This is a genomic window from Modestobacter sp. SYSU DS0511, from assembly GCF_054050755.1.
The window spans coordinates 1-106,583 of sequence record NZ_JBJGZY010000012.1; the positions used below are offsets into that span (position 1 = coordinate 1).

General features: G+C 73.2%; 90 protein-coding genes and 1 pseudogene. 44 read left to right on the top strand and 47 right to left on the bottom strand.

Annotation, left to right across the window (positions count from 1 at the left end):
* Positions 1-270: 270 nt before the first annotated feature.
* Positions 271-1,482 (bottom strand): MFS transporter, encoded by a 1,212-nt coding sequence (locus tag ACI783_RS07970; protein WP_457139931.1) that lies wholly within the window; start codon positions 1,480-1,482, stop codon positions 271-273.
* A 108-nt stretch (positions 1,483-1,590) separates the two neighbouring features.
* Here ACI783_RS07970 and ACI783_RS07975 point away from each other — a divergent pair, with 108 nt between their 5' ends.
* The 9 genes from ACI783_RS07975 to ACI783_RS08015 all read left to right on the top strand — a co-directional run bounded on the left by ACI783_RS07975 (position 1,591) and on the right by ACI783_RS08015 (position 8,664).
* Positions 1,591-2,121 (top strand): CGNR zinc finger domain-containing protein, encoded by a 531-nt coding sequence (locus ACI783_RS07975; RefSeq protein ID WP_457139932.1) that lies wholly within the window; start codon positions 1,591-1,593, stop codon positions 2,119-2,121.
* 11 nt (positions 2,122-2,132) lie between these two features.
* Positions 2,133-3,572: a phosphatase PAP2 family protein gene (locus ACI783_RS07980; protein WP_457139933.1), complete on the top strand. Its 1,440-nt coding sequence runs from the start codon at positions 2,133-2,135 to the stop codon at positions 3,570-3,572.
* Between the two features lie 156 nt (positions 3,573-3,728).
* Entirely contained in the window at positions 3,729-3,998 is a 270-nt protein-coding gene (locus tag ACI783_RS07985; RefSeq protein ID WP_457139934.1) for an acyl carrier protein, read from the top strand.
* The gene (locus tag ACI783_RS07990) at positions 3,995-5,245 is read left to right on the top strand and encodes an AMP-binding protein (RefSeq protein ID WP_457139935.1); all 1,251 of its coding nucleotides are present in this window, start codon (positions 3,995-3,997) and stop codon (positions 5,243-5,245) included. The genes ACI783_RS07985 and ACI783_RS07990 overlap by 4 nt, the downstream gene beginning before the upstream one ends.
* The gene (locus ACI783_RS07995) at positions 5,242-5,967 is read left to right on the top strand and encodes an SDR family NAD(P)-dependent oxidoreductase (protein WP_457139936.1); all 726 of its coding nucleotides are present in this window, start codon (positions 5,242-5,244) and stop codon (positions 5,965-5,967) included. The genes ACI783_RS07990 and ACI783_RS07995 overlap by 4 nt, the downstream gene beginning before the upstream one ends.
* A 28-nt stretch (positions 5,968-5,995) precedes the next feature.
* Positions 5,996-6,553, top strand: coding sequence for a serine O-acetyltransferase (locus ACI783_RS08000; RefSeq protein WP_457139937.1), 558 nt, complete (start codon positions 5,996-5,998; stop codon positions 6,551-6,553).
* Between the two features lie 143 nt (positions 6,554-6,696).
* Complete coding sequence (locus ACI783_RS08005; protein WP_457139938.1) at positions 6,697-6,930, top strand: hypothetical protein; 234 nt, start codon at positions 6,697-6,699, stop codon at positions 6,928-6,930.
* A 139-nt stretch (positions 6,931-7,069) separates the two neighbouring features.
* Positions 7,070-7,618 (top strand): DoxX family protein, encoded by a 549-nt coding sequence (locus ACI783_RS08010; protein ID WP_457139939.1) that lies wholly within the window; start codon positions 7,070-7,072, stop codon positions 7,616-7,618.
* A complete protein-coding gene (locus ACI783_RS08015) occupies positions 7,615-8,664 on the top strand; it encodes a PHP domain-containing protein (protein WP_457140018.1) in 1,050 nt (349 codons plus the stop codon). Before ACI783_RS08010 ends, ACI783_RS08015 begins: the two co-directional genes overlap by 4 nt.
* On the opposite strand, the gene ACI783_RS08020 is transcribed toward ACI783_RS08015, so the two are convergent.
* The gene (locus tag ACI783_RS08020; protein WP_457139940.1) at positions 8,641-9,489 is read right to left on the bottom strand and encodes an ATP-grasp fold amidoligase family protein; all 849 of its coding nucleotides are present in this window, start codon (positions 9,487-9,489) and stop codon (positions 8,641-8,643) included. The two genes, ACI783_RS08015 and ACI783_RS08020, sit on opposite strands and share 24 nt — an antisense overlap.
* 73 nt (positions 9,490-9,562) lie before the next feature.
* Between ACI783_RS08020 and ACI783_RS08025 the strand changes: the two genes are divergently transcribed.
* The 5 genes from ACI783_RS08025 to cysC all read left to right on the top strand — a co-directional run bounded on the left by ACI783_RS08025 (position 9,563) and on the right by cysC (position 12,518).
* On the top strand, positions 9,563-10,711 hold the full coding sequence (locus tag ACI783_RS08025; protein ID WP_457139941.1) for a hypothetical protein: 1,149 nt from the start codon (positions 9,563-9,565) through the stop codon (positions 10,709-10,711).
* Positions 10,712-10,802: 91 nt separating this feature from the next.
* Positions 10,803-10,952, top strand: a complete 150-nt coding sequence (locus ACI783_RS08030) for a hypothetical protein (protein WP_457139942.1) — start codon at positions 10,803-10,805, stop codon at positions 10,950-10,952.
* An 83-nt stretch (positions 10,953-11,035) separates the two neighbouring features.
* Entirely contained in the window at positions 11,036-11,176 is a 141-nt protein-coding gene (locus tag ACI783_RS08035) for a hypothetical protein (protein ID WP_457139943.1), read from the top strand.
* 110 nt (positions 11,177-11,286) lie between these two features.
* Positions 11,287-11,436 carry a hypothetical protein gene (locus tag ACI783_RS08040; protein ID WP_457139944.1) on the top strand — a complete coding sequence of 50 codons (150 nt, stop codon included), beginning with the start codon at positions 11,287-11,289 and terminating at the stop codon, positions 11,434-11,436.
* 53 nt (positions 11,437-11,489) lie between these two features.
* Complete coding sequence (gene cysC / locus ACI783_RS08045) at positions 11,490-12,518, top strand: adenylyl-sulfate kinase (RefSeq protein ID WP_457139945.1); 1,029 nt, start codon at positions 11,490-11,492, stop codon at positions 12,516-12,518.
* A 37-nt stretch (positions 12,519-12,555) separates the two neighbouring features.
* On the opposite strand, the gene ACI783_RS08050 is transcribed toward cysC, so the two are convergent.
* The 4 genes from ACI783_RS08050 to ACI783_RS08065 form a co-directional block, all read right to left on the bottom strand.
* Positions 12,556-13,941 (bottom strand): hypothetical protein, encoded by a 1,386-nt coding sequence (locus ACI783_RS08050; RefSeq protein WP_457139946.1) that lies wholly within the window; start codon positions 13,939-13,941, stop codon positions 12,556-12,558.
* A gap of 221 nt (positions 13,942-14,162) precedes the next feature.
* A complete protein-coding gene (locus ACI783_RS08055) occupies positions 14,163-15,683 on the bottom strand; it encodes a sugar transferase (protein WP_457139947.1) in 1,521 nt (506 codons plus the stop codon).
* Between the two features lie 320 nt (positions 15,684-16,003).
* Positions 16,004-17,335 carry a hypothetical protein gene (locus ACI783_RS08060; RefSeq protein ID WP_457139948.1) on the bottom strand — a complete coding sequence of 444 codons (1,332 nt, stop codon included), beginning with the start codon at positions 17,333-17,335 and terminating at the stop codon, positions 16,004-16,006.
* Between the two features lie 184 nt (positions 17,336-17,519).
* A complete protein-coding gene (locus tag ACI783_RS08065; RefSeq protein WP_457139949.1) occupies positions 17,520-19,001 on the bottom strand; it encodes a Wzz/FepE/Etk N-terminal domain-containing protein in 1,482 nt (493 codons plus the stop codon).
* Positions 19,002-19,439: 438 nt separating this feature from the next.
* On the opposite strand from ACI783_RS08065, the gene ACI783_RS08070 reads away from it, so the two are divergent.
* Positions 19,440-20,678 (top strand): hypothetical protein, encoded by a 1,239-nt coding sequence (locus tag ACI783_RS08070; RefSeq protein WP_457139950.1) that lies wholly within the window; start codon positions 19,440-19,442, stop codon positions 20,676-20,678.
* A gap of 22 nt (positions 20,679-20,700) precedes the next feature.
* Here ACI783_RS08070 and ACI783_RS08075 read toward each other — a convergent pair whose 3' ends face one another.
* Positions 20,701-22,167, bottom strand: a complete 1,467-nt coding sequence (locus ACI783_RS08075; RefSeq protein ID WP_457139951.1) for a Wzz/FepE/Etk N-terminal domain-containing protein — start codon at positions 22,165-22,167, stop codon at positions 20,701-20,703.
* 276 nt (positions 22,168-22,443) lie between these two features.
* Here ACI783_RS08075 and ACI783_RS08080 point away from each other — a divergent pair, with 276 nt between their 5' ends.
* Complete coding sequence (locus ACI783_RS08080) at positions 22,444-23,763, top strand: hypothetical protein (RefSeq protein ID WP_457139952.1); 1,320 nt, start codon at positions 22,444-22,446, stop codon at positions 23,761-23,763.
* Between the two features lie 12 nt (positions 23,764-23,775).
* On the opposite strand, the gene ACI783_RS08085 is transcribed toward ACI783_RS08080, so the two are convergent.
* Positions 23,776-24,924, bottom strand: coding sequence for a glycoside hydrolase family 26 protein (locus ACI783_RS08085; RefSeq protein WP_457139953.1), 1,149 nt, complete (start codon positions 24,922-24,924; stop codon positions 23,776-23,778).
* A gap of 154 nt (positions 24,925-25,078) precedes the next feature.
* On the opposite strand from ACI783_RS08085, the gene ACI783_RS08090 reads away from it, so the two are divergent.
* Together ACI783_RS08090 and ACI783_RS08095 are read left to right on the top strand one after the other, a co-directional pair.
* Positions 25,079-26,005, top strand: coding sequence for a glycosyltransferase (locus ACI783_RS08090; RefSeq protein WP_457139954.1), 927 nt, complete (start codon positions 25,079-25,081; stop codon positions 26,003-26,005).
* Entirely contained in the window at positions 26,002-27,123 is a 1,122-nt protein-coding gene (locus tag ACI783_RS08095; protein ID WP_457139955.1) for a glycosyltransferase family 4 protein, read from the top strand. The genes ACI783_RS08090 and ACI783_RS08095 overlap by 4 nt, the downstream gene beginning before the upstream one ends.
* 66 nt (positions 27,124-27,189) lie before the next feature.
* Here the strand turns inward: ACI783_RS08095 and ACI783_RS08100 are convergent, their stop codons facing one another.
* Positions 27,190-28,224: a glycosyltransferase family 2 protein gene (locus tag ACI783_RS08100; protein WP_457139956.1), complete on the bottom strand. Its 1,035-nt coding sequence runs from the start codon at positions 28,222-28,224 to the stop codon at positions 27,190-27,192.
* Between the two features lie 308 nt (positions 28,225-28,532).
* Here ACI783_RS08100 and ACI783_RS08105 point away from each other — a divergent pair, with 308 nt between their 5' ends.
* Together ACI783_RS08105 and ACI783_RS08110 are read left to right on the top strand one after the other, a co-directional pair.
* Positions 28,533-29,609 (top strand): hypothetical protein, encoded by a 1,077-nt coding sequence (locus ACI783_RS08105; protein WP_457139957.1) that lies wholly within the window; start codon positions 28,533-28,535, stop codon positions 29,607-29,609.
* Between the two features lie 157 nt (positions 29,610-29,766).
* Positions 29,767-30,180 (top strand): MerR family transcriptional regulator, encoded by a 414-nt coding sequence (locus ACI783_RS08110; protein WP_457139958.1) that lies wholly within the window; start codon positions 29,767-29,769, stop codon positions 30,178-30,180.
* 42 nt (positions 30,181-30,222) lie between these two features.
* Here the strand turns inward: ACI783_RS08110 and ACI783_RS08115 are convergent, their stop codons facing one another.
* The 7 genes from ACI783_RS08115 to ACI783_RS08145 form a co-directional block, all read right to left on the bottom strand.
* On the bottom strand, positions 30,223-31,554 hold the full coding sequence (locus tag ACI783_RS08115) for an NAD(P)H-dependent oxidoreductase (protein ID WP_457139959.1): 1,332 nt from the start codon (positions 31,552-31,554) through the stop codon (positions 30,223-30,225).
* On the bottom strand, positions 31,551-32,120 hold the full coding sequence (locus ACI783_RS08120) for a dTDP-4-dehydrorhamnose 3,5-epimerase family protein (protein ID WP_457139960.1): 570 nt from the start codon (positions 32,118-32,120) through the stop codon (positions 31,551-31,553). The genes ACI783_RS08115 and ACI783_RS08120 overlap by 4 nt, the downstream gene beginning before the upstream one ends.
* On the bottom strand, positions 32,117-33,142 hold the full coding sequence (locus ACI783_RS08125; protein WP_457139961.1) for an NAD-dependent epimerase/dehydratase family protein: 1,026 nt from the start codon (positions 33,140-33,142) through the stop codon (positions 32,117-32,119). Before ACI783_RS08125 ends, ACI783_RS08120 begins: the two co-directional genes overlap by 4 nt.
* Positions 33,143-33,488: 346 nt before the next feature.
* On the bottom strand, positions 33,489-34,307 hold the full coding sequence (locus tag ACI783_RS08130; protein ID WP_457139962.1) for a sugar phosphate nucleotidyltransferase: 819 nt from the start codon (positions 34,305-34,307) through the stop codon (positions 33,489-33,491).
* A 134-nt stretch (positions 34,308-34,441) separates the two neighbouring features.
* Complete coding sequence (locus tag ACI783_RS08135) at positions 34,442-35,488, bottom strand: alpha-hydroxy acid oxidase (RefSeq protein ID WP_457139963.1); 1,047 nt, start codon at positions 35,486-35,488, stop codon at positions 34,442-34,444.
* Between the two features lie 73 nt (positions 35,489-35,561).
* Positions 35,562-35,945: a hypothetical protein gene (locus tag ACI783_RS08140; protein ID WP_457139964.1), complete on the bottom strand. Its 384-nt coding sequence runs from the start codon at positions 35,943-35,945 to the stop codon at positions 35,562-35,564.
* Complete coding sequence (locus ACI783_RS08145; protein ID WP_457139965.1) at positions 35,935-37,440, bottom strand: sugar transferase; 1,506 nt, start codon at positions 37,438-37,440, stop codon at positions 35,935-35,937. The genes ACI783_RS08140 and ACI783_RS08145 overlap by 11 nt, the downstream gene beginning before the upstream one ends.
* Positions 37,441-37,793: 353 nt before the next feature.
* Here ACI783_RS08145 and ACI783_RS08150 point away from each other — a divergent pair, with 353 nt between their 5' ends.
* Together ACI783_RS08150 and ACI783_RS08155 are read left to right on the top strand one after the other, a co-directional pair.
* Positions 37,794-38,927 (top strand): glycosyltransferase, encoded by a 1,134-nt coding sequence (locus ACI783_RS08150; protein ID WP_457139966.1) that lies wholly within the window; start codon positions 37,794-37,796, stop codon positions 38,925-38,927.
* An 8-nt stretch (positions 38,928-38,935) separates the two neighbouring features.
* Positions 38,936-40,561, top strand: coding sequence for a glycosyl hydrolase family 28-related protein (locus ACI783_RS08155; RefSeq protein ID WP_457139967.1), 1,626 nt, complete (start codon positions 38,936-38,938; stop codon positions 40,559-40,561).
* Between the two features lie 4 nt (positions 40,562-40,565).
* Here ACI783_RS08155 and ACI783_RS08160 read toward each other — a convergent pair whose 3' ends face one another.
* From ACI783_RS08160 to ACI783_RS08180, 5 genes are read right to left on the bottom strand one after another with little or no spacing between them, the layout of a single operon-like run.
* Positions 40,566-41,069 carry a hypothetical protein gene (locus ACI783_RS08160; RefSeq protein ID WP_457139968.1) on the bottom strand — a complete coding sequence of 168 codons (504 nt, stop codon included), beginning with the start codon at positions 41,067-41,069 and terminating at the stop codon, positions 40,566-40,568.
* Positions 41,053-42,144: a glycosyltransferase family 4 protein gene (locus ACI783_RS08165; protein WP_457139969.1), complete on the bottom strand. Its 1,092-nt coding sequence runs from the start codon at positions 42,142-42,144 to the stop codon at positions 41,053-41,055. The genes ACI783_RS08160 and ACI783_RS08165 overlap by 17 nt, the downstream gene beginning before the upstream one ends.
* Entirely contained in the window at positions 42,141-43,469 is a 1,329-nt protein-coding gene (locus ACI783_RS08170; RefSeq protein WP_457139970.1) for a hypothetical protein, read from the bottom strand. The genes ACI783_RS08165 and ACI783_RS08170 overlap by 4 nt, the downstream gene beginning before the upstream one ends.
* Positions 43,466-44,854, bottom strand: a complete 1,389-nt coding sequence (locus tag ACI783_RS08175; RefSeq protein ID WP_457139971.1) for a lipopolysaccharide biosynthesis protein — start codon at positions 44,852-44,854, stop codon at positions 43,466-43,468. The genes ACI783_RS08170 and ACI783_RS08175 overlap by 4 nt, the downstream gene beginning before the upstream one ends.
* A gap of 3 nt (positions 44,855-44,857) precedes the next feature.
* The gene (locus ACI783_RS08180) at positions 44,858-46,327 is read right to left on the bottom strand and encodes a hypothetical protein (RefSeq protein ID WP_457139972.1); all 1,470 of its coding nucleotides are present in this window, start codon (positions 46,325-46,327) and stop codon (positions 44,858-44,860) included.
* Between the two features lie 234 nt (positions 46,328-46,561).
* On the opposite strand from ACI783_RS08180, the gene ACI783_RS08185 reads away from it, so the two are divergent.
* Positions 46,562-47,668: an acyltransferase family protein gene (locus ACI783_RS08185; RefSeq protein WP_457139973.1), complete on the top strand. Its 1,107-nt coding sequence runs from the start codon at positions 46,562-46,564 to the stop codon at positions 47,666-47,668.
* Here ACI783_RS08185 and ACI783_RS08190 read toward each other — a convergent pair.
* From ACI783_RS08190 to ACI783_RS08215, 6 genes are all read right to left on the bottom strand, one after another.
* Positions 47,665-48,525, bottom strand: coding sequence for a hypothetical protein (locus ACI783_RS08190; protein ID WP_457139974.1), 861 nt, complete (start codon positions 48,523-48,525; stop codon positions 47,665-47,667). The genes ACI783_RS08185 and ACI783_RS08190 overlap by 4 nt on opposite strands.
* Positions 48,526-48,589: 64 nt before the next feature.
* On the bottom strand, positions 48,590-49,342 hold the full coding sequence (locus ACI783_RS08195; protein ID WP_457139975.1) for a 3'(2'),5'-bisphosphate nucleotidase CysQ: 753 nt from the start codon (positions 49,340-49,342) through the stop codon (positions 48,590-48,592).
* Positions 49,343-49,411: 69 nt separating this feature from the next.
* Entirely contained in the window at positions 49,412-49,606 is a 195-nt protein-coding gene (locus tag ACI783_RS08200) for a hypothetical protein (RefSeq protein WP_457139976.1), read from the bottom strand.
* Positions 49,607-49,944: 338 nt separating this feature from the next.
* Positions 49,945-51,054, bottom strand: a complete 1,110-nt coding sequence (locus ACI783_RS08205) for an acyltransferase family protein (protein WP_457139977.1) — start codon at positions 51,052-51,054, stop codon at positions 49,945-49,947.
* 489 nt (positions 51,055-51,543) lie between these two features.
* Positions 51,544-52,116 carry an acyltransferase gene (locus tag ACI783_RS08210; protein WP_457140019.1) on the bottom strand — a complete coding sequence of 191 codons (573 nt, stop codon included), beginning with the start codon at positions 52,114-52,116 and terminating at the stop codon, positions 51,544-51,546.
* Positions 52,117-52,220: 104 nt separating this feature from the next.
* Positions 52,221-53,540, bottom strand: coding sequence for a UDP-glucose dehydrogenase family protein (locus ACI783_RS08215; protein WP_457139978.1), 1,320 nt, complete (start codon positions 53,538-53,540; stop codon positions 52,221-52,223).
* A gap of 252 nt (positions 53,541-53,792) precedes the next feature.
* Here ACI783_RS08215 and ACI783_RS08220 point away from each other — a divergent pair, with 252 nt between their 5' ends.
* Positions 53,793-54,899 carry an LCP family protein gene (locus ACI783_RS08220; protein ID WP_457139979.1) on the top strand — a complete coding sequence of 369 codons (1,107 nt, stop codon included), beginning with the start codon at positions 53,793-53,795 and terminating at the stop codon, positions 54,897-54,899.
* Here ACI783_RS08220 and ACI783_RS08225 read toward each other — a convergent pair.
* The 4 genes from ACI783_RS08225 to ACI783_RS08240 all read right to left on the bottom strand — a co-directional run bounded on the left by ACI783_RS08225 (position 54,865) and on the right by ACI783_RS08240 (position 59,067).
* Positions 54,865-55,110, bottom strand: coding sequence for a hypothetical protein (locus ACI783_RS08225; protein ID WP_457139980.1), 246 nt, complete (start codon positions 55,108-55,110; stop codon positions 54,865-54,867). The two genes, ACI783_RS08220 and ACI783_RS08225, sit on opposite strands and share 35 nt — an antisense overlap.
* Before the next feature lie 103 nt (positions 55,111-55,213).
* Positions 55,214-55,840: an arsenate reductase/protein-tyrosine-phosphatase family protein gene (locus ACI783_RS08230; RefSeq protein ID WP_457139981.1), complete on the bottom strand. Its 627-nt coding sequence runs from the start codon at positions 55,838-55,840 to the stop codon at positions 55,214-55,216.
* Positions 55,841-55,887: 47 nt separating this feature from the next.
* Positions 55,888-57,306 carry a sugar transferase gene (locus ACI783_RS08235; protein WP_457139982.1) on the bottom strand — a complete coding sequence of 473 codons (1,419 nt, stop codon included), beginning with the start codon at positions 57,304-57,306 and terminating at the stop codon, positions 55,888-55,890.
* A gap of 381 nt (positions 57,307-57,687) precedes the next feature.
* Positions 57,688-59,067, bottom strand: coding sequence for a polysaccharide biosynthesis tyrosine autokinase (locus tag ACI783_RS08240; RefSeq protein ID WP_457139983.1), 1,380 nt, complete (start codon positions 59,065-59,067; stop codon positions 57,688-57,690).
* A gap of 1,226 nt (positions 59,068-60,293) precedes the next feature.
* Here ACI783_RS08240 and ACI783_RS08245 point away from each other — a divergent pair.
* Positions 60,294-60,755: a glycosyltransferase gene (locus tag ACI783_RS08245; RefSeq protein ID WP_457139984.1), complete on the top strand. Its 462-nt coding sequence runs from the start codon at positions 60,294-60,296 to the stop codon at positions 60,753-60,755.
* Positions 60,712-62,877 (top strand): glycosyltransferase, encoded by a 2,166-nt coding sequence (locus tag ACI783_RS08250; RefSeq protein WP_457139985.1) that lies wholly within the window; start codon positions 60,712-60,714, stop codon positions 62,875-62,877. Before ACI783_RS08245 ends, ACI783_RS08250 begins: the two co-directional genes overlap by 44 nt.
* Before the next feature lie 197 nt (positions 62,878-63,074).
* On the opposite strand, the gene ACI783_RS08255 is transcribed toward ACI783_RS08250, so the two are convergent.
* The 7 genes from ACI783_RS08255 to ACI783_RS08285 all read right to left on the bottom strand — a co-directional run bounded on the left by ACI783_RS08255 (position 63,075) and on the right by ACI783_RS08285 (position 72,418).
* Positions 63,075-64,064 (bottom strand): glycosyltransferase family 2 protein, encoded by a 990-nt coding sequence (locus ACI783_RS08255; RefSeq protein ID WP_457139986.1) that lies wholly within the window; start codon positions 64,062-64,064, stop codon positions 63,075-63,077.
* Positions 64,051-64,176, bottom strand: a complete 126-nt coding sequence (locus tag ACI783_RS08260) for a hypothetical protein (protein WP_457139987.1) — start codon at positions 64,174-64,176, stop codon at positions 64,051-64,053. The genes ACI783_RS08255 and ACI783_RS08260 overlap by 14 nt, the downstream gene beginning before the upstream one ends.
* Positions 64,177-65,099: 923 nt before the next feature.
* Positions 65,100-66,587 (bottom strand): lipopolysaccharide biosynthesis protein, encoded by a 1,488-nt coding sequence (locus ACI783_RS08265; protein ID WP_457139988.1) that lies wholly within the window; start codon positions 66,585-66,587, stop codon positions 65,100-65,102.
* Entirely contained in the window at positions 66,584-67,687 is a 1,104-nt protein-coding gene (locus ACI783_RS08270; protein WP_457140020.1) for a glycosyltransferase, read from the bottom strand. The genes ACI783_RS08265 and ACI783_RS08270 overlap by 4 nt, the downstream gene beginning before the upstream one ends.
* Before the next feature lie 14 nt (positions 67,688-67,701).
* A complete protein-coding gene (locus ACI783_RS08275; RefSeq protein WP_457139989.1) occupies positions 67,702-68,832 on the bottom strand; it encodes an O-antigen ligase family protein in 1,131 nt (376 codons plus the stop codon).
* A gap of 965 nt (positions 68,833-69,797) precedes the next feature.
* A complete protein-coding gene (locus tag ACI783_RS08280) occupies positions 69,798-70,763 on the bottom strand; it encodes an IS481 family transposase (protein WP_457139990.1) in 966 nt (321 codons plus the stop codon).
* A gap of 419 nt (positions 70,764-71,182) precedes the next feature.
* Positions 71,183-72,418: a glycosyltransferase family 4 protein gene (locus ACI783_RS08285; protein WP_457139991.1), complete on the bottom strand. Its 1,236-nt coding sequence runs from the start codon at positions 72,416-72,418 to the stop codon at positions 71,183-71,185.
* Between the two features lie 302 nt (positions 72,419-72,720).
* Between ACI783_RS08285 and ACI783_RS08290 the strand changes: the two genes are divergently transcribed.
* The 9 genes from ACI783_RS08290 to ACI783_RS08330 all read left to right on the top strand — a co-directional run bounded on the left by ACI783_RS08290 (position 72,721) and on the right by ACI783_RS08330 (position 83,632).
* Complete coding sequence (locus tag ACI783_RS08290; protein WP_457139992.1) at positions 72,721-73,860, top strand: glycosyltransferase family 4 protein; 1,140 nt, start codon at positions 72,721-72,723, stop codon at positions 73,858-73,860.
* Between the two features lie 145 nt (positions 73,861-74,005).
* On the top strand, positions 74,006-75,031 hold the full coding sequence (locus ACI783_RS08295; RefSeq protein ID WP_457139993.1) for a hypothetical protein: 1,026 nt from the start codon (positions 74,006-74,008) through the stop codon (positions 75,029-75,031).
* Between the two features lie 276 nt (positions 75,032-75,307).
* Positions 75,308-76,069: a hypothetical protein gene (locus tag ACI783_RS08300; protein ID WP_457139994.1), complete on the top strand. Its 762-nt coding sequence runs from the start codon at positions 75,308-75,310 to the stop codon at positions 76,067-76,069.
* A gap of 235 nt (positions 76,070-76,304) precedes the next feature.
* Positions 76,305-76,937: a hypothetical protein gene (locus ACI783_RS08305; protein ID WP_457139995.1), complete on the top strand. Its 633-nt coding sequence runs from the start codon at positions 76,305-76,307 to the stop codon at positions 76,935-76,937.
* Positions 76,934-77,737 (top strand): hypothetical protein, encoded by an 804-nt coding sequence (locus ACI783_RS08310; protein WP_457139996.1) that lies wholly within the window; start codon positions 76,934-76,936, stop codon positions 77,735-77,737. Before ACI783_RS08305 ends, ACI783_RS08310 begins: the two co-directional genes overlap by 4 nt.
* 384 nt (positions 77,738-78,121) lie before the next feature.
* The gene (locus ACI783_RS08315) at positions 78,122-78,625 is read left to right on the top strand and encodes a GGDEF domain-containing protein (protein WP_457139997.1); all 504 of its coding nucleotides are present in this window, start codon (positions 78,122-78,124) and stop codon (positions 78,623-78,625) included.
* 626 nt (positions 78,626-79,251) lie between these two features.
* Positions 79,252-81,378 (top strand): bifunctional polysaccharide deacetylase/glycosyltransferase family 2 protein, encoded by a 2,127-nt coding sequence (locus ACI783_RS08320; protein WP_457139998.1) that lies wholly within the window; start codon positions 79,252-79,254, stop codon positions 81,376-81,378.
* Positions 81,375-82,439: a glycosyl hydrolase family 18 protein gene (locus ACI783_RS08325; RefSeq protein WP_457139999.1), complete on the top strand. Its 1,065-nt coding sequence runs from the start codon at positions 81,375-81,377 to the stop codon at positions 82,437-82,439. The genes ACI783_RS08320 and ACI783_RS08325 overlap by 4 nt, the downstream gene beginning before the upstream one ends.
* The gene (locus ACI783_RS08330; protein ID WP_457140000.1) at positions 82,436-83,632 is read left to right on the top strand and encodes an acyltransferase family protein; all 1,197 of its coding nucleotides are present in this window, start codon (positions 82,436-82,438) and stop codon (positions 83,630-83,632) included. The genes ACI783_RS08325 and ACI783_RS08330 overlap by 4 nt, the downstream gene beginning before the upstream one ends.
* 412 nt (positions 83,633-84,044) lie before the next feature.
* Here ACI783_RS08330 and ACI783_RS08335 read toward each other — a convergent pair whose 3' ends face one another.
* The gene (locus ACI783_RS08335; RefSeq protein ID WP_457140001.1) at positions 84,045-85,097 is read right to left on the bottom strand and encodes a hypothetical protein; all 1,053 of its coding nucleotides are present in this window, start codon (positions 85,095-85,097) and stop codon (positions 84,045-84,047) included.
* Positions 85,098-85,563: 466 nt separating this feature from the next.
* Here ACI783_RS08335 and ACI783_RS08340 point away from each other — a divergent pair, with 466 nt between their 5' ends.
* Positions 85,564-85,785: a hypothetical protein gene (locus ACI783_RS08340; protein WP_457140002.1), complete on the top strand. Its 222-nt coding sequence runs from the start codon at positions 85,564-85,566 to the stop codon at positions 85,783-85,785.
* 84 nt (positions 85,786-85,869) lie between these two features.
* Here the strand turns inward: ACI783_RS08340 and nrfD are convergent, their stop codons facing one another.
* The 4 genes and pseudogenes from nrfD to ACI783_RS08360 all read right to left on the bottom strand — a co-directional run bounded on the left by nrfD (position 85,870) and on the right by ACI783_RS08360 (position 92,174).
* Complete coding sequence (nrfD, locus tag ACI783_RS08345) at positions 85,870-87,006, bottom strand: NrfD/PsrC family molybdoenzyme membrane anchor subunit (protein ID WP_457140003.1); 1,137 nt, start codon at positions 87,004-87,006, stop codon at positions 85,870-85,872.
* Positions 87,003-88,139, bottom strand: coding sequence for a 4Fe-4S dicluster domain-containing protein (locus ACI783_RS08350; RefSeq protein WP_457140004.1), 1,137 nt, complete (start codon positions 88,137-88,139; stop codon positions 87,003-87,005). Before ACI783_RS08350 ends, nrfD begins: the two co-directional genes overlap by 4 nt.
* A 31-nt stretch (positions 88,140-88,170) precedes the next feature.
* A pseudogene (gene fdh, locus ACI783_RS08355) lies at positions 88,171-91,494 on the bottom strand (formate dehydrogenase).
* A 236-nt stretch (positions 91,495-91,730) separates the two neighbouring features.
* Positions 91,731-92,174, bottom strand: coding sequence for a DUF5313 family protein (locus ACI783_RS08360; RefSeq protein WP_457140005.1), 444 nt, complete (start codon positions 92,172-92,174; stop codon positions 91,731-91,733).
* 84 nt (positions 92,175-92,258) lie between these two features.
* On the opposite strand from ACI783_RS08360, the gene ACI783_RS08365 reads away from it, so the two are divergent.
* The 6 genes from ACI783_RS08365 (at position 92,259) to ACI783_RS08390 (ending at position 102,358) form a co-directional block, all read left to right on the top strand.
* Entirely contained in the window at positions 92,259-94,931 is a 2,673-nt protein-coding gene (locus tag ACI783_RS08365) for a putative bifunctional diguanylate cyclase/phosphodiesterase (RefSeq protein ID WP_457140006.1), read from the top strand.
* Complete coding sequence (locus tag ACI783_RS08370; RefSeq protein ID WP_457140007.1) at positions 94,928-97,549, top strand: diguanylate cyclase domain-containing protein; 2,622 nt, start codon at positions 94,928-94,930, stop codon at positions 97,547-97,549. Before ACI783_RS08365 ends, ACI783_RS08370 begins: the two co-directional genes overlap by 4 nt.
* A gap of 32 nt (positions 97,550-97,581) precedes the next feature.
* Entirely contained in the window at positions 97,582-98,391 is an 810-nt protein-coding gene (locus tag ACI783_RS08375; protein ID WP_457140008.1) for an MBL fold metallo-hydrolase, read from the top strand.
* Complete coding sequence (locus ACI783_RS08380; protein WP_457140009.1) at positions 98,388-99,053, top strand: DedA family protein; 666 nt, start codon at positions 98,388-98,390, stop codon at positions 99,051-99,053. Before ACI783_RS08375 ends, ACI783_RS08380 begins: the two co-directional genes overlap by 4 nt.
* Complete coding sequence (locus tag ACI783_RS08385; RefSeq protein WP_457140010.1) at positions 99,050-101,188, top strand: phage holin family protein; 2,139 nt, start codon at positions 99,050-99,052, stop codon at positions 101,186-101,188. The genes ACI783_RS08380 and ACI783_RS08385 overlap by 4 nt, the downstream gene beginning before the upstream one ends.
* Positions 101,189-101,380: 192 nt before the next feature.
* The gene (locus ACI783_RS08390) at positions 101,381-102,358 is read left to right on the top strand and encodes a glucosyl-3-phosphoglycerate synthase (RefSeq protein WP_457140011.1); all 978 of its coding nucleotides are present in this window, start codon (positions 101,381-101,383) and stop codon (positions 102,356-102,358) included.
* A 59-nt stretch (positions 102,359-102,417) separates the two neighbouring features.
* On the opposite strand, the gene ACI783_RS08395 is transcribed toward ACI783_RS08390, so the two are convergent.
* The gene (locus ACI783_RS08395; RefSeq protein ID WP_457140012.1) at positions 102,418-103,083 is read right to left on the bottom strand and encodes an HAD family hydrolase; all 666 of its coding nucleotides are present in this window, start codon (positions 103,081-103,083) and stop codon (positions 102,418-102,420) included.
* A 77-nt stretch (positions 103,084-103,160) separates the two neighbouring features.
* Here ACI783_RS08395 and ACI783_RS08400 point away from each other — a divergent pair, with 77 nt between their 5' ends.
* Positions 103,161-103,697: a DUF5946 family protein gene (locus ACI783_RS08400; RefSeq protein ID WP_457140013.1), complete on the top strand. Its 537-nt coding sequence runs from the start codon at positions 103,161-103,163 to the stop codon at positions 103,695-103,697.
* Between the two features lie 45 nt (positions 103,698-103,742).
* Positions 103,743-104,432, top strand: coding sequence for a TetR/AcrR family transcriptional regulator (locus ACI783_RS08405; protein ID WP_457140014.1), 690 nt, complete (start codon positions 103,743-103,745; stop codon positions 104,430-104,432).
* A gap of 6 nt (positions 104,433-104,438) precedes the next feature.
* Here ACI783_RS08405 and ACI783_RS08410 read toward each other — a convergent pair whose 3' ends face one another.
* From ACI783_RS08410 to ACI783_RS08420, 3 genes are all read right to left on the bottom strand, one after another.
* Positions 104,439-105,062 (bottom strand): TetR-like C-terminal domain-containing protein, encoded by a 624-nt coding sequence (locus ACI783_RS08410; protein ID WP_457140015.1) that lies wholly within the window; start codon positions 105,060-105,062, stop codon positions 104,439-104,441.
* Between the two features lie 176 nt (positions 105,063-105,238).
* Complete coding sequence (locus ACI783_RS08415; protein ID WP_457140016.1) at positions 105,239-105,568, bottom strand: hypothetical protein; 330 nt, start codon at positions 105,566-105,568, stop codon at positions 105,239-105,241.
* Positions 105,569-105,587: 19 nt separating this feature from the next.
* Positions 105,588-106,478, bottom strand: a complete 891-nt coding sequence (locus tag ACI783_RS08420; RefSeq protein WP_457140017.1) for a 1,4-dihydroxy-2-naphthoyl-CoA synthase — start codon at positions 106,476-106,478, stop codon at positions 105,588-105,590.
* Between the last annotated feature and the right edge of the window lie 105 nt (positions 106,479-106,583).

Genomic DNA, 106,583 nt, shown 5'->3' on the forward strand with positions numbered 1-106,583 from the left:
CCCCCCCCCCCCCCCCCCCCCCCCCCCCCCCCCCCCCCCCCCCCCCCCCCCCCCCCCCCCCCCCCCCCCCCCCCCCCCCCCCCCCCCCCCCCCCCCCCCCCCCCCCCCCCCCCCCCCCCCCCGCCACGGAGGAGCACCGGGGAGGGCGCCTTCGTGGCCTGCCCACCACCCGCGGGCAGACCACGACTCTCCGCAGGACGACTCCGGAGAGCCGCCTTCGTGCTCTGCCCACCCGGGGTGGGCAGAGCACGACCGTCCAGGAGGTGCCCCTCAGGCGGGGACGACGTCCCGCCGCGGCGCCGTGGGCACCGACGGACGACGCCCCGGCAGCAGCGTGACCGCCACCGCCACCCCCGCCGCCGCGGTGGCGAGGACCAGCGCGCCGGACACCCCGGCCGAGGTCTCGATCAGCGCACCGCCGGCGGCCGCCCCGATCGCCGAGGCGCCGAAGGAGACGGTGGAGAGCCAGGTGAAGGCCTCGGTGGTCGCCGACGCCGGGGCGATCGCCCCGACCAGCGAGCTCTGCACGGTCAACGTGGGGGCGATCGCCGTCCCGCCCAGGAAGAGCAGCACGCCGAGCAGCCACGGGCTCGACACGGCGGCCAGCGGCGCCAGTCCGAGGGTGACGCCGAGCATCCCCCAGCGGTACTGGCGGGGCAGCGAGACGCTCAGCACCCGGGCGCCGAACCAGAGGCCACCCAGCGACGAGCCGAGGGCCCACACCGCGAGCAGCACCCCGGACATCCCCGGGCTGCCGGCGGCCGAGGCGAACGCCGGAACCGCGACCTCGAGGGCGCCGATGCCGACCATCAGCGCCGTGCCGCTGAGCAGCACCCGCGGCATGCCCGGGGTGGTGACGGTGGCGAACAGCCGGCGCGGCCCGTCGGCGGCCACCGGCCGCCAGGCGCGCATCGCCCGACTGGTCGCGATGCCCAGCGCCCCGACCACCCCGAGCACGCCGGCCACGGCGAGGGCGACCGACGGGCGGGCGAGGAAGGTGAGCGCGGCGACGAGCGTGGGGCCGGCGACGAACACCAGCTCGGTCGCGGTGGCGTCCAGCGCGTAGGCGGTCGGACGCACCCGCGGGTCGACCCGCGACCACAGCGCGCGGACCGTGCCCGACACCAGCGGCGTGCTGGCGCCGATCCCGGCGGCGGCCAGCAGCATCGCCCACACCGGGGCCCCGCCGAGCACCACGAGGGCCCCCGCCCCGAGCAGCACGGGGTGGACGACGGCCTGCACGAGCAGCACCCGCCGCGGGCTGCGACGGTCGGCCAGCCGGCCGAGCACCGGGGCCATCACGGCCGTCGCGATCCCGAACATCGCCGACACCCCACCGGCGACCGCGTAGGAGCCGGTCTGCCGCTGCACCATGAGCAGCAGCGCGAGGGGGATCATGGACGACGGCAGCCGGCCGGCGAAGCCGGCCAGCAACAGCACGGGGGCGGACGGGAGCCGCCACACAGCGAGGTACGAACGCATGGCTCTGCTCACTTCGGGGTCGTGCGAGGCAGGGAATCCGTAGGCGGCAAACACACGTTGAGCCCCTACGGATTCCGGAGGTTACGGACCGACGGGGTAGGGAGTCAAATGAACTACGACACCTACGGGTCAACGGCTGTCGAACTGGCCATCGACCTGGCCAACGCAGCGGTCGAGGACCCGGCCGGTGTGCAGGCGTTCCTGAGCGCCCACGACGAGTGGTTCACCGACGGCACCCTGCTCGACCTGACCCCCGACGAGGCCGCGGAGGTGGCCCGCACGTCCGCCCTGGTGCGCGAGGTGGCGCTGGCCGACGGCGAGCAGGCGGTCAAGCAGCGGCTCAACGCCCTGCTTGCCCTCGCCTCGCCGCGGCCCTACGCCACCGACCACGACGGCGAGCTGCACCTGCACTACGCCCGGCCCGACGCCGACGCGGTCGAGCAGCTGACCACGACCGTCGCGATGGGCCTGTCCCAGGTCGTGGTGCAGCACGGCTGGCGTCGGCTGGGGGTGTGCTCGGCGGAGGGGTGCGCCGACGTCTACGTCGACACCTCGCGCAACGCCAGCCGCCGGTACTGCTCCAACACCTGCGCCAGCCGCTCCACCGTCGCCGCCTACCGGGCCCGCCAGCGCGCCTAGCGTCTGCACCCGTGCCCTCACCCTTGAGCTGGGACGCCGATCTGCACGCCCGGATCGGCCGGCTGCCCACCACGCGGGCCGACCGGTGGTTGCGCCGGCTGTCCACGACCGCCGACCGGGGCGCGCTGTGGCTCGGCCTTGCCGTCCTGCTCGGTCTGCGCCCCGGGCGGCTCCGGCGGGCCGCCGTCCGGGGCGTGGGGTCACAGCTGGTCACGAGCGCCCTGGTGAACCTGCTCCTCAAGCGGCTGTTCGGCCGGGTCCGGCCCGACCTGGCCGCCGTCGCCACCTCCCGCGCACTCCCCCGGGCGCCGCACACGCCCTCGTTCCCCAGCGGGCACGCCGCCTCGGCGGCGGCGTTCACCACCGGGGCGGCGCTGGAGAGCCCCGCGCTCGGCGCGCTGCTCGGCCCGGTGGCGCTGGGCGTCGGGTACTCCCGGGTGCACGTCGGGGTGCACTACCCGGGCGACGTCGTCGCCGGGTTCGCCGTCGGCTCGACCCTGGCGCTCGCCTCGCAGCACTGGTGGCGGGTGCGGCCCACCCGCCCCGCCCGGGTGCGGCCGGCAGTCGGCGCCCCGGCGCTGCCGGAGGGCGCCGGCCTGGTGATCGCGGTGAACCCCCGGTCGGGCCGGGAGGACTACAGCCCGGCCACCCACATCGCGACGCTGCTGCCGGCGGCGGAGGTGCTGGAGCTGACCGGGGACGCCGGGGACGCCGGGGTCACCGAGCTGCTCGGTGCGGCCGCCCGCTCCGGGCGGGCCCGGGCGCTGGGCGTGGCCGGCGGCGACGGCAGCGTCGCCGCGGCCGCCGCGGTCGCCCTGGAGCACGGACTGCCGCTGGCGGTGGTGCCGGCCGGCACGCTCAACCACTTCGCCCGCGACCTGGGCGTGGCGACCGCGCCGGAGGCGGCCGACGCGGTGGAGCGCGGGGCCGCGGTGGAGGTCGACGTCGCCGAGGTCAACGGCGTGCCGTTCCTGAACACCGCGAGCATCGGCAGCTACCCGGAGCTGGTCCGCCGACGCGACCGGCTGGCCGGCCGGCTGGGCCGGTGGCTCGCGCTGACCGTCGCCGCGGCCCAGGTGCTCCGGCACGGCAGCCCCGTGGAGCTCGAGCTCGGCGGACGGCGCGTGTCGGCCTGGATCCTGTTCGTCGGCAACGGCGCCTACGTGCCGCGCGGACTCTCCCCCGCCTGGCGACCGCGCCTGGAGGACGGGCTGCTGGACGTGCAGTACCTGCGCGCCGACCTCCGCTTCGGCCGCACCCGGGCGGTGCTGGCCACCCTGCTGGGGATCGGCGAGCACAGCCGCTCCTACGCGGAGTGCCAGGTGCCCGAGCTGCGGGTGCGGTCACTGTCCGGCCCGCAGCAGATCGCCTACGACGGCGAGCGCGGCGAGCGGGCCACCGAGTTCCGTTTCACGAAGCGTCAGCGGCTGACCGTCTACTGCGCCCGCTGACCACTGTCCGGGGTCACCGACGGGTGGCAGCACGCAACCCTCATCCAACTTGAGGTTCTCGGTAAGGTCGCTCAGGGTGAGCGAGCAGCCGAGGGGTACCCCCCTCCTGCGGCACGGCGCCGCCTGCACGTCCACCTCGTGAGCAAGGAGGAACTCGTGACCGACCCAGCGAACCTGCGGCAGACCGTCATCTCCGAGATCACCGACCTCCTCCAGGAAGAGGAGAAGGAGGTCCCGACCTTCACCGACGACCTCGTCCTGCTGGAGAGCGGCCTGGACAGCCTGGGCTTCGCCGTCCTGGTCACCCGGCTGGAGGAGAACCTCGGCTACGACCCGTTCACCGAGATGGACGAGCCGGTCTACCCCAGCACCCTCGGTGACTTCGTGGCCATCTACACCAAGCACGCTCCCCAGCACGCACAGTGAGCAGTCCGACCGCGATCGCGGTGGAGGACCCCCAGGGCACCGTGCCGGACGCGCTGCTCACCGCCGACGGCTTCGGCCTGCGCCGTCGGGTCCCGGCCGGCGCCGTCGTGGTGCTCCGCGCCCGCCGGGCGCGCACGGTCGCGGCCGCGCTGTGCGCCCTCGAGGGCTGGGCCGCGCGGGTCGACCTGGTCGGCACGCTGGAACCGGACGACGTCCCGGCCGACGCGGTCCACCTCGACGACACCGCCTGCGACACCCCCGACCCCGACCCCGCCGGCCCCGCGGACGGCACGGCACCGGCGGTCACCCGCTGGCGGCTGTTCACCTCCGGCACCACGGGCACCCCCAAGCCGGTCGAGCACACGATGGCGTCCCTCACCCGGACCGTCCGCCGGCCCGACCCCGACGCGCCCCACCGCCCCCGTCGCTGGGGGCTGCTCTACGAGCCCACCCGGATGGCCGGGCTGCAGGTCGTGCTCCAGTCGCTCGCCGGCGGCGACCACCTGCTGGACGCCACCGCGCACGCCACCCTGCCCGAGCGCCTCCGCTGGCTGGCCGAGCACTCCGTCGAGGCCCTCTCCGCCACCCCCACGGTGTGGCGCCAGGTGCTGCAGAGCCCCGACCGCGCGGCGTTGCCGCTCACCCAGATCACCCTGGGCGGCGAGATCGCCGACCAGCGGGTCCTCGACGCGCTGGCGCGCACCTACCCGGCCGCCCGCATCACGCACATCTTCGCCTCGACCGAGACCGGTGCCGCCTTCGCGGTCAACGACGGCCGCGAGGGCTTCCCGGTCGACTACCTGACCGCCCCACCCAAGGGCGTGCGGCTCGACGTCCGGGACGGCGTGCTCCACGTGCACGCCCCCGACGTCTCCGGCGCCGGCCCCGACGGGTTCGTCAGCACCGGCGACCTCGTCGAGGTGACCGAGGGCCGGGTCCGCTTCCTCGGCCGGGCCTCGGGCCTGGTGAACGTCGGCGGGGTGATGGTCTCCCCGGAGACGGTCGAGGCGGTGCTGCGGGGCCACCCGGACGTGACCGACGCCGTCGTCCGGTCCCGGCCCAACCCCTTCAGCGGCACGATCCTGGTGGCCGACGTCGTCCCCGGGCCGTCGGCCGACCCCAAGGCGCTGCCCGCCCTGCTGCGCGCCGAGGTGGCCGGCCGGCTCTCCTCCGCCCACGTACCCGCGTCCATCAAGGTGGTGGCCGAGATGGTCACCACCCCCACCGGAAAGGCCGGACGCCGATGACCACCCCCGCACAGCCGGACCTCGTCCTGGTCACCGGCACCAGCAGCGGACTGGGCGCCACCACCGCCCGGCGGCTGGTGGCCGACGGCTACCGCGTGGTGGGGCTCTCCCGCCGGGACGTCGACCCGGCCACCATCGGCGAGGGCTACGCGCACCACCGCGCCGACCTGGCCGACCTCGACGCCATCCCGGCGCTGGCCAAGGAGCTCATCGACGCGCACGGGCGCCCGTACGGCCTGGTGAACAACGCCGCCAGCGGGCTGGACGGCCTGCTGCCGACGATGCACAACAGCCAGATCCGCTCGGTCGTCGAGCTCGACCTGCTCGCCCCCGTCCTGCTCACCAAGTACCTGTGCCGCCCGATGCTCGCCGCCCGCCGCGGTCGCATCGTGAACATCTCCTCCATCGTGGCGCGCACCGGCTTCCGCGGGCTGTCGGTCTACGCCGCCGCGAAGGCCGGCATGGAGGGGTTCACCCGCTCCCTCGCGCGCGACCTCGGAGCGCGCGGCGTGACCGTGAACGCGGTCGCCCCCGGTTTCCTCGACACCGCCATGACCGAGGTGCTCGAGTCGGGGAACCTGGACCGGATCAAGCGACGCAGCCCACTGGGACGCTTCGCGACGCCCGAGGAGGTGGCCGCCGCGGTCGCCCACCTGCTGGGCCCCGACTCCGCCGGGATCACCGGCAGCACGATCACCGTCGACGCCGGCTCCAGCGCATGACCACCCGCCGCCCAGAAGGGGATCGACCGTGACCGAACAGCCCACGCCGTCCGTCCGCGAGCTGATCCGCGAGGACTGGGAGACCCACAACCGCCGGTCGACCGCACCGGGCCTGCACGCCCTGGTCGTGCACCGGCTGCAGATCGCCGTCGCAGGCCGACCGGGCCCGGTCGGGAAGGTCCTCCGCACCGTGCTGCACGCGGTCAACATTCTGCTGATCCGCAACGTCTACGGCATCGAGCTCTTCCCGTCGACGGTCGTCGGCAGGCGGCTGCTGCTCCCGCACCACGCGGGCCTCGTCCTGGGCGAGCACGCGACGATCGGCGACGACTGCGTGATCCGCCAGCACGTCACCCTCGGGCAGCAGGGCGGCTCCACGTACGACCAGCCGACCCTCGGCGACCGGGTGGACGTCGGACCGGGCGCCACGATCGCCGGGGCGATCAGCATCGGCGACGGCGCCACCATCGGAGCGCACGCCCTGGTGCTCAAGAACGTGCCCGCCGGGGCCACCGCCATGGTGTCGCCGGCCAAGGTGCTGCCCGCTGCGCGCCCCGCTGCGGACCGGGACGCCGCCGCCGGCTGACCGCACGACCGCGCACACCACCACTTGCGCCACCAGGACGACCTGCCGAGTCGACAAGTCGCCAACGGGCGCCCGCGGCCTTGGCAACCTGTGCCCGCATTGCGCGCCGCGAGCGGGCAGGGTCCTCCACTACAAACAGACGCATGATCCTCGCGGTGATCGGCGTGACCTGGCTGTCGGTGTCTGTCGTGGTGGGCTGCGTGCTCGGGCGCACCATCACGGTCGCCAACGGACGCGACCTGGACCGGGACGACGTGCTGCCGCTGGACCGGCCGCTGTACGTCACCGACATCCTCGCCGCGGAGCGGCCCAGCTCCGCGGCCGCGGAGCGGCCCGGGACCACGGCCGCGGAGCGGCCCAGCACCACGGCCAGCTGAGCAGCTCCGGGTTCGCCCAGCGGAGCGCCGCGCACCTCACTACGGTCCGAGGTAGAGGTCGGCGCCCTGACCGGCGTGGTTGTCCGCGCCCCGGTCAGGGCACTGCACCTGCCACGTCACCGATGGGAAGAGGTCGCAGATGTTGGTCCGCCGGATAGCCCGCCCGCTGCTCGCGTCGTCGTTCATCTACGGGGGGATCGACACCCTCCGGAACCCGTCGACCCGGGTGCCCGGGGCCACCCCGGTCGTCGAGCAGCTCACCGAGGTCGCCGACAAGCAGCTCCCGATCGAGGTCCCCCGGGACGTCGAGCAGTGGGTGAAGATCAACGCCGGGGTGCACGTGGGCGCCGGCAGCCTCTTCGCCCTCGGCCGCCTGCCGCGGGTCTCCGCCCTGACCCTGGCCGGCTCGACGGTGTTCACCACCCTGGCCGGCCACCGCTTCTGGGAGCACGAGGACCCGGAGGAGCGTTTCGGGCAGCTGTCGAACTTCCTGAAGAACGCCGGCCTGCTCGGCGGGCTGCTCATCGCCGCCGTGGACACCGAGGGCCGGCCCTCGGTGGGCTGGTGGGCCCGGCGCAGCGCGGAGAAGGCGGTGCACGGCGCCGAGGCCAGCTACGAGCGGGCCTCGAAGCGGGCCGCCAAGGCGCAGAAGCGCGCGGCCAAGCAGTCGAAGAAGACGAAGCGCTGACCGACCAGCTCACCCCCGCGGGCGCGCTCCGGAGGATCGCCTTCCTCCTGGAGCGCGCCCGCGAGCCGTCCTACCGGGTGCAGGCGTTCCGCACCGCGGCGACCGTCGTCGCCGGCCTCGACGACGCCGAGCTCGACCGCCGCGTCCGCACCCGCACGCTCACCGATCTCAAGGGCGTCGGGGAGAAGACCGCCGCCGTCGTCACCGAGGCGCACCACGGTGGGGTGCCGGCCTACCTGCAGCGGCTCGAGGACGCGCACGCCGAGCTGGCGCCCCTGGCCGACGACGCCGCCGCGCTGCGGGCCGCACTGAAGGGCGACCTGCACGCGCACTCGGACTGGTCCGACGGCGGCAGCCCGATCCGGGAGATGGCCGAGACGGCGATCGCGCTGGGCCACGAGTACCTGGCGCTGACCGACCACTCCCCCCGGCTGACCGTCGCCAACGGGCTCAGCCCCGAGCGGCTGGAGCAGCAGCTGGACGTGGTGGCGGCGCTGAACGAGGAGCTGGCGCCCTTCCGCGTCCTCACCGGGATCGAGTGCGACATCCTCGCCGACGGGTCGCTCGACCAGACCGACGAGCTGCTGGGGCGGCTGGACGTCGTCGTCGCCAGCGTGCACTCCGAGCTGCGGGCGCCGCGGGAGCAGATGACCGAGCGGATGCTCGCGGCGGTGGCGAACCCGCACACCGACGTGCTGGGGCACTGCACCGGCCGGCTGGTGATCGGCCGGCGGCAGCGCAACGGCACCCAGAAGCCGCGCCCCGAGAGCGACTTCGACGCCGAGGCGGTGTTCCGGGCCTGCGCCGAGGCCGGGACGGCGGTGGAGATCAACTCGCGGCCCGAACGGCTCGACCCGCCCCGCCGGCTGCTGACCCTCGCCGTCGAGCTGGGGTGCGAGTTCGCCATCGACACCGACGCGCACGCCCCCGGTCAGCTGGACTGGCAGGACTTCGGCTGCACCCGCGCGGTCGAGTGCGGGGTGACCGCCGACCGGGTGGTCAACACCCGCTCCGCCGACGAGCTACTGGCGCGCCCGCACCGCTGACCGGCCCGGCAGCTGCCACCACTCCCCCAGCACCTGGTCCAGCGCCGGGTCGAAGCGGTCCAGCCCGCCGCTGGGGTAGGGCGTGAGCTCGCCGAACCACACCTCGCCGTCGACGTCGTAGAGGTCGACCCGGATGAAGTCGAAGGCCGCACCCAGCGCCTCGGCGACCTCGGTCAGCTCGTCCAGGGTCGCCGGCGGCGCGGTGACCGGGCCGGGTGCGACGTCCTCGGCGACGTCGACCGGCGTCCAGTCAGGGGTGTAGAGCCGCCGCCGATGGTCACCGAAGCGTCCGGTGTCGACCTGCACCAGGCGCACCCGGCCGCCGAACACCAGCAGCTTGACGTCGGCCGGTGGCTCGCCCGCCCCGAGGAACTCCTCGACCAGCAGCAGCCGCCGGGCCTGCGAGTAGACCCACTCGCCGCGGGTCCGGTACAGCGGCTCGTCCAGCCAGCCGGCGGTGACCCGGCGCAGCTGCTCGACGTCGGGCCGCCCACCGCCCAGGTGCACGCGCATGGTGCCGTGGTTGGGCTTGAGCACCCAGCGGGCGGGCAGGTCGGCCGCGGCCAGGCCGGCGACGTCGGTGCCGGTCCACAGCACCCGCGGGATGCGCAGCGCGGGCAGCACGTCGGCGGCGTGGGCCTTCATCGCGAGCTTGTCGCCCAGCTGCCCGATCAGCGGGCGCCGGTCGTGCACCACCCGCCAGTTGACCTTCTCGGTGAAGGTCCGCGGCACCCGGGGCGGCCACCGTCCGTGCGCCCGCCGGAACAGCACCCCCCGCTTGGCCGGCAACGGCAGGCGGTCGACCACGGCCGGGGGGAGGCGCACCGGGACAGTCTGCAGAGCGGCGCGACAGGGGTGCTCGTAGGGTCGGCGGCGTGCGGACGACAGCAAACCGGCCTTGACCGGGCACCCCACCCCCGGAACCGTCGGCTTCGTCGCCAAGGACCCGTGGCACCCGGCGATCCGCCGCGAGCAGATGATCGCCGCCGAGCTGGTGCACCGCGGCAGCGCCGTGCGCTTCGTGCAGCCACCGGCCGACTGGCGCCGGGTCCGCTCCGACGCCGGTGGCTGGGCCCGGCACCTGCTGCGGGGGCGCTTCCTCCCGGCCGCTCCCGGCGTCGAGGTGACCGAGCGCTCCACGGTGCTGCCCGGCTCCCGCAGCCGGGCCGCCGAGGTCGGCGACGCCGCGCTGCTGCGGGGCTTCCTGCGCCGCTCGGGCTGGGACCCGGAGCTGACCGTGCTCCAGCTGCCCTGGGACTGGCGGGCGGCGCGCGGCCTGCCGGGCCGGGTGGTGTTCGACTGCACCGACGACTGGGCCCGGCTGCTCCCGCACGCCCGCGGCCTGCCCGACCAGCTGCGCCGGGTCGCCGACGAGGCCGACGAGGTGGTCGTGGTCAACCAGGTGCTGGCCGGGCTGTTCCCCGGGCGGACGCCGGTGGTCGTGCCCAACGGCACCGACGAGGCGTTGCTGTCCGCGCCGCGCACGGTGGGCCGGGTGCCCCGGTCAGCGGTGTACGTCGGCAGCATCGCCGAGCGGTTCGACGTCGACCTGGTGCGGGCGGTGCTCACCGCGCTGCCGGACTGGACGCTGGACGTGTACGGACAGCTGGTGTTCTCACTGCGCGCCCGACCGGCCCGGGACCGCTTCCTCGCGCTGACCCGGGAGTTCCCCGGCCGGTTCCGCCACCACGGCCTGCTGCCCCGCGAGCGGCTGGCCGGCGTGCTCGACGCCGCGGCGGTCGCCCTGGTGCCCGACCTCCCCAGCGTGGCGCTGGGCCAGTCGTCGATGAAGAGCTACGACTACTGCGCGCGCGGGGTGCCGGTGGTCGCGACCGCCGGTCACCTGGAGCTCTCCAGCGACGCGCCCCCGCACGTCGCGGTGGCCACGTCGGCGGCGGAGGTGGCCGCGGCGATGGTCGCCGCCGGGGAGGAGCCGGCCGGCTGGGCGGCGGCCCGGGTGGCGTGGGCGGCCGAGCGCACCTGGGCCCGGCGGACCGACGCCTGGCTGGAGGCCGCACTGGGCCGCCCGGTGGCCAGCCCCGCCTGAGCGCCGGGTGGGACGGAACGTCACGAAGGCGTCACCTCGCCCCGGTCGTGTCCGGCCCCGCGTCGCGCCCGCCGGCCCTAGCGTGCTGGTCATGACGCAGACCACAGCGACCGAGACCGAGACCGTCGACCCGGCGATCGTCCTCGCCGACGCCCTGCAGTCGGACTTCGCCGAGCAGCGGGAGAGCCACCAGCGGCTCACCGGGCGCCAGGCCGAGCAGGTGCTCGCCGCCACCCGCTGATCCGTCCGCCGATATGGCCATGATGGCGGGCCCGGGGCCCGCCATCATGGCCATTCCTGCGGACGGGGCCGCACACTGGGCACGTGACCCCGATCCTCCGTGCCGTGCGGTCGTCGTTCCCGGAGCACCTGCACCTGCACCGGTGGCGGAGGCTGGGCGACGACCCGTTCAGCGGGGCCTCGCTCTACCGCTGCCGCTGCGGAGTCGTCCGGCCGGGGATGTGACCGTCCGGGTGCCCCCGTCCCCCACCCGGGGGACGACCGTGGCGTCGAGTTCGCCGTCCCGACGGCGTCCGTTGGCCGGCCCGCCGCCGACCGGGCCCACCCTCCGTGTCGTGCCGACCTCCGTCACCCGCCCGGCGACGCCGAGCTCCCCGTCGCGCCCGCGGGCTCACGTCCACCGCTTCCGGACCCGGATCGACGACCCGCTCAGCGGCTCGGTCTTCTACGCGTGCCGCTGCGGCCTGGAGCGGCCCGCGCTCTGACCGGCCCACCGACCCGGCTGTGGCGCCGGGAGCCCGCTTGCCAGACTGCACCCATGGCGCAGACCCGCACCCGGCTGACGCACGCCCAGCTCGCCGCCCTCGCCCGGCACGCCTTCGGACTGACCGCCGCCGCGCCGGACCTGCCCGTGGCCGAGGAGTACGAGGACGCCGAGGGCGTGCTGGTCGCCACCCGTACCGACGGCGCCCTCTCCGTGCGGGAGGTGCCGCGCTGGCGCTCCCCGGAGGCGGTGCGGGCCGACCTGGCCGGTCACGGCTGGACCGGCGTCGCGACGTGGATCGGCGCACCACCGGCCGACGCCACCCAGCTGCCGCCGGCCGTCCTGGCGCTGCTGCCGGTCGCCGGCACGGCCCCGGACTCCGCCGCCGTCTCCACCCTGGCCGCCGCCTGGGCGCCGCTGAGCCGGCAACGGGCCGTGCTGGTCGTGCCGGTGCCGGTGACCGCGGCGGCGCCGGAGGTGGCGTGGCCGGAGCTGGCCGCCGCCTACGGGGCGCCGGAGGTCGCCGGCGTCGGGCACCCGGCGCCGCTGTCCACCGGCGGGCGCGTGGTGCTGTTCACCGGGCTCTCCGGGGCGGGGAAGTCGACGATCGCCGCGCGGCTGGTCGAGCTGCTGCTCGAGGCCGGCCGCACGGTCACCCTGCTGGACGGCGACGAGGTCCGCACGCACCTGTCGGCGGGCCTGGGGTTCTCCAAGGCCGACCGGGACACGAACGTGCGGCGGATCGGCTGGGTGGCCGGGCAGATCGCCAAGCACGGCGGCATCGCGGTCTGCGCGCCGATCGCGCCGTACGCGGCCACCCGCGCCGACGCCCGGGCGCTGGTCGAGGAACAGGCCGGTGCGGGCTCGTTCACCCTGGTGCACGTGGCCACGCCGCTGGCCGAGTGCGAGGCCCGCGACCGCAAGGGCCTGTACGCCCGGGCCCGGCGTGGGGAGATCGCCGAGTTCACCGGCATCAGCGACCCCTACGAGGAGCCGGCCGACGCCGAGGTCACCCTGGACACCCGGGCCCTCAGCGTCGACGAGAGCGCCCGGGCGGTGCTGGCCCACCTCGGGCTCGGCTGATCGGGCTGGGCTGATCGGTCCGCGGCGGCCGCAGGGGTCAGCCGGCGCCGAGGTCGGACGGGGGCTGGTCGGCCGGGAGCGTCCGGACGTCGCCCGACCGCATCGCCCGGACGGCGAGCACCAGCACCAGCACGCACCCCACGGCCTGGGCGCCGGCCATCCCCCACGCGGCCCCGCTGATCCCGGCCAGCGCGGCACCGCCCAGGCCGAAGCCCAGCAGCAGCGGCGCCTGCAGCGAGGTGACCCGGAGCATGAGGTCACCGCGCCCCATGGCGAGCAGGGGCAGCGAGCCGCCCATGGCCAGCGCGATCAGGCACTGGCCGACGCCGACCGGGGCCATCACCTCCCGGGCCCCGTCCCACGAGCTGCCGAGCAGCTGCTCGCCCACCGACGACGGCAGGAGCAGCAGCACCGCGACCACGACGACGCACAGCGCACCGGCGCCGGCCGACACCAGCAGCGCCGGCCGCAGCAGCGCGCGGGGCCCACGAGCGGCCAGCCGCCGCGCCAGCATGGGGATCATGAACGAGGTGAGGGCGCCGAACGCCACCTGGATCGGCCCGAGCACCGTCTGCGCGAACCGCAGCCCGCCGGTGGCCACCAGGCCGAGCATGCCGGTGAGCAGCGTCGTCGTCAGGGTGACCGCACCCATGTTGATGGCGTAGCCGGCGCCCAGCCGCACGCTGAGCCCGGCGTTGCCCCGGAGCCAGCCGAAGCTCGCCCGCGGGGAGAGGACGGCCCGGAACTGCCACATCCCGAACAGCCCGGCGGTCCAGGCGCCCACCGCCCAGGCCGCCATGTACCAGCGCAGGTCGTCGACCCCCAGCCCGGCGCACAGCCCGAGCCCACCGAACTGGACGACGACGCGGACGGCGTCGTTCGCGGCGGCCCGGCGGGCGTTTCGGGAGGCGAACGACGCGCTGCGCCAGCTGTCCTGCACGAACTGGGCCGGGAGCACCAGCACCAGCATCAGCAGGGCCGCACCCAGCACGTCCCCGACCAGCACTCCGGCGAGTGCGCACAGCAGGCCGGCGACCAGGCCGAGCAGGACCATCGCCCCGGCGGCCGCGGTCACGGCCCGGGCGCGCGCCTCCGCCGTCGCCGCACTGAAGCGGATCACCAGCGGATCGGTGGAGATGGCCCGGGACACGCCCAGGCCGAAGCTGAGCACCAGGAAGGCGTAGGCGAAGGCACCGGCCGCGACCTGGTCGACCTCCCGCGCCACGGCGATGGTCAAGCCGAAGTTCGCGACGCTGGACAGCACCTGGTCGATGACGGTCCAGACCGCCTGGCGCCCGCTGCCTCTCCCCTCACCGGGTCCGGTGGCGACCGCCTCGGCCGAGGGCTGCCCGGCCGCGATCGCCTCCTCCTCCGCGGGGAGGGCGGCGGGCCCCGCGTCGCCGGGGCGCGAGCGGCTCAGCACGGAGCGGCCGTCCCGGCACCGCATCGGCCGGCTCCTGCGCGTGCGGGCAGCAGGGAGCACGGGCGAGGTCGGGTCGGCACGACGTTCCTCCCCACCCCGGCGCCCGGACCGCCGCTGTCGGCCACCACCCGGTGTGATGTCCGGGAAGGAAGCTAACCCGTCGGCCGTCGCCCGTCAGCACCCACCGGTCCGGTGCCGCCCCAGCGGGTGAGGGCGCCGGGTCAGCTCCCGGCGCCCCGCACGACCGCGCTGACCGTCCGGAGGATGATCTTGACGTCGAGCCAGAGGGACCAGTTCTGGATGTAGTAGTTGTCGAAGCGCGCGCGATCGGCGATCGAGGTGTCGCCGCGCAGCCCGTGCACCTGGGCCCACCCGGTCAGCCCGCAGGGCACCCGGTGCCGGGCCTCGTAGCTGGGGTAGGCGCTGCGGAACTGGTCGACGAAGTGGGGGCGCTCGGGCCGCGGCCCGACCAGGCTCATGTCCCCCCGCAGGATGTTGTAGAGCTGCGGCAGCTCGTCCAGCGAGGTCTTGCGCAGGAACCGGCCGACCGCGCTGAGGCGGTCGTCGTGGGAGATGTTCCAGTTCGTCGCGGACTCGGTCTCGTCGACCGGCCGCAGGGAGCGGAACTTCAGCACGTCGAAGGGGCGCCCGTCGACGCCGATCCGCTGCTGCCGGAACAGGATCCCCGGCCCGCCGTCCAGCCGGACGGCCAGGGCCAGGACGGCCATCAGCGGCAGCAGCAGGAACAGGGCCGCGCCGGAGACCACCACGTCGATGACCCGCTTGACCCGCCACGCCGGGCTCCGGTAAGCGGACCGGCGCAGCCGCACCAGCGGGAGACCCCAGGCGGTGTCCATGTCGCCGTCCACGTGGTGCAGCTCGAACAGCCGGGGCACGACGAACAGCTCGGCCTTCATCCGGTCGCACGTGCGGATCACGCTGACCATCTCCGACTCCTTCATCGAGGAGAAGGCGACGACGATGTTCCGGATGCGCGCATCGGTGAGCACGGGAGCCAGGGACGACGGCCCGCCGAGGACCCGCAGCCCCGACGACGGCTCGGTGATCCGCGGATCGGCGTCGAGGAAGCCGATCGGGTGCAGCCCGTACTCGGGGTGGGTGCGGAGGATGTCGGCGATCTGGTTGCCGACCGTGCCGGCCCCGAGGATCAGCGTCCGGTGGGCGACCAGCCGCCGGGAGCGCAACCGGCGGACGGCGGCGTACCCCACGGCCCGGAACAGCACGGCGCAGACCCCGGTGGCCATCGCCCCCCACAGGAAGCGCCAGTCGATGATGTAGTTGCGCCAGACAGCCTGGGTCCACACGATCTGGGCGAGGATCGAGATGGCCGCGGCGGCGAGCCAGCGCCCGGCCATGACCGGCAGGTCGTCCAGCACGGACAGCGACAGCCGCGAGCGGTAGAGCCCGGCGAGCCAGAACAGCGCCAGCAGCGCGCACCCGAAGAAGGCGATCTTCCGGGCGGGGGTGTCCCAGCCGACCTCGCTGCTGACCCACTCGACGCCGACGACCCCGAAGCAGACGGCGAGCACGTCCAGCGCGACGAGGAACGGGGGCACCCCGCGCTTGGCGAGCCGCCCCCAGAGGCCGTTGCCCGGCTCCTCGAGCTGAGCGTCCGTCGCTGCGGCGGCGACGGCGGTGGCCCCGGCCGGGCGCGGGGGCGCCAGGTCCGGAACGCCCGCGTGCCGAACGCGCAGCGCCGGGCGTGCGGAGTTCTCGGTCATGTCTGCGGTGTCCTCCATCCCCTCGAGGTCCTGCCTGTGCGGTCTCCCGCCGGACCCGGCCGAGGGGGGTGGGGCTCGCGCAGCAGCGCGCTGCCCGCGTTGGCCGCACCCCTCACCGAGGGGCGCCACACGCACTGCGGGCGCGCACCGTCCCCCTGCCGGGGCTCCAGGGGCGCCGGTGACCCGGGAGCGGGTGTGACGCTCTCACAGGTCTCACGCTGGGTCACGGCGAGTCGAGTCGATCGTGGGAGCATTCCCACGGAAGGCGGAAGAAACCAACCGCACGGAGCGAACCGCTCACGGAGCGTGAGTCGGGGGCGTCACGCCCGCCGTTCTGCCGGACGGCGGCTCATCACCCGCCAGGCCAGGGTCATCACCGTGACGCAGCCCGCCGTCTGCGCCACGGCCATGCCCCAGGCCGCCCCCTGGATGCCGAGCCAGACCCCGCCGCCGATGCCCAGGCCGAGGATCAGCGGGGCCTGCACCGCGGTCACCCACAGCAGCAGGTCGGCCCGGCCCATGGCCTTGAGCGGCAACGACCCGCCGATCGCGATGGCGTTCACGCACTGGCTCCACCCGACGGCGACCATGACCGCCCGCGCCTCGTCCCAGGACGCCCCCAGCAGCTCCCGGCCGAGCGACGCCGGGATCAGGAGCAGGACGCCGACGACCACCGCGCTGATCGCGAAGCAGCCCAGCGAGGCCAGGGCCGAGGGCCGCCGGAGCCGGCCCGGCCCCCCACCGGCCAGCCGGCGGGCGAGCATCGGGACCAGGAACGCCGTCGTCGCACCGAACAGCACCTGGATCGGCCCGAGCACCGTCTGGGCGAACCGCAGCCCGCCGGTGGCCGCGAAGCCCAGCAGGGCCGCCAGCACCGAGGTGGCCAGCGTGAACGCGCCCATGTTGATCAGGTAGTCGCTGCCCAGCCGGGCACTGAGGCCGACGTGGTCGCGCAGCCAGGCACGGCTCCCGCGCAGGAGCGCCGGGCGACCGAACTGCCCGGCGCCCACCAGCGCACCGGCCCACGCCCCGGCGGCCCAGCTGGCCAGGTACCCCGACAGCCCGGTGGTGCCCGCGGCCACGCACAGCCCGACGCCGGTGAACTGCACCACCACCCGCACCACGTCGTTCAGCGCGGCCCGGCGCGGGTCCCCGCTGGCGAACGCCGCGCTGCGGTAGCTGTCCTGCAGCAGGTGACCGGGCAGGACGAGCAGCAGCAGGGCCAGCGCTGCGCCCAGGTCACCGCGCAGGACCAGCCCGACGGCGAGGCACAGCGCTCCCGCGGCCAGGCCCATCGCGGTGCTGGCACCGGCCGCCTGGGCCGCGGCCCGGCCGCGGGCAGCCGCGTCAGCCGCGCTGAACCGGATGACCAGCGGATCGGTGGACACCGCCCGGGTCAGGCCGATCACCAGGGTGAACACCATGAAGGCGTAGGTGAAGACGCCGCCCAGCTGCTCGTCGACCGCGCGCGCCACCGCGATGGTCAGCCCGAAGTTGGCCAGGCTGGACAGCACCTGGTCCAGCAGCGACCAGGTGGCCCGCCGACGCGTCCCGCCCCGGGGCGCGGACCCGTCCGGACTGCTGGCCACCGCCTCGGGCGCCGGGGTGAGCGACGGTCCCGGCGGGCTCGCCGCCGGTCCCGATCCGGTCACCGGGCCCCCCGGCCGGCCCGCACCAGCGGCGTCGCGGGGCCGACGTCGGGCGCCCGGTCACGGGCGGACGACTGGTCCACGACGCTCTCCCAGGGTGGTCTCCGTGGCGACGACACACACCACTCCTGCCCCGATGCTGTCACAGGCCAGCATCGGCCCCTCGTTCGTGAAGGAGATCACGCACTCACGACGGCGCCCGTTCCCCCGACCCGACGAGCGCGCCCGCCGACCGCCCCGAACCCTCCCCGGCCGCCCGGGTCGCGCCGGCCCGCGAGCGGCCCCGGTGACCACGCCCGCGCCTGCCGGTGTCGCCCGGCCGGGTCACGACCACCCCGGTGAGCGGTCGGCCGGCGGTCGCGAGCCGGTCCCGCACGTCGCTCAGCGCCGCCGGGTCCTCGGTGACCCGGATCACCGCGACGACCGCCGCCGCCTGCCGCAGCAGGGCGAAGGCGGACGAGCTGCGGGTCAGCGGTCCGGCCGAGACGAGCACCAGGTCGCAGCCGGCTGCGGCGCGGGCCAGCTGCCGGGCGACCACGTCCTCGGCGAGCCCCCGGCCGGCGGGCTGACCCAGGACCGCCAGGCGGACGCCCGGGCGCCCGGCCTCCGCCCCCCGCCCGGCCGGGTCCGTGTCCAGCTCGTCGAGACGGGGCACCGGCGCCAGGCCGGGGAAGAGCCCCACCAGCGCACGGCCCGGCTCCGCGTCGACGACGAGCACCCGCTGCCCGCGCTCGGCGGCCGCGAGGGCCAGCCCGCGCACCACCGGCGCCGTCCCGCTCCCGTCGGTCACGCCGGTGACCAGGACCGAACCCCCGCCGGGCGGCCGGACGTAGTCCAGCGCCACCGCGGTCAGCGCGAACGACTCGGAACCGCCCGCCACCCCGGGACCCGAGGCGCGCGACAGGGGGACGGCGCCCAGCACGGGGGCACCCGCCGCGCGGACCAGCTCGGTGGCGTCGGTGATCGGCCCCCGGCGCCCCACCACCGCGGCCAGGGCGGCCGCGGCCAGCGCCGCGAGGACGGCCAGCACGACGGCGGTGCGCAGCGGTCGCGGCGTCGTCGCCGACTCGGGTGGCACCGCGGCGTCGACCAGGGTGACACCGTCGCCGTAGACGACCGCCGCGGTCCGGATCCGGTCGGCGGTCGCGGGGTCGGTGGTGACGGCCACCGCGGCATCCGCCTCCTCGCTCACCCGCGTGGCGCGGTACTGGCGGTACGCGGTCGCCAGCGCGTTGGCCCGCTCGGCTGCCTCCACCGGGTCGCCGGCCCGGGCCGTGATGACCAGCACGTCGCTGTCGGCGGCCGCCGAGACGGTCACCGCCTCGGCGAGCTCGGGCAGCGACGTCCCGTCGTCCAGCTCGTCCACCGCCGCCTGCAGCACCCGGGGGGCGCTCAGGATCGAGGCCTGGTTCGCCACGAACCGTCCGGCGTCGCCGAAGGAGGTGCGCCCCAGCGGCTCGAAGTCCTGGCTGGTGGACAGGACCACCCGGGCCTCGGTCGTGTACGTGGGCGGCTGGTCCTGGCTGACCAGGTAGCCGCCCACCCCGGCGACCAGGGCCGCGCCGACGACGAACCACCGGGCCCGCCAGACGGACGCAGGCGACGACCTCCACCGGGAGGGCCCGGTTCCGGCGGACGTCCAGCCGGTCGTGCTCGGCTGCTCGGGCACCGTCCTCCTCGGGCCGGGGGCGGTGTCGGGGGCCGCCCAGGCCCTCCACTGTGTCATCCGCGCGGTCATCCGCGCTGCGCCTGCCTCACCCGCTGCAGGGCCGGGCCCCTCCGGCCGCGCGGCCGCTGCACCCTCCGTCGACCCGTCATCGGCAGCCCCGAGCGTCCCGGTGGGGCACGTGTGACTGGTGTGGCGACCTCGCCCCTTGGTACGCAGCGTGACCTTTCCGATGCTCAGCGCTTATGTCAGAGTCTGCTCGCCGGCCTGCGGGCCGGCCTCCCACGGGCCGGACACGTCGCCGCCCCGACGCGCCACACCGCCGTGGCCCAGCCGGTCGTGCCGCTCTGCCGGCGCCGCCGACAGACCTGGAAAGGCTCCTCCATGCACCGCCGCCGCCGGTTCCTGTCGTCCACCGGACGACTCCGCCTCCCCGCGCTCGTGACCGCCCTGGTGACCTGCCTTCTGTCGCTGGTCGCGGCCACCGGGGGGCTGCAGTCGCTGGCCCAGGCAGCGGGGATCACCGCTGAGGCCCCCGGTTCCGCCGGGTCCGCCGTGGCCGCACCCTCCGTCCCGAGCGTTCCCGCCCCGGAGGAGGAGCCGGCCGGGACCCGCGGCCCCACCGACACCTCGAGCACGTCCGCGGCGGTGCCCAGCACGCCGGAGACCTCCTCGCCGGCCGGCACCGGGTCCGCGACCGCCCCCGGGTCCGCGACCGCCCCCGGCTCCACGGCGACCGCCCCCGGCTCCACGGCGCCGACCCCCGCACCCGGCGCTGCTCGGGCCACGGCCCCGGCCGCTGCGCCGTCGGCCGGCACCGCCGGCCCTGCCCCGGCCGAGGCGGCCGCCGTCGCACCGCCGGCCGCTCCGGGCCTGGACGCCGACGCGTGGACGCGGGCGTGGCAGACCGGTGACACCGCGGTGCTGCGCAGCTGGTTCGACGCGAACACCGGCCCGACCCGGGCGCTCAGCGGCAGCACCGCCGGCGGGAAGATCCGCAGCCAGGCCGACGCCGACCGGCTGGCCGGGAAGACCGTCACCTCCGACCTCTCGGTCAACTGCACCTGCGTGCTCCAGGAGTTCGCCCTCGTCGACGCCCAGCTGACCGTCGAGGGCGGTCGCGTCAGCGTCCGCAACCTGCTGATCGACGGCAAGAACGACACCGAGCGGGTCGGCGTCTTCACCGCCCGTGGCACCGCCACGGTCGACATCTCCCGGGTGGAGATCACCGGCCACAACGACGGCATCCGCGCCTACGCCACCGCTGTGACGGGCAGCTACGTCTTCATCCACGGGGTGGCGCCGAGCAACCCGCGGGAGCACCACCAGGACGGCATCCAGACCATCGGCGGCGGGAGCGCGTTCTCCCGCTCCTACATCGACATGACCGGCGCGCACACCTCCGCGACCCTGATCAAGCCCGACGCCTCGCCGATCCCCTACGCCAAGATCAACCAGACGGCGATCATGGGCGGCGGCTACACCTTCCATGTGCACGACGGCCCCAAGGGGACCCCGCGCAACGTCGACCTCTCCGACAACCTGGTCGCGCCGGGTTACCGGAAGGGGCTGGTCTCCACCTGGAAGCTGAGCAACGTCAGCAGCGTGGTGCTGCCGACCGTGGCCCGGGTCGCCGGCAGCAGCCGCACGGTGGCGCTGGTCGACGGCGCCAAGCTCTGACCGCGCCCTGGGGCCGTGCCCGTCAGCGCTGAGCGACGGGCGCGGCCTCGGGCGCCGCGTCGGTCCGGCGGGCCGGCGGTGCCGGCTCCGCCGGTGCGGCGGAGGCGCCGGCGCCGCGCGACCGGTGCTGCCGGGCCACGATCACGCCGTCGCAGGACCGGTCGGCCAGCTGGAGCCGGTAGCGGAAGCTGGCGAGCGTGGGGGCCAGCCGCTTGCCGCCCCGCCGGTCCACGACCAGGACGACCGACGCGACCTCCCGGAGCAGGGCGAACGCCACCGGGTCGGAGAAGATCGGCCCCGCGGTGAACAGCACCAGGTCGTAGTCGCCGGCCACCTGCTCGAGGCACCGGTGCAGCACGGTGACGCCGCCGTGGTTGCGCAGGGCGCTGGTGCCCAGCCGTGCGATGTCGACCACCTGGTCCCCGGCGGTCGCCGGCCAACGGGTGGTGACCTCCTCGACGGGGACCCCGCCGACCAGGTCGTCGAGCGGGCGCGGCGGACGGGGCACCCCGGTCATCCGGGTCAGCCGGTGACCGGCGCCGTCGGCATCCACGACGAGCACCCGCCGGGTGAGCGCCGCCGAGGCGGCGAGCCCCAGGGCGACCCCCGCCCCCAGCTCGCGCTCGTCGAGCTCGGTGACCAGCACCGACCCGGTCCGGCCGTCCGTGGCGTAGTCCAGCGCCACCAGGGGCATCCCGAACGCCTCCGCGTCCGGCTCCAGCCGGCCCGAGCGGGACAGCGCCAGGTCGACCTCGCCGAGCAGCGGCGCCTCGGCCTCGTCGGCCAGCTGCACGCCGCTGACCGGCCCACGGCCGCGCCGCAGGATCGCCACACCGGCGGCGACGAGAGCCGCGAGGACCGCCAGCAGCGCCCCGTCGCGGATCGGGTTGGGCGCCGTCGGGGCCGTCGGGACCGCCGCCGGCTCGGCGACGGCGACGCCGTCGCCGTAGACCGCGGCCTGGGTGCGGACGTCCGCGACCGCGGCCGGGTCGGCCGCGACCGCGGCCGCCGCGGCGTCCGCGATCTCCTGCACCCGCTGGGTGACGTACTGCTGGTAGGCGGCGGCCACCGCGTCCGCCCGGGCCGCGGCCTGCTCGGGATCGGGCGCGGTCGCCGAGATGACCACGATGTCGCTGTCGGCCAGCGTCGCCACGTTGACGGCCTCGGCGAGCTCGGCGGGGTCGGCGTCACCGCCCAGCTGCTCCGCCACGAGCTCCAGCACCGGCTCCGAGTCGAGGATGGCCATCTGGTTGGCCAGGTAGCGGCCGGCGTTGGAGGCCTGGTTGCCGCCCAGCGGGTTGAAGTTGGCGGTCGCCGAGAGCACCATCCGGCTCTCCGCGGTGTAGGTCTCGTCCTGCAGCGCACTCAGCTGCGCACCCAGCACACCCGCCACCACCGCCGCGCCGCCGATCAGCCAGCGGCCCCGCCACAGGGCGCTCGCGACGACCGACCCGTGCCCCGGGTGAGCCTGGTCCCTCAAAGTGGTCACCGAACGACGTCCCTCCTGCCACCGACGCGGTGCCGGCCCGCGATAATCGTTGCACGCACTGCCGGGCGGGAGATCTCGATCGGCGGCCCTGTACCACGATCGGGTCACACACGACGGCGAGCTCGAGGGGACGGCATGACACGAACCGCGGGCGGCCCGCCCACGGACGGCCCCCCGGCGGCCACCGCTCCCCCGGCCCCGCCGGGGACCGGCGAACCGGCGACCGGCTCGGTCGGGTCCGGCGAGGTCGGGTCCGGCGAGGTCGGGGCAGGCGAGGTGCCGACGCCCGGGGCGGTCGCCGCCCAGCGCTCGGCCGACCTGGTCGTGCGCGGGATCACCGCCCTGCTGGTCATCGTGCTGCTCACCCAGCGGCTGCTGGTCCCGGTCGGCGCCAGCCCGGTGCAGGTGAGCCTGATCCTGACCTACGGCGTCGTCGGGCTGCTCCTGGTCGGCGGTCTTCTCCGGGTCGACCAGCTGCGCGCCGAGCTGCTCGGGCTCGCCGCCGTGCTGTGCCTGGCGGCCACCGTCGTCGCCTCGGTCACCGGCGGCCTGGTGTCGGTGACCTCGCTCGGGCTGCTGCTGGCGCTGTACCTGCTGTGGACCCTGCGGGTCGGCCCGGGCCACACGGAGACGCTGCAGCGGGTGGCCCGCAACTTCGTCCTGGTGATGCTCGTCTTCGCGGTCGTCGGCGTGGCCCAGCTGGGCGCGCAGCTGGCCGGGCTGTGGAGCTACACCGACTACCTGGGCGAGGTCCTGCCCCCCGACTTCGTGTCCCAGACGTACAACACCAACATCCCGCTGGAGTACGGCTCCGACGTGCACAAGGGCAATGCCTTCGTGTTCCTCGAGCCCTCGTTCTTCTCCCAGTTCTGCGCGCTGGGGGCGATCGTCGCGTTCGTCACCCGGGCGCCGTCGTGGCAGGTCGCCGTCCTCGTCGCCGGGGTGTTCTCCGCGGTGTCGGGCACCGGCATCATCCTGCTCATCGGCGCCGGGGTGCTGGTCGTCGTCCGCGCCTGGTGGCTGATCCGGCCGGTGCACCTGGTCACCCTGGCCGCCCTGGCGTTCGGCGTGCTGGTCAGCCCGGTGGCCCCACTGCTCCTGGACCGGGTCGATGAGACCGGCCGGACCGGCAGCAGCGGCTACCTGCGGTTCGTGCAGCCCTACACCGAGGTCGCCGACGCCATGGTCGCCGAGCCGATGCGCTTCCTCGTGGGCGCCGGGGCCGGCTCGGTCGAGCGGCTGCTGCCCTCCGTCCGGGACGGCGAGCTGGGCCAGGCCGTCGTCTACACGATCGTGCCCAAGCTGCTGTTCGAGTACGGCCTCCTCGCCGGCGGGGCCTTCGTCCTCTTCATCGTGCTGGCGCTGCTCGACCGGGGCGCCTGGCGCGTCGTCCCCGGCAGCGTGCTGCTGATGATCTTCCTGCTGTCCGGCAGCCTGCTGCAGCCGCACACCGCGATCATCGCCTGGCTGCTCACCGGGCTCTGGGCCGGGCAGGAGACCCGCCTCGACCTGCTGCCTCCCCGGCAGCGACCGCCCGGCAACGGCCGGCGGCGCCCCCGGCAGGGGGGCCGGCCGGTGCCCGTCCCCCTGACCTGAGCGGCCGGCCGCTCAGCCCGCCTCGGAGCCGCCGAACAGCTCGAGGTAACGCTCGCGCGACCGCGGGAAGTCGTCGCCCATCAGCTCGTGGGTGCCCTGCGAGTTGGCGTTCTCGAAGTAGGCCTGGTACCCCACCCGGTTGTCCGGGTCGGCGATGAACTCCGCCATCCGCTCGATGTAGTACGGGTTGTCGCCGCCGCCGATGCCGTCGTTGCGCTCCCACACGCCCCACTCGGGGAGCGACAGCTGCTTGTCGTGCTCGGCGGCGAACTCGCTCCAGAACCGCAGCCCGCGCTCTCCGCCGTAGATGTGGTCCTCCCACGCCTCCACGCGGAGGGCGTCGGCGCAGGTCTGGTCGCAGTCGTCGGGGATCGGGTAAACGGCGCCGCTGACGTCGTAGGCGTCGATGCCGACGTAGTCGACGTACTCGTCACCGGGGTAGTACTCGACGGCGTCGATGCGGCTGACGCCGTTGTTGGGGTTCCAGTCGAAGCGGAACTGCTGGCCGTCGACGCTGCGCATGACGTCGACGATCCGGCGCCAGTAGGCGACCCAGGTGTCCTCGTCCTCGCTGGACCAGACCCACGAGCTGAGGTTGAACTCCCAGCCCACCCGCAGGATGGCGTCCTCCTGGCCGGCGTCGACCAGGCCCTCGGCCAGGATCTCGAAGTACTCGTCGTACTCCCCCTGAGCCCCCTCCTCCAACGAGGCCTCGACCTCCTCCGGCAGCATCGGGATGCCGAGCACAAGCCGGTAGGGCAGGCCGTCCCACGCCTCGAAGAGGTACTCGGGCCGGGAGACGTCGCGCCACTCCTCGCGGGAGGAGTAGTCGATGGCCAGCTCGATCGGCCGGTCCAGCCACTCCGCGTAGGCCTGGACGGCCTCCGGCTGGGTCTTCCGGAAGACGCCGACCGCCGTGCCCTCCCAGTCGGCCCGGGTGAGCGGTGCGGGGCTCCCGGCGTCCGGCGGCGGCGGGGCGGGAGCCGGGGACTCCGGCTCGTCCCCGGTCCACCGGACGACGGCGGCGACCAGCACGACCAGGGCGAGGGCCGCCGCGACGAGCAGCCACCGGAGCCGGCCGCGGGAACGGCCCGGACCGGCCGGGGGCTCCGGCGGCCGGGGGCCGGCCAGGTCGGTGCCCGTGGGGCGGTGCGCGTCCACCGCGCCTCCTCGAGTTCTCGGGTGCTCACTGAGCGATCGGGTGAACCGCTCTCGGCTGCGGTCTGACTCGTGCCGGCACCAGGTACGTTGACCCGAGCGTATTACGCACAGTGACAGCGGTGGGTTCCCTCGCCCGCCGGGGAGGAGACAACGCGTGGCCCGTGCAGCGGAGAACGCCCCCGATCTGACGGTCGTGACGGTTGCCTACCGTAGTCGCGCCCTGGTGGAGGAGCTGCTCGCCGGCCTCCCCGCCGAGCTGCCGGTGATCGTCGTCGACAACTCCGACGGCAGCGACGGGTTGCCCGACGTGGTGGCGGCCCGCCCGAACGGCAAGTACCTGGTGGGCGGTGGCGTCGGGTACGCGCGGGCCGCGAACGCCGGCGCCGACGCGGCGACCTCCGAGGTCCTGGTCTTCGTCAACCCCGACACCCGGCCCACCGCGGCCGACCTGGCCACCCTGGCCGGCGACGTGATCGCCGACCCGCGCTGCGCGGCCAGCGCGGCGGTGCTCGTCGACCCCGACGGCCGGCCGCGGCTGGGGGTGGCCGGCTGGGAGTTCTCCCCGCTGCGGGCCGCCGCCTTCGCGGTCGGGCTGCACAAGGTGCTGCCCCGGGTCGGCCCGTTCGCGCGGCCGGCGGCCGGTGAGCAGCTCGACGTCGACTGGGTCAGCGGCGCGGTGATGGCGATCCGCCGGTCCACCTTCGCCGAGCTGGGCGGGTTCGACGACCGGTACTACGTCTACTGCGAGGACGTCGCCTTCGGCCGGCGGGCGCGCGAGCACGGGATGTACGAGCGGATGCGCTCCGACGTCGGGGTGCACGGCAGCTCCGGCGGCTCCGGCGCGCCGTCGCTGGAGATGATGCGCCTGCGCGGCGCCTCGCTGACCCGCTACGTGCGCCACCACCAGTCGTCGGCACGGGCCGCGGCGATCAGCGCCCTGATGGCCTTCGGCTACGCGCTGCGCACCGTCGGCCAGCTCGCGCTGCGCAACCGGCGGCGGGCGCGCGAGCACTGGGCGTACGCGGTCGGCCTGGTCACCGCGCGGGCCACGGTGGCCGGCCGCGTGGTCACCGACCGATGACCGCTCCCGAGCGGGAGCGCGGCCCCCGGCTGTGGCTCGTCGAGCAGTACGGCCACGGGGGCATCGGCCGGTACGCCGTCGACGTGGCCAACCTCGTCGGCCCGGTGGGCGACACCGTGGTGGCCACCACCGACGGCGGTCCGGTCGACGGGCTGGCCGGCCGGTCGGTCGTCTGGTTCCCCCGGGGCTCCGACAGCCCGGTGGCGAAGGCACGGGCCGCGGCGACCGGCCTGCTCCGCGCGGTGCGCTCGGTGCGCCGGGGCGACGTCGCCTGGGTGCCGCTGGGGATCCGGCCGGGCTACGAGCGGCTGCTGGTGGAGGCGCTCCGCCGCGGTGGGGCGCGCGTGGTGGCCACGGTGCACAACCGTGCCCCACACGGCAGCTCGGGCGACTCCGCGGCCGTGCTGGCCAGTGCCCGGCGGGCGCACGCGGTGGTCGTGCACACCGACGCCATGGCCGGCTGGGCCACCGGGCACGGGCTGCCCGCGGTGCGGCTGCCCTTCCCGCCACCGGACATCGCCCCGGGCGCCGTCGCCCTCGGGCCGGCGGACGCCCGCCGGGTCCGCGAGGAGCTGGGCGTGCCCGACGCCGCCGTCCTGGTCGCCTTCCTGGGGTACCTGTACCCCTACAAGGGGCCGGACGTGCTGCTCACGGCGCTCGCGGAGGCTCGCCGCGTCCGGCCCGACCTCCCCGTGCACGTGCTCATGGCCGGTCGCCCCTCGCCGGAGCAGGACCTGCCGGAGCTGGTGCGGGCCCTGGGCATCGGGGCCGCGGTGACGCTGCAGCCCGGCTGGCTGGAGGAGGCGCGCATGGCGCAGCTGCTGTCCGCCGCCGACGTCCTGGCCCTCCCCTACCGCCGGATCGACAACTCCGGGATGGCGGCGCTGGGCCGGCGCTGGCAGCTGCCCGCGGTGGCCAGCGACCTGCCGCTGCTGCGCGACACCTACGGCGACGCCGCCCTGTTCGTCCGCCCCGACGACCCGGCCGCGCTGGGCCGGGCCCTGACGGAGCTGCCCGGCCGCCTGACCGGGCTGCGGGACGCCGCCCGGCGGCTGGGCGCCGAGGACCTGGAGACGCCCTACCGGGCCTTCGTGCGGGACGCCCTCACCGGGAGCTGACCGGGGGGGGGGGGGGGGGGGGGGGGGGGGGGGGGGGGCCCCCCCCCCCCCCCCCCCCCCCGCCGATCAGCTGTGCCGGTCGCGGACGGCTGACTGCGCACGCCGGCCCAGCTGCTGCCAGAAACCGACGCCCCAGCCCAGGTGCATGGCCAGGAAGGCCGGCACGATGTAGCGCCGGGCCTCGGGGTCGACCTTCGGCGCCGTCGCCCGGTAGGCGACGGCCAGGGCCGCCGCGTACGGGGAGATCAGCGCGGCGGCGCGGAGCGGGCGGCCGGCGAGCAGCGCACCGGCGGCCAGGGCGCACTCCACCACGAGGGCGGGCGCGGCCAGGTGCCGGGGGCGCACCGACTCGGGGTGCTTGAGGGCCACGTTGACCTTGCCGCCGCCGTAGCGCTTGTACTGCTTGGCGAAGTCGCGGATCGACTGCCGGCACTCCCAGTCGATGTGCAGGGCGGGGTCGAACAGGATCGTGTGGCCCGCCTCGCGCACGCGGTGGTCGAACTCGAAGTCCTGGTTGACCCGCAGCTGCTCGTCCCAGCCGCCCAGCGCCCGGATCACCGAGACCGGGTAGGCGCCGAAGGGCACGTGCTCGACCTCGGTGGGGGCCGTGCCGTAGTGGTAGGTGGAGCCGCCGACCCCGAACCGGGAGGCCATCACCGCGGCCACCGCCTTGCCCGCCGGCGTACGGCCGACGCCGTCCTTGCGGCCGCCGACGCCGCCGAACCGGCCGGTCATCAGGTGCTGCGCGGCCAGCCGGACGTAGTCGGACGGGACCTTCGCGTGGGCGTCGATGCGGACCAGCCACTCGCCCTTGGCCTGACCGACGGCCAGGTTGAGCGACACCGGGATGACGCCGGCCGGGTTGGTCAGCAGCTCCACCCGCGGGTCGCGCGCGGAGTACTCGGCGACGATGGCGGGGGTCGCGTCGTCGGACGCGCCGTCGACCACGATGACCTGGAGGTTCGTCCAGTCCTGGGCGAGGACCGAGTCGAGGCAGCCGCCGATCGACCGCTCCTCGTTCTTGGCCGGGATGACGACGGTCACCAGCGGCTGGGAGTCCTCGCCGCCCGGGATGTCGGTGGTCGTCGCCGTGTCGGTCATCGAGCGTCTGCCCTCCTCAAGCACCCGACCCGGGTGGTCGAAGCCTGCTCGACTCTGCCCGAGGCGCCGCAGAGGGTCAATCAGAGGCCCGGCTGCTCGCCCCGCCGGGTGATGCCGCACCGCCGGCGACGGTACCCGGAAGGCCTCGACGCGAACGCAGCGTCACCTGGAGGCGACCCAGGGCGAACGGCTCTCCGCCCCAGCGGTCTCCCCGAGCGCGCTCGGGGTGCCCACCGCCACAATCGGGCCCCGCGTTCACCCGTTCGGGTGACGGATCGCACGGACGAACCAGACCCGAGGAGGCCCCCGTGGCCCGCCGTCCCCCGCACCCCGGCACCGGCCCGCGCTGGGCCGAGCGCGGCCCGGCCGCCGACGCGCTGGCCGGGTGCGGGCTCGGCGCCCTGGTCCTGCTCGCGGTGACCGCCGGGATCGGGCCGGCGATGGTGGCCCTCGGCATCTGCGCGCTCGTCGGCGCGGTGGTCCTCCTGGCGCCGCTGCGGGCCTCCCGGCTGGAGCCCCGGCGGCGCAGCGCGGCCCGGCACCTGGTGACCGGGGGGCTCGCGCTCACCGCCGGGGGCTGGTTGCTGCTGGGGGTGCTGCCCGCCGACGACCCGGTCCGGGCGACCGCCGCGGAGTCCGGCGAGGTTCCGCGCCCGGCCGGCGGGGACACCGGGGCGCGGGTGCCCGGGGGGGCGCCCGATGGCCAGCCTGCCGACCCGTCCCTGGTGGGCACGACCTCCGGCGACGACGCCGACCCGGCGTTGGACGGCGCACCGACGCAGGGACCGGTGGTGGCCCGGCCGCCGCTCCCCACGTGGGCGTCCCTGCCCGACGCCGATCGGCCGCGCCCGCCGGCCACCGGTTCCCCGGGCCCGGGCACGGGCGGCCGCGAGGTGCCCGGCGCCCCGACCGCCCCGGGGACGACCGCATCGGCGCCCACGGGCCCCGGCGCGGCGGGCTCCGGCGCCCCGGTACTGCCGACCGCCCCAGACGCCGGGCCCGGCAGCGGCCCGGCCGCACCCGTGCCCGCCCCGCCGGTCACCGAGGCCCCGGTCACCACCCCGCCCGTCAGCGAACCCCCCGCGCAAGAGCCCGTCCCGGACGAGCCACCGGTCGCCTCCCCGCCCACCGAGGAGCCCCCGGTTGCCCAGCCGCCCACGGAAGAGCCCGTCCCGGACGAGCCACCGGTCGCCTCCCCGCCCACCGAGGAGCCCCCGCCCTCCCAGCCGCCGGCGGAGGAGCCCGTCCCGGAGGAGCCGGCGAGCACCACCGCAGCACCCAGCTCCGCACCGGCGCCGGCGCCGCTCCCCCCTCCGGAGGAGGTCGGGGGCGGCGAGGCGGGCCCGGGCTGGGAGGATCTCGTGAACAGCTTCTTCGACGGCTGATCCGCAGGCACCTCCGCACCGGCCCCGCTCCCGCACCCGAGGGTGAGCATCCGAGGGCGAGCACCCGCGGTGACGCGGGCGCCGACGGGGTGAACGGGGTCGGTCCCGCCGGGGGCCGACGGGAGTCGTGGAGGTCGGGGTGCCGGAAGAACGGCTCATGCGCATCGGGGAGCTCGCCGCCCGTGCCGGGATCTCCCTGCCCACGCTCCGGCACTACGACGAGATCGGGCTGCTGATGCCGTCGGCCCGGACTGCGGGCAACTTCCGGCTCTACAGCGAGGCCGACTTCGAGCGGCTGATGGTGATCCGGCGGATGAAGCCGCTCGGCTTCTCCGTGGAGGAGATGCGCGAGCTGCTTCAGGTGGTGAGCGGCCTGCGGGCCGCCCGGGCGGCCGCGCGGCCGGAGCCCGCGGAGCTGCGCTCGGTGCTCGAGCAGTTCGTGGCGGCGGCGCACGAGCGGCGGCACCGGCTGCGGCGGCACCTGTCGATGGCCGACGAGTTCATCTCGATCCTGGAGTCGGAGGAGAGCGCCGCCGCACCGGGCGGCGCGTCGGCCTCGACGGCCTCCTGACCGCTCCGCCGGCCGGGGCCCCGCGGGCCCCGGCCGGCGCCGTCAGCTCTGGCCGGCCGCGGCCGGCCGCCCGGCGGTGGCCGCGGCGCTGCCGAAGAACAGCTCGTCCTGCTCGGCCCGCAGCCGGTCGACCAGCCGGCCGGTGGGCAGCTCCACGTCGGCGTAGCCGATGACCTCGTCCTTGCGGACGTCCCGCAACAGCCGGGCGCCCTCGGCCAGACCGAGCGGCAGCAGCCGGTCGGCGTGGGTGACGTCGGACCGCTCGGCCTCGCCGTAGTAGTGGTAGCCGCCCGGCCGGTCCAGCTCGGTACCGGCCAGCAGGTCGGTCTTCGCGACCGTGACGACGTCGACCTGCGGGGCGCCGGCCGGGCGGATCGCCGGGTCGCCGAGCAGCGCCGCCCGGGCCACCGTGATCGGCACCTCGAAGTGGCAGAGGTGGTAGGGCGTGTAGAAGCTGTACAGCGGCCCGGTGCCCAGCTTGTACAGCTCCAGGTAGTGCCGCTGCTTGGGGTCGTCGTGCTCGCCGAGGACGTAGATGCCCGGGCCGGGCTGCGAGCCGACCACGTAGTCGACGGCGCCACCGAGGGCCCGCAGCTCCTCGACGTCGTACATGCCGGTGAGCTCGTCGACGTGGCCGCGGTGGTCGCGCCCGAGCATCCCGCGCCGGTGCACGCTGAACCCGGCGGCGTTGGCGACCAGCGCCTCCTCGACGCTGACCTTGGTGCCGTCGGCGAAGCTGGTGACCATCCAGGGGTCCTGGCCCCAGCGCTTCGCGAACCCCTCCTGGGTGGTGGGGTTGCGGTACGGGTCCTGCAGGCCCTTGATGTTGCCGGCCACCAGCGGGCGCAGGCCGATCTGCCGGACGAACCGGATCAGGTTCATCTGCACGGCCGGCTGGTCGCCGTCGGCCCCGGTGTAGACGACGCCGGCCGCGTCGGCCTTGGTCGCGAGCAGCGGCCCGAGCGTCGCGTCGACCTCGGCGTTGAGCAGCACGAGGTGCTTGCCCCCGGCGAAGCAGGACAGCGCGAGCTCCGCGCCGAAGGCGACCGCGCCGGTCGCGTCGACGACGACGTCCACCCGGTCGCTCGCGGTGAGCAGGGTGACGTCGTCGGTCACCGCGACCTGACCGGCGTCGGCCAGCCGGTCGATGTCGGCGGCGCTCTCCGCGGCGGCGGGCGACCCCCCGGCGCCGGTGACGGCCTCGTGGGCCTTGGCCGGGGTCCGGTTGGCGACCGCGACCAGCTGCATCCCCGGGGTGCTGTTGAGCACCTGGTTGATCAGGCCCCGGGCCATGAACCCGGCGCCGACCAGGCCGAGCCCGACCGGCCGGCCCTCGGCCTGCCGCTGCGCGAGCAGCGAGTCGACCACGATCACGACGGCACCCCCGCCGCGAAGCGCTCGGCGTTGGCCTCGGCGTCGAAGGGCGCCCACGAGGCGTCCTTGTCCGAGATCACCGAGACCGGCAGCGGCCAGGAGACGCCGAAGGCCGGGTCGTCGTACCGGAAGCCCATCTCGGCGCCCGGGGCGTACGGGACGCTCACCATGTACAGCACCTCGGTGTCGTCGGTCAGCGTCTGGTAGGCGTGCGCCAGGTGCGGGGGCAGGTAGAGCGCCGACCGGTTGTCCGCGGTCAGCTCGACGGCCACGTGCTGCAGGTACGTCGGGGAGTCCGGCCGCACGTCGACGGCGACGTCGACGATCGCCCCGCGGGTGCAGCGGATGAACTTCGCCTCCGGGTGCCCGGGCAGGGACAGGTGCAGGCCGCGCAGCGTGCCCGCCCGGTGGTTGAACGACACGTTGCACTGGGCCACCTCGGGCCGCATGCCGTGCTGCTCGAACTCGGTGGTGTCGAACGAGCGGGAGAAGAACCCGCGGTCGTCGCTGTGCGGCTCCATGTCGACGAGGAACACCCCGTCGACGGCCTGCGGGGTGTACTTCACGGCGCCGTCCAGTAGAGCTCGTCGTCGACCTGCTTGGTGCGCATCAGGTACTCGATCTGCTTGAGCCGGGTGTGCCCGCGGCCGGTGAAGGTGGCCTCGTCCATGTCGATCGACCGGAACACCTTGTGCAGCTGGGCGGCGCCGGCCTTGGCGTCCCAGTCGGTGTCGTAGCCGGGGAGGACGTCGCGGATCTTGTCGAAGGCCACCCGGTAGCTGCGGTTGTCCGCGCTCGGGTCGCCGAAGGTCAGCTCGCAGCCGGGGAACTCGGCGGCGACGATCTCGGCGATGTCCCGCACGCGGTAGTTGTTGGCCTCGCTGCCCACGTTGAAGATCGCGCCGTGGACCCGCTCGCGGGGGCTCTCCAGGCTCATCCGGATGGCCTTGGCGATGTCGAGGGCGTGCACCAGCGGCCGCCACGGGGAGCCGTCGCTGGTCATCGCGATCTTGCCCGTCGTCCAGGCCAGGCCGGAGAGGTTGTTGAGCACGATGTCGAAGCGCATCCGCGGGCTGGCACCGAACGCGGTCGCGTTGCGCAGGAACGTCGGGGAGAAGTCGTCGGAGGCCATCGCCGAGACGTCCCGCTCCACCAGCGCCTTGCAGCGGGCGTAGGACGTCTGCGGGGAGACCTCGCTGCTCTCGTCGACGACCCCCTCGGCCACGCCGTACACGCTGCAGGAGCTCATGTAGACGAACCGGGACACCCCGGCGGCCTTCGCCTGCTCGGCCAGGTGCACCGACCCGCGGTGGTTGATGTCGTAGGTGATGTCGCCGATCAGGTCGCCGATCGGGTCGTTGGACAGCTCCGCCATGTGCACGATCGCGTCGACGCCGTCGAGGTGCTCGCGGCCGAGCCGGCGGATGTCCAGCGCCAGGGTCTCGGGCACGCGGTCCAGGCCGGGGTAGAGCCAGCCGTGCTTGTAGTAACCGGTGTCGACCCCGACCACGTCGTGGCCTGCCCGGAGCAGCTCCTGTGCGGTGAGACAGCCGAGGTACCCCTCGGTGCCGGTGACCAGTACGCGCACGTTCGTCCTCACGTCGTCTCCGCTGGGTGGGTGACGCTACCGCGCATCTCCCCCCTTCGGATGACTGAGGGTGACGATCACCCGATCGGGGGGCGCTCCGTGACAGGGCTCCGGGAGCGTGTCCCCTTTGGCGGCCACTCCGCGTAGCTGATCGCTGACGCTGTGTGCCGCGGCACCTACCCGGAGTGCACGCCGAGGCGTCTCCCTGCCGCGCGCTGGCGCTCCGCCGGCCGGGGGGGGGGGGGGGGGGGGGGGGGGGGGGGGGGGGGGGGGAGTGCGGGGGGGGGGGGCGGGGCCGGCGGGCGGGGCGGCCGCGCCCCCCCGGGGCGCCCCCCCCCCCCCGGGCTCAGTCGGCCCAGACCTTCCACTCCGCCTGACCGGCGTCCCAGAGGCTGTTGAGCTCCTTCCAGTCGCGGAAGGTGTCCATGCCCATCCAGAAGCCCTCGTGCCGGTGCACGCCCAGCTCGCCGTCGCGGGCCAGCTTCTGCAGCGGCGCGTGCTCGAGCATCTCCTCGACGGCGTCGGCGTCCAGGTAGCGGTCGACGAACTCCCGCTCGAAGAAGAAGAAGCCGCCGTTGACGTAGCCGGTCTGCGACTGCTTCTCGTTGAACGCGGTGACCGCGTCGCCCTCGAGCACCATCTCGCCGTAGCGGCCGGCCGGGTGCACGCCGGTGAGGGTGCCCAGCTTGCCCGAGGCGGTGTGCGCGGCCAGCGTGGCCGCCAGGTCGACCGCGCCGATGCCGTCGCCGTAGGTCAGCGCGAACCGCGGGGAGTCCAGGTACTTGCCCACCCGGGCGATGCGCGCGCCGGTGGCGGTGGTGAGACCGGTCTCGGCGAAGGTGATCTCCCAGTCCTCCTCGGCCACGTTCGTGTGGAACTCCAGCTCGTGGTTCCCGCGCATCCGGAGCGTGAAGTCGTTCATCCGCGCCCGGTGGTCGACGAAGTACTCCTTGATCATGTCGCCCTTGTAGCCCAGGCAGAGCACGAAGCGCCGGAAGCCGAAGTGGCTGTAGGTCTTCATGATGTGCCACAGCACCGGCCGCCCGCCGATGTCCACCAGGCCCTTGGGCAGCTGCTCGCTGGCCTCCCGGAGCCGGGTGCCCATCCCGCCGCACAGGATCACGACCGGGATGTCGGCCGGCGTCACGTCCGGGTACTCGCTCATCTGACCTCCTCGAGGTGTGTGTCGACGGTGGAACCTAGGGTCCGGCCCCGACGACTGGGAAGTGCGGGGTCCGCGATCGGGTGACATCGCTGCTCCGTCGCCCCGAGCGTTGCTGACCGCGGGTGCAAGAGGCCTCACATCTGCGTCACCATGCTGGCGTCGAGGTCGGCGATCCGCGCGGCGCCCGCGACGGCCAGGACGTGGCGCAGGTCGGCCGCGAGCGCCTCCAGCGCGGCGGCGACCGCGTCGGCTCCCCCGGCGGCCAGCGCCCACAGCACGGGGCGGCCGACGAGCACCGCGTCGGCGCCGAGGGCGAGCGCCAGGAGCGCGTCCGTGCCGGTGCGGATCCCGCCGTCGACCAGCACCGGGGCGCGGCCGGCCACCGCCGTGACGACGTCGGCCAGCGCGAGCGCGCTGGGCACCGCCCGGTCCAGCTGCCGCCCGCCGTGGTTGGAGACGATGACCCCGGCGGCGCCGGCGTCCAGGCAGCGCACGGCCTCGTCGCCGCGCAGCACGCCCTTGACCAGCACGGGGAGGCCGCTGACCTCGGCGAGCTCGGCGATCACGGCCGGGGTCATCGACGGGTCCTGCTCGGCCGCCTCCCGGGCCACCGTGCCCGGCAGCAGGTGCTGGGCGAGGTTGATCAGGAAGTGGTCGTCCGGCACCGAGATGCGGACCCCGCTGACCCTGCCCTTCCGCCCGACGTAGGGGGTGTCGACGGTCAGCACGACCGCGCCGGCGCCGGCGTCGGCCGCCCGCCGCACCAGCGCGTGGGTGAGGGCCCGGTCGCGCATGCCGTAGGCCTGGAACCACCAGGGCGCGGGGGCCGAGGCGGCCACCTCCTCGATCCGCCGGGACGACCGGGTGGAGAGGATCCCGAGCGCACCGGCCCTGCCTGCGCCGGCGAAGGTCTCGCACTCGCCGTCGGGGTGGGCGAGGGCGTGGAAGGCCATCGGGGCGACGACGAAGGGCGAGGACACCGTGGCGCCGAGCAGCTCGACCCCGAGGTCGACGGTCGAGACGTCGTGCAGCACCCGCGGTCGCAGCCGGAAGGCACCCCAGGCCGCCTCGGCCTCCCCGACGGTCACCTCCTGCCCGGAGCCGGCGGAGTAGTAGTCGAAGACAGCGGGCTCGAGGCGCTCGCGGGCGGCCTCGAGCTGCTCGGCGAGCAGCGACAGCATGCGGGTGTCGGCGAGCCGGGCCGGCGGCCGGCTCCCCGTTCTCCTTCCGGTCCGTGGGCGGGGGCCCCGCACGCTACTGCGGGTGACGTCCCCGCGGACCGGCTGCGCGCGCCCCGCCCGGCAGCACGGCTCCGGGGCGAGGCGTGCCGACCCGGCCCGTACCGTGGTCCGGCACCACCGTGCCGGCGTCCCGGGGCACCCGCCGGTGGGCGGGCAGCACGGTGACCACCAGCAGCGCGACCAGCGACACCGCCCAGCCGGCGAGCACCACGAGGTCGCCGGCGTGCAGGCCGTGGTTCGTGCTGAGCGCCAGCACCACCGGCCCCTCCTTGCGGTAGCGGCCGGTGACCAGCAGGAGCGCGAAGCCGGTGAGCACCGCGGCGACCAGGGCCGCGCTCGCCCAGCGGAGCAGCCCGGTCAGGACGACGCGGGCACCGGCCGGTGGGTCAGTAGGCACCCGATCCGCGGACGACGGCGCCGACGGTCTTGCCCAGGATCATCAGGTCGAAGGTGAGCGACCAGTTCTCCACGTACCGGACGTCGATGCGCACCGAGTCGTCCCAGGAGAGGTTGGACCGGCCGCTGACCTGCCACAGCCCGGTGATGCCGGGCTTCACCAGCAGTCGGCGGCGCATGTCGTAGCCGTACTGCTCGACCTCGCGGGTGACGTGCGGCCGGGGCCCGACCAGCGACATGGTGCCGCCGAGGACGTTGAACAGCTGGGGCAGCTCGTCGAGGGAGTAGCGGCGCATGACCCGGCCGATGGAGGTGACCCGCGGGTCGCGCTTCATCTTGAACTGGACGTCGTTGCCCTCGTTCTGCGCCATCAGCTCGGCCATCTTCGCGTCCGCGTCGGGGACCATGCTGCGGAACTTGAGGACGTGGAACGGCGTGCCCTCGCGGCCGATGCGCTCGTGCCGGAAGAACACCGGCCCGCGGCTGGTGAGCTTGACCGCCAGGGCCAGCGCGACCAGCACCGGCAGCAGGACGACGATGGCGAGGAAGGCCATGGAGCGGTCGAACACGTCCTTGGTGACCCGGCGGATGCCGCGGAACTCCGGCCGCTCCAGGTGCAGCAGCGGGAGGCCGTTGACCGGTCGGATGCCCACCCGCGGGCCGGCGACCTCGGTGACGGCGGGGGCCAGCAGCAGCTCGGCCTCGGTGGTCTCCAGCTCCCAGCCCAGCCGGCGCAGCGCGGCGCCGTCGAGCTCCGGGGAGGGCAGCACGGCGACGGTGTCGACCTCGTAGGCCCGAACGACGTCGACGATCTCGGAGAAGTCGCCGAGCACCGGCAGCCCGTCGAAGACCTCGCGGTCGGGACCGGCACTGGGCAGGCAGACGCCGATGACCCGCAGGCCGTGCCGGGCCTGCCGCTCGAGCTGGGCGTGCAGCTCGGCGGTGCCGTTGCGGTGCCCGACCAGGATGGCGGTCTGCTGGTAGCGGCCGTGCGCACGCTGGCGGTGCACCCAGACCCGCTCCAGGTAGCGGTGCAGCAGGGTCAGCGCGGTCGCCAGCGGCAGCGCGACGACGACGAAGCTGCGGGCGAGCTCGAGCTTGAAGGCCCAGGAGAAGGTGCCGACGGCGGCCAGCAGCAGCACCGCGGCGGAGAAGACCCGGCGGAACTCCTCGGGCCCGACCCAGAGGAAGCGCTGCTCGTAGGTGCGGGCCAGCGTCATCGCGGCCACCCAGACCACGGGCAGGACCAGCAGCGTCCAGGGGGTGCCGTTGTCGGCGAGCGGGCCGGTCTCCGGCTGCAGCCGGCCGAACCAGGCGGCGACGAAGGCCAGCACCAGGTCGCCGGCGACGAGGCGGCGGACGTACGTCGACTGCCAGGCGCGGCGGGCGGCGGTGCCCTCGCCCCGCAGCCGCGGGGTCGAGAACCGGCGGCGGTTCCCGGTCGTCGTCGACGGGCGTGCGGTGACCACCTCGTCTGCGCTGTCCAGCAGTGACACGGAGCAGCCCCCCAGGGCGGGTCGGGAGAGCACGGCTCGCGAGCACGTGCGGGGTCCGCCGGGAACCGCGCTGTTCGACCGACCAGGCCAACCTACGGACGATCGGCCCGGCGTGCCCACCGAACGTGAGCGCCCGGCACGGGGCCGGCCACGAACGCAGCGTGACCGTCACCCGTTCCCACACGCAGGCTTGAGAGTCCGACCACGCAGGGTCACGGCACGCAGGCGAGGGAACGGCCAGGTCAACTCGCGGCCACCCGCTGGCCATGACGTGAGATCCGTCACCGAGAGTGTTCGCCTGATGTTCGTCCGCGCTCGGCGCGCTGGGCACGCTGCCGGTGCAGCCTCGCGGCGTGAACGCAGCTCTGGGCACCCTCGACGTCGACGCACCAGCTCAGCGGACCCCCTTCCGGGTGCTCCACGTGAGCCAGCCCGTGGAGGCCGGGGTCGCCCGGGTCGTGGCCGGGCTGGTGGCCGATCAGCGCGCGCGGGGCTGGGACGTCGCCGTCGCCTGCCCGCCCGAGGGCTGGCTCGCCGACCAGGTGCGCGCGGCCGGTGCCCGGCTGTTCCCCTGGCGGGTCACCCGGTCCCCCGGGCCGACCGTGCCGGCCGAGACGCTGGCGCTGCGCGGCGTGGTCCGGGCCAGCGACCCGGAGCTGGTGCACCTGCACAGCTCCAAGGCGGGGCTGGCCGGCCGGCTGGCGCTGCGCGGCTCCCGGCGGACGGTCTTCCAGCCGCACGCGTGGTCGTTCGAGGCGGTCACCGGGCCGGTGCAGGCCGCCTGCCTGCGGTGGGAGCGCGCCGCGCAGCGCTGGACCCACCTGACCCTGAACGTGAGCGAGGCCGAGCTGGCCACCGGCCGCGCCGCCGGGATCGCCGGCCGCGCCGTGGTGGTGCCCAACGGCGTCGACCCCGCCCGCTGGACGCCGGGTGACCGCGCGGCGGCCCGACGCGAGCTGGCGTTCCCCGACCCGTCCGCGCCCACGGTGGTCTGCGTGGGCCGGCTGGCCCGGCAGAAGGGCCAGGACCTGCTGCTGGACGCCTGGCCCGCGGTGCGCGCCGCCGTCCCCGGCGCGCGGCTGGTGCTGGTCGGCTCCGGCCCGGACGAGGCGGAGCTGCGCGCCCGCGCCGACGGGTCGGTCACCGTCGTGGCCGGCCAGCAGCTGGAGCAGTGGTACGCCGCCGCCGACGTCGTCGCGGTGCCCTCCCGCTGGGAGGCCGGGCTGCCCCTGGTGGCGATGGAGGCGATGGCCTCGGAGCGCAGCGTGGTCGGCTTCGACGTCGCCGGGATCGGCTCCTCGCTGGCCGGCGCCGGCACGGCGGTCGCGCCCTTCGACGTCCGCGCACTCGCCACAGCGGTCACGACACGCCTGCTCGATCCCGCGTGCGCCGCACGGGAGGGCACGATCGGCCGTAGCGTCGCAACCACCCGGTTCTCCGCCGGCACCTCGTACGCGGCCACCGCCGCGCACGTCACCGCCTTGTAGGAGGCCCCGTGACCGCGCTCCGCGCTGCCCTCTCCCACCCGTCGCCCGCCGCCGGACGCCGGCCGGTCCGGGGCGCGGTGCGCGCGGGTGTCGCGGTGACGGTCGCCGCCGCGGTCGCCAGCGGTGCGGTCTGGTGGCAGACGACGTCGCCGGCTCCTGGCGGCAGCGCCTCCGCCGGCAGCGACTCCTCGGTCAGCGACGCGGTCGTGGCCCTTCCGGGCAGCACGCTCCCCCTCCCCGGCGCCACGGCGCCCGAGGCGGCCGTCCCGGCCCCTGCCGTCCCCGGGGCAGCCGTCCCCGATGCCGGGGCGCCCGCCGGGGAGGTGCCGATGGCCGACGCCCCGCCGGCCACGGCGTCCCCGGCCGACGCGGCCGACGCGGCCGGGCCCCCGGCCGACGCCGCTGCGCCGCCGGCCGACGCGCCGGCCGCGCAGCCCGCCGCCCCCGGTCCGGCGGCCGAACCACCCACCGCGCCCGACGCCGGGAGCTCCCGGCCCGGCACGCTGGTGCCCGGTGCCGTCCTCGGCGGCGCGGCCGTGGCCGGCGGGGCGGTCGTCGCCGCCGGGGCGCAGTCGCTGTCCGTCGAGCAGTTCGGCGCGGTCGGCAACGGCGTCAGCGACGACACCCGGGCGCTGCAGCGCGCGTTCGACACCGTGCCCAGCGGCACCACGCTGGTGTTCCGCCCGGGCGCGACCTACCTGCACTCCGACGTGCTGCGGGTGACCCGGCCGGGGCTGAAGCTGGTCGGCACCGGCGCGACGCTCACCGCCACGCAGGAGACCCGCTCGGCGCTGCACGTCTCCGGCGACCGGGTCACGCTCACCGGGCTGACCCTGGCCCTGCCCACCTCGACCCAGCGATTCCACGCCTACGAGCAGATGAAGGTCCGCGTCTCGGGCAACGACGTGGTGCTCCGTGACGTGCACGTGCGCGGCGCGGCGGCGGCGGGCATCTACGTCGGCAACGGGGCGGCGCGCTTCCTGCTCGACCGGGTCACCGTGGCCAACAGCCGGGCCGACGGCGTGCACGTCACCGGCGGCGCGCGCGACGGGCGGGTGGTCTCCCCGGTGACCACGAACACCGGGGACGACGGCGTCGCGGTGGTCTCCTACCAGGCCGACGGCCGGCCGGTGGAGCGGGTGCGGATCACCTCGCCGCGGGTCAACGGCACCACCTGGGGCCGGGGCATCTCCGTGGTCGGTGGCACCGACATCACCTACACCGACATCGACGTGCGCGACACCGACGCCGGCGGCGTCTACCTGGGCAGCGAGGGCGACCCGTACTGGACGTACCCGTCGGTGCGGGTGCTGGTCGACGGCGGCCGGGTGTCCGGGGCGAACACCAACCCGGAGAAGGACCACGGCGCGGTGATCGTCTACGCCGGCAACCTCGGTACGCGCACCGCCGACGTCACCGTGCGCCGGCTGGCGATCTCCGGCACCCGCACCAGCGCCCCCTGGGACGTCGGGGTGCTGGCCGAGCCGGGCGCCACGGCGGCCCGGGTGACGCTGGCGGAGCTGGCGCTGTCCCGCGGCGCGCAGGCGCCGTTCTGGACCAACGTGCCGACCGCCGTGCGGCTGATCGGCGTGCGCGACGACGGCGCCGGGGTGGCCGACCGCACCGGCTGGTGAGCGGTCAGCCGGTGGGCGTCTCCGCCCGCCGGCCGAAGGCGTGGGCCCGGGCCACCCAGGCCGACAGCACGGTGACCGCCGCCTCGGCGGGCAGCCCGGCGGGGCGGTGTGCGAGCGGCACCGGCGGGCCCCAGCGGGTGTAGCGCTCGGCCAGCTCGGCGGGGAGCAGCAGCAGGCTGGTGGCCGCGGTCCGGCGCAGCTCGCGGGCCCAGGCGGCCGGGCGGGTGAGCACGGTGCGCACGTCGGCGGCGTCCAGCACCACCACGGTGGGCCGCCGGCCGGCCAGCTCGTCGCGGGCGGCGCCGGCGGCCAGCCCCCACAGCACCGCGGTGTCGGCGTCGTCCGCGGGGCGGTCGGTCAGGGCCGCCGTCCAGCCGGCGGCGGACTGCGCCCGGGCGACCTCGGCCGCCAGCGGCGCGGCCGCGCCGGGCGCGACGTGCAGGACGGTGAGGGCCTCCCCGTAGACGGGGGTGGCGAGGATCGTGCTGACGTCAGCGGGCTCCGGCACGCCGCACCGCCTCCAGGGTCTCGTCGACGACGTCGGCCCAGCCGCGCTGGGCCGGGGCGGGGGTGCCGCGGGGAGCGGGGGCGCGCAGGTGCGCCAGCACCGCCTCGGCCCACACCTCCGGACGGCGGCCGGGCAGCCGCTCGGCGCGGCCGGCGGATGCCTCGGCCAGCGCCGGGTCCTCGCTGGTGAGCACGGGGGCGCCGAAGGCGAGCGCCTCGGCGGCGGGCAGCCCGAAGCCCTCGGCGAGGCTGGGGCACAGCACCAGGCGGGCGTGCTCGTAGAGCCAGCGCAGCCGGGCGTCGGGGACGTGGCCCATCGGGGCGACGGCGCCCTCGGCGACCATCGCCGCGAAGGCCCGGCCCCGGTCGGTGGGCCCCCAGCTGTCCGGGCCGACGACGACGAGCACCGCGTCGGGGGCGGACCGCCGCACCTGCGCCCACGCGTCGACGACCAGGCCGACGTTCTTGCGCGGCGAGGGGTCGCCGACCACCAGGGCGAAGGTGCGCCCGGCCAGCTCGGGCACCTCCTCGGCGGCGACGGCGGTGAGGCTGGAGCCGTCGGGGTGCGGGACGACGACGGTGCGCGGGGCGACCGAGGGCAGGTAGGCGGTGACCCGGTCGCGGGTGGCCGCGCTGACGCAGACGAGCGTGTCGGCGGCGCGCAGCGAGGCGAGGTAGGGCCCGCGCACCAGCAGCCGCTTGGCCAGGCCGAAGTCGAAGGGGCGGTCGAGGGCGAGCATGTCGTGCACGGTGAGCACGCCGGTGCCGGGCACCCCGCGGGGCAGCAGGTGCTTGGTGCCGTGCACGACGTCCATCCGGCCGCCGACCCGGGCGCCGGCCAGCCGCTCGATCGCGGAGGTGACCGGGCCGCGGCCGGGCAGGGTGTGCACCCGCTCGGGGTCGGTGATGCCGGTGAACGCCGCCTCGGCGCCGGCGCCGGCGAGCACGTGCAGCTCGACGTCGTCGCGGGCGGCCAGGCCGCGGGCCAGCTCCATGACGTAGCGGACCATGCCGCCGCCGGCGCCGGAGGCGGGGACGTGGGTGCCCACCAGGAGGTAGCGCAGGGGGCGGGTCACAGGGTGGCTCCGGTTCGTCGTCGCCGGTTGCGGTGGACCAGCAGGACCACGGTGACCAGGGCGATCAGGCCGGGGGTGGCCCGGCCCTGGAAGAGGTAGAGGTAGCGGGGCAGCTCGAAGAGGGTGAGCACGACGACCGGGTAGAGCAGCAGCCCCCAGGTGCGCCCCTCCTGCAGCGAGCGGTAGAGCAGCCCGCAGGCGATGCCGGCGAGCAGGAAGAACAGCAGACCGCCGACGAGGCCGAGGTCGACGAACGGGCCGACCACGCCGCCGGTGTTGTTGAACTCGGGGTTGCCCGCGTTGGTGAGCGCGTCGGTGTAGGAGCTCTCCTGGTCGACGCCGGTGAGGGTGCGGAACAGGTTCAGGCTGCCCACCCCGGGCGCGGTCCAGAAGGCGGAGAGCAGGTCGTAGGGCAGCGAGGTGTCGGTCTGGTGCAGCAGCCGGATCTCGCCGTTGTTGTAGGCGGTGACGTAATACCCGGCGAACCGCTCGACGACGAAGGTCGGGAACGACTGCCCGCCCTGCGCCTTGTAGAACACCCAGCTGCGCGAGTACTCGAAGGCGGCGAAGACGCCGACCACCAGCGGCACCAGCACGGCGGGCAGGAACGAGGCCCGGCGGGCGCCGGTGGAGCTGCGGGAGAGCCCGGCGACCAGCACGACGAGCAGCGGCACGAGCAGCTCCAGCAGCGCCAGCCGCTCGGAGAGGAAGAACGCCCGGCACAGCGCGAGGAAGAAGACGACGGCCAGCCGGCGCAGGTGCCGGGGGCGCGAGCCCGGGTCGGCGACCAGCAGCACGCCGGTGACGACGGCGAAGGCGACGCCGAACTGGGTCGTCGTGGTCAGGCCCGGGACGGTGCCGAGGGTCTCGCGCAGGCCGACGCCGTAGAGCTGCTGCCCCACCAGCGCGTCGACCAGGATGCTCGGCGAGATGCCCGCGCGCGCGCCGGCGGCGAGGAAGGCGAGGTAGCCGACCATCGTCAGCCAGAAGGTGACCGTGGCGGCGCGGGTGAGCAGCCGGATGTCGGCGGGTGAGAGGGCCGGCCAGTTCGGCACCCGGCGGGCGCGGCCGCGGGCGGCGGGCAGCAGCGCGCCGCCGATGAACAGCAGCAGCCCGACGGTGAACCACAGCGTCCAGTCCAGGGTGAGCACCTTGGGGGTCTTCCACAGGGCGCGGTAGCGCTCGTCGGCGATCGCGTAGGCCAGCGAGGTGGTGGGCAGCGCGACCATGCCGACCAGCGCCACCGGGTTGAGCCACCACACGCCGACCCGCTGGCCGACGTCCGGCGGGCGCAGGGTCGGCCTGGTCAGCGAGACGGTCCTCACGCCGCTCCCCCGCCGGTGACGACGGTCTCGCTCTCCGGGTCGGTGGCCGGCCGCCCGGCCGGGGTGCCCTCGGGGTCGCGGCCGGCGAGCACCAGCAGGCTGCGCTTGACGTGCCGGGTGGGCAGCGGGGCGCGGCCGAAGGTCCGCCGGCAGGTGAGCACGTAGGAGCCGAACAGCAGCGCGGTGGCGACGGCGCTGGCGACCGCCAGCGGCAGCGGCCCGCCGAGCCGGGCGGCGAGCACCGCGGCGGGGACGGCGACGAGCATGGCGACGGCGACCGAGCCGGCGGCGGCCCGCCCGTTGCCGGTGACCACGAGCAGCACCGCGCAGGAGCCGCAGACGGCCATGCCCAGGCCGCCGGTGGCCAGCACGCCGAGGTAGGGGGCGGCGTCGCCGAGCCCGTCGCCGTAGAGGGCGAGGGCCTGCGGCCCGAGCAGCCAGGCGGCGGCGACGGCGAGCACGGTGACCGCGGTGCTCAGCGTGGCGCTGGCCGACAGCAGCCGGAACATCCGGGCCCGGTCGCCGGCGGCCCACATCCGGGCGGCGACCGGGGCGATGGCGATGTTGGCCAGCCCCTCGAGCACGGTCACCTGCATGGCCAGCACGCTGGCGGTGGAGTACTGCAGCGCGTCCTGTGCGCCGAAGGCCCAGCCGGCCAGCCACACGTCGCCGCGGCCGACGAGGAAGGCGCCGAGCTCGACGGTGAACAGCCACGCCCCGGCGGCGACGGCGGCGAGCATCGGCGCCCACCAGCGGCGGCCGGTGCCGCGCGAGCGCAGCGGCAGCCGCACGACCACGACGGCGAGCAGCACCAGGGAGACCACCGCGTAGACGGTGAGCAGGGTGAGCAGGGTGGTCTCCCCGCCCTGCAGCAGCACGACGACGCCCATCGCGAGCAGCGCGAGGATCGAGCGGCTGTGGTGGGTGGCCGCGACCGACCAGGGGATGCGGCCGAGCGCGGCGTAGACGTCGCTGACGGTGAGCCGGATGGTCTCCAGCACGATCATCGCCGCGACGAGCAGCACCACCCGGCCGCGGTCGTCCTGCACGACGGCGGTGGCCAGCCAGGCGACGCCGGGGGCGGTGAGCAGCGACAGGATCGCGACGGCGCGCAGGTGGGCGACCACCTGGACGGCGACCGCCGCGGGGCCGGTCGCGGCGGCGATGGCCCGGATGGCGCTCTGCCCGAGGCCGAGCCGGCCGACCATCGGGCCGAGCATGAGCGCGCCGAGGATGGCGAGGAACCCGGCGGCCGGGCGGGTGTCGAGCGCCCGGACGGCGAGCACCGAGGTGAGGAAGGTGGCGACCAGCCCGAGCACGGCCACGACCATGCGCAACCCGAAGCTCCGGCGGACCTCCTGGGCCTCCCCGGCTGCCTGCGTCAAGGGTCAGGCCTCGGTGGAGACGGGGTCCTGCTGCGCCGGGGTGCGCTCACCGGCCGGCTGGGCGTGCCGGGGCGCGGTCTCCCGCGGAGCCGGAGCCGGAGCCGGGGCCGCGCCGCGGCTGCCGCCGTGCCGGCGGGAGGTGGTGACCGCCACCCCGGCCAGCGCGGCACCGGGCCGGCCGCTCACGTCGCGGACGGCGGCGAGCGCGGCCTCCAGGGTAGAGACCCCCTCGCCGACGACGACCACGGCCTGGTCGGCCCGGGCGGCGAGCTCGCGCGACCGCAGGCCGGTGGAGAGCGCCGGGGCGTGCAGCAGCACCAGGCGGCCGGCGGCCCGGTGCCGGGTGACCAGCTGCTCGAGCGCGGCGGCGTCGGCCGGGAGGTCGGTGAGGGTGAGGCCGGGGGTGGGCTCGCGCTCCCCGGCGACGCCGGTGGTGACCAGCGCGACCGGGGTGCCGCCGGCGGTCAGCGCCCAGGCGAGCTCCCAGGCCACCTCGGCCGCGCCGGCCTTCTCGTCGACGCCGATGACCAGCAGCGCACGGGTGTCGGCGTCGAGCACCTGCGGGGCGAGCAGCCGGGCGGCGGCGAGCGCGGTGTCGTCGGGGCGGCCCTCGGGCACCCGGTCGGTGCGGGCCCGGACGCGGCCGGCGGGCAGCCGGGGCAGCAGCACAGGGGCACCGGCGGCGACCAGCAGCCGGGCGTCGAACACCCGCGGGGAGGCGGCCCGCCAGACGGCGGTGGCGGCGAGGGCGAGCACGGCGCCGAGCACCGCGCCGAGCACCGGGTAGGTCAGCTCGGACGGGACGCCGGCGGCCTGCTCCTCCGCCGGGGCGCGGAGCACCGGGACGACGGCGGGCACCCGGGCGGCGGCGGCCTGGAGGTCGCTCTGCTGGGCGAGCAGGCGCTGCACCTCCGCCGACAGCGGGCCGGTCTCCTCCGGGATGCCGCCGATGGCGTCGATCCGGGCGTTGACGGCGTCCAGCGCGCCCTGGACGGCGGCCGCGGCCTCGTCCTGCCGGCGGGTGACGTAGGCGTCGAGCAGCGTGGTGACGGCCTCCTGCGCCTCGGCGGCGGTGGGCGCGGTGGCGGCGATGCGCACGGCGTCGGAGGTGCCGACCTGGGAGACCGACAGCTCGGCGTCCCCGACCTCGACCTCGCCGGCCCGGTCGTCGAGCCAGGTGAGCTCGGCGGAGACGAAGTTGCTGGTGTCCAGGCCGGGGGGCGGGGTGTCCAGCGGGCTGGCGAGCCCGCGGGCGTCGGTGACCACCTGGACGGCGGCGCTGGCGGTGGCCCGCTCACCGGAGGCGAGGGCGGCCAGCCAGCCGAGCAGACCACCGACGACGGCGCCGATCAGGGCGACGGCGAGCAGCCGGGTCCAGGGCGCGGCCGGGCCGGGCCAGGTGTCGGCGCGGCCGGGGACGTCGCCGGCGACCGGGACGGGTCCCGGCGTGCCGGTGGCTCGGCTGGAGCTCATGGGGCGATTCCTCCTCGCACGGGTGGCGGGGTCCGCCCGGGTGCAGCGCCGCCAATATAGGGCGCTGCACGGTTCCGCAGAACGGGTGCAGCACGGCTGGGGGACACCCGGGCGGCTGATCCGATGACCCACCTCACAATCGGCGTTTCTGCAGGTCAACGCGTTGCTTGCTGGTCACCGGATGTTCATCGACGGGGCTCGGCGGTTCATGGTCGCCGCTTAGGGTCGCCCCCCGTGACGCCCCGTGACACCACCCCGAGCCGGGTGCGTGCCATCGACGTGGCGCGGGCGGTCGCGGTGGTCGGCGTGGTGGTGAACCACTCGATCGACGGCCTGGTCGGGGCGGGGCTGATCGGCACCGGGCACCCGCTGGATCGGCTGAACGCGGCGCTGTACGTGTTCCGGATGCCGGCGCTGGCGCTGCTGCTGGGGCTGTTCGTCCCGCGGTCGGTGGCCAAGCGCGGGATCGCCGGCTACGTGATGCACCGGGGTGCGGTGCTGGTGTGGCTCTACCTGCTGTGGTTCGCCCTGCAGAGCTCGGTCGAGTCGCTTGCCAGCGACTACAAGAACCTGACCCGCCCCTGGGGCGCGATCGTGCGGGTGTGGGAGCCGTTCGCGCACCTGTGGTTCCTGCCGTTCCTGCTGGTGGCGTCGGTGGTGCTGGCGGTGCTGCAGCCGTGGCGCGACCGCACGCGGCAGCTGCTGGCCGGCGGGGGGCTGGTGCTGCTGGGCCTGCTGCTGTGGGGCTGGGACCGCAACGTCGTCGGGCTGACCGGGCTGTCGCTGCTGGCGTTCGCCGCGGTGGGCAGCATGCTCGGCCTGGCCCGGCTGGGTGCGTGGATGCAGCGCTCGGCGGCCGGCTGGACCGCCGCCGGGATCGCGGCGGCGCTGGTGTTCCTGGGGCTGCTGCGGTTCGAGCCGGTGCCCGGCACGCTGCCCGACGACGTCGGCTACGGCACCCGGGCGGTGAGCATGCTGGCCGCGGCGGCCGGCACGGTGGCGCTGCTCGCGGTGGCCGTGCTGCTGTCCCGGCAGGTGCGGGTGGCCGCGTTCCTCGCCGCGATCGGCCGGCGGACGCTGCCGGTCTACCTGGCGCACGTGGTGATCGTGGCCGGGGTGCGGGTGGCGCTGACCGGGCTCGGCGTCGACCAGCCGGTGCTGATCCTCGCCGTGGCCGTCGTCGCCGGGGTGGGGCTGCCCTACGCCGCGGCGGTGCTCGCCGACGGCCGGCCGTGGGTGAGCTGGCTGTTCGACCTGCCCGCGCCGCTGCGCCGGCGGCTGCCGGCTCCGGCGCACCGCCCGCAGCCGGCCGTCTCCGCGGGTGCGCCGGTGTCGGGCTAGAAGCGCAGGTCGCCGGGGCGACGCTGCGGTGCCGGGGCGTCGACGGTCTCGGCGTCGGCGCGGCGGCGCAGCGCCCAGGCGGCGGGGAGCACCAACCGCGGCGCGACACCCACCAGGACGGCGGTGAGCACGGCGACCCCGCCGAGCACCTCCCCGCTCTCCTCGACGAAGGTGGCCGCGGCGACCCAGAAGGCGCTCGCGCCGGCCTGGTCGACCAGCGCGGAGACGCCGGAGAGGCCGGCGGCGGCGACGGCGTAGATGGCCAGCGCGGTGAGCACCCGGCGGCGGTCGCGGCGCTCCTTGCGGCTGAGCACGAACAGCGCGACGAGCACGACGCCGGCGACGACGGCGCTGCCGATCGTGGCGAGCAGCGGGCGGTCGTTGACACCGAGGGTCCTCAGCGCGTCGACGTGCACGGTGCCGCCGGCCTTGACCTGGGCGATGACCGCGGCGATCAGCCCGACGGCCAGCCACCAGGGCCGGCGTCCGGTGGCGCGGGCGGCGCCGAGCAGGGCGGCGAGGGCGGCGGCGGCGAAGAGGGCGGCGACGAACATGCGGGGCACGGCGAGCGGGAGGTCCATCGACCAGAGCCGGCCGGCGCCGCGCTCGTTGCCGGAGGTGCGGACGACGAAGCCGACGGCCTCGAGGGTGATGCCGGTGAGCAGTAGGGCGGCGGAGAGCGGGGGCAGCGGGATGCGCCGGCGGCGGACCCGGGCGGGCCGGGCGGCGCGCGCGGGGGCAGCGCCGAGCAGCTCCCGCTCGCGGACGTCGGCCTCACGCAGCGCGATGCCGATGAGCGGGGCGAGCACCACGGAGAGTCCGACCCAGCCGACCAACGCCCATCCCCACCACGGCATGTCCTCCCCATCGGCAGGCCCGAACCGGTCCTTGACCGGTTCCCGCCTGCCGATGACGCAGGGATCAGGGTCGGGCGCTCCCGCGGGTCTCGGCGATGGTGCTGAGCACCTGGTCGGCGAGCTCGGGGCGGCAGATGACGAGGTCGGGCAGCCAGGGGCTGGGCCGGTTGTACTGCAGCGGTGTGCCGTCGATGCGGCTGGCGTGCAGGCCGGCGGCGCGGGCGACGGCGACGGGTGCGGCGGTATCCCACTCGTATTGGCCGCCGGCGTGCACGTAGGCGTCGGCCTGGCCGCGGACGACCGCCATCGCCTTGACCCCGGCCGAGCCCATCGGCACGAGGTCGGCGCGCAGGCGGGTGGCGACCTCGGCGACCATCACCGGCGGCCGGGAGCGGCTGACGGCGAGCCGGATGGGTGCGTCCGGGCGGGCGGGCACCGCCGGGGGCTCGCCGGTGCTGAGGGTGATCGCCTCGGCGGGCAGCGCGACGGCGCCGGCCACGAGGTCGCCGTGTGCCCAGAGCGCGACGTGCACGGCCCAGTCGGCGCGGTCGGTTTCGCTGAACTCGCGGGTGCCGTCGAGCGGGTCGACGATCCAGACCCGGTCGGCGGAGAGGCGGGCGGCATCGTCCGCGCCCTCCTCGGAGAGGACGGCGTCACCGGGGCACAGCTCGGCGAGCTGAGCGGTGAGGAAGGCGTGCGACTCGGCGTCGCCGGCGGCCTTGCGGGCGGCGGCGGCGGGCAGGTCGCGGCCGCGGACGGAGAGGAGCAGCTGCCCGGCGCGGGTGGCCAGGTCGGCGGCGCGGTCGTGGTCGGACACCGGTGGCCTTCCGTCAGGGATGGGGTCGGCCCATCCTGACGGTGCGGGCGACGGGGTGGCGCGAGCGGGTTAGGCCGCGCGGCTGGTGGAGCGGAGCACCGGCTCCGGACGGCGGCGGGCGCTGGCCAGGGTCGCGCGGTGGCGGCGGTCCTGCTGGCGGGCCGCCGTCCCCAGGGCCGCGGCCACGGGAAGCAGCACCATCGCCAACACGACCCAGCACGCGAGCACCAGCAGCAGCATGAGCACGTCTGTGCCCCGCGTCACCGTCGATCATGCGCGGAGTCAAGTGCCTGTTGCGAGACGAGCCACGTATAAGCAGGGGCAGCGAGGGCTGTGGGTCACCCATCGTCGGCCGATGTCCAGCGCCAAAGCAGTGGACGCTCAAGGCGTCTTGAGTCCTTGCCGACCCGATGAGGCCTCTACGACATGTCGCGGCGCTTCCAGGCAGGCGGCTCCGGCAAGCACCGCCGAAGCGGACTCCTACCTAGGCGACAACGGCGAGCAGTTTGGCGGTCCTCACGCCACCCCAGGTGGATTCGGCGATCAGGTCGGGTGCCAGATCGCTGATCGGGGCAGACCGAAGCAACAGTCGCGCGTCCACCTCAACTCGCTGGCGAGCTAGCCCCCGCTTCCAGACGGCGACGAAGCTTTGCGCACGGCTTCTCGACCACCAGGTAAACAACTTCGGCGCCCACCAGCGTTACTGCGAGCGAAACCACGTCGGCCGCAATGGGGACATCGATGATGTCACCGACTACCGCTAAAACCATCCGGTGGAACAGGTAGGTAGAGAACGACAGCACCCCGAGGTGGGCGACCCAACCCTTATTCAGCGCCCGCCCCGCTAGACCCATCGGCCGAGTGATAAGCGTCCAGAAGATGGGAATCAGGCAGAAACACTGGACGACGTCAGCCAAGGTCAGCCGAAAGAACAGGGAAGGCGACAGTGCGGAGGCGACGAATGCCGCCACCGCGACCGGAGCGACCACGCGCGGAATCCAGCGGTCGAAGACGCGCGGCCAGGGCGGCCGGTCCCCAACTGTGGGGTTCCACAGCAACGCCATCGCGCTGCCATACAAGAGGCTGTCGACTCGCGTGTCGGTGGCGACGTACAGCCGGTAAAAGTCGGCCCCGTTCAGGAAGAGATGCAGCCGCCAGATCATCACCGCGACAGCCAGGCCCAGCAGGCCCCATCCGATGCTTCGATAAGACAAGCGACTCCGCAAAGCCAGCAGGAGCAGGACAGGGAACAACAGGTAGTAGTGCTCTTCTACGCCGAGGGACCACAGATTCGAGGTCTCAGGCGGTAATCCATCTCTCCCCGCAAAGACGATGTAGTAGTTCGTATAGTTCAGCAGCTCGGCCGCAACACCCCAGAAGGAGACTCCGGAGGCTTTGATTCCAGAAGAAAGCACCAGGCTGGTCGCAATGCACAGATAGGCCGGTGGCAAAATGCGCAGGGCGCGACGTAAGTAGAATTTCTTCAGCGAGACACTGCCTGCCTGATCCTGCTCGCGGCGCAGCAGCGTTGTAATCAAGAAGCCACTGAGAAAGAAAAACACGGTTACGCCGACATGCCCGGGCCAGCGCTCGGGCACCACGTGGCCGTGACCGATGAACACCACCATAACTGCGATGGCACGCAACCCATCCAGTGACGGGATGTGATGCCCCGCCCGAGCACTCGGATCGATAGTTGTCGCAGCCGTCATGAACGCTCCCGTAGGCGGTGCGAGACAAGTCGACGGAGAGTACCCGAGTCGGCTTCCCGAACCGCCACCAGCAGCTCACCAGGTCTTGCTGACGGCGCCCGTCCAACCTCATCCGCCGTTAGCGACGCCATCAAAGCCCACGTACCGAAGTTAGCCAGGGCCAGCCCCAGGTAGGCAATGCCAGACCGGCTAGCTTGCCCCGCTTCTCGATAAGTCAGCCGGCGCGACGACCCAGGGCGCGGTAGGCCAGCTGGCGGCAGATCGGCTGTCGCGATCGAAGACGTGGCGACCGTCGAGCACCCGCTTCGGCGGCACGACCTCGCCGAAGGCGACCGGGTCGAGGTCCTTGCACTGCTGCCACTCGGTGAGCAGCAAAACGGCGTCGGCGTGCTGCCTCCTCGACGGTATTGGCGATGTCGAGCCGGGCCAGCTGCGGCGCATGCTCTTTGCTGCAAGATCGGTCACACCAACCCGCAGATGCACCCTAGATCATGGGTGCATGTGCGGGCGAAACGAGGTCTCGGCGATGCTGTCGACTTGCTGCCGGTATGTGCCGCCCAGGCGGTCACTTCCCCGGGGCCAGGTCTTCAGCACCCGGGCCTCAAATTCGTCGAAGGAGCCAATGATCCGCGCCGGGTTGCCGCCGACGATGCTGCCTGGCGGCACCGACCTGACTACCACGGAGCCGGCGGCGACGATGGACCGATCCCCGATCTCGACGCCCGGCATGATTATCGAGCGAGCGCCGATGAAGCAGTCACTCCCGACCCTGATTGGCGCATACCGGTAACGGCGGCCCGCCTCGTCGGAGAACAGCCATCCGGTTCCATCGTGGGTGATAAACAAAACCTCGGAGCTGACGGTCACCCGGTCGCCGACCGTCAGCAGCCAGGGCTCCGATCGGACCTCGCAAGAGATCATGCGGCAGTCCTGCCCGACCGTGACGCCAAGGGCCCGGGCTGCTCCGCTGGTTCCGTGACGGCGCTTGAGGATCTCCCACTTGAGGCGGGCAGGCAGTTTTGACACAGCCCGAATCGTGCCCCAAGACCAGTCCAGTCGCATCACCGGCGGAACTATCAGACGAGATCTATGGACGACTTGGGTTCGCCGGAACTGAGGGGGCGCCTCGTTCCACGGAGTACGCGTCCCAGTGCCGCGAGTTCAGGTCAGCCGGCGCGGCGGCCGAGGGCGCGATAGGTCCAACCGGCGGCGACCCAGGAGTCGCGGTCGAGGGCGTTGCGCCCGTCGAGCACGCGCTTCTGCCGCACGACCTTGCCGAAGGCGACCGGGTCGAGGTCCTTGTACTGCTGCCACTCGGTGAGCAGCAGAACGGCGTCCGCGCGGTCGGCCGCCTCCTCAGGCGTGTTGGCGACGTCGAGCTGCGGCCAGCTGCGGCGGATGTTCTCCCCGGCGGCAGGGTCGGTGACCAGCACCGCGGCACCCTGCAGCTGCAGCTGCGCGGCGACGTTGAGCGCCGGGGAGTCACGGATGTCGTCGGAGTTGGGCTTGAACGCCGCCCCCAGCACCGCCACGCGCTTGCCGACCAGCGAGCCGTCGCAGACCTCGCGGGCCAGGTCGACCATCCGGATCCGCCGGCGCATGTTGATGTTGTCGACCTCGCGCAGGAACGTCAGCGCCTGGTCGGCACCGAGCTCACCGGCGCGGGCCATGAAGGCGCGGATGTCCTTGGGCAGGCAGCCGCCACCGAAGCCGAGGCCGGCGTTGAGGAACTTGCGGCCGATCCGGTCGTCGTGGCCGATCGCGTCGGCCAGCTGCTTCACGTCGGCGCCGGTGGCCTCGCACAGCTCGGCCATGGCGTTGATGAAGGAGATCTTCGTGGCCAGGAAGGAGTTGGCCGCGGTCTTCACCATCTCGGCGGTGGCGTAGTCGGTGATCACCTGCGGGGTCTGCGCGGCGACGATCGGCGCGTACACCTCATCGAGCAGCCGGCGGGCGGTCTCGCCGTCGGCGCCGGCAGGCAGGCCGTAGACCAGCCGGTCGGGGTGCAGGGTGTCCTCGACCGCGAAGCCCTCGCGGAGGAACTCCGGGTTCCAGGCCAGGATCGCGCCGGGCACCTTGCCCTCCACCAGCTCCGCCAGCCGCGCGGCGGTGCCCACCGGCACGGTGGACTTGCCGGCCACCAGGTCACCGGGCTTGAGCGCCTGCAGCAGCGACTCCACGGCCGACTCCACGTAGCGCAGGTCGGCGGCGTACTCGCCGCGCTTCTGCGGGGTGCCCACGCAGACGAAGTGGACGACGGCGTCGCCCGCGTCGGCCATGTCGGTGCTGAACCGCAGCCGGCCAGAGGCGAGGGTGCGGCCGAGCAGCTCCTCGAAACCGGGCTCGTAGAACGGGGCCCGCGCCTGCTGCAGCGCCTCGATCTTCGGCTGGTCGACGTCGATGCCGACCACGTCGTGGCCGAGCTCGGCCATCGACGCCGCGTGCACCGCGCCCAGGTAGCCACAGCCGATGACCGAGATCTTCATGAGCCCACTCTCTGTCGCCCGGACCGGGTGTCCGGATTCGTACCGGGAGAACGGTAGGGGTGGGGCCCGAGGGAGCGCCACCGCCCGCCGCGCGAACGGGTGACCGACTCCATCACACCGAGCGACCAGCCGGCGCGGGCATCCGGGCGGGTGATGGGCCGATCAGGTGATCGTTCTCGCCGGCGCCCCTGCACCCGCGGCTCGGCGGTTACCGTGCGTGCAGCCACCTGCCACCGATCACGGGGACTGACGATGACCGAGCGCCGACCGGACGACGAGCCGGCGACTGGGGCGCCGCTGGAGGCCGACCACGCGGCCGGCGGGTCCTCGGCCGCCGACCAGCCGTCGCGCCGCCGTCGGCTGCGCCGCACGCTGATCAGCCTGGGCGTGCTCGGCCTGGTGCTGGCCCTGGTGGTCGGCGGCGCGTTCTGGTTCTTCCTCAACCGCTACGGCGGCAACGTCGACCGGGTCGGCAACGTCTTCGCCGGCATCGAGGAGGAGAGCCGGCCTGCTGCCGCCTCCCCCACCGCCGAGACGGCGACCGAGGACCCGATCACCTTCCTGCTGGTGGGCTCGGACACCCGGTCGCAGGTCGCGCCCGGCGAGGCGCCCGACGCCCGCTCGGACGCGATCATGATCGCCCGGTTCGCCGGCGACCGGGAGCACGCGCAGGTGGTCTCCATCCCCCGCGACTCCTGGGTCAACATCCCCCGCCACGGCATGAACAAGATCAATGCGGCGTACGCCTTCGGTGGCCCGACGCTGCTGATCCAGACCGTCGAGCAGCTAACCGGCGTCCGGATCGACCACTACGCCGCGATCGACTTCGACGGCCTGATCCAGATGACCGACGACCTCGGCGGGGTCGACGTCGTCGTCCAGGAGACGACGAGCAACGGGCCGTACACGTTCGAGGCGGGGCTGAACCACCTCAACGGCGACCAGGCCCGCTGGTACGTGGGGCAGCGCTACGACCTGCCCGGCGGCGACTTCGACCGGGTGAAGCGGCAGCAGAACTACCTGCGCGCGATGTTCGGCCAGCTGTTCAGCCGGGACGTGTTTTCCTCCCCCGCGGCGCTCGACGACACCCTGCTGGCGGTGACCAGCGCGGTCGCGGTGGACGACGGGCTGAGCAACGGCGACATGCTCGGCATGGCCTACTCGCTGCGCGGCTTGCACCCGGCCGACGTCGAGTTCTTCACCGCCCCCGTGCTGGGCACCGGCACCGAGGGCGCGGCCAGCGTGGTCTACCTCGACGACGTGACCGCTCAGCGCATGTGGGGCTACCTGAAGACCGACTCGCTGGGGCAGAACGCCGACGAGTTCAGCGACGAGGCGCTGCCGGAGACCCCCCGCTGACCTCATCGTCGCCGGACCCCGGGCCGCCCGGCTGCTGGGCGGCCGACCGGTCGTCTCCCTGCGGCAGTTCGTCCAGCGCGGTGAGCAGGGAGTCGATCCGGGCCTGACGTTCGCGCTCCCGGCCGACGGCCGCGGCCGCCCCCAGCCAGCGCACGCCGACGACGCTCAGCAGCGCCCACGCGCCGAGCAACGCCCAGCCCCACCACGCCATCGGATCGCCTTTGATCGTCGATGCCCCACGAGGCCAACGATCTTGGACCGGTTCCACCGAGACCACAAGGTCTCGTATCCGGACTCTTCCGTCCGCCTCCGGATCAGGAGGCCGGCGCTCCGGCCGGCTCACGGAGCGCGGCCAGCCGGGGCAGCAGCCGGAGCAGCGCGTCGCTGACCTCCTCGCCCACCTGCTGGTGCACCTCGAGCGGCTGGCCGATGGGGTCGGCGATGTCGTCCTGCTCACCGGAGGCTCGCCGGGAGCGAGCCGCTGCCAGCGCCGCCACCAGGGCGCGGCAGCGTCCTGCGTGGGTGTCGCCGGCCGGCTGGATGTCGCGGTTGAGCAGGCCGACCAGGTCGGCCGCCTCGCGCAGGGTGAAGGTGCGGGCCAGCGCCCGCGGTGCGAGCTGGAGCGCGGCCCGCCGGTGGGCCCGGGTGGCGGTGAGCACCAGATCGGCGCCGGCGGCCATCTCCTCGCGCAGCTGGCGCGCGGCGAAGCCCGCCGGGTCGCCACCAAAGCCGGTGAGGACCAGTGCGCTGTCCGGGTGGACGCCCGATCCGACGACGGCCTGGGTGCCGGCGCTGGCCACGCGGATCGCGGCCGCGTCGTCGCCGAGCACCTCGTCGAGGTACGCCCGGGCGAGCCGCTCGGCCAGCGCCGAGCGGCAGATGTTTCCGGTGCAGACCAGCAGCACCGAGAACACCGCGTCGGGTGACGAGGACGTGTCCACGCGCCCAGTCTCTCCCGGTGCCGGGCGGGCGCCGAGGACGTGGCGGGTCAGTAGGCCCCGGAGCCGCGGAACACGGCGCCCACGGTCTTCCACAGGATCATGAAGTCGAAGGCCAGAGACCAGTTCTCCACGTACCGGACGTCGATGCGCACCGAGTCGTCCCAGGAGAGGTCGGAGCGGCCACTGACCTGCCAAAGGCCGGTGATGCCGGGCTTGACCAGGAAGCGCCGGTGCATGTCGAAGCCGTACCGCTCGACCTCGGCGGGCAGCGGCGGACGAGGGCCGACGAGGGACATCTCGCCGCACACCACGTTGAGCAGCTGCGGCAGCTCGTCAAGGGAGTACCGGCGCAGCACCTTGCCAACGCGGGTGACCCGGGGGTCGCCCTTCATCTTGAACAGCACGCCGTTGCCGTCGCTCTGCGCGGTCAGGTCGGGCACCATCCGGTCGGCGCCGCTGACCATGCTGCGGAACTTCAGCATGCCGAACGTCTCGCCGTCGCGGCCCACCCGCTCCTGCCGGTAGAAGACGCCGCCGCGGCTGGTGAGGCCGACGGCGAGGGCGAGGCCGAGGAACGCCGGGAGGATGCACAGCAGGCCGACCGCAGCCGCGGTGCGGTCGAACGCCTCCTTGGTGAGCCGGCGGACGCCGCGCAGCTCTGGGCGCTCCATGTGCAGCAGCGGGAGGCCGCAGACCGGGCGGATGCGCACCCGGGGGCCGGCGATCTCCGTGACGGCGGGGGCGAGCAGCAGCTCGGCCTCGGTCTTCTCCAGCTCCCAGCCGAGCCGGCGGAGCGCCGGCCCGTCGAGCTCGGGCGAGGGCAGCACGGCGACGGTGTCGACCTCGTACTGCCGGACGACGTCGAGCACGTCGTCGAGGCCACCAAGAACGGGGACGCCGTCGAACTCGACCACCTCAGCGCCCAGCGGGGACGGCGGCAGGCAGCAGCCGATGACCCGGTAGCCGTGGTAGGCCTCCCGGTCGATCTGCTCGTGCAGCGCGAGCACGCCACTGCGGTGCCCGACCAGGATGGCCGTCTGCAGGTAGTCACCGCGACCACGGCGACGGTGCACCCGCCGACGCTGCAGGTAGCGCTGCAGGAGGGTGAGCATGGTGGCGAGCGGCAGGGCAACGACGACGAAGCCCCGGGCCAGTTCCAGCTTGAATGCCCAGGAGACGGCACCCACCCCGGCGAGCAAGGCGACAGCCGCGGCGAACACTCGACGGAACTCCTCCGCGCCGACCCAGAGGAAGCGCTCCTCATAAGTGCGGGCGATGAGCATGGTGAGCAGCCATGCCAGCGGCAGCAGGGCGACGAGCCACACCGAGGCGCGCTCCGGAGTCGCACCGCTCGTCACCGGACCGAAGCGCACCAGGTAGCCGACGAGCGCCGCGATCGTGACAACGGCGAGGTCACCGAGTGCGATCCGCCGGACGTAGGCCCCTCGCCAGGCGCGCCTCGCCACGGTGCCCTCGCCCCGGAGCCGGCTGACGGACGGCAGTCGCCGCCGTCCGGTCGGTCGCAAACGGTGGCGAGCGGACTCGCCACGCTCCTCGAGCACACTCACCCGACGCACCCCCGTGCCGCCGGCCGGGGGAACGACGCGCCCCTCGGCGATTCTCTTTCATGGCGTCCGGGAACTGCCCTGTTCGACCGGCCAGGGCGAACGTAGCCGAGGCAACCCCCTGACCGGGAGAGGCAAATTGAGCGTTCACCCGACTGCCCTCGGTCACCGGGGACCACATCTAACACGCCATGATCGAGCGGGTCCGGAGAGTGAGGACGCGCCGCAATCAGCCAGCTGATTATCGCCGGCACATGACGTGCAATTGGTCACTCGACTCTGTCAGCGGTGCTTGGGCCCGCGCTCAACGTCCGCCCCATACGTGTAGCCGTAGCCATACGCAGAGGTGACCTCAGCCTTCGGCGGCACGATGTTCAGGATGACCCCGAGAGTCTTGGCGCCCACCCGATCCAAGGTCGCACGCGTCTGCTGCAGCTGGTCCTTACGAGTAGCTCCGTAGCGGATCGAGAGCACCACCCCATCGACTAGAACGGCGAGGCCACTCGCGTCGGCAACGGGGAGAAGAGGCGGGGCGTCGATGAGCACAAAGTCGTTCTTGCCGCGGAGCTGCTCGATGAGCTGAGTCATGTGGCTCGAGGCGAGGAGCTCGCTGGGGTTGGGTGGCGTCGGCCCGGCGGCGATGACCGTCAAACCACCGTCGCCGTACGACTGCAGAACGTCGTCCAACTCGACCGCGCCGGAGAGGATGTTGGTCAGACCGGCGCCACCGACCATGCCGAGATACCGGGTCACCCGCGGTCGGCGCAGGTCTCCCTCGACCACAGCGACTGAGCGGCCAGCTTCAACGAGGGTCAGTGCGAGGTTCACCGCAACCGTGGTCTTGCCTTCGGCAGGCACGGCACTTGAGATCATGATGACCTTGGGTGGGTGATCCACGTTCAAGAACTGCAGGTTGGTACGAAGCTGGCGGTACGCCTCGGCCGTCCGAGTTTGACTGTTATGGCCAATCGTGTGCTGCTTAATCAGCGCGTCATCGCGGGGAATGACGCCGATCACCGGAGCGCCAGCAGTCTCGGCGGCATCCTCCGTCCGCCGGATTGACCGGTCAAGGCTCGCACGCCCAATAGCTAGAGCGCCCCCTGTTAACAATCCAACAAGTCCGCCAATGACCGCGTTGCGCGTTGTCTTGGGCGCACTCGCCGCGGCTGGGAGTTCCGCAGGATCAGTAACGGTCACCTTGACGGGAGACGAGCCCGTCGCCGAGGTCGCTTCCAACTCCTCCGCAAACTCGGCGAACTCCACACCCAATGCCTCGGCGACCAACCTAGCTCTCTGAGGCGACGAATCCGTATAGCTCACGTCTATGAGCACCGTCTCCGGTACCGCAGTAGCTGACACTCCGCGACTTAGTTCCTGCGGAGTCATGTCAAGATCAAGCTCGGTCACGACTCGTTGAGCAAGGGCGTCACCATCGACAAGTTGCGCATAGGACGCAACCCGCTGCCGGGAGAACTGGCTACCCTGGTAGACGTCGGACGTTGACGATGAATCAGTTGTCGAAACAAACAACTGAGTGTGCGAGGTGTACAACGGCGTCTGCGCCAAACTGACCGCCACAGCGGCTCCCACTCCAGCAACGAAGCCAAACAGCAGCAGCCACCACGAAGTGCGCAACGCGCGAAATGCGCCTGCAAGATCCACTAGCCACCCCATCCATCACCAAGGCCGGGTGACCAGCCTGTCGTACGCGGTCCCGTGCAACGGCACGATAGGCGACAGAGCACGAACGCACGAGTACGTTCACCCCTCCGAGGCTCAGCGGTCGGATCCTTGAGCGACCCGCACTCCCGACCGCGTCGAGAGACGCGGATCACTCGCGGGCGGGCAGCAACCGAAGCCGTGGCCTGTCGGCCCCTTGGGCCATCCGCCCCCCCCCCGACCCCATGGCCGCCAGCTGCCCAGCTTCAACTGGTGGACGGGCGGTGAGGGGCCCCAACTTCCAAGTGACTAGGCAGCCTCCCGCGGTCGACTCACCCGCGACGAACGGATGCAATGTGGCCCTGCTAGCTTCCGGGCCGCCCGTTGCTCAGCGACGATGCCGCTCGGCACCCAAACTTGTTGCCCTGGCGACCAGGACCGATCACGCCGCACCGAACGTCCGAAGAAGCACGCCAAGGTCACCAGCCAGTCCCGCCGGGAATGAGAGGTCCGCCCCAGCATGGAACTCGCTCATCAGGCGCCGGCACGTAACGAGGCAAGCTGGTCGACTCTCCATCGATCATGGCTGACCAGAGACCTATTGGCGCGAGTTCCACGCCCCGCCCCCGCCCGTCGTAGGCGACCGCATCACGATCGCCCATGACCTCTTCACGCCAGCCGACTCAAAGAGCCAGACGTGAACGCGGCACGTCCGTTCACCGAGTCATCTAACATAGAAGATGAGCGCAGCCAAGGGGAATCGAATGAAGAAGGCCTTGCTAGTTGCGTCCACCGGTGGGCACCTCGCACAACTTGTGCGATTGGCGCCTGACCTGGGCGCGGCCCCAACGAGCGTCTGGGTAACGTTCCGGACCCCTCAGAGCGAGTCATTACTGGCCGGACGCAACGTGGTTTATGTCCCCTATATCCGTCCTCGCGATTGGCGTGGAACACTCCGCGCCGCGCGCACCATCGCGAAGATTCTTCACCGCGAGGACTTCGATATGGCCGTCAGCACGGGTGCCGCACCGGCCGTAGTGGCCCTAGCGCTAGCCCGCATGCGACGCATCGAGACTATTTACATAGAGAGCGTATCTCGGGTCGAGGGACCATCCCTGAGCGGTCGCCTGATCTCGCACATCCGAGCGGCTAGGTTATTCACTCAGCACGAGTCTTGGGCTTCCAAGCGGTGGCGACACCATCCAGGCGTTTTGTCCACTTTCCACCGCGTGCCAAAGAAGTCTTCCGACCACCCTTCTCTATTCGTTACCCTAGGGACTATAGAAGGATACGGATTTGATTCGTTAGTTGAAGCGGTGCTGACCACCGGCCTAGCCGACGACCGGACCGTCTGGCAGATCGGGAACGCGACCAGGCACCCCTCGGGCTTACCCGGTCGCGTGTTCACCCAAGTATCAGCTGGCGATTTCGCACGTTACGCGGCCCAGGCCGACGTAGTGGTCACGCACGCTGGAGTGGGGACGCTACTGGGATTGCTTGACTGCGGCATCTACCCCGTACTGGTCGTACGACGAAGTGCGCGCAACGAACACATAGACGACCACCAGGCTCAGATCGCACAGCTCGCTGATGAGCGCGGGATCGCGAAGGCTGTTGAGGTAGACGGCCTCACAAGAGACGTACTTTGTGAAGCATCTGGGTTCCGTATTGTCGACGCAGCAGGAGTTTGACGTCATGGCAGGATCACCCACCGCCTTGAAGATATTCGTTCCAGGTGTCGGGCAGCATGAGAACATTGGCGACATCATCTTGCGTCGGCAGCTACTTGATCGACTGCGTCAATTGGGCGACCTGCATGTCTATGCAGGGTCAAGTACCGACGGATATGACGAGGGCCTAGGACTGCGTCCTTCAGACACTGTCTACCGATCGTTCGGCCGTTGGTATCGCCGTGCACTGGTTGAGTCGGTCAGCGGTCGGGCAACGTATGTCTTCAAGCCTGGGGAGATTCAACTCACCCTCATCGGCATGAAAGAACACATCTCCATGCTGCCGGTCGTTCTGGCTGCACGCCTCCGCGGCAAAGCAGTCGTTCGGCTCGGCGTCGGCTCTCGGAACTTCTCTCCTCTCCCGAGGCTGCTAGTCCGCCCTTCCATCGCCGCTTCGAACCTCACGTTATGGCGCGACGAAGGAACCTCTCGCTACATGCGCGGGGGCTCGATGCCCGACCTGGCGTTCAACGAGGGTTCTCCTGTGCCGGCGATGCCCAGCTCGGGAGGCCGCGGACTGCTCGTCGTATCAATGCGGGCAGATCGCGCTCCGACGCCTCCCAACTGGTACGCCGCGGTGAACCAGACAGCGGACCGACTGGGCCTCAAGGTTTTGGCCGTATCGCAAGTCCTCAGAGACAACCCCAAGACCTTGGAGCTGGCGCAGCATCTGGGAGCAGAGGCCGTCACATGGTCCGGTGAGCGACACGGTGATCAAGAGGCGTACTTACGGTCGATTTATCGGGAGACTCGCCTGGTAGTCAGCGATCGGCTCCACGTCTTGGTTGCCGGACTGACCGAAGGTGCAGTGCCCGCCGCGCTTCTGACAGACGACTCCGACAAGATCGAACGCCACTTCGCCGCTGCCGGAATCCACGATGTCGCCCTTCGGCTACACCCTGAGGCTGCGCCCGAAGTCGCATCGGATTGGCTAACTCATGTGGCGGGACGACGTGCGGAGCTCCTCACTCAGCTAGAGGTTGCGCGCCGCCAGATTGATGACGCTTTCGCTCAGGTCTCGAAGCTCTATCACAAGAAGCTGCCATTGGTGGAGCGGGATCGCGTCTACCAGGTTGGCCGTCGCGGCGACGTGGCAGGAGGGATGACGCAAGTAGTCAACGAGTACCTGTCATGGGACTTCGAGTGCTACGAGCAAGGCTTCATCGCATCACGAGGAACTGGCTCGCCAATCCAAGGTGCCACGCTCGCCCTGTCTGCCGCGTACCGCATACTGACTCTTAGGGCGGCCCACCGAGTCGTCCTGGTGGTCCACCTGTCCCAGCGGGGATCTTTTGTGCGCGAAGGTGCGCTGCTCGCGCTCGGGAAGCTGAGAGGCGCGACTGTGGTCGCGCAGATTCACGGAAGCTCTTTTCCCTCGTTCTCCCGCAGGCGCTCAGGGCTAGTGAAGTTGGTCTTGTCCTTGGCGCACGGAATCCACGTCCTGTCAGAAGAGACCCGCAAGGCAGTTGTGGCCGTTGCCCCGGCTGCACTAGTTGGCTATATCCCCAATGCGGTATCCGACGGGCGACCGAGGAACAAGCGACCCCTCGTAGTGTTTGGTGGATCCGTCGCGCGCCGCAAGGGTGTCGACACGCTCCTCGCCGCTTGGGGCTTAGCGCAGCCGCCTGCCGAGTGGGTACTCGTGGTGGCCGGTCCAATCACCGATCCGACCCTCTTGCCCGCTGACCTACCGCCCCGTGTCGAGTTCCGCGGCGCCGTTCCTCACAGTGAGTTGATGGAGCTGCTTGAGAGCTCGCAGATTGCCGTCCTTCCGTCCAGGAATGAAGCGATGCCAATGTTCCTGATCGAAGCGATGGCCCGATCGAACGCAGTCATTAGCACTAGGGTGGGCGGCATCCCATCACTGGTTGGGACGGAGTCGGGGACACTGCTCGCACCCGGTGAACCTCAGGCTCTCGCCGCGGCGATCTCCGAGTACATCCTGGACGACGAACGGCGTCGCGCTGCCCAGTCCGCAGCGCGAGCCAGATACCTCAGTACCTACTCCGCGGATGTCATACGACCTCAGTTGGAAACGTTCTGGAAGACCGCGCAACACAAAGCGCGGAAGCGGAATACCTAACCCCGCCGCCCCAGAACGTGCGGCGTCGCCACCGCGGAGGTGCTACCCACATCTACCGGGAGATGGATCCCATGTCGCCTTCCGATGCCGGGCGTCTGCCGCCTCACTTGTATCTGGGACGCCAGACAGTCGCAGGTGTACGTCGCCTTGCGCCCTGAAGTCCGGGTATTGCGCAGAGTGTTATCGGTGGTACCAGATTAGCTGCTAGACAGCCGTCTAGAGACTGGTCCGGCTGCCCACGGAACCGCTTTGACAACCGCTACTGCGACGGCGCGCCGTGCATCTCGCCGGCGCAGGCACTCCCAAACCCCGTGCCAAGACATGGACCGGCGGACAGTGGCCAATTGGCGTCCACGCTCCTCAGCGCTGTACAGGCGGTTATTTGCATCCTTCAGCATGGAGAGCAGGATGAAACGATGCTCGAAGTAGATAAGTGCCCGCTCTACCTCATCGTCGCCGACGAACCTCTTAGCACTCCGGTCCACGACCTGCGCCACAACTTCCAGTGAGGACCGCCGCTGCGGGTGAGACCTTACGATCGAACCCTCCCTCATTCGGTAGTCATAGATGTGTGCGCTCACAGTCTTGACGGTGTGGGCGCCCGCCAGCGCTTCTGCAACTATCGCCAGGTCGGAGTGCACGCGCGACGGTTGGAAAGACACGCTCGTCTGCAGCAGAGTCAGACTGAAGAGTTTGTTCCAAAGGTGACCTTTGACAACACCATTGAGGAGAAGGACGAACGCATCTCGGCCACCCAACTCCGCAAGTTGAGGTGGCGGTATCGATCGAGACGTACCCGAGTCGTCGACGTACCGCGCGGCGCCGATCACCAAGTCCGCATCGCCCGAGTTCGTCAGTAGCTTCGCTACCGCATCGTCGGGCCAGTGATCGTCGGCGTCTACGAACCAAACCCACGCGCCGACGGCGCGATCAACGGCGTATGCACGGGCCACTGCGACCCCCGCGTTGCTACCAAGCTCAAGCAACCGGAAGCGACCGTCACCCTCGATGCACTGTCGGACGATAGACACCGTTTCGTCCGTTGATCCGTCGTCAACGATCAGGAACTCTATACTTGGCTCGGTCTGCGATTTCAGCCGCTCGATCGCCTCACGAGCATAGCGCTCCACATTGTAGGTAGGAAGAATCACGCTTACTAGGACGCCGGGAGATTCAGGCCGCAGCACGCATTCGCTCCTTCAGGGTGGCCAGCTCTGCCCGCGCAGCGATCACGGTCTCAGCGACGGCGTACGCGTCGCCACATAAATTTTGTATACGGCTCAAGCCTGCCCGGCTCAAGGACGGCTCAACTCCGTAGCCTTCAAACCCCGCACCCTCAAGCGTGCGGATCGCCTTATCACTTTCATCAGCGCCAAGCGCTATAGGGACCGCGCCCTCAGTCGCCGCAATGACGAGTGCATGCAATCGCTCGCTCACGACAACGCGCGATCCAGCATACAGTTCACGAAGACGCGCTTCGTGCCGAGCATGGTTCGTATCCTCCCAGAGGATCGATCGCCCTCCAACCAACTCTGCTATCTGGCTGCATGGTGCATTGTCCCGCGCGATTTGTGCAGCGGCCACCACCTCTAGTCCATTGGAAGCAGCGAACGCGGCGAGTCGCTCACACCATTCGGGGCTAACCTGGTGTCCGTTATAGCGTGGTGCCACCGCCAGCACCTTGCGCTCTGAGTGGGTGAGCACCCGGTCACGGAGCACCTGATTCGTCGCGCCTTCAAGAAACGCCCAGTCTGGAGCCTGCAGCCCGACTCTCATCCATCGTCTCGAGGCCGGATCTCGCCAGCTCACGAGGTCACAAAGCCGTACCGATGCACTGACGACATATCGCCAGGGCGTCGGTGACCGAACTCCCAAACCAACGTGCAGTGCTGCCCCCCCACGGACTCGGTTCGCAATTAGGAGCGGCATGAGTCGCGCATAGTGGGCCGCGTACGGCTTGGTAACCTCGATCTCGCCAGCATTGAAGGCGTAAATGACACCCTCTCGGAGCACGGATCGACGCAGCGCAGCACGCCAGGTGCCCGAGTCTCGGTAGATCGAGTCTTGCGCGGTGAGCCCGAGGCCACTGAGATAGTCATCGCCTCGTCCGCCAACGAATACGCTCAGCTGACCGATCTCACGAAGAGTCGCCAAGAAGGGTCGTCTAAGCACCGTATCACCTACGTTGTCGTACTGACCCATGGCGGATGCGAAGATTTCCATTAGTCGAGAGACTCCTGTTTCCCTTTTCGGTCCGTGCGACGAGCCCTGGCGAGCACGTCCAGCATGCTTCGTATGTCAGTACGCGCCGACGGGAGAACCAAGAAGACCAAGACGAACCAGGCACTTGCCGCAACTAAAACAGTGCCGATGGCGCCGATCGGGTTCTCCACAAGTGGCGCCAGAAAGTAGCCGATCATGGCAACCGGCACAGAGAAGGTTATCGTCGTCCGCATCCCGTCCCGGATCAGTCCGCCGAAAGAGATACCCGTCACCCGTCCGCACCACCAGAGAGCGGCGAACCAATTGAGTGCATACGCTAGCGAGTGGCCAACTGCGACCCCGAATGGTCCCCAAGGCAAGCCCGCAAAGAGAAAGAGTACGATCACTGGCTGGCTAACGAGGTAGAAGCGGAACTGGTGCCCCGCAAGGCCGCGTCCAAGGTAGGCCCAATAGGCGACCTGATTCAGGGCACGAAAGACCCCTCCGACCGCTAGGGCCTGAAAGACTGGGGCTAGCCCCGACCACCCTTCGCCGAACAGTAGCGCCGTGACGGGTGATGCGAGTCCGAACACCAGGCCATAGATTGTTCCAGCCACAAGGCTTCCAACCAGTTGACCTCTCCGCAGATACGAGACGAAACGGTCGCTGTCATCCTGCAATCGCGAGAGTACCGGCAGGGCTACACGTGTCATAGGCGCAAGAAGCTGGACAATCGGAGCCATGAGTAGCTGATAGGCCCGACTGTAGATGCCTAGTGCCCCGGCACCCCACACTAGGCCGATCGCGACGTTATCTGCATTCCTGGTGACGTACGCGACCGACTGCGTGCCAGCCACTCCGCCGCCAAATCGGAGCAGTCCCGCCATCTCCGCATGACGCGCGGGTCGCCCCGGGAGCGAACCGACGAGCGCTACAGCGAGGAATAGACCGCAGGCCGCGGTGCACAGTTGTTGAGCTACGAGCGCCCATACGCTTCCAGTCGCTAGAGCCAAGGCGCTTGCGACGGCTAGCCCGAGAACCGCCGGCAAGGTGTCCACCACGTTCAGTGCAACGAAACGCATGCGCCGGTTCAGCTCTGCGCGAAACTGTGCCGCAAGCCCGTTCAGCAAGAAGGTCGCACTCAAGGCCTGCGCTAGCGGTTCGAGCAGTTCTCGGTCGTAAAGCCGTGCGACCAAAGGTGCACATGCAAGCACTAGGGCAGTCATCAACGCGCCCACAGTTGCGTTGATCCAGAAGAGGTTGTTCTTCTGTTTGTTGGACAGAGACTTCGCCTGGACGGCTGCGGACGTGAGTCCGAAGTCTCGGAGGATTTCTCCGATCCCGACCAGGGACGTGACCATGGCAATAAGTCCAAAGTCCGCCGGACTCAACAAGCGCGCTAAGAGTACCGTCCCACCAATCTGCGTCCCCACCCGGACAATCTGCCAAAGAAGAGTGGTTGACGCCCCGCGGGAGGCGCGGGATCCTAGACTGCGAGTGTCTGTCACAGGCTAGCTCGGGCGACGGCCTGAAGGACGCGCTCAAGTTTACGTCCACTTGCGTCGACCGAGAAGTGCTGCAGCCATGGCTCAATGTTGGTCATGCTGATCTGTCTGGCTGCCAGCACTGCATCGGCCAGGTCGGACGGTGATTCCGTCAGTGACAGTTCCCCACTAATGCCGGGGACTATCGCATCGGCGACACCGAGCGCACCGGAGACAGCCACGGAAGGCAGCCCCGCGGCTGCGGCCTCGACGAGCACATTCCCGAAACCCTCTCTGGCGGAGGGAAGCAAGATTGTGGTGCTGAGAGGGTCCAGTTCGGCTAGCCAGTCCTCCACCCAGCCGCGCTGATGAAAGTCAACGCCTAGTCGTGCGGCATGGCTCAACATCTGCTCGAGCAGCGGCCCGCCTCCGAAGGAGACCACATTCGTATGCCAGCCCCGGCGCGTCAGCTCGGCGGCTGTCTCCAGTGCTAGCTCTGGACGCTTCTGTCCGACGAGACGACAGGGCAGTGCGAGCGTAAGGACGCGTGAATCACCGGCCGAGGCGCTGGTCGAATCTTGGGAAACGGCGACGGGGCGCGAGGGGGTGGACTGAACTTTAGCGGTTGCGGGGTTCGGGACGACGACTACCCGGTCACCACCGATCCGGAAGGCGGCTACCAGCTCAGCCGCAACCGGATGCGAGATGGCTATAGTCATGTCGGCTGCTCGGTACTGTCGCTTAGCAGCGAGAACCTTGACGCGGTGACTCAGGCGAGCGCTCGGAAGCCCCAGCGTAACGAGATTTCGTTCACTGATAACGACCCTTGGGCGCTGGGCCCCCGGTAAGCTACGGGCAGCGTTGATTAGCATTAGATTAGCGTGCATTTGAAGTGATAGCGCGACATCGGGCCTGGATTCCAACAGCACTCTGCGAAGAGCGCGCAGCTTCGCGATCTGCCCCCTCCGGGATGCCACCGAATGCACCTCGACTCCTTCGGGAACGAAGGCAGGATCCACCGGGCGACCCGTCAGGACCGCCGATACTTCGTGGCCCTGAGACGCTAGCCAGGCCATCCAGGTGCGCGCTACATACTCTGCACCACCCCCATGAAGAGATGGCACGACAACGAGGATTTTCAATGATCCGCGTCCATTCGGATAGGGTTGGCCGATTGGCGGTCACGTGGATTGTTACGGTCGTCTGCAAGGTCACTCGTCGGCAGATTGAACGACACGGGCGCCCGAAGCGACCTTCGCTCGGTCCTCTCGTACGGCTGAACTCTCTGCCGTGCCAAGGCGGGAAGGTGTACGGCCAGAAGAAGCACTAGCCCGAGAAGAAGGTGCGTCGATCGCACCGCATCAAGGGCGTTGAATCCGGCTAGCGCCACCACGACGGTAACGAGCGCCGCTGCACCGGCGTAGTTCGCCGCCCGTACAGCCGCCCACAGGACGCCTGAGATCATGGCGGCTAACAAGAGGAGCCCAGGCAGTCCTAGGCTGATTAGCACCTGAAGATAAGAGTTCTCGATAACAACCGATCCGAATTGCCGTGCGGTCTCACCGGAGGTGGCGGGGCCTGAACCCAGGTAGTTGGTGGACCCAGCCGCTTGGATCGCCACGTCGAGTGCGGTACCACGCGCGTCCGCCGATCGACTGGCTTCAACGGAGTTGGATCGCTCATTGAAGGCATCGACGGTACCTACCAGGAAGCTCGCAGCTGCGGCAGCTGCACCAAGGATTAGGTACCTGCCGAGCCGACGATGGCCCCTGCTTGCGGCCACAAAGGCCGCGCCCGCAGCGATTCCGATGATCATCGCCGCCAGAGAACCTCGGGAGAGGGTCGAAACCACCCCTCCAGCGGCGATTACGCCGCTCAGAAGGTGGGATGGCTTCCCGGACTCGAGCCACGTGACAATTCCAAGAGCAGCACCTACTGCCAGGAAGAGGCCCGCGAACAGGGGGTGACCAAAGGAGGCTTCTGCCCTGTAGACCGACCAGTGCTGGGAAGTGTCAATACCCACTGCGTCGTATAGAGTGCCGAATACGAGATTGAATCCAAGAGCCAGTTCAAGCATCGCATAGGCGCCCAATGCCGCGGCGGTCCAAAGCCAAGCGGTTCGCAGAGCCTTAGCTTCAGAGCTCGCGCCGGATACAATCAGCGGCAACGAAACGGCCATTGTGAAACTGATTATCCAGCCAAACCCAAAGAGCCCACTAGAATGCAGGATCGCATTAACGACCGTCCAGGCGACAAAGAGGACAATCACGTGTCTCATCGTGCGCTTACGACGGGAAGTCTCGACCACGGAACGCCGGGCCGCATCCAGCGATCTACGCAGCGCCCAGGCCGCCATAACCAAGGTTCCAACGGGGACGACGGTTAAAGCGGGAGTGTCGGGCACCAGTCGGGCCGGCACCAAAGCGTATACAACCAGCGCGGCCGCAGGGAGTAGTCGAACCGGTAGGCAAATGATCAAAGCAGCTAGAGCGGCCAATCCTGCGAGCGCCGTGGCCAACTCAGAGCTTCGATTAAGTAAACCGATGTATCCGATGGTCGACGTGACCGATAAGACGACAGATAGGGTGGCGAGTGCGCAAACGGCTATCGGACGGGTGTCACCCACCCAGAGACTCCGTGTGAAGCGTGAAGTCAGGTCGGACACCCGGGTCTCGGAAGCCCTCACAAGCCATCACGACTTTCTTTCGCATCTCATCCCATTCAAGTGCAGTTTCGCGGCAGCTAGGGAAGCTGATGCACGCACCCGGTCAGAGTCGGTCGCCTGATCATGCCGTGACCCGCAACGTATGTCGAGACCCTCTATCGAACGGACTATCGAGGCGTGCGTCTCATATCACTCTCGGATAGTCAGCCCGTGGTCGCCAGGGCAAGCTTGCGAGGCGTCGAAGACTCCGAGGTCAAGCCGACTTACGTCTCCCCTTCGGGCGCGCAAGACTCGCGCCCTTCCACCCCAACTCGGCCTGTCGAGGCGGGACAGCGGTGGCAGTCTGTGTAGAGGGCGGCTACGCGCGGTATCTTCGCCAGTGCTGGCTGACAGCCGGCGGGTAGCAGGGAGAGCATGGCGCGCTCCGCAGCACAGGGCCCGGTGGCCACGCCGCCATCGCCGGATCGACGCGGGCACCACGCTCACCGAGACCGGCCGGCACCCCCGCTGCCCCACGAGCGCTGCGGCCTCCGGCCGTCCCTCGGCTACGCCTTAGCTGTACCCGGCCATCAGGTTGGTGCCAGGCGGCTGATCGGGGGCATGCCTTCGAGTGCTGAGTGGCGGCGTCGAGTGTTGTAGTGCTCGATCCAGGGAGCAAGAGCGACAGCGCGGTCGTCGTTGCTGGTGAACACCTGCCGGTAGGCCCACTCGGTGACCAGGGTGCGGTTGAGACGTTCGACCTTGCCGTTCTGCCAGGGGCAATGCGGTCGGATGAACTTCTGCTTCGCGCCGAGTTGGGCGCAGACGGTCTTGATCGATCGTTGGTAGGCCCAGGCGTTGTCGGTCATCACCCGCTCGATCCGGGTGATGCCGTGGGCGGCAAAGTAGGCCGCGGCTCTAGTGAGAAATCCGGCGCAGGTGGCGCCTTTCTCGTCGGCCAAGACCTCGGAGTAGGCCAGCCGGGAGTGGTCATCGACCAGCGAGTGCACGTAGTCGTAGCCGACCCTCGTGGCCCGGTCACGGCTGGTGCTGCCGGCGGCGCGGCCGTGGGCTCGCCAGCCACCGCCGTCGGGGATGCGCCCGAGCTTCTTCACGTCCATGTGCACCAGCTCGCCGGGCCGGGACCGCTCGTAGCGGGTCGCGGTCGTCTTCGAGGAGCGGATCACCTGCCCGGTCATCGGGTCCAGCGCGCACAGCCGAGGCCGCCCACGTCGGGCCAGCACCCGGGACACCGTGCGGGCCGGTACACCCAGCTCGGCGCCGATCCAGTCCGGCCCCCGGCGCTCCCGGTCCCGCAGCTCGATGATGCGGTCCTCGACCTCGACGGAGGTACGCGTCGGGGTGCAGTGCGGGCGGCTGGACCGGTCGGCCAGGCCGGTCTTGCCTTCAGCGGCGTGCCGGGCGATCCAGGTCCGCACGCACTTGCGCGAGACGCCCATCGCTGCGGCGATGTGCGCCTGTCGCCAGCCGGCCCGGTGCCGGTCGACGATCAGCTTGCGGCCGTGGACGGTCAGACGCGCATTACCGTGGGACACGAGAACCTCCGGGCGGATGTGGGCCTTCGACAAGCCACACCCCACTCGGAGGTTCTCCTGCGTTCAAGCCCGACCGCCGTCACCAACGTCCTGGCCGGGTACACTTAGCGGGCGCACCTGACCTGTCGTCTCCCCCGCCGCCGCTAATCCTCAGGATCCTGCGCTACGACCTCCGAGCTGCCTCGCCTCCCTGATGCGCGGCCCATGTGCCGCGTCCGCTGTATGAACGTCGCTGGCTGACCCAGACTGTGCTCGGAATCGGGCACTTCGTCGGCTGCCCCCTCAGTGCCGCCGTCAGGTCGAGGAGGTCGCGCCGTGAACTAGGTAGGTCGCCACGACCGGATCGCACCGGTCGCTGGCACACCGGCGTCTCGGCCGGAGCCTTCACCGTCCGAGGGACTGACGGTTCCACTTGCTGCTCAGTGGGCCAGCACGTCCTCGTAGACCAGGACGAACTCCTCCGCGCGGGTGTCCCAGTCGAATCGGGCCATGTGCTTCTTGCCTGCCTCCCCCATGCGCACGCGCACGTCTGGTTCGGCGTCCAGCAGACGAATGGCCTCGGCCAGGCCGCGCACCGTGTCCGCTGGACTCGAGGGGATTACGCGGATTCCGGCGTCCTCCCCGACCAGTGCGGCGGGGCCGCCGGTGTCCAGGCAGATCACGGGCCGCCCCACCGCCATGGCCTCCAGGCACACCGAGCCGCCGGAGTCGTGCAGGCTGGGGTGCATCAGCGCATGGCACTGGGTCAAGGCATCCATCGTCTCGGCCCGCCCGAGCCCACCGAGGAAGCGGACCTGCTGGGCGATGCCGAGCTGCGCCGCCAGTCGCTCCAGCGAGGCCCGCTCAGGTCCATCCCCGATGATCCAGTACTCCGCGTCCGCGAGCCCGGCCTGGGCGAAACCCGCCAAGCCGTACTGGAATCCCTTCCAGTGCAGGAGCTGGGCGATGCTGATGACCCGCAGAGGCCCGTCGGCGCCGGGCGGCCGCGCCCCCAGGGTCTCGATCTCCTCCCGTGGCAGGCAGACGCCGGGAAGGGTGCGGACGGTCGGGGCGCCCAGGGCGCGGAGGCGCAGCGAGGTCTCCTCGGTGGTCCCGTAGGCCAGCACGCTGCGGCGCGCACTCAGCCGCACGAAGGGGTCGAGTGCACCGAGGGCGCGGATGCCGTCACGCGCGGCTTCGTACAACCGCCCACGCAGGCCCAGGGTCGGGTAGTGCGACCGCGGCGCCGATTCGCCGCCACCCACCGGCCCCCAGATCAAGGGCACCGGCAGCAGGAAGAGGAAGGTCGGCATCCAGAACTTCATCAGCGTGACGTGGTGAACCAGGTGGAAGTCCACCAGGCGGTGCAAGCGCCGGGCAACGGAGTAGGCCAACACCTGCCACGGGTAGTAGTACAGGCTCCACCGCATGTGCCGCCCCTGGGTTCGCCGCGACATCCACGCCGGCAAGTCGCAATAGACTATGTGCAGACCGGCACGGGGACTCCGGTCCAGCTCCCGCTGGATCTCCGGCCGATTGGCCGCGCTGGTGAGCACCCACACCTCGTTGTGCTTCGCCATGGCCTCGGCGAATCCCCAGCCCGTCCCCGGGTCCGACCCGCGGCCCGGGCTGCAGTCGAAGGCCGAGATGAGGATTCTTCGCGACGTTGCGAGCATGGCGGAAAGCTAGAGACTCGTGCACGGATTGGGAAGAAGGTCGTGGACGGGTCATGATTTTCGGGCACCGGTGCACCCGATCGCATGAAGATGACGCCGTTCCCCGACACATTTCCGTGTTCAGTGTTATGGGCACTCGGGTGCTCGAACGGGCCCCGAGTGCCATTTTCGAGGTACCGGCGCGAGCGAACACCGGGATTCCGGCGTATCTGCGTTACGTTGCGCGCCGGACACCACGCGACCCGACCGTCCGGGTGGCACGACAGACCCGCGGAGGAACGCAGGATGGGACTCACCGCCCCGTGACCGCCGTCCGGCGTTCTGAGCGCCGAGTCTGGCTCGTCGAGGAGTTCGGGCACGGCGGCATCGGCCGGTACGCGGTCGACGTCGCCAACCTCCTCGCCCCCGTCGCTGACGTCGTCGTGTCCACCACCGACGACGGCCCGGTGGGCGGTCTGCGCGGGACGTCCACGGTCTGGTTCCCCCGTGGAGCCGGTTCGCCGGTGGGCAAGACCCGGGCAGCCCTGCTGGGTCTGCTGCGTGCGGTCCGCTCCGTGCGCCGAGGCGACATCGCCTGGGTGCACCTGGGGATGCGGCCGTCCTACGAACTGCCGTTGGTGGCGACGCTGCGGGCCTGCGGAGCCGTCGTGGTGGCGACGGTGCACAACCGGGCACCACAGGTCAGGGATCAGGATTCGCGGCTGGTGTTGGCGGCGGCCCGCCGGGCGCAGCACGTCGTCGTGCACACCGACGCGATGCAGTCCTGGGCCGAGGACCGGCGGATGGACGTGGTGCGGCTGCCCTTCCCCCCGCCGGACATCACCGACGGGCCTTCCGCCGTGAGTGCCGGCCCCGAAGACCGAACGGCGTTGGGCCTCCCCGCCGACGGAATCCTCGTGTCCCTCCTCGGCTACCTCTATCCCTACAAGGGGCCTGACGTCCTGCTACGAGCCCTGGCCGCAGCCCGCCAGCAGGACCCGGACCTGCCGGTGCACGTCCTCATGGCCGGGCGGCCGTGGCCCGAACTCGACCTGCCCGCGCTGGCGACGTCACTCGGGCTCGACCCGGTGGTCACGCTGCGCCCTGGGTGGCTCGACGAGTCGACCCTCGCGCAGTTGCTGGCTGCGACGGACGTCATGGCGCTGCCCTACCGCAGCATCGACAACTCGGGCATGGCCGCACTGGCCCGCAACCGCGGGGTGCCGGCCGTGGCCAGCGACCTGCCGCTGTTCCGGGACATCTATCGGGACGCTGCGGTGTTCGCCCGGCCCGACGACGTGGACGACCTCGCGGCGGCCCTGCGGCTGCTGCCGAGCCGGCTGGCTGACCTGAGGGCGGCAGCGCGCCTGCTGCCGGCCGACGACCTCGCCCCCGCGTACCAGGGCTTCGTCCGCGGGCTGCTCGCCCGGCCGGGACCGGCGACGCCTTTTGCGGGCGGCTGACGACGAGCACCTCGCCGCTGACCGGCGCGGTGACCTGCGGCGTGTCGTGAGCGGACACGCGGTAGCGGTCTGTGCACGGGTGACTACGCGCCCTATCTTCTTCATCGCTGGCTGACAGCCGGCGGGAACAGGGGGAAGCAGCACGGTGCACGCCGCAGCACAGGGCCCGGAGACCACGGGCCGCCACCGCCGCATCGACGCGGGCACCACGCTCACCGAGACCGGTCGCCACCGCGCCGTCTCCGCCCAGCCGCAGTCCGCACCGGCCGCACCCCGGCACCGGTACGCCGTCCCTGACCTGCCCCCTCCCCCGCCGCTGGTCACCCCGCGCACGCCCCGGTACGCCGCCACCGAGCTGCCGCCGCCCCCGCCGTTGAACACCGGCCGCTCCCTCGTCGCCGGGCACGGCCGCCCCGCCGCGCAGCGCCCCGCCGGCCAGCGCCGGCCCAAGGCCGCGGGCAAGCCCCGCCAGCGCACCGCCAGCCGCCTCACCCAGCAGGTCGTGGCCTGCAGCGCCCTCGTCGTCATGGCGCTCGCCCCGGTGCTCGCCCGCTCCGGCACCGGCCTGGGACTCAACGACGCCGTCGCCGCCGAGGTCGCCGCCGTCCCCGACCGCGCCGACGCCACCCTCGCCGAGCTCGAGCGCGGCAACGAGCTCTCCGGCAGCTCGTCCGGCATCGGCGACGCGTACAGCCGCCCGGCCGGCCCCGCGACCGACGCCACGCCCGTCAGCGCCACCAGCGACGCCCCCGACGAGACCGTCACCGAGGTCGCCGGCGCCAGCACGGCCGCCGACCAGGCGACCGTTCCCGCCGGCACCGCGGTCGCCCCGGGCACCCCCGTGGCCCCCACCCCGGCCGGCACCGGGCAGCCCGCGGCCAACGGGCCGACGTCGAGCACCCCGAAGGCGCCCGTCGTCACCCCCAAGCCCGTGACGCCGACCCCGAACAAGCCCACCACCCCGCGGCCGAGCGACCCGACGCCCGTCGTCCCCTCGCCCGTCGTCACGCCGCCGACCGAGGTTCCGGTCCTCACGGACGCGCCGCCCGTCGAGCTGACCCTCCCGACGCCGGTCACCCCCACGCCCACGCCTACGCAGGAGCCGGCCCAGCCGACCGGCAGCCTGCTGGGTGGGGTTGTCGGCGCGGTCGGCGACCTGCTCGGCGGCTGACCCACCGCGCCCCATCGCGGGCCGGCACCCCGGGTACAGGGGGCGCCGACGCCGGCGGGGCTCGGCCGGCCCCGTGCCCGGCCGAACCCCGCACGTCGAGGAAACCCGGAACGCCGCCGTACTGGAAGCCGCACCTTCGGGCGGATCGCCGCAAACTGGCGCAACGCACGCAGGTGCACGCAACTACGCAGGTCAACGACGCGCCCGCAGAAGAGCCGGCACCGTTCCGTTCCGGGTTACCGTCCCTCGGCACAGCACGGAGAACGGGGACCCGACATGAGCGACGCCGCCACCGGAACGCACCACACGTCGTCCGGCGCGCCCGCCGACCCGTTCGTCGTCCAGGTGAACTGGCTGCTCGGCGCCACCGGCGGCAAAGAGCAGCTCGCCCGCCGCTCCGGCAACCGGGTCAGCGTGCGCACCCTCGACAACTGGACCGCCGGCCGCTACCCCCGCAACAAGATCACCGGCGCGGTGCGCGACCTCGACGCCTGGGCGGTCGAGCACGTCCCCGGATACCCCGGTGCTGGCGCACCGCGCCTCATCGAGTCCTGCGGGCCCGCCCCGGCGGGCGCGGTCGCCGCCACACCCGAGCCGCAGCCGGCAGATCAGCGCACCGAGCCCACCACCGGGAAGCCGCGCCGAGCGTGGCTCCGCTGGGCCGCTCCCCTGGTGGCGGTCCTGGTGATCGCGGTGACCACCGGCGGCATTCTGCTCTTCCGCGACGAGCCGCTGCCCACCCGCGGCGACGGCCCAGCCTGGCCGGAGACCACCGGCCGGCTCGGCGCCAACACCTTCGCCGACCCGGTGAAGCTGCAGGACAACGCGCAGCCCATCCCGCCCGACACCACCGTGCAGGTGCGCTGCCGGCACAACGCGCCGAGCATCCCCAGCGTCGAGCCCGACGGCTACTGGTACCTCATCGACTCCGGCGAGTGGGCCGGCCGCTGGTCACCGGCCAACTCCTTCATGAACGGCGACTTCCCCGGCCGGCCCACGAAGCACAACACCGACATGGCGGTCCCGATCTGCCGCTGAGCCCACCGCCCCCGGCGCGCCGCGAGCGGCACGCCGGGCATCGGGGGCTTCCAAGCCCCTGATGCCTTCCCGGCTTCACATCAGGTGCTCTAGCTTTCCGTTACTTCACCGGAGCGTTGACCAACGGGGGTCCCGCGATGCCAGTTCAGACCAGCGGCCCAGCGCAGCACGGATACCGCCCGTCATGACGGCCTTCCGGTCCACTAGGCGCCGGACCACCGGAGCGTGGCTCAGCGTGGGTGCAGCCTTGCTGCTCAGCTCCGGTTGCTCGAGTGCCGAGGAACCAATTGCACCGGCCGCTGAGTCATCAACGGCGCCCAGTGCCCCGGCCACGACCGAAGCCGCCGGCGCCACCACGTCATCCCCGGCCCCGAGCCCCTTCAGTTCCACGCCGACCACCGCCGGAGTCACCGCCTCGACCTCGGAAAGCGGTGGCGTGCTCACGTCCGGGGACGAAGGTCGCCAACTCACTCTCGCCGACTTCTTCAACCCCAGCAGTCGCTGGAGCGAGGACAGGTACGACATCGCCGACCAGAAGAACGTGTCCGGCATCGCGACCGAGGTGTTCTCCTGCAACTCGGATCAGGCCAGGGAACTGGAGATGCGGCTGGGCAACAACTTTTCCCGGCTCACCTTCTCCGTCGGTCAGGCCAATGACTCGCGCGACTCCGATCAGAGCGTCACCGTGGAGGTGCTGGGCAACGAGTCGCAGCGGGAGATCCAGAGCGTGCCGTTCAACGAGATCACCGACTTCGACATCCCGGTGGACGGCGTCAACGCGCTGAAGATCCGTTTCCTGCTGGATGACAAGGTGGCCGACTGCGGTGGTTCGGTGATCGGCGTGCTCGTGGACCCCGTCCTGAGTTGACCGACGCAGAGCCTGCCGACCGACCCGGCCGGTGCCGGTGGCTGAACGCCTGGTCGAACAACCCGTTCGCCAAGGCGCTGATGAGCGCAACACTGTTCGCGGCTGCAGTGGCCACGGTCCTGACCTACGTCCAGGCCTCCGGCGAGGCGAACGGTGGCGGCACTGCGTCACCCACGGCCTCGTCCAGCTCCTCGGTCGCTCCGCCGGCACCCTCCGGTACGACGACGGCCGAGGACCCCGCACCTCCCCCGGTACCCGTCGTGGGCAGTTGCGTCGACACCGACGGTGCCTTGGCTGCGTGCGACGGTCCCCACGCCGGCGAGGTGTTCGCCACCGACGACTGCTCCGAGGAGGCGCTGCTGGCTCATCTCGGTGGCCAGCCGGGGCGCGACGTCCTGCGGGAGCTGCCCACGGCCAGCCGATCGATCGGCGGCACGACGGTGTGCACGGTGGCCGCACCCGACGGGGCCCGTACCGACGGCAGCCACCGCGATGTGCTTCTCCGTGCCGAGGGGGACGCCTGGCGACGGTGCCAGAACCAGCTCCAGCGTGAGGTCGGCTGCGCTCAGCCGCACGTCGCCGAGGTCGTCTTCGAGCGCGGGAACGCCGCCGACCCCCTCGACTGTGCGCGCCGTGCCGATGACTACCTCGGCACGCCCTTCGCGTCGAAGTCCGCCGACCTCCAGCTGCTGCAGGACGAGCGACGCTGCCTCATCGCCGTGCGCGGCGACAATGTGCTGACCGGCTCCCTGCGCCGGCTCGGCTCGAGCAGCCTGCCCCTCCAGGCCGCACCCAACTGAACCGAGGCGGTCCGCTCTGCCGCTGACGAGGGGTGGTCTGGTGACAGAGAACGGGTCCCGGGGACCCGGAACCGGGCGTGGGGGGAGGCAGCCCGGCTCCGGGTCGATCAGGGGCGGCTCGGGAGCCGAGTTCCCCCTCAACGGGCCACCAGGCAGCCGGGTATCGCCTGATCAGGGGAGGATGTGACGCGCCGTCATCCGATGCGAAGTGACGTCACCCACTCCGTTGACACGCGTGGCTGGCCGCTGCTCGTGCGTCACTGCGCGAGGGGTATCGATGGTGGGTTCCCGCCGAAACGCCCTCGCCGTCGAGGCTCACCCCGAGGGGTGAGCCCGACCGTTGCAACCCTCAACTGCACGCGCCCCGGCGACGACCAGATCGGTATGCCGATCGCCCTCACCCCGGTCGCGCCCGCGAGCTCACGCCTCGACGCGGCCGACGCCATCACCCTGCTGCCGCCCCGCGCGGCGCTCTTCGACCGCATCAGCGAGCGCGCCGTCAGCACCGACCGCGCCCCGGCCACCCTGGTCCTCATCGGGCTGCTGCGCCGGGACACCGGCTGGCCGATGCCCGGCCCCCAGCTCGACCGGATCGCGGCGATGCTCTCCCGCTCCGTCCGCGGCGACGACTGGCTGGCCCGCTCCGGCCCGGCCGAGTTCGCCTTCCTGCTGGGCGGCCTCTCCCCCGACGCCGAGATCGCCGCGCACCGGCTGGTCGACGCCGTCGCCAACGAGGGCATCCCCGGCCTCACCGCGGCCGCCGGCATCACCGGGCTGAGCCCGGAGACCCCCGCCGGCGAGGTGCACCGCCGCGCGACCCTGTGCCTCACCGCCGCCCGCAGCGTGGGCGGCGGCCAGGTCATCCGCTACAGCGGCACCCGCCGCTGAGCTGAACCCCCGCCGCAGTGGCGCGGCAACGCGAGGATCGGCATCGTCGCCGCGCCCCACGGACACTGCCCCGTGTCGCCGAGTCCCGGCGGCGCGGGGCAGTTTCGCGTTCCCGGGTCGGCCTGCACGGACCACCGCGTCGTCCACCGGACCGACCGTCGAGCAGCCCGGTCGCACCGCCGGGGGGGCCGGCGAGCCGCGCAGTGGGGCCCACAGGGCACAACTGGTGCACACAGGGTCACGGAGCCCACCGGGAACGGCTCGGTTAGCTCGTTCGTGGACGCGCGTCACCCGGACGATCGTTACTGATTGTGACCTCTCGGGGAGCTCCCTAGCTTCCAGACGTGATCATTCCGCGGGGCGCCGACGGCACCCCGGGCCGTCGGCGGTGGGCGGTCTCCCGGGCGCCACGTCCGGCCGTCCGGTCGACTCCCACGCAGCGGACGCCGGTCTTCGCCAACCCGTCGGGCAGGCGCTGGCGGTTCCTGCGACGGGCCGGGCTGGCCGTGGTCCTCCTCCTGGTCGCAGCAGGTGCCGTCGCAGGGCCCCGCCTGGTCGCACCACCGGCGCTGGACGGGGCCCCGATACCGGACGGGCCGACCGCGGCGGAGGTGGGCAGGGCCCCCGTGATCGGCGACGGCCCGCTGGTCCGTGTCCTCCACCTGGTCCGTGAGCAGGGCGCCGTCTACGGGGAGGACCCGTTCACCGGCGAGCTGCTGGCACACCTGTCTCCGCCGGACGTGGCGAAGGCCGCCGACTCCGAGTACGCGCTGGAGCGGTACGGCTACAGCGCGACCGCCACCCGGACCATCTCGCTGACCTTCGACGACGGGCCCGACCCCGTCTACACGCCCGAGCTGCTGAACCTGCTCAGCGAGCACCACGTCCACGCCACGTTCTTCGTCACCGGTGAGCAGATCACCAGGTACCCCGAAATCATGCGACGGATCGTGCGGGAGGGACATGCCATCGGCAACCATTCCCTCACGCACACCGACGCCAACGTCGCAGCACCCTTCCGGCAGCAGGTGGAGCTGGCGCTGACCGACCGGATCCTGCGCGCGCAGACCGGGCACCAGGCCTCCTACTACCGCCTCCCCTACGAGGGGAGCGACGAGCAGTCCATGCAGGGCGACGTGCCGGGGATCCTCCGGGCGCAGCAGCTCGGCTACGCGGTCGCCTCGCACGACTTCGACACCCTGGACTGGGCCTACGCCTCCGGCCAGCGGCAGGGCGAGATCCCGCTGCCGCCGCTGGGCGACCAGGACAACATCACCATGCTGCTGCACGACGCCGGCGGCGGTGACCGGTCCATGACCCTCGCCTACGTCGAGAAGCTGATCCCGCTGGCCCGGGACGCCGGCTACACCTTCCACTCGATGCCGCAGGTGCAGCCGGCCCTGCAGGAGCGCACCGGCCCGGTGGAGCCGACGTCCTGGGACCGCCTGGCCTCCCACCTGGCCTACGTGCTGTTCGCGCTGCCCGGCTCACTGCTCAGCGGCCTGTTCGTGCTGGCGCTGGTCAGCATGATCGGGATGGGCCTGGTCAACCTCGCCCTGGCGCTGGTGCGGGCGCGGCGCGGACCGCCGGTCACCGCCGACACCCCACCGGTCGCCGTGCTGATCGCCGCCTACAACGAGGAGGTGGTGATCGGCCGCACCCTCGAGCACGTGCTGCGCTCCAGCTACCCGGTGGAGCAGGTCATCGTCGTGGACGACGGGAGCACCGACGCCACCGCGGAAAAGGTGCGCGAGGTGGCCGCCCGGGACCCCCGGGTGCGGCTGATCCGCCAGGCCAACGCCGGGAAGTGGGCCGCGCTCAACACCGGCTTCGCGGCCGTCACCCAGCCCTTCGTCGTCACCCTCGACGCCGACACCCTCTTCGTGCCCTCCACCATCACCCACCTGATGAGCCGCTTCCACTCCCCGGCGGTCGGCGCGGTGGCCGGGGTGATCAAGGTGGGCAACCACGCCCGCAACGTCCTCACCCGGTGGCAGGCGCTGGAGTACCTCACCCAGATCGGGGTCGACCGGGCTGCGGCCGCGGCGCTCAACGCCGTGATGGTGGTACCCGGCGCCTGCGCGGCCTGGCGCACCAGCGCCGTGCAGCAGGCCGGCGGCTACTGCGACGCCACGCTGGCGGAGGACTGCGACCTCACCCTGATGCTCCACCAGCACGGCTGGCGCGTGGAGCAGGCCGACCAGGCGGTGGCCTGGACCGAGGCGCCGGAGACGGTGGACGCGCTGCTGCGGCAGCGGGTGCGCTGGATGTACGGCACCCTGCAGGCCCTCTGGCGCCACCGCAACATGATGCTGCGACCCCGCTACGGCTGGCTCGGCATGCTGGTCATGCCGCTGTCGGCGTTGACCGTGGTGGTGCCCCTGGTCTTCACCCCGCTGGTCACCCTGGTCGTGCTGCAGACGCTCGGCCAGCGTGGGCCCCTGGTGCTGCTCGGCTACGTCGCCCTGTTCTCGCTGTTCTACGGGGTGGTCGCCGTGGCGGCCGTCTGCCTGCTGCGCGAGCGGGCCGCGCACCTGGTGATGGTCCCGCTGTACCGCTTCATCTACGAGCCGCTGCGCGCCTACCTGCTGTACGCGTCCTTGGGCACCGCCCTGCGTGGGGTCCGGCTGGGCTGGAACAAGCTGGCCCGGACGGCGAACATGGACGAGGCGGTCCCGCGACCGGCGACGGAGCCCGACCCGCGGCCGGCCAACGAGGTCCTCCCGCAGCCCGCCCCGGCGGCGCTGGCATGACCCGACGCCTCGTCGCCGTCGCTGCCGCGCTCGCTGCCCTGACGCTGCTGGCCGTCCTGCTCCCGGACGACTCCCAGCCGACGGCGCCGCGACGCGGGCACCCCGACTTCGTGGCCGCTGCCTACCTGCCGCTGTGGGACGACCGGTCCTGGGCCTCCGTGCGCTCAGCCGTGGAGCTCGGTGGGGTCACCGAGGTCAGCCCGACCTGGGCGACGCTGCAGCCGGGAGGTCGATTGGAGGTCATCCCGCCGACCCCCCGGCTGAGCTCCCTGCTCGACCGCGACGACGTGCTCGTCGTCGCCACCGTGCAGAACCACCGGGACGGTGAGTGGCAGGGACAGCTGGTGGCCGACGTGCTGGGCGACCCGCAGCTGTCGGCCGCCCACCGGCAGGCACTCGTCGACGCGGCGCGGGAGCACGGCTTCGACGGCATCGACATCGACTACGAGAACCTGCCGGCTCCGGCCGGTCCGCTGCTCGTCGAGTTCCTCGCCGCCCTGCGCGAGGACCTGCACGCCCACGGCCTGCAGTTGTCCGTGGCGGTTCCCGCGCAGGCCGCCGACCCTGCACCGGGGACGTCGGCCTTCGACTACCGGCAGCTGGGCACGGTGACCGACCAGGTCCGGGTGATGGCCTACGACCACGCCTGGCACGGCAGCGAGCCCGGGCCGGTCGCCCCGCTGGAGTGGGTCCGGTCGGTGGCCCGGTACGCGGCGGCGACCATCCCCCCGGAGAAGGTCATGCTCGGGCTGGGCACCTACGGCTACGACTGGGCCGGCGGGGCGGGAACCGCCCTGCAGGCCACCGACGCCGTCACCCTCGCCGAGCGGGTGGGCGCCGAGCCCTGGTGGGACGACCACACCGCCACCGCCGGCTTCGACTACCGCGCCGACGGCGACGAGCACACAGTCTGGTTCGAGGACGCCCGCTCGCTGGCCCTGAAACAGGCGGTCGCCGTCGACGCGGGGCTGCGCGGCGTCGCGATCTGGCGGCTGGGCGGGGAGGACCCGCAGCTGTGGACGGCTGTGGGCGAAGCGACCGGGAGGACCACGGGCTCGTGAGCACACGCGACCGCTACATCGACCTGCTGCGCGCCCTGGCGCTGATCCGCGTCGTCGCCTTCCACACCTTCGGCTGGGCGTGGCTGCCGTTGCTGTTCCCCTCCATGGGCATCCTGCTCGCGCTGGGCGGGGGGCTGGCGGCCGCCTCGATCGACCGCGCGGGCTCCACCAGCGCGTTCCTCCGCAAGCGGGTGCGACGCCTGCTGCCGCCGTTCTGGGTCTTCGGCGCGGCGATGGTCGCGATCATGGTGACCATCGGCTGGCGGGTCGATCCCGAGACCGGTTCGGCCCCGTTGACCTGGACCAACGCCTGGCTGTGGGTGCTGCCGCTCGCCGGGCCGCCGTCCTCCGCGCAGGGCTACGAGTGGACCGTTCCGCTCTGGTACATCCACACCTACCTGTGGTTCGTGCTGCTGAGCCCGGCGGCGCTGTGGCTGTTCCGCCGGTGGCCGCTGCGGACCCTGAGCGTTCCGGTCGTCACCCTCCTGCTGCTCGGCCTCGGTCTGGTGACCCTGGAGGGCGCCACCCACGAGGTCGTGCTGCAGCTGTGCACCTACGGGGCCTGCTGGCTGGTGGGCTTCGCGCACCACGACGGCACCCTGCGGAGGCTGCCGCTCTGGCCGACGCTCGCCGGCGGAGTGGGGCTGCTGGGCGCCGGCCTCTGGTACGCGCTGTCGCACCGGGAGCAGTACGGCACCTACGTCATCGACGACATCCCGCTGGCCGACATGCTGTACTGCCTCGGCGCCGTCGTCGTCCTGCTGAGGGTGTACCCGCGGGTCACGTGGCTGAGCCGGCTGCCTGCCCTCGACCGGGTGGTCACGCTGCTCAACAACCGGGCGATGACGATCTACCTGTGGGGCAACGCCGCCATCGCCGCGGCCGCACCGGTGCTCGACCACTCCCCGCTGGCGCAGTACTTCACCGCCGGCGCCCGGGGTTCGTGGCTGATGTTCGCCACGGCGTGGCTGCTGATCTTCGTGGCCGTGCTGCTGGTCGGCTGGGTCGAGGACGTCGCCGCCCGCCGTCCGCCCCGCCTGCTGCCGTGGGCCCCCGCGCGGCCCGCGAGCCCGGCGCTGCCCAGCACGCGGACCACGGAGGGCGTGCAGCCCAACGTCGTGCACTCGCCGAACGTCGTCGGCCCGGTCCCGACGCCGAGGCGGGAGCAGGCGACCGCCGATCGCACCAGCTGACCGGCCGGGAGAACACGCACTTCGTGTGGACCAGCGATTGACGGGAGCGCTCGGCCGCGTCAATCTTGCTGGTGGAGGGCGCGGCGGCGCGGCCGGAACGAGGGAGCTCCGTGGCCTGGTGGTGGCTGCTCATCGCGTGGCCCGTGGCCGGCCTGGTCGCGGCCCCGGTCGTCTGTGCCGTGCTCAAGTTCGGGGATCCGGACCCCGCGCACGAGCTGATCCCGATGCCTCCCGGCCGCGTCCACGAGCTCCGCGGACGGGCGGTGCGCCGCACGCCCACGTCCCGCCCGCCGGCCGGTCGTCCCGATGGTGCGGTGCCCCCCGCCCGGCCCCGTCGCTCGACCACGGGGACGTGGGAGGTGTCCACGCCGGTCCGGGCGTCCCTCCCCCGGTCGCTGCGGCAGCGCCCTGGTCACGGGTCCGTCACCGCGACCGCCCGTCGGCGCGCCACCGTCTCGGTCCAGGGGCGGCTCCACCAGCCGGTGCGGTCGGTCCGGCCGCTCAGCGCAGCCGCGTCGCCGAGGTCACGCGCCCTCCGGCTCCGTCCGGCGCGGACCCGCGCAGGGGCACCGCAGCAGCGCACGCGCGGTCGCACCCCGCAGCGCCTGCTCGCCCTCACCGCGCTCTCGGCCATCCTGCTCGCGCCGACCCTGGCCCGGTCCAGCAGCAGCCTCGGGTTCAGCGACGCCATCGCCGCCGAGCTCGCCGCCCATCCGGACCAGGTGCCGGCCATCCTCGAGAGGCTCAACGAGGGGGCCGCGGTGTCCGGGCTGGCCACCCCCATCCTCGTCCCCGACTGGGAGCTGCCCCCCGCCACCGCGCCCACCGAGTCGGGCAGCCGCGCACCGGAACGCGCCACGGAGCCCGGTTCCGACGCGGACGCCGACTCGCGCCGCACGAGGATCCCGCGGACGACCTCGACCGGGTCGTCCACCAGCCCGTCGGGCACGGTGCCGCCCGCCGCCGTGCCCGGTGACCAGCCGGGGACGAGCGACACCCCGTCCGGCGAGGGCGCCCCGACCACGGCACCGACGCCGACCCCCACCCCGGAACCGACCGAGCCGGCCGACCCCACGCCGACGCCCACCCCGGAACCGACCGACCCGGCCGACCCCACGCCGACGCCCGGCCCCACCGAGCCCGCGCCGACCCCCACCCCAGAGCCGACGCCCACCCCGGAGCCGACGCCGACGCCCAGCCCGACCGACCCCGCGCCGACCCCCACGCCGGAGCCGACCGGCCCAGCGCCGACCCCCACCCCGGAGCCGACGCCCACCCCGGAGCCGACGCCCACCCCGGAGCCGACGCCGACGCCCAGCCCGACCGACCCCGCACCGACGCCCACGCCGGAGCCGACCGGCCCCGCGCCGACGGCCAGCCCGGTCGAGCCCACCGGAGCAGGGCCGACCGAGTCCTCGGTTCCGGCCGACGAGGACGGCTCCCCCGAGCCGTCGGCCACCGCCACGGCTCCTGCCGCCGGGCCCTGACCGAACGGATCGGCGAGGGTGGGTCCGGCGGCCGATGGCCGGGTGGCCGCACGCCCGCACGCAACCTGCCCGGATCGCCGAGTGCCGGTGGCGTGGGGCGCCGTCGGCGGCGACAACTCCGGCTGGCACCCCGACGGCAGCCCTCTGGACCACCGTGGACGACGTCATCGGGCCGTTGTACCGGCGGCTGGGGGCGCTGCACCCCACCGCCGAGTTCATGGTCGGTGAGATCGGCTGCGCCGCCGGCCCGGTCAGCCGCCGGTACCTGAGCCGCGCCCCCGCAGGAGCGGCAGTCATGCGACGAGCGCTGACCGGCGCCGGGTGGGCGGAGACGGCGGGACGTCCCGGTCACCCTCACCCGGCGGGATGACATTGCGCCGGATCCGTTGCCCCGGCCAACTGCGGTCAGCCAAGCTGCGGCTCCTACGAGCACGGGGGTGCGAGATGGCGTGGTGGGCCTGGTTGCTCATCGTCTGGGTCGGCATGATCTGCCTGGTGGGGCCGTTCCTCGGCCGCACGCTGCGCCGGATCGACGAGATCGAGTGGACGGTGCCGGTCGAGCACCCGCCGGCACCGGCTGCCACCCCGGCACCCGCACCGGCCGCCACGCGGGCGCCCGCGCCGGCTGCCACGCCCGCACCTGCCGCCGGGGACCGGGTCGCCTGACCTGGCCGCCTGACCTGGTCCCCGGACGACGAACTGCCCCGCACCACCAGCGGCGGTGCGGGGCAGTTCAGGTCGACCGCGTCCTCAGCGGGTGATGGTGCTGGCCTCACCGGTGTGGCGGACGTTGCCCTCGGTGCCGTCCATCGTGGCGCCTCGACCGGCCTCGCGGGCCGCGATCCGCTCGCGCTGCGGGACGACGGTGTACTTCGGGTCCTTGGCGCTGGCCATGCCGGCCTCGTAGACGCCGAACCGGGTGAGCAGTGAGCCGGCGGCCAGCAGCGCACCGGACACGGCCGCCCCCACCCGGGTGCGGCCCGCCACCACGGTCAGGCCGGCGCCGCCGGCGGTGCATGCCTTCGCCGCCTTCATCAGCTTCCCGGCGTAGCCCACCTGGTACGGCTCGCCGACGATGCCGTGGTCGTGCTCGACCTTGTGCATCGCGGCGAGCTCGACCGCCGCACCGGCGACCGCCATCTTCCGCGCCGGCCCCGCCTCGGCAACCGGCGTGAACGCCATGCAGATGCCGCCACCGGCGGCCATCCCCGAGCCGGCGAAGACGAACGGCAGCTCCTTGTACGGCGCGTGCCACGACGGGACCGCGGTGTTGGCCAGCAGCACCGCGGTGTAGGTGGTCATCGGGCCGCCGAAGACCGCGGAGGTGGCGCCGGTGAGCTTCTCCAGGGCGGGGAACCAGCGGGAGATCCGCCGCAGCCCGAACTTCTGCAGGCCGGGGAAGGCCTCCAGCAGCTGCAGGCCCGCGGTCGCCGCGGTCAGCGCGCTGAACGGCGCGAGGATGTAGGAGCCCACCGAGAGCGGCGACGTCGGCTTCAGCACCCGCAGCATGTGCAGGAACCGCTCCGGCCGGCCCAGGTCGTGGATCAGCCACCCCACCGAGGCGAGCGCGCCACCACCGGCGGTGTAGTGCGCGACCCGGGTCAGCGTCGGGCGCCCGCTGGCGTCGGCGATCGCCCCGAGCACCGCGGAGGAACCGGCGGCACCGCCCAGGAACAGGTAGAGCGGCACGTCCGGGGTCTTCCACACCGGCGGCTTGATGATCGGCCGGCCGTAGTACGAGGTGAACTCGGCCTCGTCGACGGTCGGGTCACCGTCGCGGGCACCGCCGCGCCGGCCGCCCTTGCGGCGCTTCTTCTCCCGCGCCTGCGCCGGCGGGCCGTCGGCCCGCCGCCAGCCAGCACCCGGCGTCACCAGACCCTCGGTCATCGACGCGATCCCTTCCGCGAGCCGAGCACGGCGGTGAGCGCGAACCCGACCACCATGGCCGCCCCGCCGACGGCGTGCTTCCACATCGACGGCAGGTCGCGGGTGGTGACGATCGGGTCCGGCGGGAGCCCGTAGACCTCCGGCTCGTCGAGCAGCAGGAAGAACGCCCCGGCGCCACCGACGCCGTCGTTCTCGTCGCGGCCGTAGAGCCGGGCGGTCTCCACGCCCTGCTCCTTGAGCGTGGCCAGCCGGGCGTCGGCCCGGGCCTGGAGCTCGTCGAGGTCGCCGAACTGGATCGACTGGGTCGGGCACGCGGTCGCGCAGGCCGGCTGCAGCCCGTCGGTGAGCCGGTCGTAGCACATCGTGCACTTGAAGACCCGGCCGTCGTCCTTGCGCTTGTCGATCACGCCGTAGGGGCAGGCCGGCACGCAGTAGCCGCAGCCGTTGCAGATGTCGCCCTGCACCACGACGGTGCCGAACTCGGTGCGGAACAGCGCCCCGGTCGGGCAGACGTCCAGGCAGCCGGCGTGCGTGCAGTGCTTGCACACGTCGGAGGACATCAGCCAGCGGATCTCCCGGTCGGCCGAGTGCCCGGTCTGCGGGTCGAACTCGCTGAGCGCCTCCGCGTTGAGCACGCTGGACTGCGCGGTCAGCCCGCCGTCGGCGTTGCCACCGTGCGTCGTGGCGTGCGCGTCGCCCGAGGCCGCGCCGCTCCCGCAGCCCCCTCCGCCGCTCCCGCAGCCCCCTGCGGGTGCACCGGCGCCCCCTGCACCGGCCCCCGGCAGCCCGACCCCCGGCATCGGCAGGTCGACGGCCCGGCTCTGCTCGACGAAGGCGACGTGCCGCCAGGAGTTGGCCCCGAGCATGCCGGTGTTGTCGTAGGACATCCCGGACAGGCCCATCGCGTCCCGGTTGCCGTGCGAGTCGTCCATCGGGAGCGTGTTCCACTCCTTGCAGGCGACCTCGCAGGCCTTGCAGCCGATGCAGACCGAGGTGTCGGTGAAGAAGCCCACCCGCGCCGGGTGGTCCTCCTCGTACCCGGCCTCCCCGCTCACGTCGGGCAGCGGGCCGTAGAGCCGGTTGGCCGGGTCGTTGCCGGTGAGCGCCGGGCTCGCCGAGCTGACGGTGGTCACGAGCGCTCCTCCTCCATCGGGTCGAGCCGCATCAGCTCGTCCCCTCCTCGATCGGTACCCGGCCCCCGCTGGGGATCAGGCCCGACTGCACGCCCGCCCGGATCCGGTAGTCCTCCACGTACTGCACCAGCGCCTTGCCGCGCGGACGCCGCCCGGGCTGGATGTCGCAGGTGCCGACCTTCGTCTCCTGGATGTGCACGTTGGGGTCCATCACGACGCCGAACAGGTCGTTGCCGGAGTCGCCGGTGGACAGACCCTGCTCGCCCCAGTGGTAGGGGATGCCGATCTGCTCGACGACCTGGCCGCCCTTGAGCTTCATCGGCCGGATCCGCTCGGTGACCAGCACCCGGGCCTCGATCGCCGTCCGGGCGCTGATCAGCGTCGCCCAGCCGCCGTTCTCCAGGCCGCGCTCCTCGGCCAGCTGCGGGCTGACCTCGACGAAGAACTCCGGCTGCAGCTCGGACAGGTAGGGCAGCGTGCGGCTCATCCCACCCGCCGTGTGGTGCTCGGTCAGCCGGTAGGTGGTCATCGCGTAGGGGTAGACCTCGCTGCGCGGCGGGTTGCCCCGGTTGTACGCAGCGTGGATCTCCTCCCGGCCCGGGTTCGCCTGCTGGCCGTACAGCGCGTTCTCCACCGGCGACTCGGCCGGCTCGTAGTGCGCCGGCATCGGGCCGTCGGCCAGCCCCGCCGGCACGAACAGCCAGGCCTTCCCGTCGGCCTGCATGACGAACGGATCGGCACCGCCCAGGCCGGCCTGCGCGGTCGCGCCCTTCGGCGGCACGTAGTCCGGCCGCTTGGTGGCCTCGAAGTCGGGGACGTCGTGACCGGTCCACTTCCCGGCCTCCTCGTCCCACCAGACGTAGGCCTTGCGCTCGCTCCACGGCTTGCCGTCGGGGTCGGCCGAGGCGCGGTTGTAGAGCACCCGGCGGTTCGACGGCCAGGCCCAGCCCCACTCGGCGGCGACCCAGTCCTGCTCCCGGCCGGGCCTGCGCCGGGCGGCCTGGTTCACCCCGTCGGCGTAGACGCCGGTGTAGATCCAGCAGCCACCGGTGGTCGACCCGTCGTCCTTCATGTCCAGGTAGGTCGACAGCATCTCGCCGTCCGGGCCGTAGCCGTTGATCTCCCGGAGCACCGCGTCGGCGCTGGGCTCATCGATCTCCCCGTGCGTCGGGTAGTCCCAGGTGAGGTCCAGCAGCGGGCGGTCCCGTGGGTCGGTGGACCCGGCCAGCTTCTCCCGGAGCCGACGGCCCAGGTGGAAGTAGAACCACAGGTCGCTGCGGCAGTCGCCCGGCGGCTCGACCGCCTTGTGCCGCCATTGCAGCAGCCGCTGCGTCTGGGTGAAGGTGCCCTCCTTCTCCACGTGCGTGGCCGCGGGCATGAAGAACACCTCGGTGGCGATGTCCTCGGTGACCAGCTCACCGGTCTCGATCTCCGGGGCGGTCTTCCAGAACGTCGCCGACTCGATCATCTGCAGGTCGCGGACGACCAGCCACTCCAGGTTGGCCAGCCCGAAGCGCTGCATGCGCCCGTTGGCGCTGCCCACCGCCGGGTTCTCGCCCACCAGGAAGTAGCCGGGCACGTTGCCCTGGATCATGTCGGCGACCGTGGTGTACGTGCCGTGGTCACCGGTGAGCCTGGGCAGGTAGTTGAACGCGAAGTCGTTCTCCGCCGTCGCGGCGTCGCCCCACCAGGACTTCAGCATGCTCACCGTGTAGGAGCGCATGTTGCCCCAGAAGCCGATCCGGTCGTCGGCCGAGGAGCAGAAGCTGTCCAGGTCGGTGTGCTGCTGGGCGTGGGGCATCGGGATGTAGCCGGGCAGAATGTTGAACAGCGTCGGGATGTCGGTGGAGCCCTGGATGCTGGCGTGCCCGCGCAGCGCCAGGATCCCGCCGCCCGGGCGGCCCATGTTGCCCAGTAGTGCCTGCAGCACCGACGCCGTCCGGATGTACTGCACGCCCACGGTGTGGTGCGTCCAGCCCACCGAGTAGACCCACGCCGTCGTCCGCTCGCGGTTGCTGTTGGCGGTGACCCACTCGGCGACCTTGAGGAACACCTCCGGCTCGATACCGCAGATGTCCGCGACCATCTCCGGGGTGTACCGGGCGTAGTGCCGCTTCAGCACCTGGAAGACGCAGCGCGGGTGCTGCAGCGTCTCGTCCCGCTCCGGCCTGCCGTGGATGTCGGCCGAGCCCTGCGCGCCCTGCTGCTGGTCGGCCTCCTTGACGCCCTCGGTCTCGTCGTCGGTGCCGTCGTCGGCGGCGTCGTCGGGCCGGTCGCTGCCGTCGGAGCGGAGGGCCGACCCACCGGGCTGGCTCGGCGACCGCTGGCCGGCCGATGCGGGGAGGTTCACGCCCTCGTACTGCCAGGTGGTCTCGTCGTACTGCCCGGTCTCCGGGTCGAAGCCGGAGAACAGGCCGTCGAGGTCCTCGGTGTCCTGGAAGTCCTCACGCAGGATCGCCGCCGCGTTGGTGTAGGCGACCACGTACTCGCGGAAGTCCAGGTCGTTGTCCAGGACGTACTTGATCAGCCCGCCGAGGAAGGCGATGTCGGTGCCGGCGCGCAGCGGCACGTGCAGGTCGGCGAGCGCGCTGGTGCGGGTGAACCGCGGGTCGATGTGGATGACCTTCGCGCCCCGGGCCTTGGCCTCCATGACCCACTGGAAACCGACCGGGTGGCACTCGGCCATGTTCGAACCCTCGATCACGATGCAATCGGAGTTCACCAGGTCCTGCTGGAAGTTCGTGGCGCCGCCACGACCGAACGAGGTCCCCAGACCGGGGACCGTCGCGGAGTGCTATATGCGGGCCTGGTTCTCGATCTGGATCGCGCCCATGGCGCTGTAGAGCTTCTTCATGAGGTAGTTCTCCTCGTTGTCGAGGGTCGCCCCTCCGAGGCTCGCTATCCCCAGCGTGCGGTTGACGGGGTGGCCGTCCACCTCGTCCTGCCAGCCCTTGCGGCGGGCGTCGAGGACGCGGTCGGCGATCATGTCCATCGCCGTGTCGAGGTCGAGGTCCTCCCACTCCGTCCCGTGCGGACGGCGGTACTTGACCGTCGTGACCCGGCTCGGGCTGGTGACCAGCTGCTTGCTGGCGCTGCCCTTGGGGCAGAGCCGGCCGCGGCTGATCGGCGAGTCGGGGTCGCCCTCGATCTGGACGACCTGCTCGTCCTTCACGAAGACCCGCTGGCCGCAGCCGACGGCGCAGTACGGGCAGACCGACTGCACCACCCGGTCGGCGGTCGCCGTTCGGCTGACCACCTGCTCGGTCGCCTTGCTGCGCGCGGCCTTGCCACGCCCGAGCGGGTCAGGACCTGTCAGCTGCCGGAACACCGGCCATGCATCCAGCCACGTCTTCACGGGTCCGAGCTTGCCACTTGATCCCGCACCTCGCGCGTCCGACTCCCCCGTCTGGCGAGTCGGGTCGACACCCGGCGCGGCTGCGGACGACGGGCCGCGGGGAGGGATGAGCCGCCCCACCGGAGGGTGAGCCGCGCTGTGGCACGGCTCACCCTCACCTCAGCCGGGTCAACCCTCGCCACAGCAGCGGCAGACCGCACCGGCCCGGAACCGGACGACGACGGCGGGCGCGGGCGTCAGCGCTCGCCGCGGTACCGGGCCGCCCGGCGGGCCGCGGCCTCCCGCTTGCGCACCGACTCCGCCGCCAGCCGCTGCTGCGCGGCCCGGTCGTGCGCGGCCGCGGCGGTGCCGGCGGGCCAGCCGGCCCGCACCAGCCGGTGCTCGGTGGTCTCGGTCATGTAGGCCAGCGAGAAGATCAGCCCCATCGCCACCCCACCCAGGGCGGCCATGCCGCGGATCCAGAACGGGCCGGGCACGAGCAGGAGCACCAGGGTGACCGGGACGGCGAGCTGCACCAGCGACCGCGCCACGTGCCGCCAGGCCCAGGTGCGCGTGGTGGTGTCGTGCAGCACCCAGGGGCCGTACCGGGCGGGCAGCCGGCCACCGAAGGCGTACACCAGCCACCGCAGCGGCCCGGGGCGCACCACCCGGTCGCCGTCCGGTCGATCCGCGGGCTGCACGCCTCGTTCGTACCACTCCCCCCGAGGGGTGAGCAGACGGCGGCAGCGGTGGAGCAGTGCCCGCGCGGTCCCGAACACGGGGAGGTGACCACAGGAGTCCTCGCCGCCCCGGCGCGGGCCGTGACCGCCCCGACCCGGCGGGCCACGGCCGCACCGCGGCTCGGCCGCGCGCTGCTGCTGGCGCTCGCCGCCGGACTGGTGACGGCGGCGGCCGGCCCGGTGCTCGGCCCGATGGCCCCGGTCGCGCTCAACTTCGCGGTGATCATCGGCGCCACCGTGCTGCTGGCCCGCGGGGCCGCGCACAGCGCCCACCCGGCCGCCTGGCGCTGGTACGCCCTCTCGGTCGGCCTCGGCGGCGGCGGTGCGGCCCTGGCCGGGATGCTGGTGCCCTGGGGCCAGACCGCGCTGGGCAGCGTCCCCGGTCAGCTGCTGGTCGTGGCGGCGATCACCCGGCTGATCGACCTGCGCCGGCTCCGGGTGCACCGCGCCCAGCTGCTCACCTCGCTGGTGCTCTTCGTCATCGCCGACCTGCTGACGGTGCACACCATCTACCGGCTGACCATCGCCGACAGCGGCCTGCTGTCCCAGCCCGCGACGATCGCCATGTTCGCGCTGCTGTTCGCCATCGCCATCGGCACCGGCTGCTCGCTGCTGCTGGTCGCGGCCAGCCTGCCGGCCGCACGGCGGGTGGGCCTGCTGGTGTTCGCGGCGCAGTGCTGCGCATCGGTGGCCTCCGGCTTCGCCTCCGTCACGTCGGGCCCCGGGCCGGTGCAGTACCTCGCCTGCTCCCTCAGCGTGCTCGGGCTCTGCCTGGTCGGCATCGCCGTGCGCACCGACCGCGCCGCGCCCGCCCACTGCGGAGCCCCGCACAGCAGCTCGGCGCTGGGCGCCCTGCTGCCGCACGCCACGGCCGTGGTCGGCGGCGGCCTGCTGCTGGTCAGCGTGCCCGTCACCGGGGACCTGACGATCACCGGCACCGCCCTGGCGCTGGTCGGCCTGGGGGTGCTGATGGTCCACCAGGCAGTGACCTGGCGGGCGCAGCGGCAGCTCACCGCCGACCTCACCCGCTCCGAGGCGTACTTCCGCACGCTGGTGCGGGGCAGCGCCGACCCGATCGTGATCCTGGACGACGAGCTGCGGGTGCGGTGGGTCTCCCCCTCGATCACCGAGCTGCTCGGGCTGGACCCGCAGCGCACCGTGGGCCTGGCCATCGCCGACGCCGTCCACCCCGACGACGCACCCGGCCTGATCGCCGCGCTCGCGGCCCCGCAGCCCGACGGCACGGACACCAAGACCCGCACCGCGCGCATCCAGCACCTGGACGGCCGCTGGCGGCTGATCCGGGCCCAGGTGCGCGACCTGCGCGGCGACCCCGACGTCGGCGCGCTGGTGCTGTACTGCCGGGACGTCAGCGCCGCCTCCCCGCGCCCGGCCGACCTCGACGTCACCGCCCTCAGCACCACCGACCCGGCCACCGGCCTGCCCAACCGCTCCGCGCTCACCCAGCGGCTGACCGCCGCGCTCCGGGACCCCGCGGCGGGAGCCGCCGCCCTGGTGGTCCTCGGCGTCGCCGGGCTGGCCCCGGACGGCGACCAGCGCGTGCTGCGCGAGCTGACCACCCGGTTCAGCCGTGCCCTGCGGGGCGACGACTGGCTGGCCCGCGCCGGCGCCGACGAGTTCGCCGTGCTGGTGCAGGGCACCATCGCCGACGCCGAGACGGTGGCCGGGCGGCTGGTCGCAGCCGTCGAGCCGGTGCTCACCGGCAGCGGCACCGTGCGGCTGACCGCAGCCGCCGGCGTGACCTGGCTGCCCACCGACACCGACGCCGGCGAGGCGCTCCGCCGGGCCGACCTGGCGCTGCGCAGTGCCCGCGCGGCCGGCCCCGGCCGGGTGCGCCGGCACTCCGACGCGCTGCGGATGAACCAGGACCGCGAGGAGGCGCTGCGCGCCGACCTGGCGCAGGCCCTCGCCGCCGACCAGCTGCACCTGGTCTACCAGCCGGTCGTCGACCTGGCCCTGCACCGGACGACGACGGTGGAGGCGCTGCTGCGCTGGCGGCACCCGGTGTACGGCGAGGTCTCCCCCGCGGAGTTCGTGCCGCTGGCCGAGGAGTCGGCGCTCATCACCGAGCTGGGCCGCTGGGTGCTGCACCAGGCCACCGCGACGGTGGCCGGGCTGCCGCACGAGGACCTCGCGGTCGCCGTCAACGTCTCCGCCCGGCACCTGCGCACCGGCGAGCTGGTGGACGACGTGCTGACCGCGCTGGAGGACAGCGGGCTGGCCGCCTCGCGGCTGGTCCTGGAGATCACCGAGTCGGTGCTGCTCGACGACGGCCACGTCGTCGCCGACCTGGAGCTGCTGCGCCGCCTCGGCGTGCGCATCGCGGTCGACGACTTCGGCACCGGCTGGTCGTCGCTGGCCTACCTGGTCGGCCTGCCGATCGACGTGCTGAAGATGGACCGGCAGTTCCTCGCCGACGTGGAGCACGACCAGCAGCGCCGGGCGCTGTGCGCCTCGGTGCTGCACCTGGGCACGAGCCTGGGCCTGGCCGTGGTGGTCGAGGGCGTGGAGACCGCGGCCGAGCTCCAGCTGCTGCGCGACATGGGACACCGCTTCATCCAGGGCTACCTGCTCGCCCGCCCGCTTCCTCCCGGGGCCCTGACGGGTGACCTGCCCGACGGCGCGGCCAGCGACCCCGCTGACCGCGGCGCGGCCGGCACCGCCGCCGGACGCGAGGCCCCCAGGGCGACGGGGTGAACGGCCACCGGGGACCACAGCTGCGGCTGCCCGTGCTGCTGACGCTGGCCGGGCTGGCCGTCACCCTGCCGTTCAGCCCGGCCGGCGCCCTGCCCCAGTGGGACGACGTGGTGCTCGCCGTCTTCGGGAGCTGGGCGGCCTGGCACTGCATCCGCCTCACCGGCGCGATGCAGCGCCGCGACCGGCTGCCCTGGCAGGTGCTCGGCGCGAGCGCACTGCTCTACGCCGCCGCCAGCGTGCTGGCCGCGGCGGGCAACGGCGCCTCGGCGGACGGGCTGCGGCCCGCCGACGCGTTCATGCTCCTGGCCGCCCTCGGCCCGCTGGTCAGCGCGGCGCTGATCGGCGGCCGGGTGCGGGGCGCGCGGTGGCCGATCCTGGTCGTCGACGGGCTCACGGTCACCGTCGCCCTGGTGATCGTCGGCGACGTCCTGGTGCTCTCCCCCGCGCTGGCCCCCGGTGCGCTCGCGCCGCACCTGCAGCCGGTGGTGCTGGCCTACGGCCTCTACCCCGCCGTCGCGATCGGGGCGGTGGGGGCGCTGTGCACGGTGTCCTCCGAGGCGGTGCACCGGTCGGCGACCGCGATCATCCAGATGACCGGGCTGATCGGGCTCGCCTCCGCGCTGGTGGCCACGGAGTTCCTCGTCCCGGCCGGGGCGCTGGTCGCCGTCTCCGACGTCGCTGTCCTGCTGGCCCTGGCCACCGGCCTGCGGGCCGTGGCGCTGGCCCCGACCGGCCGCGCACCCACCGACCCGGCCGCGAGCACCGAGCCGGTGCCGCGGGTGAACGCCGCCGGCGTGGCGATCGTCGTCCTCGCCCTGGTGGGCGTCCCGGTGACCCTGCTGCTCGCCGTCGTCCTGGACCTGCCCATCGGCGCCGGGGAGATCATCTGCACCGCCGTGCTGATCCTGCTGCTCCTGGTCCGGACGGCGCTGCGGATCCGGGAGAACGGCCGGATGGCCCAGGAACTGGTGCGCAGCGAGGAGGACTTCCGCGGGCTGGTCGAGGCGAGCTCCGACGGCGTCGCGATCGTCGGCGCCGACCTGCGCCTGGAGTTCACCTCCCCGGCGGCCCGCACCCTGCTGGGGCTCTCCGACGCCGCCCCGCACCCGCTGCTGCTGGACCTGCTGCCCGAGGAGGACCGGGCCTGCGTCGCCCGCGAGCTCACCGCCGTCGTCGACGACACCACCCCGCCACTGCACCTGCGGGTGCTGCCGGCCGGCGGCGAACCGCGCGACCTGGAGGTCACCCACCACGAGCGGCCCGGCAGCGGACGGCGGGTGCTGCACCTGCGCGACGTCACGACCCGCCGGCGCCGCGAGCGCGAGCTGGAGCGGATGGCGTTCACCGACCACCTGACCCGGCTGCGCAACCGCGCGATGCTCTTCCAGGAGATGGCGTCCCCGGCTCCCGGGGACCGGTCCCTGCTGGTGCTCGACCTCGACGGGTTCAAGGCGGTCAACGACTCCGCCGGCCACGAGGCCGGTGACCTGCTGCTGGTCGAGGTCGCCCGCCGCCTGGAGGGCCTGGTGCGCGCCGACGACCTGGTCGCCCGGCTCGGCGGGGACGAGTTCGCCGTGCTGCTGGCCGGCGACGAGGCCGCCGCCACCGAGGCCGCCCAGCGGGTGGTGGACGTGCTCGCCCGGCCCTACCGGGTCGGCGACCGCACCTTCAGCGTCGGGGCCAGCGTGGGCCTCAGCCAGGTGCACCCCGGCGGCGGGCAGCTCGCCTTCCGCCAGGCCGACGCCGCCCTGCGGGCCGCCAAGCAGGCCGGCAAGGGGTGCTGGCGCGTGCACAGCGAGGACCGGGTGTCCCAGGCCGCGGCCACCAGCTCCGTCGCCGCCGCGCTGGCCGACGGCGACGTCCAGCTCCGCTTCGACACCATCGCCAACGGCGACACCGGCATCCTGGCCGCACTGCACGCCCAGCCCGTCTGGGTGCACCCCGAACTCGGCGTGCTGCCCGCCGCCGAGCTGTGGGCGGCCGCCGAACGGCAGGCCCAGACCCCGGCGCTGCAGCGGTGGTTGCTCACCCGCGCGTGTGCCGACGTCGCCGCCCTGGACGACCAGCTGCTGGTCGCCGTCGACCTGCCCGCGGGGCTCGTGCACGCCGACGAGCTGCCCGGCGAGGTGGCCGCCGCGCTCGCCGCCGCCGGCCTGACGCCGTCCCGGCTGACCCTCTTGGTCACCGAGGACGTGCTGCAGACGTCGTCCGCCGCGCTCATCCCGGCGCTGCACACCGTGCAGCGCACGGGTGTCCGGCTGGGCCTGGACGACTACGGCATGGGCTCGACCCTGTGGGCCCAGCTCGCCCGGTTGCCCCTCGAGGTGATCATGGTCGACGTCCGCAACCTGTGGGCCGGCGGCGACCGCGACCGGACGCTGGAGCTGCTGGGCGCCATCGGCCGCAGCGCCCGCGGCTTCGAGGTGTCGACCGTGGCCAAGGAGATCACCTCCCCGCAGCTGCTCTCCGGGCTCCGCCGGCAGGGGGAGGTCGCCGTCGCCGGGCCGGTGCTGCCCAGCGGGCTGACCGCCGCGCAGGTGGCGGCCCTGCTGCGGCACCCGTCCTCGGCCGTCGTGGCCCCCCTCCCGGCGCCCCGCACGCGCGCGGAAGTGGGGTGACCACGGCGCCTCCCCGCGCCGATACTGACCCGGTGACCGCTCCGTCCCTGCACTTCCTGGGCCACTCCACCGTGCGGGTGGAGCTGGCCGGGCGGACGGTGCTCACCGATCCGCTGCTGACCGCGGGGCTGGGCCCGGTGCGCCGGGTCGCCCCGCCGCTGCCGCCGGAGACCTGGGCCGGCGTCGACCTGGTGGTCATCTCCCACCTGCACAACGACCACCTGCACCTGCCCTCGCTGCGCCGGCTGGGCCGGTCGACCCCGGTGCTCGTGCCCCGCGGCGCCGGATCGTGGCTGCGCGCGCACCGGTTCACCGCCGTCGACGAGCTCACCCCCGGGCAGAGCACCACCGACGGCGAGCTGACCGTGACCGCCACCGAGGCCCGGCACGCCGGGCACCGCTGGGGCCCGCGCCTCACGCACGGCCCGCACGCCCCCGCCGTCGGCCACCTGCTGCAGGGCGCCGGGACGACGGTCTACGCCGCCGGGGACACCGACCTGTTCCCCGGCATGACCGACCTCGGTGCCGAGGGGATCGACGTCGCCGCGCTGCCGGTGTGGGGCTGGGGCCCCACGCTCGGGCCCGGGCACCTCGACCCCCAGCGCGCGGCGGAGGCGGTGCGGCTGCTGCGCCCGCGGGTCGCCGTCCCGGTGCACTGGGGCACGCTCGCCCTCGCCGGGCTGACCCGGCTGCCCAGCCCCTGGCGGGCCCGGATGCGGACGCTGCTCACCGAGCCGCCGCGGCGGTTCGCCGCCGCCGTCGCCGCGGCCGGCTCGGCCACCGCCGTCGCGCTGACCGAGCCCGGCGCCCCGGTGCTCCTGCCCGCGGGGACGCCGCCGTGACCGCGGAGGTGCTGGCCGTGAACTGGACCGACGCCGGCGCGATCGGCTACCCGGTGGTCTTCTTCGGCGTGCTGCTCGGCTCGATCGTGCCGGTGGTGCCCACCGGCGCCGTCGTCGGCGCGGGCGCCGCGGTCGCGCTCACCACCGACCACCTCGCGCTGCCGCTGGTGCTGCTGCTGGCGGTGCTGGGCGCGTGGACCGGCGACGTCGCGACCTTCGCCGTCTGCCGGTTCGGCGGGCCTGCCGCGGTGCGCTGGGTGGCCCGCGGCCAGCACCCCGAGCGGATCGCGGAGGTGCGCGAGCAGTTCCGCCGGCACGGCTGGCAGATCGTCGTCGTCGGCCGGCTGCTGCCCGCGGGGCGCATCCCGGTGCTGCTCGCCGCCGGGGCACTGGCCTACCCGTGGCGCCGGCTGCTGCCCGCCTCCCTCGCCGCCGCCACCACGTGGGCGACGGCCTACGCGCTGCTCGGGGTGGTCAGCGGCGGCATCTTCGACTCCCCGCTGATCGCCACGCTGATCGCGACGCTGCTGGTGCTCGCCGTCGGCCTGGTGCTGAACCTGGTGTCGCACCACCGCCACCGCCACTCCCCCACCGCCCCGCTCCCGGCGCCGAGAGCGGACCCGGACGACGTCGTGCTGCCGGCCGCCTGCGAGCGGCCGTGAGCCAGGCGACGTCGTCCGGCCGGGTGCTGCGCGGCGGCCGGACGCTGGCCCGGCTGCTGCTGGTGTGGGCCGCGGTCACCGGTGCGCTGGTGCTGCTCGACGAGTGGCTGACCGGCTTCGACATGCGGGCCTGGTGGCACCCGCCGGTCGCCGCGCTGCTGCTGGGCGTGCTGGTCGCGGTCGTGTGGCCGCTGGTCGTCCGGATCACCCTGCCGGTCGCCTTCCTCACCTTCGGCCTGAGCAGCTTCCTGCTGCTGGGCGCCGGCGTCCTGGCGGTCTTCCACGCCCTGCCCGGCGTCGAGGTGCACTCCTTCCGGACCAGCGTCGCCGTCGCCGTCGCCATGGCCGGCGTCGCCGGGGGGGTCAGCAGCGCGCTGGCGGTCAACGAGGACGAGCTCTTCTTCCGCCGCGCCCGCCGGCGGCGCGGCGTCGCCGACCTGGGCGACTGCCCACCGGGCGTGCTGTTCCTGCAGATCGATGGCCTCGGGTACGACGTCGCCCGGCGCGCCGTCCGGGACGGGTCGATGCCCACCCTCGCCGCCTGGCTGCGCGCCGACAGCCACGTGCTGCGCTCCTGGCACACCGACTGGAGCTCGCAGACCGGGGCCAGCGTCTGCGGCATCCTGCAGGGCTCGAACGACGACGTCCTCGGCTTCCGCTGGTACGACAAGGAGCGGGGCCGCGTCGTCGCCGTCTCCCGCCCGGAGGACGCCGCGGACATCGAGCGCCGGCACTCGAACGGCCGCGGCCTGCTCGCCGGGGACGGCGCCGGGCGGGGCAACCTCTTCACCGGCGACGCCCCGCACGTCTCGCTGACCATGAGCTCGCTCGCCGTCGTCGTGCCCAGCGGTTCCCGGCGCGAACGGCGGGCGCGGGACCGCATCGGCGCCGGCTACCAGGCCTACTTCGCCAACCCGGTGAACGCCCTGCGCACGCTGGCGGTGTCGCTGGTCGACGTCTACCGGGAGCTGTCGGCCGCGGCCCGGCAGCGCCGCGCGGACGTGCGCCCGCGGGTCAGCCGCGGCGGCCTCTACCCGCTCGCCCGGCCCGGCACGACGGTCATCGCCCGCGACGTCGTGGTCAACGCGCTGCTCGAGGACATGCTCGCCGGCCGCCCCGTCGTCTATGCGGACTTCCTCGGCTACGACGAGGTCGCCCACCACTCGGGCATCGAGCGGTTCGACAGCCTGGAGGTGCTGCGCACCATCGACCAGCAGATCGGCCGGCTGTGGCGGGCCGCCCAGCTCGCCCCGCGCCGCTACCACCTGGTCTGCCTGTCCGACCACGGGCAGACCCAGGGCCAGGCCTTCGCCGACCGGTTCGGGGAGACGGTGGAGCAGCTGGTCGGGCGGCTGTGCGGCGGACCGGTCCCTCCCGCCCCGCGGCGCCGGCTGCTCGGGCTGCGCCGCCCCGCACCGGTCGAGGACAGCCGCCGGTCGGCCGAGGCCTGGCAGGTGACCTCCGCCCTCGCCGAGGGCAGCGGGGTGATCGCCCGCCGGCTGCGCGACCGGGCCGGCCGGGTCACCCCCGGGGAGCCCGGCGCCACCCCCGCCGGGGAGCACGGGACGGTGCGCCGCGCGGCCCCCGGGGTCGTCGTCAGCGTCTCCGGCCACATGGCGCACGTGTCGTTCGCCGACCTCCCCGGCCGGGTGCCGCTGGAGACCATCGAGCGACGCTGGCCGCACCTGCTGCCGACCCTGGTCGACCACCCCGGCATCGGGTTCCTGCTGGTGCACTCCACGGAGTTCGGGCCGGTGGTGCTCGGCCGGGACGGGCTGCACCGGCTGGACAGCGGCGTGGTCATCGGCACCGACCCGCTGGCCGACTACGGCGAGCACGCCGCGGCGCTGGTCGCCCGGGTGTCGGGCTTCCCGCACTGCCCCGACGTGGTCGTCAACAGCCGGTACGACCCGGAGACCGACGAGGCGTCGCCGTTCGAGCCGCACGTGGGCTCGCACGGCGGCCTGGGCGGGCCGCAGCAGCACGGCTTCCTGCTGCACCCGCGGTCCTTCGCCGACCCCGGCGAGATCGTCGGCGCGGAGCACCTGCACCGGGTGCTGCGCGGCTGGCTCAGCGACCTCGGTCACCCCGAGCCGGTGGTGCCCGCCGACGACCGGGTCGCCGCTCCCGCCTGACCTGCCTTTCCGCCAAAATGGCCATTTTGGCGGAAGGAGTGGGGGCGGAGGCGCCCGGGGACCGGACGACCGTGCGCTTGTTGCCGCCGACGCCGGTGCCCGTCAGGCTGGAGCGGCAGGGGTGCGTGAAGTTCACGTGAACGACGCCCCGCCGACGTGCAGGGGGGTGAGGTCGTGCCCGACAGTGGGCTGATGCGACCTGACGCCCGCGCCTGGTTCGAGAGCCGCACCACGTCGGCCACCTCCCTGGCCGAGATCGACGTCGATGCCCTCCTGCTGGCCAAGCGCCGCGGTGGGCACCGGGTGAGCGTCGTCCTGCCCGCGCGGGACGAGGAGGCGACCGTCGGCACCCTGGTCCGGGATCTCGCCGACCGCTGGGTGCACGGCGTTCCGCTGATCGACGAGCTCGTCGTCATCGACTCCGACTCCACCGATGCGACCCCCCAGGTCGCCCGCGACGCCGGGGCCGACGTCGTGGCCGCCGCCGACGTGCTGCCCGCGCACGGCAGCCGCCGCGGCAAGGGCGAGGCGCTGTGGAAGGGCGTCGCCGCCACCTCCGGCGACCTCGTCGTCTTCATGGACTCCGACCTGCTCGGCGACGTCAGCCACTACGTGCCCGGGCTGCTCATCCCGCTGCTGACCGACCCGCGGGTCGACTACGTCAAGGGCTGCTACACCCGGCCGCTGACCGTCGACGGCGAGCACCGCCCGGCCGGCGGCGGCCGGGTCACCGAGCTGACCGCCCGCCCGCTGCTCAACGCCCTGTGGCCGGAGCTGGCCGGCTTCGTGCAGCCGCTGGGCGGGGAGTACGCCGGCCGCCGCTCCGCGCTGGAGCGGGTGCCGTTCGTCTCCGGCTACGGCGTCGAGGTGGGGCTGCTGGTCGACCTGCTCGGCGTCTGCGGCCTCAACGGGCTCGCCCAGGTCGACCTCGGCACCCGCCAGCACTCGCACCAGACCGACGAGGCGCTGGGCAAGATGGCCGGCCAGATCGTCTCCACCCTGCTGGCCCGCGCCGAGCGCAGCGGGCTGGAGCCCGGCGGCCTGCTGACCCAGTTCCAGCACGACGGGCAGCGGTTCGTGCCGAGCAGCACCACCGTCGCCACCGACGAGCGCCCGCCGCTGTGCGCGGTGCCGGAGTACACCGCTCCCCGCGTCGACGTCGTCGGTTAGGCCCCCGTTCAGGGTCCCGCGCTGAGCGTGCGAAGCGTGGGGGGAACGGGGGCCCTCCCTCAGGCGAGGGGGGTGTCGTCGAGGGCCGCGGCGAGGTCGCCGGGGGTGTCGAAGATCCCGACCGCGCCGGCGTCGCGCAGCTCGTCGTCCCCGAAGCCCCCGGAGCGGACGACGATCGCCGGCATCCCGGCCTTCTTCGCCGCCTCGACGTCCCACACCGAGTCGCCGATCATCACCGCCGACGCGCCCGGGTCGGCGCCGATCTTCTGCAGCGCCACCTGCAGCAGGTCCGGCGCGGGCTTGGAGGCCTCGACGTCGCCGCTGGTCGTCCAGTCCTCGGCGAGGTCCCGGGCGTCCAGCAGGTCGAGGAAGGCCTCGACGTGCTTCGGCTTCCCGGAGCTGGCCAGCACCAGCCGGTGCCCGCGCTCCCGGATCGCCAGCAGCAGCTCGCGGGCGCCGGGCAGCGGCTGCATCTCCCCGATCATCAGGTCGACCTCCTCGACCCAGCGGTCCCGCGCCCGGTCACCGATCCGTGCCTCGACGTCGTCCCCACCGATGGCGGCGACGAGCTTGTCACCGCCCATGCCGATCAGCCGGTGCAGCCGCCACACCGGGTACGTCTCACCCAGCGAGCGCAGGGCCCGGTACCAGGCGAGGGCGTGCTGGTAGTTCGAGTCGACGAGGGTGCCGTCGACGTCCAGGACAGCGATGGTGGGTTCAGCCATCTCCGGGGCCTGCCCATTCGCGCGCCGTCTCACCCACGCGCCGCGGACGGCGTCACGGTGCGGCACGATCGGTCGGCGTGAGCGCCGTCGACCCCCGCGCCGTCATCCGCGAACCGGCGGGCGTCGCGGCCGCCGGGCCGACCGAGACGGCGGCCTGCCCCGGGTGCGGGGCGGTGCTCGCCGTCGTCCCCGGGCTGGCCGCCGGGCACCCGGGTGCCTCGGCCGGCTGCGCGGCGCTGTTCGCGGTCACCGTCCGCGGCCTGCGGGACGAGGCCGCGCAGGACCCGCGGGCCGCCGGCTTGCTGCGCCTGGCCACCGACGCCTACGACGCCCAGCACCTGGTCGCCGGCGAGCCCGCGGCCGCACCGGTGCGGTTGTGCCTGGCGCTGGAGCACGGCCGGGTCCCGGCCGCCGACGAAGGCGGCGCCGGCGCACCGGCCGGGCTGACCCCGCCGGCCCGCTGGACGACGACGATCGCCGACCTCGCCGCCGACCTGGACGTCGTCGACCTGCCCGCGCTGGTGCGGTCCTGGGCGACGGCGGTGTGGGCGGACTGGTCGCCGGCGCAGGACCGGCTGCGCGCGGCCGCCGGGGGCGCGCCACCCCCGGGGTGAGACCGCTGCCACCGCTATCGGTGGCGGGCACCTAGATTGAGTGCCGTGACCGAGGCCACGGGGGGCCGGCGGGAGCTGCGCAAGGCGCAGACCCGGGCCGAGATCCGCAGCGTCGCGCAGCGGCTGTTCGCCGAGCGCGGCTTCGACGGCGTGACGATCGCCGATGTCGCCGCGGCCGCCGACGTGGCCGTCCAGACGGTGTTCAACCACTTCCCGACGAAGGAGGACCTCTTCTTCGACGGCCGGACGCCGTGGGTGGAGCGGGTCGCCGCCGCGGTCGCGGAGCGGCCGGCCGGGCAGGACCCGACGGCGGCGCTGCGCGAGTACCTGCAGGCCGACCTCACCGCCCTGCTGGAGCTGGAGGCGCGGCCGGAGAACCGCAGCTACCTGGAGGCGCTGGCGCACAGCCCGAGCCTGCAGGCACGCGAGCGCTCCCTCGTCGAGCAGGCCTGGCAGCGGGTGGCCGGGGAGCTGCTCGCGACAGGCAGGACGCCGGCGGACCCGGTGACCACGCAGTTCCTCAGCGAGCTGACCGGGGCGCTGTTCATGGTCGCCGGGCGGGTGCTGGTGCTCGAGCACCGCCGGCTGGTGCTGGCCGAGCCGTCCGACGAGGCACAGCAGGCGGAGGTGCGCAGGCACACCGAAACCACGCTCGGCGCCCTCGAGGAGTGCCTGCGCGCACTGTCCGGGCGCCTGACCGGTCGCCCGGCCGGCGACGGCCCGGGCGGGGCCTGACCGGCCTCAGGCCGTCGCGCCGCCCGGCTCGACGATCGGCATGAGCACCTCACCGACCAGCGCCTCGACCTCGGGCATCCGCATCGGCTCGGCGCCGAAGGCGCTGTAACGCTGCCACCACAGCGCCTGGAGCACCGATCCGAGCAGCGCCACCCGCTCGTGCGGGAGCTCGCGCCCCCGGGCGGCCTCCCGGGCGGTCACCTCCCGGACGACGGCGGCCAGCGGCCGCACCAGCGACTCCTCGAGGCCGGCGCGCAGGTCGGCGTCGTGCCGGGCGGGGCCGACGAGGCTCGCCGCGGCGCGCTCCATCCGCTCCAGCGGGCGGGTCCAGGGGGCCAGCAGCGCGCACAGGTCGGCGCGCAGCGAGCCGCCGTCGTCCGGCAGCTGCACCAGCGTGCCGGTGCTCAGCGCGTGCCGGGCGAGCGCGGCCATGGTGGGCCAGCGGCGGTAGATGCCGGCCTTCCCGGCGCGTGCGCGGGCGGCGACCCGGTCGCTGTTGAGCCGGCCCCACCCCTCGTCGGCCAGGATGTCGACCGCGACCGCGACCAGTTGCTCGGAGAGCTCCGTGGACAGCGGGCGGCCCGGCGGGCGGGCGCCGGCAGGTCGGGGAGGCGCGTCTGTGGTCGTCACCGTGCAATCGTGCCCAAGAAAGTGGAGTGACCACAACAAGCGCGCGCACTCATATGGAAATCACAGGTTCCGAATCGAGACCGCCCGGAGCCGAACGTGACCTCGCGGTGGCTCTCCGCAGAGGCCCGCCAGGGCACACCGTGCCCGGTCGGTGGTGCGCTGACCTGCTCGTCCGGTCAGGCGGACGCGGCCGGCTCGACGTGCGCGCGCAGGCTGGCGCCGTCATCGGCGGTCCAGCCGGCGTCCCCCGCGGCCGCGACCATCTCGTCGAACCGGTTCCCCCAGTCGGGGGAACTCGCCTCCCGCTCAGCGGCGGCACGCAGCGCGGCGACGTCCAGCAGCCCGGTGCCGTCGTCCAGCCGGCCCAGGCCCGCCGCCCGCAGCGCCTGGTCGGCGTCGGCGTCGGTCAGCGCACCGAGGGCCAGGTGCAGCCGCCCCAGGTCCTCGACGTCGGCCACCCGCACCTCCGGCACCTCGTCCGCGCCGGTGATCACCTCGACGATCATCGTCTCTCCATCCGTCGTCCTACACGTGCCAGGGGAACTGGCTGAAGTCCGGGTCGCGCTTCTCCAGGAACGCGTCGCGACCCTCGACGGCCTCCTCGGCCATGTACGCCAGCCGGGTGGTCTCCCCGGCGAAGAGCTGCTGCCCGACCAGGCCGTCGTCGATCAGGTTGAACGAGTACTTGAGCATCCGCTGGGCGGTCGGGCTCTTGGCCACGATCCGGCGCCCCCAGTCCAGCGCGGTCGCCTCCAGCTCGGCGTGCGGCACCACCCGGTTGACCATGCCCATCGCGTGCGCGTCGGCGGCGGAGTACTCCTCGCCGAGGAAGAAGACCTCGCGGGCGAACTTCTGCCCCACCTGGCGGGCCAGGTAGGCCGAGCCGAACCCGCCGTCGAAGCTGCCGACGTCGGCGTCGGTCTGCTTGAACCGGCCGTGCTCGGCGCTGGCCAGGGTGAGGTCGGCGACGACGTGCAGGCTGTGCCCGCCGCCGGCGGCCCAGCCGGGCACCACGCAGATGACCACCTTCGGCATGAACCGGATCAGCCGCTGCACCTCCAGCACGTGCAGCCGGCCCGGCGTGCCGGCCTGCCCCTCGTAGCCGTAGCGGCCGCGCACCCGCTGGTCGCCGCCGGAGCAGAAGGCCCAGCCGCCGTCCTTCGGGCTCGGCCCGTTGCCGGTGAGCAGCACGCAGCCGACGTCCCGGGACAGCCGCGCGTGCTCCAGGACGGCGAGCAGCTGGTCGACGGTCTCCGGCCGGAAGGCGTTGCGCACCTCGGGGCGGTCGAAGGCCACCCGCACGACCCCGGCGTCCACGGCCCGGTGGTAGGTGAGGTCGGTCAGGCCCTCGAAGCCGGGGACCTCCTGCCACGCCGTGGGGTCGAAGATCTCCGAGACGTCGTCGCGCGCGCTCACGGCCCGAACCTAGCCGCCGCGACGGGCATCCGCCTCGGCCGACCGGCTGCCCCTGGCGACGCTTGTGCTCTGCTCACCACCAGTGAGCAGAGCACAAGCGTCGCC

Excerpts from the sequence above, each read along its gene's own strand:
- ACI783_RS07975 (WP_457139932.1), top strand. The coding sequence starts at position 1,591 with ATGAACTACGACACCTACGGGTCAACGGCTGTCGAACTGGCCATCGAC.
- ACI783_RS08190 (WP_457139974.1), bottom strand. The coding sequence starts at position 48,525 with ATGCCGTGGTGGGGATGGGCGTTGGTCGGCTGGGTCGGACTCTCCGTG.
- ACI783_RS08395 (WP_457140012.1), bottom strand. The coding sequence starts at position 103,083 with ATGGCTGAACCCACCATCGCTGTCCTGGACGTCGACGGCACCCTCGTC.
- ACI783_RS08225 (WP_457139980.1), bottom strand. The coding sequence starts at position 55,110 with ATGGCGTGGTGGGGCTGGGCGTTGCTCGGCGCGTGGGCGCTGCTGAGC.
- ACI783_RS08340 (WP_457140002.1), top strand. The coding sequence starts at position 85,564 with ATGGCGTGGTGGGCCTGGTTGCTCATCGTCTGGGTCGGCATGATCTGC.
- ACI783_RS08100 (WP_457139956.1), bottom strand. The coding sequence starts at position 28,224 with ATGACCGACACGGCGACGACCACCGACATCCCGGGCGGCGAGGACTCC.
- ACI783_RS08095 (WP_457139955.1), top strand. The coding sequence starts at position 26,002 with ATGACCGCTCCCGAGCGGGAGCGCGGCCCCCGGCTGTGGCTCGTCGAG.
- ACI783_RS08180 (WP_457139972.1), bottom strand. The coding sequence starts at position 46,327 with ATGAGCTCCAGCCGAGCCACCGGCACGCCGGGACCCGTCCCGGTCGCC.
- nrfD (WP_457140003.1), bottom strand. The coding sequence starts at position 87,006 with ATGACCGAGGGTCTGGTGACGCCGGGTGCTGGCTGGCGGCGGGCCGAC.
- ACI783_RS08300 (WP_457139994.1), top strand. The coding sequence starts at position 75,308 with ATGAGCGACGCCGCCACCGGAACGCACCACACGTCGTCCGGCGCGCCC.
- ACI783_RS08130 (WP_457139962.1), bottom strand. The coding sequence starts at position 34,307 with ATGAGCGAGTACCCGGACGTGACGCCGGCCGACATCCCGGTCGTGATC.
- ACI783_RS08005 (WP_457139938.1), top strand. The coding sequence starts at position 6,697 with ATGATCCTCGCGGTGATCGGCGTGACCTGGCTGTCGGTGTCTGTCGTG.
- ACI783_RS08415 (WP_457140016.1), bottom strand. The coding sequence starts at position 105,568 with ATGATCGTCGAGGTGATCACCGGCGCGGACGAGGTGCCGGAGGTGCGG.
- ACI783_RS08110 (WP_457139958.1), top strand. The coding sequence starts at position 29,767 with ATGCGCATCGGGGAGCTCGCCGCCCGTGCCGGGATCTCCCTGCCCACG.
- ACI783_RS08325 (WP_457139999.1), top strand. The coding sequence starts at position 81,375 with ATGACCCGACGCCTCGTCGCCGTCGCTGCCGCGCTCGCTGCCCTGACG.
- ACI783_RS08210 (WP_457140019.1), bottom strand. The coding sequence starts at position 52,116 with ATGCGACTGGACTGGTCTTGGGGCACGATTCGGGCTGTGTCAAAACTG.
- ACI783_RS08285 (WP_457139991.1), bottom strand. The coding sequence starts at position 72,418 with ATGCTCGCAACGTCGCGAAGAATCCTCATCTCGGCCTTCGACTGCAGC.
- cysC (WP_457139945.1), top strand. The coding sequence starts at position 11,490 with ATGGCGCAGACCCGCACCCGGCTGACGCACGCCCAGCTCGCCGCCCTC.
- ACI783_RS08205 (WP_457139977.1), bottom strand. The coding sequence starts at position 51,054 with ATGACGGCTGCGACAACTATCGATCCGAGTGCTCGGGCGGGGCATCAC.
- ACI783_RS08010 (WP_457139939.1), top strand. The coding sequence starts at position 7,070 with ATGTTGGTCCGCCGGATAGCCCGCCCGCTGCTCGCGTCGTCGTTCATC.
- ACI783_RS08030 (WP_457139942.1), top strand. The coding sequence starts at position 10,803 with ATGACGCAGACCACAGCGACCGAGACCGAGACCGTCGACCCGGCGATC.
- ACI783_RS08315 (WP_457139997.1), top strand. The coding sequence starts at position 78,122 with ATGCCGATCGCCCTCACCCCGGTCGCGCCCGCGAGCTCACGCCTCGAC.
- ACI783_RS08390 (WP_457140011.1), top strand. The coding sequence starts at position 101,381 with ATGCGACCTGACGCCCGCGCCTGGTTCGAGAGCCGCACCACGTCGGCC.
- ACI783_RS08055 (WP_457139947.1), bottom strand. The coding sequence starts at position 15,683 with ATGACCGAGAACTCCGCACGCCCGGCGCTGCGCGTTCGGCACGCGGGC.
- ACI783_RS07995 (WP_457139936.1), top strand. The coding sequence starts at position 5,242 with ATGACCACCCCCGCACAGCCGGACCTCGTCCTGGTCACCGGCACCAGC.
- ACI783_RS08135 (WP_457139963.1), bottom strand. The coding sequence starts at position 35,488 with ATGCTGTCGCTGCTCGCCGAGCAGCTCGAGGCCGCCCGCGAGCGCCTC.
- ACI783_RS08215 (WP_457139978.1), bottom strand. The coding sequence starts at position 53,540 with ATGAAGATCTCGGTCATCGGCTGTGGCTACCTGGGCGCGGTGCACGCG.
- ACI783_RS08220 (WP_457139979.1), top strand. The coding sequence starts at position 53,793 with ATGACCGAGCGCCGACCGGACGACGAGCCGGCGACTGGGGCGCCGCTG.
- ACI783_RS07970 (WP_457139931.1), bottom strand. The coding sequence starts at position 1,482 with ATGCGTTCGTACCTCGCTGTGTGGCGGCTCCCGTCCGCCCCCGTGCTG.